The 115,343-nt window shown below is 38.4% G+C and carries 86 protein-coding genes and 4 tRNA genes (2 of these 90 cut by a window edge); 27 read left to right on the top strand and 63 right to left on the bottom strand.

From position 1 onward, the window contains the following. The 7 genes from H4J56_RS04150 to H4J56_RS04120 all read right to left on the bottom strand — a co-directional run. Positions 1-2,334: the 5' portion of an exo 1,3/1,4-beta-D-glucan glucohydrolase gene (locus tag H4J56_RS04150; RefSeq protein ID WP_182214935.1), read on the bottom strand. Its footprint begins 243 nt before the window's first position; 2,334 of the gene's 2,577 nt are visible here — the first part of the coding sequence; its start codon is at positions 2,332-2,334; its stop codon lies off the left edge, out of view. A 14-nt stretch (positions 2,335-2,348) separates the two neighbouring features. Then, positions 2,349-3,620 carry a sugar MFS transporter gene (locus H4J56_RS04145; protein WP_182258930.1) on the bottom strand — a complete coding sequence of 424 codons (1,272 nt, stop codon included), beginning with the start codon at positions 3,618-3,620 and terminating at the stop codon, positions 2,349-2,351. A gap of 393 nt (positions 3,621-4,013) precedes the next feature. Beyond that, on the bottom strand, positions 4,014-4,526 hold the full coding sequence (locus H4J56_RS04140; RefSeq protein WP_182214931.1) for a tyrosine-protein phosphatase: 513 nt from the start codon (positions 4,524-4,526) through the stop codon (positions 4,014-4,016). Between the two features lie 48 nt (positions 4,527-4,574). Next, entirely contained in the window at positions 4,575-6,197 is a 1,623-nt protein-coding gene (locus H4J56_RS04135) for a glycoside hydrolase family 30 beta sandwich domain-containing protein (RefSeq protein ID WP_259368151.1), read from the bottom strand. A 156-nt stretch (positions 6,198-6,353) separates the two neighbouring features. Continuing rightward, positions 6,354-7,121, bottom strand: coding sequence for a sugar-binding protein (locus H4J56_RS04130; protein WP_182214928.1), 768 nt, complete (start codon positions 7,119-7,121; stop codon positions 6,354-6,356). A gap of 200 nt (positions 7,122-7,321) precedes the next feature. Then, a complete protein-coding gene (locus H4J56_RS04125; RefSeq protein WP_182258928.1) occupies positions 7,322-8,143 on the bottom strand; it encodes a LytTR family DNA-binding domain-containing protein in 822 nt (273 codons plus the stop codon). Positions 8,144-8,158: 15 nt separating this feature from the next. Further along, positions 8,159-9,325, bottom strand: a complete 1,167-nt coding sequence (locus H4J56_RS04120; RefSeq protein WP_182214924.1) for a sensor histidine kinase — start codon at positions 9,323-9,325, stop codon at positions 8,159-8,161. A 409-nt stretch (positions 9,326-9,734) separates the two neighbouring features. Between H4J56_RS04120 and H4J56_RS04115 the strand changes: the two genes are divergently transcribed. After that, positions 9,735-11,645, top strand: a complete 1,911-nt coding sequence (locus H4J56_RS04115; RefSeq protein WP_182214922.1) for a methyl-accepting chemotaxis protein — start codon at positions 9,735-9,737, stop codon at positions 11,643-11,645. A gap of 154 nt (positions 11,646-11,799) precedes the next feature. Here the strand turns inward: H4J56_RS04115 and H4J56_RS04110 are convergent, their stop codons facing one another. From H4J56_RS04110 to H4J56_RS04080, 7 genes are all read right to left on the bottom strand, one after another. Next, entirely contained in the window at positions 11,800-12,792 is a 993-nt protein-coding gene (locus H4J56_RS04110; protein WP_220465903.1) for a glycosyl hydrolase family 17 protein, read from the bottom strand. Beyond that, entirely contained in the window at positions 12,785-13,672 is an 888-nt protein-coding gene (locus tag H4J56_RS04105; RefSeq protein WP_182214921.1) for a glycosyl hydrolase family 17 protein, read from the bottom strand. Before H4J56_RS04105 ends, H4J56_RS04110 begins: the two co-directional genes overlap by 8 nt. Before the next feature lie 93 nt (positions 13,673-13,765). Beyond that, positions 13,766-17,212, bottom strand: a complete 3,447-nt coding sequence (locus H4J56_RS04100) for a hypothetical protein (protein ID WP_182258927.1) — start codon at positions 17,210-17,212, stop codon at positions 13,766-13,768. Positions 17,213-17,311: 99 nt separating this feature from the next. Next, positions 17,312-18,724: a malectin domain-containing carbohydrate-binding protein gene (locus H4J56_RS04095; RefSeq protein WP_182258926.1), complete on the bottom strand. Its 1,413-nt coding sequence runs from the start codon at positions 18,722-18,724 to the stop codon at positions 17,312-17,314. Between the two features lie 156 nt (positions 18,725-18,880). Next, the gene (locus H4J56_RS04090; RefSeq protein ID WP_182258925.1) at positions 18,881-20,209 is read right to left on the bottom strand and encodes a glycoside-pentoside-hexuronide (GPH):cation symporter; all 1,329 of its coding nucleotides are present in this window, start codon (positions 20,207-20,209) and stop codon (positions 18,881-18,883) included. Positions 20,210-20,346: 137 nt separating this feature from the next. Continuing rightward, on the bottom strand, positions 20,347-23,331 hold the full coding sequence (locus H4J56_RS04085; protein WP_182258924.1) for a TonB-dependent receptor: 2,985 nt from the start codon (positions 23,329-23,331) through the stop codon (positions 20,347-20,349). Positions 23,332-23,407: 76 nt separating this feature from the next. Beyond that, positions 23,408-26,077, bottom strand: coding sequence for a glycoside hydrolase family 16 protein (locus H4J56_RS04080; protein WP_182258923.1), 2,670 nt, complete (start codon positions 26,075-26,077; stop codon positions 23,408-23,410). 909 nt (positions 26,078-26,986) lie between these two features. Here H4J56_RS04080 and H4J56_RS04075 point away from each other — a divergent pair. Continuing rightward, entirely contained in the window at positions 26,987-29,146 is a 2,160-nt protein-coding gene (locus tag H4J56_RS04075) for a putative Ig domain-containing protein (RefSeq protein ID WP_182214910.1), read from the top strand. Between the two features lie 902 nt (positions 29,147-30,048). Here H4J56_RS04075 and H4J56_RS04070 read toward each other — a convergent pair. Both H4J56_RS04070 and H4J56_RS04065 read right to left on the bottom strand, forming a co-directional pair. Beyond that, a complete protein-coding gene (locus H4J56_RS04070) occupies positions 30,049-30,810 on the bottom strand; it encodes an ABC transporter permease (RefSeq protein ID WP_070374125.1) in 762 nt (253 codons plus the stop codon). Next, entirely contained in the window at positions 30,807-31,733 is a 927-nt protein-coding gene (locus tag H4J56_RS04065) for an ABC transporter ATP-binding protein (protein ID WP_182214908.1), read from the bottom strand. Before H4J56_RS04065 ends, H4J56_RS04070 begins: the two co-directional genes overlap by 4 nt. A gap of 341 nt (positions 31,734-32,074) precedes the next feature. Here H4J56_RS04065 and H4J56_RS04060 point away from each other — a divergent pair, with 341 nt between their 5' ends. Then, the gene (locus H4J56_RS04060) at positions 32,075-33,991 is read left to right on the top strand and encodes a S9 family peptidase (RefSeq protein ID WP_182244072.1); all 1,917 of its coding nucleotides are present in this window, start codon (positions 32,075-32,077) and stop codon (positions 33,989-33,991) included. A gap of 372 nt (positions 33,992-34,363) precedes the next feature. Here the strand turns inward: H4J56_RS04060 and katG are convergent, their stop codons facing one another. Next, positions 34,364-36,586, bottom strand: a complete 2,223-nt coding sequence (gene katG / locus H4J56_RS04055) for a catalase/peroxidase HPI (protein ID WP_182258922.1) — start codon at positions 36,584-36,586, stop codon at positions 34,364-34,366. Positions 36,587-36,724: 138 nt separating this feature from the next. Here katG and H4J56_RS19610 point away from each other — a divergent pair, with 138 nt between their 5' ends. Both H4J56_RS19610 and H4J56_RS04045 read left to right on the top strand, forming a co-directional pair. After that, positions 36,725-37,111, top strand: a complete 387-nt coding sequence (locus H4J56_RS19610) for a LysR substrate-binding domain-containing protein (protein WP_310733827.1) — start codon at positions 36,725-36,727, stop codon at positions 37,109-37,111. Positions 37,112-37,353: 242 nt separating this feature from the next. After that, positions 37,354-38,532, top strand: a complete 1,179-nt coding sequence (locus H4J56_RS04045) for a multidrug effflux MFS transporter (RefSeq protein ID WP_182258921.1) — start codon at positions 37,354-37,356, stop codon at positions 38,530-38,532. Between the two features lie 215 nt (positions 38,533-38,747). Here the strand turns inward: H4J56_RS04045 and H4J56_RS04040 are convergent, their stop codons facing one another. Together H4J56_RS04040 and H4J56_RS04035 are read right to left on the bottom strand one after the other, a co-directional pair. Beyond that, positions 38,748-42,353 (bottom strand): response regulator, encoded by a 3,606-nt coding sequence (locus H4J56_RS04040; RefSeq protein ID WP_182258920.1) that lies wholly within the window; start codon positions 42,351-42,353, stop codon positions 38,748-38,750. 348 nt (positions 42,354-42,701) lie between these two features. Next, positions 42,702-43,280, bottom strand: coding sequence for a DNA-J related domain-containing protein (locus tag H4J56_RS04035; protein ID WP_182258919.1), 579 nt, complete (start codon positions 43,278-43,280; stop codon positions 42,702-42,704). 255 nt (positions 43,281-43,535) lie between these two features. On the opposite strand from H4J56_RS04035, the gene H4J56_RS04030 reads away from it, so the two are divergent. Further along, positions 43,536-43,697, top strand: a complete 162-nt coding sequence (locus H4J56_RS04030; protein ID WP_182221609.1) for a hypothetical protein — start codon at positions 43,536-43,538, stop codon at positions 43,695-43,697. Here the strand turns inward: H4J56_RS04030 and H4J56_RS04025 are convergent. From H4J56_RS04025 to H4J56_RS04010, 4 genes are all read right to left on the bottom strand, one after another. Beyond that, positions 43,694-44,641, bottom strand: a complete 948-nt coding sequence (locus H4J56_RS04025) for a class I SAM-dependent methyltransferase (RefSeq protein WP_182258918.1) — start codon at positions 44,639-44,641, stop codon at positions 43,694-43,696. The two genes, H4J56_RS04030 and H4J56_RS04025, sit on opposite strands and share 4 nt — an antisense overlap. 242 nt (positions 44,642-44,883) lie before the next feature. After that, on the bottom strand, positions 44,884-46,338 hold the full coding sequence (locus H4J56_RS04020) for a glycoside hydrolase family 16 protein (protein ID WP_259368150.1): 1,455 nt from the start codon (positions 46,336-46,338) through the stop codon (positions 44,884-44,886). Positions 46,339-46,406: 68 nt separating this feature from the next. Then, on the bottom strand, positions 46,407-49,658 hold the full coding sequence (locus tag H4J56_RS19875; protein ID WP_182258917.1) for a di-heme oxidoredictase family protein: 3,252 nt from the start codon (positions 49,656-49,658) through the stop codon (positions 46,407-46,409). Positions 49,659-50,125: 467 nt separating this feature from the next. Further along, positions 50,126-51,634, bottom strand: coding sequence for an MFS transporter (locus H4J56_RS04010; RefSeq protein ID WP_182221612.1), 1,509 nt, complete (start codon positions 51,632-51,634; stop codon positions 50,126-50,128). Positions 51,635-52,170: 536 nt separating this feature from the next. Here H4J56_RS04010 and H4J56_RS04005 point away from each other — a divergent pair. Further along, entirely contained in the window at positions 52,171-53,997 is a 1,827-nt protein-coding gene (locus H4J56_RS04005; protein WP_182258916.1) for a glycoside hydrolase family 3 protein, read from the top strand. 67 nt (positions 53,998-54,064) lie between these two features. Here the strand turns inward: H4J56_RS04005 and H4J56_RS04000 are convergent, their stop codons facing one another. The 3 genes from H4J56_RS04000 to mgtE form a co-directional block, all read right to left on the bottom strand. Continuing rightward, positions 54,065-55,855, bottom strand: a complete 1,791-nt coding sequence (locus H4J56_RS04000; protein WP_259367895.1) for a nitrilase-related carbon-nitrogen hydrolase — start codon at positions 55,853-55,855, stop codon at positions 54,065-54,067. A gap of 125 nt (positions 55,856-55,980) precedes the next feature. Further along, positions 55,981-56,823, bottom strand: a complete 843-nt coding sequence (locus tag H4J56_RS03995; protein WP_157470793.1) for a phospholipase A — start codon at positions 56,821-56,823, stop codon at positions 55,981-55,983. 348 nt (positions 56,824-57,171) lie between these two features. Continuing rightward, on the bottom strand, positions 57,172-58,527 hold the full coding sequence (mgtE, locus tag H4J56_RS03990; protein WP_182214888.1) for a magnesium transporter: 1,356 nt from the start codon (positions 58,525-58,527) through the stop codon (positions 57,172-57,174). Positions 58,528-59,158: 631 nt separating this feature from the next. On the opposite strand from mgtE, the gene H4J56_RS03985 reads away from it, so the two are divergent. Beyond that, a complete protein-coding gene (locus H4J56_RS03985) occupies positions 59,159-59,848 on the top strand; it encodes a hypothetical protein (RefSeq protein WP_182251915.1) in 690 nt (229 codons plus the stop codon). 25 nt (positions 59,849-59,873) lie between these two features. Here the strand turns inward: H4J56_RS03985 and H4J56_RS03980 are convergent, their stop codons facing one another. Both H4J56_RS03980 and H4J56_RS03975 read right to left on the bottom strand, forming a co-directional pair. Then, positions 59,874-60,830 (bottom strand): alpha/beta fold hydrolase, encoded by a 957-nt coding sequence (locus H4J56_RS03980; protein WP_220465902.1) that lies wholly within the window; start codon positions 60,828-60,830, stop codon positions 59,874-59,876. Between the two features lie 139 nt (positions 60,831-60,969). Then, positions 60,970-61,638, bottom strand: coding sequence for a glutathione S-transferase family protein (locus tag H4J56_RS03975; protein WP_182258915.1), 669 nt, complete (start codon positions 61,636-61,638; stop codon positions 60,970-60,972). Between the two features lie 180 nt (positions 61,639-61,818). On the opposite strand from H4J56_RS03975, the gene H4J56_RS03970 reads away from it, so the two are divergent. Beyond that, a complete protein-coding gene (locus H4J56_RS03970; protein ID WP_182258914.1) occupies positions 61,819-62,643 on the top strand; it encodes an AraC family transcriptional regulator in 825 nt (274 codons plus the stop codon). A 517-nt stretch (positions 62,644-63,160) separates the two neighbouring features. Here the strand turns inward: H4J56_RS03970 and H4J56_RS03965 are convergent. Continuing rightward, positions 63,161-63,844 (bottom strand): glucosaminidase domain-containing protein, encoded by a 684-nt coding sequence (locus tag H4J56_RS03965; protein ID WP_182214882.1) that lies wholly within the window; start codon positions 63,842-63,844, stop codon positions 63,161-63,163. Between the two features lie 223 nt (positions 63,845-64,067). Between H4J56_RS03965 and H4J56_RS03960 the strand changes: the two genes are divergently transcribed. From H4J56_RS03960 to H4J56_RS03945, 4 genes are all read left to right on the top strand, one after another. Further along, positions 64,068-64,820 carry an ABC transporter substrate-binding protein gene (locus H4J56_RS03960; RefSeq protein WP_182214880.1) on the top strand — a complete coding sequence of 251 codons (753 nt, stop codon included), beginning with the start codon at positions 64,068-64,070 and terminating at the stop codon, positions 64,818-64,820. Positions 64,821-65,207: 387 nt separating this feature from the next. Then, positions 65,208-67,076, top strand: coding sequence for a glutathionylspermidine synthase family protein (locus H4J56_RS03955; protein WP_182258913.1), 1,869 nt, complete (start codon positions 65,208-65,210; stop codon positions 67,074-67,076). A gap of 64 nt (positions 67,077-67,140) precedes the next feature. Further along, the gene (locus tag H4J56_RS03950; protein ID WP_182221618.1) at positions 67,141-67,764 is read left to right on the top strand and encodes a DUF502 domain-containing protein; all 624 of its coding nucleotides are present in this window, start codon (positions 67,141-67,143) and stop codon (positions 67,762-67,764) included. Positions 67,765-67,894: 130 nt separating this feature from the next. Beyond that, entirely contained in the window at positions 67,895-69,166 is a 1,272-nt protein-coding gene (locus tag H4J56_RS03945) for a flavohemoglobin expression-modulating QEGLA motif protein (RefSeq protein ID WP_182221619.1), read from the top strand. Between the two features lie 91 nt (positions 69,167-69,257). Here H4J56_RS03945 and H4J56_RS03940 read toward each other — a convergent pair whose 3' ends face one another. The 4 genes from H4J56_RS03940 to H4J56_RS03925 all read right to left on the bottom strand — a co-directional run bounded on the left by H4J56_RS03940 (position 69,258) and on the right by H4J56_RS03925 (position 73,020). Further along, positions 69,258-70,037, bottom strand: coding sequence for an HD-GYP domain-containing protein (locus tag H4J56_RS03940; protein ID WP_182221620.1), 780 nt, complete (start codon positions 70,035-70,037; stop codon positions 69,258-69,260). A 173-nt stretch (positions 70,038-70,210) separates the two neighbouring features. Further along, positions 70,211-70,975 carry an ABC transporter substrate-binding protein gene (locus H4J56_RS03935; protein ID WP_182214870.1) on the bottom strand — a complete coding sequence of 255 codons (765 nt, stop codon included), beginning with the start codon at positions 70,973-70,975 and terminating at the stop codon, positions 70,211-70,213. 242 nt (positions 70,976-71,217) lie between these two features. Further along, positions 71,218-72,120, bottom strand: a complete 903-nt coding sequence (locus tag H4J56_RS03930; RefSeq protein WP_182221621.1) for a radical SAM protein — start codon at positions 72,118-72,120, stop codon at positions 71,218-71,220. A gap of 87 nt (positions 72,121-72,207) precedes the next feature. After that, positions 72,208-73,020 (bottom strand): crotonase/enoyl-CoA hydratase family protein, encoded by an 813-nt coding sequence (locus H4J56_RS03925; RefSeq protein WP_182221622.1) that lies wholly within the window; start codon positions 73,018-73,020, stop codon positions 72,208-72,210. 105 nt (positions 73,021-73,125) lie between these two features. Here H4J56_RS03925 and H4J56_RS03920 point away from each other — a divergent pair, with 105 nt between their 5' ends. Further along, on the top strand, positions 73,126-73,959 hold the full coding sequence (locus H4J56_RS03920) for an SDR family oxidoreductase (RefSeq protein ID WP_182221623.1): 834 nt from the start codon (positions 73,126-73,128) through the stop codon (positions 73,957-73,959). A gap of 66 nt (positions 73,960-74,025) precedes the next feature. Next, positions 74,026-74,550 (top strand): VF530 family DNA-binding protein, encoded by a 525-nt coding sequence (locus tag H4J56_RS03915; RefSeq protein ID WP_182258912.1) that lies wholly within the window; start codon positions 74,026-74,028, stop codon positions 74,548-74,550. A 39-nt stretch (positions 74,551-74,589) separates the two neighbouring features. Here H4J56_RS03915 and H4J56_RS03910 read toward each other — a convergent pair whose 3' ends face one another. From H4J56_RS03910 to H4J56_RS03845, 14 genes are all read right to left on the bottom strand, one after another. Then, positions 74,590-75,351, bottom strand: a complete 762-nt coding sequence (locus tag H4J56_RS03910; protein ID WP_182258911.1) for a type 1 glutamine amidotransferase domain-containing protein — start codon at positions 75,349-75,351, stop codon at positions 74,590-74,592. A gap of 22 nt (positions 75,352-75,373) precedes the next feature. Further along, the gene (locus H4J56_RS03905) at positions 75,374-76,210 is read right to left on the bottom strand and encodes a class I SAM-dependent methyltransferase (protein ID WP_182250663.1); all 837 of its coding nucleotides are present in this window, start codon (positions 76,208-76,210) and stop codon (positions 75,374-75,376) included. 135 nt (positions 76,211-76,345) lie between these two features. Further along, complete coding sequence (glpK, locus tag H4J56_RS03900) at positions 76,346-77,824, bottom strand: glycerol kinase GlpK (protein ID WP_182258910.1); 1,479 nt, start codon at positions 77,822-77,824, stop codon at positions 76,346-76,348. 436 nt (positions 77,825-78,260) lie between these two features. Further along, complete coding sequence (locus H4J56_RS03895; protein WP_220465901.1) at positions 78,261-78,812, bottom strand: methyltransferase domain-containing protein; 552 nt, start codon at positions 78,810-78,812, stop codon at positions 78,261-78,263. Positions 78,813-78,945: 133 nt separating this feature from the next. Further along, positions 78,946-80,859, bottom strand: coding sequence for a SurA N-terminal domain-containing protein (locus tag H4J56_RS03890; RefSeq protein WP_182221628.1), 1,914 nt, complete (start codon positions 80,857-80,859; stop codon positions 78,946-78,948). A gap of 196 nt (positions 80,860-81,055) precedes the next feature. Next, complete coding sequence (gene hupB / locus H4J56_RS03885; protein WP_070374161.1) at positions 81,056-81,331, bottom strand: nucleoid-associated protein HU-beta; 276 nt, start codon at positions 81,329-81,331, stop codon at positions 81,056-81,058. A 291-nt stretch (positions 81,332-81,622) separates the two neighbouring features. After that, on the bottom strand, positions 81,623-83,971 hold the full coding sequence (lon, locus tag H4J56_RS03880; protein ID WP_070374162.1) for an endopeptidase La: 2,349 nt from the start codon (positions 83,969-83,971) through the stop codon (positions 81,623-81,625). 158 nt (positions 83,972-84,129) lie between these two features. Next, positions 84,130-85,407 (bottom strand): ATP-dependent protease ATP-binding subunit ClpX, encoded by a 1,278-nt coding sequence (clpX, locus tag H4J56_RS03875; RefSeq protein ID WP_070374163.1) that lies wholly within the window; start codon positions 85,405-85,407, stop codon positions 84,130-84,132. Between the two features lie 80 nt (positions 85,408-85,487). Further along, the gene (clpP, locus tag H4J56_RS03870; protein ID WP_182214969.1) at positions 85,488-86,096 is read right to left on the bottom strand and encodes an ATP-dependent Clp endopeptidase proteolytic subunit ClpP; all 609 of its coding nucleotides are present in this window, start codon (positions 86,094-86,096) and stop codon (positions 85,488-85,490) included. 229 nt (positions 86,097-86,325) lie between these two features. Next, positions 86,326-87,633, bottom strand: a complete 1,308-nt coding sequence (tig, locus tag H4J56_RS03865; protein WP_070374164.1) for a trigger factor — start codon at positions 87,631-87,633, stop codon at positions 86,326-86,328. Positions 87,634-88,095: 462 nt separating this feature from the next. Next, positions 88,096-88,172 (bottom strand) — tRNA-Pro (locus H4J56_RS03860). Positions 88,173-88,230: 58 nt separating this feature from the next. Further along, positions 88,231-88,306: transfer RNA gene (locus H4J56_RS03855), tRNA-His, on the bottom strand. A 17-nt stretch (positions 88,307-88,323) separates the two neighbouring features. Further along, positions 88,324-88,400, bottom strand: a tRNA-Arg gene (locus H4J56_RS03850). Positions 88,401-88,448: 48 nt separating this feature from the next. Then, positions 88,449-88,525: transfer RNA gene (locus H4J56_RS03845), tRNA-Pro, on the bottom strand. A gap of 353 nt (positions 88,526-88,878) precedes the next feature. On the opposite strand from H4J56_RS03845, the gene folD reads away from it, so the two are divergent. After that, entirely contained in the window at positions 88,879-89,730 is an 852-nt protein-coding gene (folD, locus tag H4J56_RS03840; protein WP_182214853.1) for a bifunctional methylenetetrahydrofolate dehydrogenase/methenyltetrahydrofolate cyclohydrolase FolD, read from the top strand. A 32-nt stretch (positions 89,731-89,762) separates the two neighbouring features. Then, on the top strand, positions 89,763-90,251 hold the full coding sequence (locus H4J56_RS03835; protein ID WP_182214852.1) for a glutathione peroxidase: 489 nt from the start codon (positions 89,763-89,765) through the stop codon (positions 90,249-90,251). 41 nt (positions 90,252-90,292) lie between these two features. On the opposite strand, the gene H4J56_RS03830 is transcribed toward H4J56_RS03835, so the two are convergent. Next, positions 90,293-90,823: a redoxin domain-containing protein gene (locus tag H4J56_RS03830; RefSeq protein WP_182243198.1), complete on the bottom strand. Its 531-nt coding sequence runs from the start codon at positions 90,821-90,823 to the stop codon at positions 90,293-90,295. 58 nt (positions 90,824-90,881) lie between these two features. Then, positions 90,882-91,706: an SDR family oxidoreductase gene (locus H4J56_RS03825; protein WP_070377001.1), complete on the bottom strand. Its 825-nt coding sequence runs from the start codon at positions 91,704-91,706 to the stop codon at positions 90,882-90,884. 179 nt (positions 91,707-91,885) lie between these two features. Here H4J56_RS03825 and H4J56_RS03820 point away from each other — a divergent pair, with 179 nt between their 5' ends. After that, positions 91,886-92,269: a YkgJ family cysteine cluster protein gene (locus tag H4J56_RS03820; RefSeq protein WP_182243196.1), complete on the top strand. Its 384-nt coding sequence runs from the start codon at positions 91,886-91,888 to the stop codon at positions 92,267-92,269. Here H4J56_RS03820 and H4J56_RS03815 read toward each other — a convergent pair. The 3 genes from H4J56_RS03815 to H4J56_RS03805 form a co-directional block, all read right to left on the bottom strand. Beyond that, on the bottom strand, positions 92,266-93,447 hold the full coding sequence (locus tag H4J56_RS03815) for a DEAD/DEAH box helicase (RefSeq protein WP_182230131.1): 1,182 nt from the start codon (positions 93,445-93,447) through the stop codon (positions 92,266-92,268). The two genes, H4J56_RS03820 and H4J56_RS03815, sit on opposite strands and share 4 nt — an antisense overlap. 4 nt (positions 93,448-93,451) lie before the next feature. Then, complete coding sequence (locus H4J56_RS03810; RefSeq protein WP_070374170.1) at positions 93,452-93,910, bottom strand: DUF1456 family protein; 459 nt, start codon at positions 93,908-93,910, stop codon at positions 93,452-93,454. Positions 93,911-94,100: 190 nt separating this feature from the next. Beyond that, positions 94,101-95,705 carry an ABC-F family ATPase gene (locus H4J56_RS03805; protein ID WP_070374171.1) on the bottom strand — a complete coding sequence of 535 codons (1,605 nt, stop codon included), beginning with the start codon at positions 95,703-95,705 and terminating at the stop codon, positions 94,101-94,103. 307 nt (positions 95,706-96,012) lie between these two features. On the opposite strand from H4J56_RS03805, the gene H4J56_RS03800 reads away from it, so the two are divergent. Together H4J56_RS03800 and H4J56_RS03795 are read left to right on the top strand one after the other, a co-directional pair. After that, positions 96,013-96,957, top strand: a complete 945-nt coding sequence (locus tag H4J56_RS03800; RefSeq protein ID WP_182258909.1) for a response regulator — start codon at positions 96,013-96,015, stop codon at positions 96,955-96,957. Positions 96,958-97,047: 90 nt separating this feature from the next. Continuing rightward, positions 97,048-97,368, top strand: coding sequence for a GIY-YIG nuclease family protein (locus H4J56_RS03795; RefSeq protein ID WP_182214846.1), 321 nt, complete (start codon positions 97,048-97,050; stop codon positions 97,366-97,368). A gap of 55 nt (positions 97,369-97,423) precedes the next feature. On the opposite strand, the gene H4J56_RS03790 is transcribed toward H4J56_RS03795, so the two are convergent. Next, positions 97,424-97,945 (bottom strand): NUDIX hydrolase, encoded by a 522-nt coding sequence (locus tag H4J56_RS03790; protein WP_182214967.1) that lies wholly within the window; start codon positions 97,943-97,945, stop codon positions 97,424-97,426. A gap of 266 nt (positions 97,946-98,211) precedes the next feature. Beyond that, positions 98,212-99,036 carry a zinc-dependent peptidase gene (locus H4J56_RS03785; protein ID WP_182258908.1) on the bottom strand — a complete coding sequence of 275 codons (825 nt, stop codon included), beginning with the start codon at positions 99,034-99,036 and terminating at the stop codon, positions 98,212-98,214. 259 nt (positions 99,037-99,295) lie between these two features. Between H4J56_RS03785 and H4J56_RS03780 the strand changes: the two genes are divergently transcribed. From H4J56_RS03780 to H4J56_RS03765, 4 genes are all read left to right on the top strand, one after another. Then, positions 99,296-101,383, top strand: a complete 2,088-nt coding sequence (locus H4J56_RS03780; protein WP_182258907.1) for a dipeptidyl-peptidase 3 family protein — start codon at positions 99,296-99,298, stop codon at positions 101,381-101,383. A gap of 237 nt (positions 101,384-101,620) precedes the next feature. After that, the gene (locus H4J56_RS03775) at positions 101,621-103,780 is read left to right on the top strand and encodes a S46 family peptidase (protein WP_182258906.1); all 2,160 of its coding nucleotides are present in this window, start codon (positions 101,621-101,623) and stop codon (positions 103,778-103,780) included. A gap of 70 nt (positions 103,781-103,850) precedes the next feature. Continuing rightward, positions 103,851-104,294, top strand: coding sequence for a disulfide bond formation protein B (locus tag H4J56_RS03770; RefSeq protein ID WP_182214840.1), 444 nt, complete (start codon positions 103,851-103,853; stop codon positions 104,292-104,294). After that, entirely contained in the window at positions 104,291-104,935 is a 645-nt protein-coding gene (locus H4J56_RS03765) for a thioredoxin domain-containing protein (RefSeq protein ID WP_182214838.1), read from the top strand. The genes H4J56_RS03770 and H4J56_RS03765 overlap by 4 nt, the downstream gene beginning before the upstream one ends. A gap of 136 nt (positions 104,936-105,071) precedes the next feature. On the opposite strand, the gene minE is transcribed toward H4J56_RS03765, so the two are convergent. The 5 genes from minE to H4J56_RS03740 all read right to left on the bottom strand — a co-directional run bounded on the left by minE (position 105,072) and on the right by H4J56_RS03740 (position 107,554). Further along, positions 105,072-105,350, bottom strand: coding sequence for a cell division topological specificity factor MinE (gene minE, locus H4J56_RS03760; RefSeq protein WP_070374180.1), 279 nt, complete (start codon positions 105,348-105,350; stop codon positions 105,072-105,074). A 1-nt stretch (position 105,351) separates the two neighbouring features. After that, positions 105,352-106,161, bottom strand: a complete 810-nt coding sequence (gene minD, locus H4J56_RS03755) for a septum site-determining protein MinD (protein WP_070374181.1) — start codon at positions 106,159-106,161, stop codon at positions 105,352-105,354. Positions 106,162-106,189: 28 nt separating this feature from the next. After that, entirely contained in the window at positions 106,190-106,909 is a 720-nt protein-coding gene (minC, locus tag H4J56_RS03750; protein WP_182258905.1) for a septum site-determining protein MinC, read from the bottom strand. Positions 106,910-107,000: 91 nt separating this feature from the next. Further along, a complete protein-coding gene (locus tag H4J56_RS03745) occupies positions 107,001-107,282 on the bottom strand; it encodes a cell division protein ZapA (RefSeq protein ID WP_182214834.1) in 282 nt (93 codons plus the stop codon). Then, positions 107,282-107,554 carry a DUF904 domain-containing protein gene (locus H4J56_RS03740; protein ID WP_182214833.1) on the bottom strand — a complete coding sequence of 91 codons (273 nt, stop codon included), beginning with the start codon at positions 107,552-107,554 and terminating at the stop codon, positions 107,282-107,284. The genes H4J56_RS03745 and H4J56_RS03740 overlap by 1 nt, the downstream gene beginning before the upstream one ends. A 469-nt stretch (positions 107,555-108,023) precedes the next feature. Between H4J56_RS03740 and H4J56_RS03735 the strand changes: the two genes are divergently transcribed. After that, the gene (locus tag H4J56_RS03735) at positions 108,024-108,362 is read left to right on the top strand and encodes a GIY-YIG nuclease family protein (RefSeq protein WP_182244048.1); all 339 of its coding nucleotides are present in this window, start codon (positions 108,024-108,026) and stop codon (positions 108,360-108,362) included. Between the two features lie 160 nt (positions 108,363-108,522). Here the strand turns inward: H4J56_RS03735 and H4J56_RS03730 are convergent, their stop codons facing one another. Further along, the gene (locus tag H4J56_RS03730) at positions 108,523-108,798 is read right to left on the bottom strand and encodes a GNAT family N-acetyltransferase (RefSeq protein ID WP_182258904.1); all 276 of its coding nucleotides are present in this window, start codon (positions 108,796-108,798) and stop codon (positions 108,523-108,525) included. 198 nt (positions 108,799-108,996) lie between these two features. Here H4J56_RS03730 and H4J56_RS03725 point away from each other — a divergent pair, with 198 nt between their 5' ends. Both H4J56_RS03725 and H4J56_RS03720 read left to right on the top strand, forming a co-directional pair. Beyond that, the gene (locus H4J56_RS03725) at positions 108,997-109,968 is read left to right on the top strand and encodes a DnaJ C-terminal domain-containing protein (protein ID WP_182258903.1); all 972 of its coding nucleotides are present in this window, start codon (positions 108,997-108,999) and stop codon (positions 109,966-109,968) included. A 189-nt stretch (positions 109,969-110,157) separates the two neighbouring features. Beyond that, positions 110,158-111,384, top strand: coding sequence for a DEAD/DEAH box helicase (locus H4J56_RS03720; RefSeq protein WP_182217817.1), 1,227 nt, complete (start codon positions 110,158-110,160; stop codon positions 111,382-111,384). A gap of 382 nt (positions 111,385-111,766) precedes the next feature. Here H4J56_RS03720 and H4J56_RS03715 read toward each other — a convergent pair whose 3' ends face one another. The 3 genes from H4J56_RS03715 to H4J56_RS03705 form a co-directional block, all read right to left on the bottom strand. Then, entirely contained in the window at positions 111,767-111,997 is a 231-nt protein-coding gene (locus H4J56_RS03715) for a glutaredoxin family protein (RefSeq protein ID WP_070374193.1), read from the bottom strand. A 415-nt stretch (positions 111,998-112,412) separates the two neighbouring features. Then, positions 112,413-114,659: a bifunctional diguanylate cyclase/phosphodiesterase gene (locus H4J56_RS03710; RefSeq protein WP_259368149.1), complete on the bottom strand. Its 2,247-nt coding sequence runs from the start codon at positions 114,657-114,659 to the stop codon at positions 112,413-112,415. 45 nt (positions 114,660-114,704) lie between these two features. After that, positions 114,705-115,343 carry the end of a chemotaxis protein CheB gene (locus H4J56_RS03705; protein ID WP_182258902.1) on the bottom strand. It continues 2,442 nt past the right edge of the window, so the window shows 639 of its 3,081 coding nt (coding positions 2,443-3,081); its start codon lies beyond the right edge, outside the window; it ends in the stop codon at positions 114,705-114,707.

Raw genomic sequence — 115,343 nt, 5'->3', positions numbered from 1 at the left:
CGTTTCACAATTCATGGTGATATAAACAGGCGCATTAATATCACTGTCTCTTTTAACTGAAAATGTTAAGTCAGCATTTTTTTCGAGTTCACTAGTAAGATCTTCTCTAAAACCGTTGCTGTTAATAAATTTAACTCCCGCACTCGCTGCGCCAGTGGTCTTAAGTCGAAATGAATCTTCTTGTATCTCTTTATCAACCGTTCGATAAGAAATTCCTTTAAGTGATTCACTACTCGACTCTATTTCAATGTTTTGTTGTTGAGAAAACAATAACATTTTCCAAGGCGCTATCGCCTTACCTAAGAAAATATCGGTAATTAAATGCGTATTAAGCGCCACATTAGATTGCTCAGACAAGTCAGCTAATAAAGTGTCGTCTTGGTAGGTTAAACCATAGCCATATGAAAATAATGGTTGGTAGTCTTCGTCAAAACGATTGACAATTTGTGTTGGTAATTTAGGCCAAGAGAAAGACAATTTACCGGTAAAGTCGTGTTGGATATTATCAGCTGGGCTTTTCAATAAAACATCTGCGATTGCCTTACCCTCAGAGCCCGGTAGCCACGCAGCGACAAATGCATCGCTAGCATTGAGTTCAGCATTGACCCACATAGGTCGACCACTAATAAAAACAGCAACAACAGGTACTCCTTTTGCTTTAAGTGATGTAAGTAACGCTAAATCTTTTTTATGACCGCGCTGATATTCAAGGTTATCAATATCACCATGCCCTTCAGCATAAGGTTCTTCACCAAAAACGACAATCGCTACATCGGGTTTGTTTGTGTAACTGCCATCAACACTCAAGGTTACTTGACCACCTGCGGCACTGACTTGTTGTTCTATCCCAGAATAAATAGAAGAGCCACCGATAAAGTCTGAATTTTTATTACCAGTTCCTTGCCAAGTAATACTCCAGCCCCCAGACTGTTTACCGATATTATCAGCGGCATCGCCCGCTACTAAGATATGTTGCTTAGGTGATAAAGGTAAGAGCTGTCCGTTGTTTTTTAACAACACTAAGGATTCGCGAACCGCCTGACGAGCAACTTCGCGGTGCGACTCCCCGCCAATTAAAGCGATGTTCCCTGATAAAACACGCTTGGCAGGACTGGGCTTTTCAAAAAGCCCGGCGCGGACCTTTACCCGTAAAATACGCGTTACGGCATCATCAATACGTGACTGCAGAATATCGCCTTGCTTTACTTGTGCAATTATATTGTCATAAAGTGGTCGCCATGCTTCTGTTGGCACCATAAAAATATCTAAGCCAGCATTAACCGCTTGAGCGCAATTTTCTTTGATACAGCCTTTAACTTGCCCGTGACCATTCCAATCACCGACAACAAAGCCGTCAAAACCCATTCTATTTTTCAAGACATCGGTTAGCAAATATTTATGACCATGGACTTTATCTCCATGCCAACTATTAAATGAAGCCATTACCGACTGAGCACCCGCAGTTAAACCGCCAACATAGCCTTGGGCATGCACAGTAAAGAGCTCTTGCTCGCTCGCTATGTTTTCGCCTTGATCATCGCCACCTTGCGTACCGCCGTCACCGATAAAATGTTTAATGGTACTGATCACGCGTTTATCACCTAAAAAATCTTTATTGGCATGACCTTGTAAACCTTTGACGACTGACGCTGCGTATAAGCGAACAATTTCAGGATCTTCTGAGTAGCCTTCATAGGTTCTTCCCCAACGATCATCTCTAACCACGGCAACAGTTGGAGCAAACACCCAATCAATACCGGTAACCATGACTTCGGTCGCGGTTATTTCTGCTATTTTCTCAATAAGTGTCGGATTATTTGCTGCACCCAAGCCAATGTTATGAGGGAAAAGTGTCGCCCCGATAACATTATTATGACCGTGCACCGCATCAGTGCCCCACATCGTTGGAATTGTTGAACCGTCGAGTGAATCATCAACAGATGCTTGATACATTTTTTCAGCCAATAAAACCCAATCTGCAGGGGTAGAATGCTTATTATTATTGGGGAAACCCCCACCACCATTTAAATATGAGCCAAAACCATAGGTTCGCATATCCTCGAGGGTAATATCACGAATTTCTGGTTGGATCATTTGCGCCACTTTTTGTTGCAAGGTCATATTAGCGAGTAAGTCAGCTACTCTTTGCTCGACTTGCGCATCTTTTTTAACGTCACTTTCAAGTTGAGGCCAAATCTTATCGGCTTTATTGCTATCAATAGCTTGTGTCTCTTGCCCCGTTAACGTCGAATTTTCAGCAGGGCTGCAACCAAGAATTAATAACGAAAGCGTGATAAGAAACCAATTTTTTTTGTTAAATTTTAAGTATTTCATTGCGTTCATATTCATTATTTTTCTGTGACTACCTTGCTACCCTTCAAACCGTAAAAGACGATATAGACGTAACAAAACAAAGGTAAGATAAAAGCAAACTGCACACTAACACTATCCGCTAACAGGCCCTGTAATACAGGGACGATGGCGCCACCAACGATCGCTAAGCAAAGGATGCCCGCTCCCTGGCTGGTGTGCTTTTTAAGGCCACTTAACGCCAAACTAAAAATAGTTGGAAACATAATAGAGTTAAATAACCCTACTAATAAAATTGCCCACATCGCTATGGTGCCAGAGCTTAAAATAGTGATGGCAATTAAAACCACTGAACAAAGCGCATTAAAGGCTAAGGTTTTACCCGCATCAATTTTTTGCATGACTGCAGCGCCAATAAAGCGCCCAACCATAGCTCCGCCCCAATAATAAGTAAGGTACTTTGCCGCTTGAGTTTCTTCTAAACCGGCGATATCAGTTTCGCCTAAAAAGCTCACCAAAAAGCTGCCAATTGACACTTCTGCGCCAACATAAACAAAAATACCGATAGCACCTAAAACTAGATGGCGATACTGCCATGCCGACCCTTCAATTTTTTCTCCGTCAACCACCTCAGCACTTTCAATATGTGGAAGTTTTAAGAAAGCAAAAATAGCAGCAAGCACTAACAAGGCCGCCATCAGTCCTAAATAAGGCAGTTGTACCGATTCAGCACTGTTCGCTGACATTGAATCAGTGACTTCGTTTAAAATTAATAACGCGCCAAAATAAGGTGCGATAGTTGTGCCTAAAGAATTAAACGCTTGGGTCATGGTTAATCGTGACGAAGCGGTTTCTTTTTTACCCAGTAAGGTCACATAAGGATTTGCAGAAACTTGCAAAACGGTAATACCACTAGCTAAAACGAATAAAGCCGCCAAAAAAACAGGATAACTATGTAAAGAAGCGGCGGGATAAAACATTAAACAACCCAAAGCCGCAATCACTAAACCGACCACAATGCCTTTTTGATAGCCCATTTTTTCGACAAACCATCCTGCAGGCAGAGAAACCAAAAAGTAAGCACCAAAAAAGCAAAATTGCACTAGCATAGACTGTGCATAACTTAACGAAAAAATGGCCTTTAAATGGGGGATCAAAATGTCATTTAAGCAGGTAATAAATCCCCACATAAAAAACAATGATGTCAGTGAAATTAACGCAAAGCGAGTAGAGTTATCTCCACCAAATCCATTAGATGAATTCGCTTGTGAGGTTTTGCTTTGATCTAAAGTAAAAGATGTTCCAGCCATTGTGGTGAGGTCCTATTGCTTAAAAATAAACACAAAGAATTTAGCTACGTCAGGTAGCAAGTTTATTCTTTATATCGCTTAAAATTGGTGTTGTTAATAACAAACCTATATCAGGCTTTATTATTTATCTATTTTTATTATAATTTGTCAGTAAAACCGCGAGACCACGGCTTACTGTCATTAATTTATCTTGAGTGATACAACAAATAGTTGCAATTTAAATGAGGTGTAGTGGGTAATCAATGCGTTAAAAGCGAATTTAAATAACACCGTAAGTTGAATTAACACGATAGCAGACAAAATTAAATCGCTAAAGGGTTTAACTAATTACCTCTGAGCTAAGTTAACATGAAATCAGTACTCTTCTGGCTGCAAAGTGGCTTTATATTGTTATCAAAATAGTGTCTCGGCTTTTGTTAACTGACGATTCAAATAATCTCGTTGTTTTTTAATTTTCAAAGCTTTAGGTTTCACTTTTTGTACTTCTGTAACAATTTTATCGACTGGCCAACCTAGTGCTAATAGTAATAGAGCAATAACAGTTCCCGTTCGGCCTGTGCCTCCTTTACAATGAATAGCGACCGTACCTTTATTCTTCAATTCATCGACTATGGTCGTTTTATTTATTGCCCATTGCGCTTCAAAAGCAGTACTCGGCGCTTCATCATCAATAATTGGCAATTGTAGCCAACTAAGCTGATACTGGCGACAGAGTTCAGGTAAAGAAAGTACCTTGTTACTTGCCATTTCTTCATCAAACATTAATGTGATCAGCATTGAAACACCCTCTTGCTTCAACTGCTTAAGTGATTGTTCAAGGCTAACTAATTTAGTGCCAGGACAAGGGGTAAATATCAGCTTAGCACCGTTATCCAGCGCTATAACTTCAAAGGGATGTTTATTCACTTAATCTTTACTCTTATTAATTATATGGCTTGTTAAAACGATTAAAAACTAAAGCTTAACACGTACTGTTTGCACGGCATTAGCGGCAATAGTTACTTGCGCATATTGACTACCAATTTGTAATGAATAATTTATTGGTGCTTTAGTGGTATTAAGTAACTGTACACTGACCAAACCATTGTCATTAATCGCAGCGCTGGCGTGTAAAGCATCTTTGTCTAAGCCTTCTAACTGCTGATTAACCTGTAATGCCGTATCACCTGGTCGAATGGTTTTACTAAATTGTGCTAATACATAATAAATCGGGGTGTAATAAACCTCACCTGTGTCAGTATCAATCATGATAGGTGCACCACAAAAGTTACCTACGTGATTAGGCCCACCATGCTTATCGAGTACGATATTCCAATCTATCCAGCCCTCTAACCAATGATCTAAACTAACAATAATATTACGTGCATAACGATGAACGGGGGTGTAAATCGGATGATCCTCAGGTTTAGGTGCCCAAGTTGCAGTGTACGCCCAGTCGGTCGCATTTTCGTTCCACCAAAAATCATCATTATTGAACCAGTTACTTTCTTTAAAGCGGACAGGATCTAAGATACCTGCTGGTGCATCTTTACCTAGATCATCAATCGTGCCTTCGGTATGTATAATTGAAAACTCTGGAAATTTTTCATGAACCCGGTCAAACACATCTTCATTAACTTGATTACTGCTTTCGTACCAATGAACGGCTGTACCATAAACATACTCAGACGTTTCTTTATCCCCGAGTATTTCATCAGTCCAATGCTCCATTTCATCACGATTTTGGTCATAAATAAGTAATTTAACCGCTTTGTGCGCACTCGCTTTTAATTTTGGTCCTAAATGGTCCTTAATAAAAGTATTTTGGCTTTTAGGCGTAAAATGCATACTTTCCCATTGACCACTGTTGCCATGCGGTTCATTTACTGGCGTTAGTGCCCAGAGTTCAATACCTTCTTGCTGATATGCATCGAGGTACTTAATAAGATAGTCTGCATAAGTAGCGACGTACTGTGGTTTTAATTCGCCGCCCGTCCCTTGGTGATTATTTTCAGGTGTTGGCTTAACATAATAGTCTTCAATTGTTTTCATCCAAGGTGGCGCAGTCCATGCGGAAGCGACAATTTTTAAATCTTTATCTACTTGCTGATTTTTTATCGCGTAAGCTTCTTTTATCATTGGCAACAAATCAAATTGCTCATCTTTAATACCAGGGTAATCTTGAGCGCTAAAACCATCGCTATCTACCGCGATACTGAATGATGTTAAGTTAGCGTCATCTTTACGTTCTGCATATGAATAGCGACCGTCCACGGCAAAGTCTGTTGCGCCAATATGCGTGCGTGCTATTGAAAAATTAGCGCCCTTTTCGCCATAAATATTTTCCATCACCTCTGCTCGCTTATCTTTAGTTAAGTGTGCAAGCACAAAAGCGGAAGATTCAGTGAACGATGTACCAATACCAACAATCTTTTGTTTTTTAATATCTGGTCTTACAACAATAACCTTGCCCGTAGCTGTACCTTGTTGAAAGGTTAAATTCTGCTGTGGCGCTATTTTATCACCGGCTTCGCTAGTCAGTAATATTTCTTGGGTCATTAAAAGCTGGTAATTAATATCGGTGGTGTCTTTATTCATTTGAGTTGCCTGATTTACCGGTGCACAACTCATTATGGTGAGAGAAGTGATTGTTATAACAAATAACTTATGGATGAATTTTTTTTCAATATTGTTCATTTTATAATGCTCATGTCTAGGAGAGGGAAAAGAAAAACTTAACGCTTATCTAAGCGATTATTTAGCCAAGATAAGCTTACCGAACATACCCGCATCTATCCAACCACGATCGGGCGCTCCACCCTCTGCAGACTCAGAGCCAATAAAATTTTCACGTAGTTCACTGCCGTCGTTATCACAATAAGCCACCATGAGTCCCATCACTTTGCCAGCAAACAAGGCGACTGGTTTGTTAATACTGCTTGAGTCTGTTGTGGTATCTTGATATTCATCGTTATAAATATCGATGCTTAGTTCCCAAATAACCGTATTGCCTTGTTGTTTCCAGTTGCTTTGAACATGATGTGAATAGTTCTGCGGCTTTTTGTTGGTGCCTATATCTATGGCTTGGTTATCAAGAGACATATGGTAGGCAAGTGCATTATGGTTATATTGGTGATCACCGCCAGAGAAATCTTCATCAATAAAAATCTCTAAGCAATCGTCATCCCAATATTGGCTCAAGGGGTCGCGATGGGTATCAATGAGAATGTCATCAATAATTTCAGCCATAATATATAATTTAGCTTGCGTCCAAACCACTTTGTATCGGCCTTGAAAGTCTTCTTTTGAAAATTCTGGACCTAACCAACGTTGATCTAAATTTTGCCACTGTGCCAATTGCCAAACACTTTCATTGGCAATACCATCAACACTTGGTGCTTTTTCAGCATGTGGTGCATAATAATTAAGTCGATTAGCCGCGTGACTATCGGCTGCATAGCAAGGCACTATTAATGCCATAGAAAAAATGGACGCAATAATTATCTGTTTAATACTTAACATTTAATATCCCTTAATTAACAATGACTGTTTACCCAAGTGAGTAACATCTACAGTTATATCAATCATCTAATGAGCGGCTATTTTTAACAACCGTATTACGATAAAGGGGATTTTAGAAGCGGTAGGCTGGTCAATATAAGGCAATAACAAGATCACTTAGATAAAAAATGGCATATTGACCACGAGTCGTCGTCAATATACTACATGTCAGTTAAAAAACTCTTGATCACTTCTCGATAATTACGGCTCACTTTAACTTGGTCATATTCACCTAATTTAAGAAAAAACTCACCTTTGGTATGCGGGATCACTTTTTGAATATAATTAAGATTAACAATCGTTGAACGGTGCACACGTTTAAACATTTCAGAGTCTAAATCTTCTAGCAAATTTTTCAAGGTGCAGCGTTTAATATGAGTAACGCCTTGCGCATGAACACAAACATAATCTCCTGCTGCGTCAACCCATTCAATATCGGTTTGTTTTAACAAGGTTATATCGTCTCGGTCTTTAATGACGATTTTACGCTCAACTTTGTCGGTATTAAGCTTAGGAAGGCTGATACTCTGCGAAGAAGCATTATCAGGATTTTCCATTTCATTGATTGAGTCTATCGCACTAATAATGCGAGATTTGTTTAAAGTATCTTCATCACTTTCACAACGAACCAATGCACGCTGAATGGCGCGCTGAATTCGTTCGTCATCAATAGGTTTAAGAATATAGTCAACGGCATGCACATCAAACGCATCTAAAGCATATTGCTCAAATGCGGTCGTGAAAACCACCATAGGAACAATATCAGATTGTAATTTTTTAATAACGCCAAAACCATCAACACCTGGCATCTGTATATCTAAAAAGAGTAAATCAGGTGCTAAGGCCATCGTCGCTTCAATCGCTTCACGGCCATTTTTACATTCTGCAATAATTTTTATTTCAGGAATTTTATTTAACTTTGCACGCAAGAGATTAAGCGCTAAAGGCTCATCATCAACAATAATTGTTCTTAACTTATTCATAAATTTAACTCACCGTCATTGAGTTTGGTACTGGCTAGCAGGTGTTATTTCATCAAGCGTTTCAAAAGGCAGCTTAATGATAGTTTTTAAACCACCTGATGGGATAATATTAAGGTTAAATACGTAGTCATCTGTATATAACACTTTAAGTCTTTCATCGATATTACGCAAGCCGACACCTCGACTCCTTTTTCCTTTCATTTTACTACCGTCAACCGCGGTTCCAGAACCGGTATCACTTAACTCTAACACCAACATTTTATCAACAACGTCAGCCCATAGACTAATAGTGCCACCCTCTTCATTTTGCGCGATAACATGTTTCATTGAGTTTTCAATAATAGGTTGTATTAATAAACTCGGTATTAAAGCTAACTTTGCTTTATCAGAAATTTTAAAATCTAATTTAAGTCGCTCGCCAAAACGGGTTTTCTCTATTTCTAAATATAAATTAAGTGCGATAATTTCAAATTCTAACGCAATTTTAGTATCAGGGTTATTGTCTAATGAATAACGTAAAAACTTACTTAATTGAACGGTCATCCGCTGAGCTTTCTCTGGAGCTTCGCATTCGATCAGAGAATTAATGGCATTGAGGGTGTTACAAAGAAAATGAGGGTTGAGTTGGTAACGTAACATTTTTATTTTTGCATCTCGGGCTACCGATTGCGCGTTCACTCTTTTTAATTGCTCTTCTTTAGCTTCCGCTGCCTTTGAAAGCAACATTTTATGCTCAAATTGCAACAATTGATAATAGCGAATACCATGAAAAAAACCGGTCCAACAAAAGAAAATAAAAATACTACTAAAATACCAGCCGCCAAACTCGTCCCAATTACCGGCAGAGCTGGTCAGTTCTATATAAAGTTTGACTCGGATAAGTGTCCAAATAAAGGAAATACAAATCACTGAAACGATGGTTATCAGTACGCGGGTAAAAATAGGTGAGTGCCAACACCTCATGAAAATCCAATACAGTGGCAATGAACAAAATATCCCCACAACAGACTGCCAAAAAGTGTGATTAAGGTGCTCGACATCGATTTGGACATACCAAAGTGTCAGTGATATCAGACTAATTAATGAAACGAAAGACCAAAAGCAGATTTGTAAAACCCAAAATAGATACTCTGGCTTTTTTGAAATAAATTTATTGAAACGTAATAGTGGGTTGTCAGACATATTTGCTCCGAAATCATCTGATATTATACTACCCCTTCCACCACTGATGGTCGAATAAAAATTTCCTTACTATCGTTGCTAAAGACCGTTTCATCTCATTAAGGTAAAAATAGCTTAACTTAACTTAACTTACTGAGTCATTAAGTCAGTAAGTTAATCGATAGTTCATTGCTATCAAAAAATATTTTTGGTATTTAAATAAAGTGATTTTATATTTAATCAGCTGAAATAATTAGCTATCTTGAAAGAAAGTTAAATTGTTGTGGTTTTAAATGGTGCGACTACATGGATATGTTAAGCTCAAGCAAATTGAGAGCGAATCTATTTTAAAACCCTTATAAAAAGGATTTTATGGACAAATCGCCGTAACCGAAAAGTTTGTGGAAAACTTGCAAATAGGATCTATTTAATGAGATTTTTAACCACCCTTTCTATCCGATCTAAGTTAGTCATTGCCATGTTAATGGCCGTTATCATATCGACCAGTATTGTTGGCTTTGTTGGCCACTCAAAAGCCAAAGAACTGCTTATATCCAGACTACAACAATCAGATTTACCTAATCTCCTACTGCGCGTTCGTAATGCAGTCGACGGTGAAATTTCTGAAATGAAAGTGTTAACAAAATCTATTGCCACTAACCCTTTTCTACTTGATTGGATAGAGTCTGGTGCCAGCAAAGATAATGAAGCTAACGTTATTAGCATGCTGAGTAACATCGCTAAAGATAACAATTTAAGTAATGCTTCCTTCGCCGATCGAAAAACAGCTAAATATTGGAACCAAGATGGCTTTCTTCGTGTTCTCAAAGATGACAGTCTTGATGGTTGGTTTTTTGCATTTACCAATAGTAATAAAGAAGAGTCGGCAAGTACCTACGCTTATCCGAATGGTAATGTAGATGTTTTTATCAACTATCAACAACTTAATGGACGAGGTGTTTCTGGATTATCTAAATCATTTAATGACATGGTTAGTTACCTAAACAGCTTTAAAATTGAAGAGTCAGGTTTAGTGTATCTTGTTGATCACTCGGGGTTGGTAAAAATTCATCAAGATAAAGCAAAAAGTGAAAAGGCGAACTTGACTGATATATATAAAGATATAAATTTTCAAACGCTGTTATCAAAAGAACAATTTTCTTTTCAAGAAACAGAAAGTTTAATCGTGGCGACAAGCTATATCTCAAGTTTGGGTTGGTATGTTGTTGCAGAAGTGCCAAAGGCTGAATTGTACTTAGCGTTGAACGAGTCACGAAATTATATGCTGATTTGGTTTGCCATTATTGTCGTAGTGTTTATTTTGATCAGTATCATTTTTGCAAAAAGTTTAACGCAACCTATCAATGACCTCGCTGGATTATTTAAAGCCTTGGGGGATGGTGAAGGCGACCTTAGTTACCGACTCAGTGAAAGCGGCAGCGAAGAAGTCTCACGTTTGGCCCATGGTTTTAATACTTTTATCAGTAAAATACACTCGGTAGTTAATGATGTCGCTAAAACATCAAAAGATGTCCGCCAAGCATCGTTAGATGTTTCCCAAGATGCAGAGCAGTCAAAACTCGATGCTGAAGGTCAGCGTGACATCGCCACACAAGTTGCAACGGCTATTAGTGAAATGGGTTCAACCATTACAGAAATTGCAGCAAACGCCGCACATGCGGCTGACTCGACCAGCGAAGCGATAACCCAAGCTAAAAATGCACAAGTTGTTGTTAAAGAATCAACTGAGAATATTTACCAGATGGCACAAAATATGGATTCTGTGTCTGTTACCATTGAATCTTTAGCGAATAAAAGCAACGCTATTAGCAGTGTGCTTGATGTTATACGAGGAATTTCAGAGCAAACAAATTTACTGGCATTAAATGCCGCGATTGAGGCTGCTCGTGCAGGCGAACAAGGTCGTGGTTTTGCGGTGGTCGCTGATGAAGTTCGTAACTTAGCGAAGCGCACCAGTGAGTCCACTGATGAAATTAATAAAATGATCAACCTTTTGCAATCAGAGTCTCAGCGAGCCGTTGATAGCGTGAGGGAAAGCAAAGTGACCGCCGAAGTTGGCGCAACGGATGCTCAACAGACAACAGAGGCACTTGAGGAAATTGTTGCTAATATTCAGCTCATTTCAGATCTAAATACTCAGGTGGCCACAGCAACAGAAGAGCAAGCAGCCGTTGTCGGTGAAATTAATATTCACGTTCATACGATAAGCGATAGCACAGAAAACAGTGCGCAAATATCAACCCGTATAGCCTCTTCAAGTGAATCACTTACTGCAATGGCGATGAACCTTGATAGCTTGGTCAAACGCTTTAAAATATAAGGGAAAGGTTAATGGCTTGGGTGAATAAGGGATTTTCAATCATTTAGTCTTTAATTTGACCAATAAAATAAAACCCAACAATTTTGACCAAGCAATATTTACTAACAAAATCCTTGGGTTATTACTTTTATTAACAGTTAAACTTTAACGAAAACTAAGCAACAGCATTGTTTTTGTTAATGTTTATAACCTCGTTTGGATAAATATTTTTCATCACTAACTTAGGCGTACGGTCGACTTTAAAGAGTCCCCAATGTTTTTCAGGTTCTAATTTATCAGGAGATCCTTTCCATGGTTCATCAAAGGCTTCAAAGACAAAGGTCAGTATTTTTTCTTCTGTCGTCCAAGCAAGTAGTTGCTGATAATATTCTGCCTGTAGTACTTCGTTAGCATTCCAAGGCTCTATGCCCCGTCCATTTGATGCCGTTGTCCAACCCGCTTCGGTAATTATCACCGGTTTGTCAGGATAATGATGGGCAACACTGTAATAATTTTGTTTGGTATATTCGAGTGCATCTTCCATCGTTCTATATTCCCAGGCAGGGTAAGTATGAATGGAAATAAAATCTAGTTCAGCAACCAAGGGCTCAAGTTTGTATGTCCAAGGGACATAGTTTTCACAAAAAGTTACCGGTTGATGAATTTCTTTTTTAATTTGTTTTACATAGTTTACTAAACTATCAACAGGTACCATATGGTCTGTCCATTCGACACTCGCTTCATTGCCGACAGAAACTGAAAATACGATATCATCATACTTTTTGGTAAGTGCGATCATACTATGAATTTCATCACAATTTTTCTGACGATTAGCATTAATAACTTCTTGACTAAAATCAGCGCCCCAAGGACAGTTAGGGTTACTCATTTCTGCTGCCATATCGACGCCTAGCATTACTTTGAAATGCAGTTTTTCAGTTTTAATAACATCAAGAACAAGTTCGGCGTGTGGTCCACAATCGTAAAGTCGAAGGTAGCTCCAGTTTTTTTTCAAAATAAGTAAGTCTTCTTTAACTTCATTATAACTTGGGTAAAGACCTTCTCTTGGATTTTGCCCGTCACGATAGCCAGAATAACAAATAGCATTTTCATGAAGCAATTTCATCGAACTGATTGTTGCTATTTTATCACTGTGTTTTTTAAACATACTTTAATTTCCCGTTTTTATCCCAAAGACCCCAATGCGCGCCAACACCGCCTTCATCTTTAACTTTCCAAACCTCATCAAATGATGAAAAATAGAAGACCGCTATATTTTCTTCTTCTGCCCACTGATAAGTACCTAAAAAGTACTTAATGGCGTTTTCATAAGATGGCACAGCACCCCACTCTGCTGGACCTTCATTCGGCCAGCCAGTTTCAGTGATAATAACTTTTTTACCCTTGCCAGCTTTAATAGCACGGCGATACATGTCTTTCATGTAAAGAATGGAGTACTCAAGGGCACAGCCTTCCCAAAAAGGATAACAATTCGCTAAGATCAAGTCGCAGGCGTCGGTAACCTTGGGATGTTCTTCAAATTCATAGTAAGCGTCAACATAGCCTACTTCGATACCCGGTAATGCTGCTTTTACACGATTAATGTAAGCGATTAATTGTCCTTCACTTAAGTCTTCACGCAGTAGGACTTCATTGCCAACGGCAACAATATCGGCATAACCTTGTTGTGCAACCGCTATCAGGTTGTTGATTTCTTTCTCATTATTTTCTAAATCATCATCTAGCCACGCACCGACTAAGGTTTTTAAACCTTGCTGCTTTGCTATCTTGGGGATATTTTCATTACCATCAGTACAAGAAAAAGAACGGATCCAGTTAATACTAGGAGAAATAATCGCCATACGTGCCGATATCTGTGCCTCGCTTATCTTAGTGCCTGGCCCTTGCCCTTCGGTATAAGGGCTAAAGGAAATACCATGAATTTTATTATCAAGTACCCCATTAACAGCACTTTGTAAGTCTTCTCTAGAAGAATGACCAAGATTCATTCCAGCCAATGACATATGCTTATTGTATTTACTCGACATGCTCGTCTCCGATAACCATCGTTATATATAATTGACGGGGTATTGATACCCCGTCTTTAATCAAACAACCAAAAAAATTATGCTAAATAATGATTAATAGAATAAATTATCAGTTGATATCGTTAAGGTTAATTGCTGTATTTGACCGCTTCTAAGAAACAGCTCAGTGCTCTCTTTAGCAGGTAAACTCAACGCTGAAAATGTGTGCTGTTTACCGTCTTTATAAGTCACCATTAACGAAGGTTCAACTTCATCGTTAAGCTGGTAAACAATTGGAACCTGACACCAAGTAAAGGCGAGTCCCATTGCTGGCACCGTTATTTCTTGCCAATTTTTGTTAACATCTAGGTAGCGAAATGGCTTGGCTTGTTGAATAAATTCACATGATTGCAATAAGCTTGGTTCAAACGAGACAACGCCTGCGTTAACGCGAAGACCTAACTCGCCAAAACGTGAAAGTATTTCTTCTTTCACTTGTCCGGTCATACCCGGTTGTTGCGCACCCGAATGTTTAGGGGTATGAGAGTATGGGTCCATTGGAAATGCCCCATATTCAAGTGGCGTTTTGTTAAAACCAATACCGTCACGAACTCGATAGTATAAACTGGCAATTTGTCGCCTTACCTCGTCACTTTCACCTTGATCAACACAGTTAAAAAAGTTTTCTTCTACCGCTAACATCAGCTTAGAAACCATGTGCCAATAGATACAGCCCAATCCTTCAAAACCAAACATACCACCAGAGCGGCCAGTAAAAGCTTGATGATTAAAGGTTTGCTCATAAAGATCAAAAATCGCTGTTTTATCAGTTGTCAGTGCTTGAGGATATTCTTGACTAAGCTCTGTTAATTTATCTTGTAGAACATTGCTATTAGTAATATCAGCATTGAAGCGATATTGACCATCAATATCTTGCAAAATGACACGTTCATCAGCCTGTTTAAGCATCTGTTGCAGCGAAGTGTTTTCTTGTACCTGCTGGGCATCAACACAATTTTTTTCTAAAAAGCTTGGTAGCTTTCTATCGGGGTAAAGCATAAAACTTTTTTGATCGGGGCGATAAACATCACTCGCAAAAAGCGCTTCGAGTACATCAACCACTTGTTTTGGTTTAAGTGCACCAGAACTTAAGGCAGCAACCTGTCCTTCGAGCATTGGGTACAGATTTTTAACCTTGGAGGTCTTATTTTCTAGGCTCAATAAATTATAAGCGTTATATAATCCGTCGGCGCGTTCATTGGTCTCAATCGTATGTTCAATCGCTTGTAGGGCATCACTTAACATCGCACTGATCTGACTAATCTGCTGATGCGTCTTACCACTAAAACCTTCTTGGCTATAAATAGCTTGACGGTAATGGCTTGCTGCCATGCCTAGTTCTGCAGTACTTTGATAGCGTACCTCAGCAGTTACTGGCTCAGGGGTTAACGTTGAAACTAAATATGTTAATGCGTTTGCCGTATCAGTCAACCATAAGTTAACTTCAATAGACAACTCAACATCTTGTGTTTCATTAGCAATTAACTCTTGGAAAAAACAAACATAACGACGCAAGTAACATAAGGTCACCATAGATAAACCTTGCCCAACTAAAGCATTGTTTGCATCATTCCACTCGGGTCTTTGGGTATTTAACCAAATGCCGCCATCAACCACTAAATTACCCAATTTAGACAATAAGGGCACTAATAATTTTTCCAACAAGTTAACTTGATAAACATCACCCTTGGCGTCAAGGACCAGTTTGCCATCAGCCCCCATTGTTTTAACACGTTGCTCAATGTTAAGCGCGAGCGACTCATCATAGGTGACGGTGCTTTTAGCATCTTTAACCAAGTCATCAAATGGCTTAATGCGATAAGGCACATTGGCATAACTGAAAAGTGTTTGGCGCAGCATCGCAGTCAATTTTTCTGGGTGAAATTGCTTCGACAGCTCAAGCATCTTTTGTAAGTAAATTATTTGATGATCACCCCAATAGCCAATATAGCTCCACGGGTCATCAGGTTCTTCTACTTCCCAGTCGATGCCTTCTTTGGTAATTCTATAAGGATTATAACCATCCATCGTCGAAGCATTAACAAACTTGGCAACAACACTTTCAATAAATTGCGGGTAGCTATACGTTAATGCCTCCCAGTTTTGAAAAATATCTCGCCAATTTCCTTGGTAAGTTAACAAACGCTTATTGTTTTCATCCACTAATTTAATAGCGAACTGGTTCCATGGACGACTCGGATCGCCATGACGACGACCAAATGAAATAGGTAAATATTCAGAAGCTAAGCGCTCAAGTTGGCTATCGCCAGACGTTTTAATTTCTGTCAGTAATTCCACAAAATCTAACTTTTCCGGCAAACTGTCTAACAGCGCTTGATTGCGTTGATAAACCTTATGGTTAAATAAATTAATCGTCTTGGTAAAGTCATCTGCAGAGATCTGATACTGATCGTCAAAAATACCACCACGCAAGGCATTAAATAAAACATTAGCATAGTGATGCTCGGCAACACTCTCTTCACCCGTTAATTGAAAACCATCAACAGAAGCCATAATACGTGCTAATTCATCAGAGCCATTCGCTATAGAATCGTTGATATTATCGTCAAGTTTATTTCGTTCGCCTAGCTGACGACGCAAGACAACAGATTGACTTTGAGTCTGCTCAATATTAGCAATAAATTGCCATTTTTTATCACTGTGCGGCTTAAGTTCAAGGGTAGTATTCACTAAATATGCGCCACGAATACCTCGCTTTGTTGTTTCCTGTTCAACCTGTTCGCCACGTCGAAAAGCACTTAATTGCTCAGATGAGAGTAAAATATTAGTGTTATCTAAACCAAGGCAAAAAACCGTATTCGCTTTTAATGACTCACAAGGCTCTGCTCTATCGGTGATGCCCGAAAACAAAGTAAAAAAGGCAAGACCTGAACTTTCATCTAACTCGGTCCACTTATAGGCATCAACTAAATTACTTGAATTTGTTTGCGTAAAGCGAGGTGTACCTGCAGGTAATACATTCTGAAAACCATCAATAATTTCAACACTTAAAGGTTTATCTGATAAGTTCTCTAATTCACATTTTCTTACAAAACCATAGGTGTCGCTCGTTGCCCAGGTATAGCGAAAGGCTAACTGCAAATCATTATGAATTTCTTCAAAACACAGTTTATTGCCTAATACGTTCTTGTATAAGTTTCTGGTGATATTAAAACGAAGTTCATGCTCACGATTAAAGGGTTCCCAATCAACCTTTTCACTACCCGTATCAACACGTAATAGGGTTTTACACCCCGTATTTAACTCACTTTCATGAATTTTGTCTACGGTAATATAAGGAAATAAAGGCGTCTCTGGCGATACACGCCCTGCGGTTAATCCACCCGTTGATGAAACGAATAGCCAATGGTCACTATTAGAAATAACGCTAACAAAAAAAGGAGCCATCTTATTAACATTGTTAATGGCATAAAAACGTTCGTCAGCGATAGTGACAAATTCACCGGTCACTTGATTGTTGTGGGTATTACATATTTTCATTTTTAATTCCTACCTAAACTCAAGGTACTTTACTGTTCTAAATAATTGAATAAATTGATAGATGAATGTTTAAATTCATCTATTTCTAAAATTTACGGTTTACTGATTTAAAGGTTTAAATATTCTGACAAAGTCAACTTCCATTGATACCGGAAAAATACTGTCATCTATGGGTCCACCTGCTTTGCCCCACATACCGCCAATCGCAAGATTTAGAATAACGTGGTAAGGATGATCGTAAGGCCAAGCGCGCCAGCCGCTAGATTCATTGCTATAAAAGAAATAAGGCACATTATCAAACAATACGGTAATACTCTCTGGCGTCCACTCAACGGAGTAAAGATGAAAGGCTTTTTCAACATCTTGACCTTCGATACTGCCCTTTCGTTGTTCCCAATTCGCCCAATAATAAGCTTTATTATGTACGGTGCCATGAATGGTTTGCATGTCGTAACCAACGTGTTCCATGATGTCTATTTCACCCGAGTTAGGCCAAGCATCACAGGTTGCACTGCCTTGCCAATCGTCGTTTTCTTGACAGGTGCTTGAATATTTAAAAGGATCACTAGGTAACATCCAAATAGCTGACCAAGTGCCTTGCCCTGCCGGTAACTTAGCTCTAACGTCGACACGGCCGTAAAGAAAATCGCCTTTACCTTGTGAGTGAATACGGCCAGAGGTATATTTTGCATCATCTAAATTTTCTTTATAGGCGGTGATCACTAAATTACCGTCTTTTACATGGACATTTTTGAGGTTATCGGTATAAGTTTGATCTTCACTATTCACCTTACGAGCAGGCCAAATATCATAACTCCATTTATTTGGATCTGGCTTACCTTGATAATTAAATTCATCACTCCAAACTAATTGCCATTGCTTTGACTCAATTTCTTTTTTACGGACAATTAGGGCACTAAGGATTGGCTGCCCGTTGATCGCTTCAAAGTTTATATCTAGCTGTCCATCGGTCACTTCAACATTATAAACAGCTCGTGCTAAGGCCGAGATATGCTTACCATCTCGAGCAAGCCTGACATTTAAATCGCTAATAACCAGCTTGTCCTCAGCAAAAACATTGAAGACTCGGGCATCCATAGCAGTATCTTCAGGTTCAGCAAATTTAAAAATGATATCGTATTGGCCATTTTCCATGGGTTGCTTGATGCCAATATTACCAAAGCGAAAAGATTGATAAATAAAACCATCTTGTGAGCCTTTGATATTTTCAATCGTACCTATATCACCGGTAGTTATCGATTGATCTGCTTGATAGCTTATACCGTCAACGCCAACATATTCACTACCACCAACATTAATTGCCCAGACTACCGTGTTATTTTTTTCACTATGATCACTTTGCTTGTCCCCCTGATGAGCAGAAGCTAAATGAGAATCATCGGACTGATAACTTTCATCGTCGCTTATCAGTGCTCGGCCAATAAGTAATACGGGGATCAAGATTAAGACCAAGACCAGCAATGATTTTTTGTTACTTTGTTTATTCTTCATGGTATTGAAGCTCCAAGTTCATAACGCCATCTCAGCTACGTAGCGTTATTTATTAGCAATATTGAGAGCAACAATAAGGGAACTAGAATGTATCGCAATCAAAACAAGGCAAGATGGACTAGCCTTGCGGTAAAAACGACACATCTGACATAGCGGCTAAGCCCCGTGAGTCTTTAAGACTAAATGTATTTGTTCAACTTTTTCTTTGTTAAGCACATACTTTCGCATGACCCAAGCTACAAGTATTGAACCTAATGCGGGGTAAACAGTGAATGATAGTAAAATCCCCTCTTTAGCTGTTTCTGTTTGTTCAACGTCTGCTTGATAGCCATAATAAGCCAGTAACCAACCGGCGAAAGCGCCACCAAAAGCGACACCTAATTTGATAAAAAACACCACCGAAGAATAGACCATGCCGGTTATGCGAACACCCGTTTTCCAATGACCATAATCAATGGTGTCAGCCATCTTTGCCCACAACAAAGGCGTTGCCATTTGTAAAAAGAAGCTCCATAAAAAAAACAAAGCAAAGGCGGTGGTCACTTGATCTTTGGGGACAAAATAACTGATCACACAGATAAAAGCGGCGATGAGCTGTAAACTAATATAAGCCTTAATCTTGCAGACTCTTTTCGCAAGAGCTTGAGCACAAGCGCAGCCTAAAATGCTACCAATCATGCCCAGCGACATAAATAAAGTAATTTGCGCTTCGAGACCGAGCACATATTTCACATAATATATCGCTAATGTGGCTCTTAATACTTGGCCTGTTAATAAAAATAAACCTGCCAGCGACAATATTCGCCATTGATCATTTTGCCACAGTGCTTTTAAATCGTCGAAAAGGGATGTTTGCTGATTTTCAGGTACGCAAACACGTTCTTTAGTACCACTAAAACATAATAGAAACATCGCCACACCTAAAAGGCTCATCGCGACCATAGTGAGCTGATACCCTTTGGCTTTATCACCATCACCAAAATACTCGACTAAAGGCAAAGTGCCTGCGGCAACAATTAAACCACCGAGCATCCCTAAGACGAATCGATAGGTTTGTACTGATACGCGTTCAGCGGGCTGCGTCGTTAAAACACCACCTAACGCTGAATATGGGATATTAATTGCGGTATAGACCATCATTAACAAGGTATAAGTAACAAAGGCGTATATAACCTTAGCGTTACCCGTCAAGTCTGGCGTAGTAAATGCCATAATAGAAATAATGCCAAACGGCACAGCGAGCCAAAGTAGATAAGGTCGAAATTGTCCAAAACGTGTTTTAGTACGGTCAGCAAGTGCCCCCATCAGCGGATCTGTTATCGCGTCAAATAAACGCACCACTAAAAACATAGTGCCAACAACAGCTGGCGAAATACCCACCACATCAGTATAAAAAATCAACAGGAACATCATTACCGTTTGGAAAATAATATTACTGGCGGTATCACCTAAGCCATAAGCAATTTTTTCGCGAATTGTTAACATAAAACGTCTCTTTTGATTATTAACTCAACTAACGAGCTTATACACATAAGGTTATAAAATAAAAAACCTATAAACAAAAAAGGCCTATATCGCAAAACAATATAGGCCTATTAATTGAAACTCACTAGATTACAGGTTTACTTAAAGCTGTAACGAACACCTACAGTATATCTAGTACCGTATTGTCTAGCGGATAAAAACTGCTCTTCGTAACGACCAAAAGATTGCTCAGTTTCGTTATTAAGATTTAACCCTTCAACAAATACCGTAAAGTTTTCATCAATGTCATAGTTAATACTCATATCGACTTGACCAAACTCTTTAGCAAATTGTGGTGGCGCATCAGAAGAACCTTGAGCTTGTCCTACACCGATAAGGTATTCGTCACGCCAAGCGTAAGTGACTTTTACTGACAAACCTTCTTTTTCATAGAACAATTGAAAGTTAGCCGAATCACTTAAACCGGTTAGTGGTGTTTGCGGCTCTAAATCAGCAACACTATCAACTTTAGTTATGTCCTCAACATCGAATTTAACATCACCATCAACAAAGGTCGCATTAGCACCGAAACCAAAACCACTCTCGCCAAAAAAATGTTGAACAGCGACTTCTATGCCGTCAACCATCTTGTCATCAGGAGCATTGAATGGACGGGTAATATCCCATTGCATTAAAGGATCATCACCTGCTGGTTCAATAAAGCCTTGAGCGTTTAACGTCGCTCCGTTAGCTTGCATTTGTGCAAAAATTTCATCACTGGTTGGCGTGCCACCAAGGTCAGATACCGCTTGATTCCAACGTGGTCCCTGATAAATATCACGCATATCATCAACTGATGTCGTTATTGTTTGGCTACTAATAAAATTCTTTACATCTTTTCTAAAGTAACCAATAGCAGCATAACTGCCTTCTGCGTAATAATATTCTAAAGAAATATCAAGGTTAGTAGACTCATAAGGGTCAAGATTAGTGTTACCTTCACCACCTATACGAGAGTTAGGACGCGTACTTGCCCCTAATGAACGGCCACCAGCTAAGCTGCCTAAAGGAGCACGAGCTATCGTTTTCCCCCAAGATGCACGGGCAACAAGTTCCTCGCTAAGATCAATTTTGGCATCAATCATAGGTAAAAAGACGTCATGCTCACCTTCAAGCGATAAAATAGTATTTTCACCTGGTTGATATTGAGTAAGCCACTCACTGCCACCTTTCCACCAAACTTCGGTAGGTATAGGTTGCAAGACATTACTAGTTACATCGGTTTGCTCATATCTAAAACCAACATTCACCTGCACGGGTAATTCAGCAACTTCAAATTCAAATAAAGACGACGCATAAACACTCGTTGTATCTTCATCTACTGAAGATTGTGATTGAACACTACCAGGGCGGTAAGCATCGGTACTAAAAAAGTCGTCGCCTAATACATCACTGTTTAAATAAGACGTTGAACGAGCAACCGCTTCATCAAAGTCAAAACTATAATAGTATCCAGCACCCATAGGGTTGTCGCCATTTGAAAATTCATCCAAAAAGCCATCGGTTGTATTGTACTCAAACATGCCATCAGGAAATGCCGCTGAATAATTGGGGTTAAACAAGAAACCACCAATCAAACCACTCCATGAACGTGAGCCACCCATGGTTTGCTCAGTACGAGCAATACCAAAATTAGCTGACTTTAATGGCGAGTCATCTGGATTTTCCCATGAACCATCGATTTGCAGTTGATCAATTTCAGACTTTCCAGGAGTATGCTCAAATTGGCTAAAATGTGAATCCATTTCACTAGGTGCAAGCGTTGTAGAGCCATTTTTCCAGAAGATTGTCCCTTGTGGAATATCACCTTGTCTGAAGTCATAATGTTTATTAACTAATTGATCTGAACCAAAAACTAATGATCCCGTGCCATTCATGCCTTTATCTTTGCCATTATCAGCTTTATTTTCTGAACTATGGTAATCGACTGAAAAAACAAAGTCATCTGACGGTCGCCATTCAACATTAAAACCTAATGAGCTTTCATTCGTTTCAGTTGTATTTCGATTGGCAGTATAAGAACCATCGTTACCAGACAAGTCGGCAAAAATAACTGTACCATTTTCATCTAATTCGTAAGCATCAATGTTGCCACCAAAATCGTGCCATTGACCCCAACCAATAGAATTAGTGCCCGTGGTTGACTCTCCCATCGTATAATCAAGTGTCATAATCACACTTTCAATAGGCGCATATTGGAAAGTAACATTGGCATTAGTTCTTTCACGCTCAACATTAGCAATACCATAGTTCATATCACGAGGGAAAAAAGCACCCGCTGCCGCATTTGCATCACGATTATCAATGACTTTGTCATCATCTAAAGTCGGAAGCTGTGCGTCTGGCTGAAACTGCCAACCTTGAATATTTGCCGATTGTTGTTGAAAGTCACGTTGTTGATGAGAGAACGACAAAGCAAAACCAAAGGTGTCATCAGCAAAAGTATTACTGTATAAGCCTGAAAATTCTGGTGTTACATCATCACCTTCAACATTAGACGAGTCATAAATGCCTTTTCCTGAAAGAACAAATTTCTCACCTGGGCTAGCAAAAGGCTTCATGGTAATAATATTAACTGTCGCGCCAAGACCACCACTTGGGTTTTCTGCACGCGCAGTTTTATGTACTTCGATAGCACTAACACCATCAGAAGATAAATTTTCTAAACTGTATGAACGTGAATTACCCGTACCCGGCATTTGACGACCGTTAAGTGTAATTAGGTTAAACTCTGGACCAAAACCACGCACGGTGATCTGGCTGCCTTCGCCATTAGAACGACTGACCGAAACACCGGTAATACGTTGTAATGACTCGGCTAAGTTAGTGTCTGGAAATTTACCCATATCTTCAGCAGATATGACGTCGACAACGCCAGAAGCGTTTCTTTTTACTGACATAGAGCGAGACAAACTGCTCATGATACCAGTCACTTGAATAACTTCTATCGCAGCGTCTTTTTCACTATTATTGACTTTATCTGTTACTGCTTCTTCGGCATAAAGCTGACTGCTCAAACCGGTTGCTAAAACCGCTGATATACAAACGGCTAGGCGCTTTTTATTAAAAATTGAATGTTTCATGGTTACCCTACTTTCTTAAAATTAGTTTTAATGACGGCGGCTGTTTAAAGCCGCTCAACCTTTGCTAATATCGTGGTTACAGTGCCGTTATCATCACATTGTCAAGACGAAAAACAGCCCCTTCTCCAGTTCCCCAAGCAGGGAAAATCATTAATACATCTATCTGACTAATATCCAAACCCGCATCAAATAATGTTTGTAGTGGGAATGTGTAGGTTTGCCATTCACCCGTAGTCGGTGCTTTTCCTTCTGTGCTGCCTGTTAAAGGAAGCTCTGCAAAAGTTTCGGCTTTATTTGACTCGATTTTAAACATCCAAACACTTGCCGCATCATTTGGTGGTGTAACAACTTTAACATCAAATTTCACCACACCGTTGGCTAAGATAGCTGATGCATCAACAAAAACGCCATCTTCAGCATCAAGCCCAACAACCGTTGGCTGTGAACCAATAACATATTCAGCCGTTACGCCATGCGCGGTATCATCGTTTTCAAGTGTTGGTGTTGTGCCACCACAACAATCCCACATTGACCAACCTGTAGCAGGTGCATCAGCAAATAAAACATCATTGTTGACAGTTGTTGCTGTTGGGTCATAAATTTTAACGTTATCTAAACGGTAAATAGCACCTTCGCCAGCACCCCATGCAGGGAAAACCATTAAGACATCAATCGCACTGACATCTAAACCAGCATTTGCTAAGTCAGATAAGTTAAAAGTATAGGTTTGCCATTGGTCTAGAGCAGGTGAAACACCTTCAACAGAGTCAGTTAACGGAAGTTCTGCGAAGGTCGCATTATTGTCTGCTTCAACTTTAAACATCCAAGCCGCATCACCAGGCATAGCCGTTACTTTCATTTCAAATTGAATTACACCGTTAGAAAGAATCGCAGAGGCATCAAATGGCGCAGGTGAATCTGTGTTATCAGCTCTTGAAATAAAGCCCATTACAGTTGGCTGACCACCGATAGAAAATTCAGCTACGTTACCGTGAGCATCATCGTCTAACTCAACAGTAGGCATAGAACCGCCACAACAATCCCACATTGGCCAGCTTGGATTTTCGTCATCGGTAAAGACCACTAATTCAGGCGCTCCACCAACGTCACCTTCAATCGCGATATTAGTAATTAAATATTCAGCACCTTCGCCTGTTTGCCAAGCTGGGAATATCATCACCACATCAATTGCACTAAGATCTAGACCTGCGTCTTGTAAGACTGATAATGGGAATGTATAAGTTTGCCATTGACCCACAACAGGATCTGCACCTTCATTACTGGTGTTAAGCGCAACATCGCCAGTATTAGGTCCGCCGTCACCGGCTTCGACTTTTAATAACCAAGTAGTCGCAGAAGATGGCGGGGTAACCACTTTCATTTCAAATGACAAAGTACCATTTAAATCAACTAATGGTGATGCATCAAATGGGCTAGACTCGCCAGAAAAATCATCGCCAAAATGTCCGCCTCGCGTTGAAAAACCTAATACGGTGCCATTGTTATCATTAATATTAAATTGAACAGCATCGCCTTTATCGGCATCAGCGATAATTGCAGGTGAAGTACCACCACAACAATCCCAAGCAATCCAGTTAGCATTTAAAGTACCGTTAAAAATATCTAGGTTTTTAGCAACACCATCACTTGGGGGCAATGGAACTGGCGCTTTACCTTCAACAAGACCATCTTCTAAACTATCGTAACCAGGTCTTACTGTTTCACAGCCTTTACCGGTATCAATATTTTGCTGACACTGGTAAACACGTACATAGTCAATTTCAAATTTGTTATCTGCACCAAAAGCTGTGGCATCAACACCTAAGTCATTAACATTTTCAGGCCAAGTGCCACCAACAGCAAAGTTAAGTACTAAATAAAATTCTTTGTCGTAAGGAGCCTTGCTCCAATAGGTTTTTAATTCACCCGATAATTGGTCGTAGTATTCAGTAAACCAACCTCGATGTGCTAAGCCTACTGCTTCATCTTTAGAGTTGTAGCGAATTTTGGATTGTCGCTGTGTTGCATATAAATGGTCATCCATGTACCAGCGAATTTCACCTTCTTGCCACTCAATGGCGTAAGTGTGAAAATCATCAGCTGGGTTAGCGCCACTTGCTAGGCTATAAGCTTGTCCTGATTGAGAATTGTTAGGCCAGCTTTTACCATAATGAAGTGTTCCGTAAACATGGTTTTCTGCGGTACCGTCTTCTCTCGCTACACCTAAGTTAACTGATTCAAAGATATCAATTTCACCCGAACGTGGCCATTCGCCATATTCTTCATCGGTAGGCATCATCCAAAATGCGGGCCAGCTACCTTGTCCTGAAGGCGCTTTTGCACGCATTTCCATACGTCCATATTTAAAATCGGCTTTGTAACGCGTCATCATACGTGCTGATGTGTAAGGTAAAGCGGCGCCCTCGGCTGCGGGTAAGGCTACAATGTTTAATATGCCATCTTGTATATATGAGTTTTCAGCGCTGTCGGTGTAACATTGTTTCTCTTGGTTACCACCACCGTCACAGTTAACTTCATGCGTCCAGTTTTGACTGTTTATTGTGCTTGCATCAAACTCATCATTCCACACCATTTTCCAATCAGAGACAGGTTGTTGTGGATCAATAATATCTGGTTTAGTTTCGGTGGCTGCACCACCACAGCCAGCAAGTCCTAACGTAACCGTTAGCCCTATTAACGCGGCCAAGCCTTGTGTTTTAAATTTAACACTGCTTTTAGTTTTCATGTCTTCTCCCCTAGAGATATCCAAATCAAATATTTATAATCATTTTTATAATGTCTATACGCTACTTTTATCTACAAAGCTCACGTGAATACAAATACAATCGTAAACAAAATACTGTTATTAACTAAATATCTTTTAGCACAACGATTTACTAATTAGCATTTAAATACGGTCAGATGGGATAGTGCAAAGTTGAAATGGACAAAACAGGGTCAAACGACTTTTTTTGATGACCTTTTTGGCTTTTATAATTACCGCTTTACTTGGGTTTTGTATTAAGAGGCTAATACAACTTTAAAGCAAGGTGAGTCATCATCTATATAATATGATAAAGACTAAGCTCAGTGCTCTCTTTACCCATTAGCTTTTTAATAATTAACACCAAAAAACACCCAATTGATAAGTGTTCAACCTTAGTATCTTGCCATCACACTAATAAATACTCCGCATTATTTCAAGGGTTGATTGCCCGATAAAATCGCCCATCACGTGTAAAACACCGCTAACAATTAGCGGATAAAAGCTATTATTTATCTCCTTACACCAACAAACCCGTACACTTTAAAGTCAAATCGCTCAATAAAAACCCAATTAAAGTGCAAAATTTAATAAAAACCCACTTGACCATGAAATTAGGGACGACTCACCGTTTCCTGATTGTTTGTATCACTTTTTACTGTAGTTTATTTTTGGCTTTTCTACGATTAATCTCAGTTAAATTTAACTAGAAATGCATCATAAAATAATAAAAGAAGAACAAGTTTGGCTATTTAATTAGCCAAGTGAGTACCTTCAACTAAGCAGCACGGCTGCTATATACAAACCTAAGTATAACGACACAAGCTTGGTTTTATATTGCCAATACTGCAAATAATCAAATGACAATTGAACAGTTTATAGGGGATCTAAATGACTAATATAAAAAATAAAAAAAGCTTCAACAAAAACATAATCGTCCTAAGCCTAGGTTTAGCTTTATCTGCATGTGGGGGAAGTTCAAGCGATGATAAAGTTGCTGACGTTATAGAAGTTAACTCCGCACCAACTATTAGCAGCACAGCGGTCACAACAATTGAATCAGGTTCCACTTATAGCTACTCACTAGTCGCTGCCGATGCCGATGGTGACACTTTAACAATGTCAGCCACAAATTTACCCGCTTGGTTAACGTTTGATAGTGCAACCGGAAGCTTAACGGGTACGCCAGCGGATAGTGATGCCGGAGATACGGCAATTACTTTAACCGTAAGTGATGGAACTGATGAAATCACTCAATCCTTTACTGTTTCAGTCACTGTTCAAGCACAAGCTAACAATGCTGCTGTTATTACAAGTACTGGCGTTACAAGTGCTACTGTTGGTGAGTCATACTCCTACACACTTATGGCAACCGATGCTGACAGCGATACATTGACAATGTCAACAACTGTCCCAGGCGCGCTTTCTTGGTTAACGTTTGATGACAGTACAGGCATATTGTCAGGCACACCGGCATCGGGTGATGTTGCTGCTACAGAAATCACCTTAACAGTGAATGATGGCACTGTAGATACAATGCAAACATTTACCATTACCGTTGCTGACGCTGCAGTTGAAAACACCCGTAATATGATTGCTTTTGAAGGTGCTGCAGAGACCTATGCTTTCAATAATTTTGATGGTGGCATGTCAACTGTGATGGCTAATCCACAAGCAATGGGCATAAATACCAGCAACCAAGTCGTAGAAATGCAAAAATTGGCTGGACAACCTTGGGGAGGCAGTACACTAACCTTGCCTACAGCATTAACCTTGGCTGCGGAAGATAACACCTTCACAATGAAAGTTTGGTCGGCGCGTGCAGTACCTGTGTTATTTAAACTTGAAGGCATTAATAAAGAAATATCAATGGATCATGCAGGCACTGGCTGGGAAAATCTTAGTTACGATTTTGCAGATGATGTAACCGGCGCCTTAGACAGCGTTACGGTAATATTTGATTTAGGCACTATGGGCGACGCAGAAGGAAACGCGGCAGATTGGACCTTTTATTATGACGAAATAACAACACCTGCAACCGCTGAAGAAGAAGTCGTAGTTGGTGGCTCTACAAGTACCACTGATTTTGAAGCTGATCCACAAAGCTACACCTTTAATGATTTTGATGGAGGTGCAGCCGTTGTGCTAGCCAACCCAGATGCAACGGGTATTAATACCAGCGCTCAAGTGGGTCAAATGACAAAATCTGCGGGCCAAACTTGGGGTGGTTCAACAATGACATTGGCTACACCAGCGGCAATTCCAGCTAATAGCATGATTACCATGAAAGTTTGGGCTTCGCGTGCTGTACCCGTTTTAGTTAAATTTGACGATATGGATGCAGAAAGAACAGCAAACCATACTGGTTCAGGATGGGAAGAGTTGAACTTTGATTTTACTGGCGCGACCAGTACAAGTGAAACCAGACTTACCCTAATTTTTGATAATGGCGTGATGGGCGATGCCGCGAGCGATGCCGCTAACTGGACTTTCTACTTTGATGATTTTACCACCCCTGCTGCTGAAGAAGTCTCTGCAGGTAACTTTGTTGCCGTTGGAACTCCATATGACTTTGAAGCCACAGGTTTAGGCAGTGATTTTGTTTGGGCGGTATTTGAAAATGATGATAACCCTGCACTCGAATTTGTTGCTAACCCGGCTTCATCAACAGTGAATGACTCAACAACAGTTGCTATGTTTACCGCTAGAATGGCAGGTCAGCCATGGGCTGGTACTGAAACAACGGCGGCCAATACCACACCATTTACGATGGACGCAACCAATAGCATTGTTAAAATAATGGTTTATAAGTCTGTTATCAGTGATGTGGCATTAAAGTTCTCTGTAGGCGCTGCGGCACAAGCAGAAATCAAGGTACCTAATACTAAAATCAATGAATGGGAAGAGCTTACTTTTGACTTTTCTAGCCGTATTGGTATGGCTGAAACCATTAATATTGACTCGGTAATAGTTTTCCCTGAATTTACTGACGGCAGAGCTGCAGATACCGTAAGCTATTTTGATAATATTACTTTCGGTCATAATGAATAGTGTTGATAAAAAAATAAAACTTAGCTTGTGTTTTAATTAGCTAAGTTTTACATTAATTGTTAGTAAAATAAAAAGGGTTCTGGTTTACATTGCTAAGCCCTTTTATCTCGTTTTAATAGACTTATTTGAATAAGCGGAGAGGTTTTATGAAAATATCAAAAATGTTACTCAAGAGTGAACTCGTGTTGAATATAGGATTTGGCTTAACCGTATTGTTAATTGGCAAAATAACCCTATATTTTATCGCCTAAGAAAAGCACTAAAGGTCGTACATAATGGACAAAGCCTTTAGTAACTTTTAAATAACTCCTTTTAATCTCCGCAAAAAAAATAGAATCTAGCGATGTAAAAATCTTTCAGCGATGATGACTCTTCCCAAAATAAACAGTAAACCCAATATTTTTACCGTCAGCTAAGATATAAAATTCATTACTTTATTAACAGATAACAGCTTAAATATTATTGACTCGTCTTTATCGCCCAATGAATATTAAGTGAAACTATAGCATTTATCAGCAAGTAGTCAGCGTTAGGCATTTAATGAAAGACTGACTTAATCAGTTCGCATTATCTCATCATTAATTTATTTAGTTTTAATTGAAAGTAAACCATCATCCAACACATCTCGTACTACTTAATAATAACTTCTCGACACTATTTATTAATAATAATTAATGTTGAGGAGAGAATAAAGTTATTCGAATAAGTGGAGAGATTTTATGAAAACACTAAAAATGTTACTCAAGAGTGAACTCGTGTTGAATATAGGATTTGGCTTAACCGTATTGTTAATTGGCAAAGTAACCCTATATTTTATCGCCTAAACAAAGCACTAAAGGTCGTACATAATGGACAAAACCTTTAGTAACTTTTGCTTAAATAGCGTAAACAGCCTATCTCTTTTATTGTTTTATCTGATAACCACTTTTAAATATCCAAGTAACCGCTAATAAGCAAAAAGCTAAAAAGCCACTCATCACAAAAAAGCTTGTTAGTAAACTTACGTCAGCCACTTCATAAAAACTCCATCGAAAGCCACTAATCAAATAAAAAACTGGGTTAAATTGCGTTACTGTTTGCCAAAACGGCGGCAGCATACTGACAGAATAAAAAGTGCCCCCTAAGAAAACCAAAGGCGTAATAACAATAAGTGGGATCACTTGTAGTTTCTCAAAATTATCTGCCCAGATGCCAATAATAAAACCAAACAAACTAAAGGTTATAGCGGTCATCACTAAAAAGAACAACATCCAAAATGGATGGGCTATTTCCAGAGGCACAAAGAAATGTGCTGTTGCTAGAATAATCAATGCTAGCAAAATGGATTTTGTCGCTGCCGCACCGACATAACCGAGCAGCACCTCAAAGGAAGATACCGGAGCAGAAAGTAGTTCATAAATAGTGCCGGTAAATTTAGGAAAATAAATACCAAATGAGGCGTTGGAAATACTTTGTGTTAACAGCGAGAGCATAATTAACCCAGGAACAATAAAAGCACCGTAGCTCACGCCATCTATTTCAGTAATTCGAGAGCCAATGGCAGAACCAAAAACAACGAAATAAAGTGACGTCGAAATCACTGGAGAAATAATACTTTGAAAAATAGTACGTTTAGTCCTGGCCATTTCAAACTTGTAAATAGCCGCAACAGCATAACGATTCATGTTTTTTCCCTTACTAATGAAACAAATATATCTTCTAACGAACTTTGATCTGTTTTGATATCTTTAAAGGCAATACCCGCTAATGACAATTGCTGAAGTAAAGCAGATATTCCTGTGTGTTCATTGGTGGTGTCGTAACTATAAATTAATTGCATCCCTTCATTTTGTAGCTGTAAATTGAAATCAGTCAATTGCGCAGGCATTTCAATTAACGGTTCTTTTAAATCGAGGATCAATTGCTTTTTACCCAATTGATTCATTAACGCTATTTTATCTTCAACTAAAATGAGCTGGCCGTTTTTGATCACACCAATACGGTCGGCTATTTCCTCAGCCTCTTCAATATAGTGTGTCGTTAAAATAATGGTGACACCGTCGTTGCGTAATTCTCTAACCAGTTGCCACATATCTTTGCGCAGCTCTACATCGACACCTGCGGTTGGTTCATCTAAAAACAAAATAGCAGGTTCATGAGAGAGCGCTTTAGCTATCATCACTCGTCGTTTCATACCACCGGATAACTCAATCATCTTGTTATCTTTTTTATCCCAAAGTGATAATGATTTTAGCGTTTTTTCTATAAAAGCTGGATTCGGTTTTTTGCCGAATAAACCTCGACTAAATGAAACTGTTGTCCATACTGTTTCAAAGGCGTCAGTGGTTAACTCTTGTGGTACTAAGCCAATAAGACTTCGGGTATGTCGGTAACCGGTGACGATATCTTTGCCATCAACGGTGATTTGCCCAGACGTGGCATCAACTATGCCGCAAATAGCACTGATCAGTGTAGTTTTACCTGCGCCGTTTGGTCCTAGCAAGGCAAAGATTTCAGCAGGTTTTATTGATAAGTTAATATTATTAAGTGCTTGAAAACCACCCGCATATACTTTGTTAACATCTGTGATTTTAATAATGGGTTGCAAGGTTATTTCTCATCAGTATTTGAATACTACTAAGGTATACGACATACCCTATTGATGGCTAGGAAAATCAATAAATTAGTTGCCCCGTTTTTGTATTAGCTGTATTCAGGTCTTGTTTGGCATAGCTAATATCAAACGCTTGGTTAGGTGTTACGCTAAAACGGGTTAAATAAAGTGAAATTTATATGAATAAATGTCGCTTGTTAACGTTTATATTTTTACTACTTTGTCATCATTGATTAACGTATCTGTAATCTTTATTTTATGCACTATACTGGTATAGAACAAAAAACAAGCAACTGACTTAGTTTCTTGATCATCGCAACAAAAGGATTTCACCCATGATAAAGTTTCCGCTATTGATTACAATAATTTGCACAGGACTATTACTCTTTGCCTGTTCTAAACCCGTCGAAGAGGTAGCTAAACAAGCCGTTATCGAAGAAAAAAAACCTGTCTTTGAGACCTATAGCGCAGAAGAGTTCTTTAAAACAACCTCAGTCTCTGGCTCATCAATTAATGCTGATGCCAGTGCGGTTTTGATCAGTAATGATAAAACAGGTATTTTTAATGCCTACAAAATGCCACTTGATGGCTCAGCCCCAATACAGTTAACTCAGTCAACAGTTGACTCTGTTTTTGCAGTAAGTTGGTTTCCTAAAGACGACAGAATTCTTTATACCGCAGACAAGGGCGGTGACGAATTAGATCATTTATATGTAAGAGAATTATCAGGCAGCATAAAAGACCTTACCCCAGGTAAAGACTTAAAAGCTTATTTTGTTGGTTGGCATGAAGATAATAAACAGTTTTTTGTTGCCTCTAATGAAAGGGACCCTAAGTTTTTTGATGTATACCGTTATCAAAATGATGATTATTCAAGGGATCTTATTTATCAAAATTCTGCCGGCTATTCAGTCGAAACTATCAGCCCAAATGGTCAGTATATTGCTTTGAGCAAAACGAATAGCAATGCAGACTCCAATTTATATTTAGCCGACTTAAATAAAGCAGACGAGTTAACTGCACTTATAACTGAGCATCAAGGTGATGTTGAACACAGTGCCTACACTTTTACTCGTGATAGTAAGCGGCTGATATATTCAACAGACGAATTTGGCGAATATAAACAGGCTTGGGCTTATGATATAAAAGCAAAAACACAAGCACTAAACTACGCTGCAGATTGGGACGTTAGTTTCACTTACTTCTCTAAAGATGGCCGTTATCAAGTCACTGGTGTTAATGCCGATGCGCAAACTAAAATAGAAATTATCGACCTGAAAATAAAGCAACCGTTAACACTTCCTAAATTGCCCAGTGGCGATTTACGTGGCGTAAACTTTTCAGCTGATGCCAGTTTAGTTATTTTTTATATCAATTCAGATACGTCGCCTTCTAACCTCTATGTTCATCAATTAGGATCAAAGCGTATTAAGCGCTTAACTAACACAGGTAATCCTAATATTATTGAAGAGAACTTAGTTGTTGGCGAAATTGTCCGCTTTAAAAGTTTTGATGGTTTAGAAATTCCTGGGATTTTATATAAACCCAAACAAGCCGCTACACAAAAAGTCCCTGCTTTAGTATGGATACATGGAGGCCCAGGAGGTCAAAGTCGTAAGGGTTATTCCGCTACCATTCAGCATTTGGTCAATAACGGCTACGCTATTTTTAGAATAAATAACCGTGGTTCAAGTGGCTATGGTAAAACCTTCTTTCATTTAGATGATAAGAAGCACGGTGACCATGATTTAAAAGATGTTGTCTATAATAAATATTATTTACAGACTTTAGATTGGGTCGACAAAGATAGAATAGGGGTTATTGGCGGAAGTTACGGTGGCTATTTAACCATGGCCGCAATGGCATTTACCGATGAGTTTACTGTCGGTGTCAATATCTTTGGTGTCACTAATTGGGTCAGAACGCTAGAAAGTATTCCACCCTACTGGGAGGCCTTTAGACAGTCTCTTTATGATGAGTTAGGTGATCCCAGTACAGATAGAGAACGTTTACGCAGTATTTCTCCAGTATTCTTCGGTGATAAAGTCAAAAGTCCGGTACTTGTTGTACAAGGTAAAAATGACCCTAGAGTATTAAAAATTGAAAGTGATGAAATGGTTGAGTCTATTCGAAGCGGTGGAACTTTCGTTGACTATTTGGTCTTTGACGATGAAGGTCACGGCTTTAGTAAAAAAGCTAATCGCATTGAAGCATCTAATAAGTACTTAAGCTTTTTAAAAACCTACTTATAGTCTGTTAACCTAAAACTCGTATGTAAAGGTAAAGTCTGTTGTAGACTTTACCTTTTTTATAAGATGTTATTGCTAAAAAAAGCTAATACAGCCTTAGCCGTATTAGCGATATAGTTTAAAAATAACCTTACTTTAAATCAAACTAGCCTAGTTGCATCACTTAAATCCAGGTTTTGAATAAGATGTTATGGCTAAAAAAGCTAATACAACCTTAGCCGTATTAGCGATATAGTTTAAAAATAAACAAGCTTACTTTAAATCAAACTGGCCTAGTTGCATCACTTTAATCCAGGTTTTGAATGAGATGTTATTGCTAAAAAAAGCTAATACAGCCTTAGCCGTATTAGCGATATAGTTTAAAAATAAACAAGCTTACTTTAAATCAAAGCGGTCTAATTGCATCACTTTAACCCAGGCTTTAATAAAGTCATTAATAAACTTTTTGTCAGCATCATCTGAGGCATACACTTCGGCAATGGCTCTTAATTCAGAGCTCGAGCCAAAGATAAGATCAACCGGTGTCGCTTGCCACTTTACCTTGCCTGAAGCGCGGTCAGCACCGATATAAATTCCAGCTGTAGATTCATCTTTAGTCCACACGGTAGACATATCTAATAAATTTACAAAGAAATCATTCGTTAAGACACCAGGAGTATTTGTGAACACCCCAAAAGATGAACCATCATAGTTTGCATCAAGTGCTCGCATACCGCCAACCAACACCGTCATTTCAGGGACATTTAAACCAAGAGAATTGGCTTTATCCACTAACATCTCTGTTGGCGATAGGTAACTTTCATCCGTATAAAAATTACGAAAGCCATCCGCTTTTGGTGCTAAATAATTAAATGATTTAACATCAGTTTGTGCTTGTGTTGCATCAGCACGGCCAGGCATAAAGGGGACAGCTACTGTTGTGCCTGCTTTTTTGGCTGCACTTTCAATAGCTGCTGCGCCACCTAATACGATTAAGTCTGCTAGTGATACTTGCCTTTTAGCTGATTGCTTATTGTATTTAGCTTGAATAACTTCAAGTGTTGTTAATACTTTATTAAGTTCGGCTGGATTATTAACCGTCCAACTATTTTGTGGCTCTAGTTTAATGCGAGCACCATTAGCACCGCCGCGCATATCGGTGACACGATGACTCGACGCTGAAGCCCAAGCCGTTCTCACTAACTCAGCAGTGGTTAAATCTGACTGTGTAATTTGCTTTTTCAGCTCAGCAATATCTTGCTTGGTAATCAGTTGATAGTTGACCGCAGGAATAGGGTCTTGCCATGTTAGCACTTCACTCGGCACTTCACTGCCCACGTATCTTGCACGAGGTCCCATATCACGATGTGTTAATTTAAACCAAGCTCGAGCAAAAGCTTTTTCAAATGCTTCAGGCTCTGCTCTAAAACGTTCAACAATTTTACGAAACTCAGGGTCTTCTTTTAGAGCAAGATCTGTAGTAAACATAATGGGTGCATTACGTTTATTAGGGATATGGGCATCCGGTACTAAGTTAACCGCAGCTTTGTTTTCAGGTGTCCACTGTTTAGCTCCTGCAGGGCTTTTCGTTAGAACCCAATTGAAGTTCATTAGGTTGTCTAAGTAATTCGTTGACCATTGTGTTGGTGTCGTTGTCCAAGCACCTTCTAAGCCACTGGTTATCGTATCTGCGCCAACACCGCTGTCACATTTGTTTTTCCAGCCTAAACCCTGTGCTTCAATATCAGCGGCTGCGGGCTCTGCACCAACACAATCACTGGGTTTTTTCGCTCCATGTGCCTTACCAAAAGTATGACCACCAGCGCTTAAAGCAACAATTTCTTCATCATTCATCGCCATACGACCAAATGACATTCTGATGTCTTGAGCAGCTAAGAGAGGATCAGGTTTACCATGGGGCCCTTCTGGATTAACATAAATCAAGCCCATTTCTACTGCAGCAAGAGGACCTTTCAATTTACCCTTTTTATCGCGACGTTTATCAGTAAGCATGGTCGTTTCAGATCCCCAATAAACTAAATCAGGTTCCCAATCATCCGTTCTGCCACCAGCAAAACCAAAGGTTTTAAAGCCCATCGATTCTAGCGCTACATTGCCCGAAAGTACCATCAAATCAGCCCAAGAAATTTTACGACCATATTTTTGTTTAACCGGCCATAATAATCGACGCGCTTTATCTAAGTTAGCATTATCAGGCCAACTATTAAGGGGTTCAAAACGTTGTTGCCCACCCGACGAACCGCCGCGCCCGTCATGTACTCTATACACACCAGCACTGTGCCAAGCCATGCGGATCATTAATGGGCCGTAATGCCCCCAGTCTGCAGGCCACCAAGATTTTGAGTCAGTCAGTGTGGTTTGAATATCTTTTTTAAGTTGGGTTAAATCAAGACTGGCAAATTCTTCAGCATAATTGAATTGTTCGCCGTATGGATTAGATTCAGCGCTATGCTGACGTAAGGGGCTAAGATTTAACATATCTGGCCACCAAAACTGATTGGTTTTTACTTCATTGGCCGCGAATGCAGTTGTAGGTATTACCATTGCAGATAAAGCAACAGAGATTGCCGCAGCAATCGGAAGGGTTTTATTAAACATGTGCAGTCCTTTTTTATAATAATGGGTTTATAAAACTTCATCGTTAGCATAAGAACAATAAGGAGAATTGAATAGTTGATTAAATTGAAGATAATGTTCTATTTTACATAATGACTGGTTTAATATTTCCAATTAAAAATTATTGAAGACCTATCACATAGACTTGTTGAAAAGGTACCTGCCAGTGAAATTGATGCCGATATTCTTGCATTACCCTACTCTGTTGAGGGATTGATCAGTTTCAATTTTTGGCAAGAAGGCTTTTATTGGGTCTGTCATAAGGATCAGTGTCCAAAAAAAGTTCAGGGAATTACCAGTGAAGCGTTAGAAATTGATAAACTGATGTTGTTAAAAGAAGGCCATTACTTAAAAGATCATGCCATAGCAGCTTACCGCTTACAGCCTTCACACAAAAAGCAAGACACTGATGTTGACTCGGCGAGTCCTCATACTTTGATACAAATGGTTGCAGGAAAACTTGGTAAAACGCTTTTGCCACAGATAGCCTTAGAGCCATTGACCTAGAACGAGTCAGAGCTTCGGGTGATTCATGTAAATGAACCCGGACCACACCATTGTCTTAATCATTAGACTTAACTATGTCCGAACTAATGAATTAACTCTACTTAAAGATATTTTCACCAAACAATTAACTAACAAGTATAGTTAAAGCGAAATGCTGTTTAGTTTCATTAAATTAACGATAATTCGCTTCTGCTAATAACGCCAATATCTTATACTAGGCAGTCATCATTATTGAGACTGAAATGACAAATAGACAACTTTTACCACTGCTGATTTTAATGGTTATTTTTAGCCCTTTAGCCATAGATATATTTTTACCCGCTTTACCCATTATGGCTGAAGAACTTCTTGTTCCCATGAAGGAAATTCAATGGAGCATAACGATATTCATTCTAAGTATGGGCTTTGGTCAACTGATAAGTGGCCCACTCGCTGATAGATATGGTCGTCGCCCCGTTGCGATGGCTGGTATAATTATTTATGGCTTGGCTTCTCTTCTTTGTGCTTATGCAGATAACTTAACGTTTTTTCTCCTTAGTCGTTTAGTACAAGGCTTTGGTGCTTGCGCCATTGTTGTAGCCGCCTTTGCCAGTGTCCGTGATAAATACAACGCAATAGAAAGTGGCGTGATGTACTCTTATTTAAACAGTGCTATATGCTGTATTCCTGCGCTTGCACCATTACTGGGTAATGTTTTAACCGAGTATTTTGGCTGGCGAAGTAACTTTCAATTTATGACAGGATATGCTGTTTTTGCCGGTTTGATTTTGTTTTTTACCCTCAAAGAAACCAGGCCCACACATACCATACCCACTAAAAATCTTATCAGCTTGGGGCATTTTATTACGGTGGCGAAACACCCTGTCTTTCTTTTTAATGCTTTAGTAGTAATGTTATCAATGGCAATTATTATTGCCTATGTAACGAGTTCACCTGCTTGGTTAATGGTGAGATTGGGGTTAGATCAGCAAAGCTTTGTTTATTGGTTTAGTCTCAATGCTCTCATTAATATTGTCGCTTGTTTTTTGGCTCCTCAGGTTTTAGTTAAATGTGGTGCGCGGGTAACCATAGGTTTTGGTATGGTTTTGCTGATTGTCGCCGGATTGTTAATGTTAGCTTTATTAACTTGGCAAACACCTGTCGCTTTTATGTTACCAATAATGATCAGTTCACTTGGTTTTTCATTACTGATGGGAGCTTGTGCAGGACAAGCTCTAGCACCTTTTGGTGAAAAGGCAGGTTCAGCTTCAGCGCTGTTAGGATTTGTACAAATGAGTGGTTCAGCAGTTATTGTATATTTATTACAACTATTGCCACTCAATGAAGCTGAGCAATTGGTGTTATTAATGTTGTCAATAATTCCAGTGTATTTCATCTGGAAGTTGCCTAAAGTAAAAGCCCGTATCATGTTAGATGGTTAGCAATTGGTGGTGATTTTTGATTTATTACCACGATTACCACTAAATTTAGATAATGAAGATATACCTGACTTGAGACTCTGGCACAAGAAAGTGTAATCGCTGACAAGTATTGTATTTTTGGTCAATATCAATATTTCACAGAGTAGATTAATTTTGACTTTGATAAATATAAACTAACCTTTCTTGTTATTTTTAACTACTTGCATAACGAACGCTTAATATTCGGGTAGCCAGCGTTTCAATGCCTCTTGTAGCTTGTTAGGGTTCACAGGTTTAGCAATAAAGTCGTCCATTCCTACGGCTAAGCATTTCTCTCGGTCACCTTGCATTGAATTGGCAGTCATGGCGATTATCGGAATATTGCTATTAAGTACCTTAGATTGAGGAAGACGAATTTTTTTAGTCGCTTCATAGCCATCCATTACCGGCATTTGACAATCCATAAAGACTAAATCAAAAGGTAAGTTTTGTAACGAATTTAGTGCTTCTTCACCGTTAGCCGCTATGTCGACTTGCACACCAAATTTTCTCAACAAACCTTGTGCAACTCTTTGATTGATAGCATTGTCTTCTACAACAAGAACCCTTGCTTTGAACTGCGGAAGTGCACGAGCGCTAAACGCCGTGATCAAAGGTTGCTGTTGGGAATTAACGCCAGCAATGGTCATTAAGGTATTGTAGAGAATCGACTGATCAACAGGTTTGTTTAGATATCCGTTAAAGCCAGCCGCTTTTAATCTTTCGACATCGCCACGTTGCCCTTGTGAGGTCAACATTAATAAACGAGTCGTTGAAAAAATATCGCTATCGGCTTTAATCTTAGTTGCTAGTTGAAGCCCATCCATTTCAGGCATTTGCATATCCAAAATAGCAATATGGTAAGGAGTTCCTTGTATTCTAGCTTGGGTCAGTTTTTCTAATGCCTTATCTCCACTATCTACTAGGGTATGCTCGACTTGCCACTTGGTCAGTAATAAACCTAACAAAGTCCGGTTAGTTAAATTATCATCAACCACCAGTATCTTTTGATTCTGTAAATTGTCATAAATTTTCTTGGGTCGCATGTTATCAGCATTAGCAATATTTATACTAAACCAAAATGTAGAGCCTTCTCCGTCAACACTTTTCAGTCCGATCTCGCCGCCCATCAATTCAACTAATTGTTTACTGATAGATAGCCCCAATCCGGTGCCACCATATTTACGGGTCGTTGAACCATCGGCCTGGCTAAAACGTTCAAATAGCTTGTTTTGATCCGCTAACGTTAGACCAATGCCAGTATCAGATATCTCAAAGAGTAATTTAGTGTGCTGCTTAGTCTGCTCTTGTACTTTGCAATGGACTGAAACCTCGCCTTGCTCTGTAAACTTTATCGCATTACCGATAAGATTATTGAGTATTTGACGAATACGCCCAGAGTCTGCAATAAATGACTGAGCGGGTAAAATATTAGCCGGACAAATTAGCTCTAAACCCTTGTTATGCGCCTGAAAAGCGAGACTGGTAGCAAGGTCATGGAGCAATACTTCTAAATCAAATTCAAGTGGTTCAAGCGCTAACATTCCCGCTTCAACTTTTGAATAATCAAGAATATCGTTAATAATACACAGTAATGACTCGGCACTATTTTTTACTGTTTTCGCAAAGTTGTGTTGTTCTGGATTTAGAGCCGTATCAAGTAAGAGGTTAGTCATGCCGATGACGCCATTCATCGGTGTGCGGATTTCATGACTCATGTTAGCTAAAAAAGCGGTTTTTGATTCATTAGCAACATCAGCTTGTTTTTTGGCTTCAGCTAAGCGAATAATCGTCTCTTTTTGATGGCTAATATCAGTACTGATATAAGTATAACCACTGAGTAATTTATTTTTATCGTAAAGTGGTACAATCGTAGTGTCTACCCAATAGCATTGTCCCTCTTTAGCTTTAATACGCACCTCATCATGCCAATATTTCCCCTTAGAAATCGCCGCAAAAATCTTATGCCAATAATTTTTTGACTGGTTATTAGCATTGAGAATACTATGACTTTTACCGATGAGTTCATTACGATTGTAACCAGTAATGGCGCAAAACTTATCATTGGCGTAGCTAATAATACCGTTAATATCGATTACAAGGACCAACGAATGTTCGTCCATCGCTTTTTTTTGTGCAGCCAAATCTTGTTGGGCGGTAATGCGTTTTTCTTCATTGATCACTCGTGCATCAATTTCTATTTTTAGTTTTTTATTCATACGAAAAAACACTAAAATAATCAAAATGAGCAATGAGGCTATCGGTAATGCCCAGACGAGAATGGTTGATAATTCAGTACCCGATTGAACGTGTACCGATAACCAATTATTTGCAATAGCAGAACGTTTTTTTTCATTCATCGCAGCAAAGGTTTTATTTAAAATAGGAATAAGGGGTTCAAGCCCTTTTCTTACCGCCATCGATATTTCAAGTGTATAAGGGGTAAAGGAGGTAATAATCAGATCATTAATTTTATTTTTGTTTATTTCATAATTAATCGCAGCAATAGAATCAACAAAGGCATCAATTTCACCCAACTGTAATTTTTTAAGTCCGTCTTCAACCGATAAAACATCTACAATTTTAATACTGGGGTGATCTCGACTAATCAATTCATTATAAACATAGCCTTTAATTAGACCTAACTTCCTGCCTTGTAATGACGATAAACTTTCAGCATAGAAAGCGTTTTTCTTGCTAACAATGACGAGAGAAATTTCAAAGTAGGGTTCAGTAAAATTAATATATTCAGCTCTTTCTTTTGTATAAAAAATTGAAGACATGACATCAATATTGCCAAGTTTAAATTCCTCTAGCGCTTCCCCCCAACTCTTACCTACTGTTGGTGTTAAATTTATTTGTAGTTGTTGTTTTGCATGCAACATGTAATCTGCTGATATTCCGCTATGTTCACCCAATTCATCATTAAATTCAAAAGGAGGAAATGCAGAGTCAGTCCCCAAACTAAAAGAATTATTTTCTGACAGCCATTTTTTTTCGTTATCCGTTAAACTAGCAACAGATGATGATTTTTGAAAAAATGGTTTTAAGGTGGGGAGCCACTGTTTTTCTAATTCAATAATGTTATTAACGGGCATGTTTTCAATACCAGCATTAATTTTAGCTAATAATTCAGGTTGACCTTTTGCTATCACCCCAAAGACATTATTAGAAACAATAATCTCTTCAGAAATAGTGAATACTCCACTTAAGCCTTTTTTCGCTATTTGTGCAAAGGCATTAGGTAACTCAGCAACAACAGCCTGAACCTCATTATCTAACAACTTCTCGAGAGCATCATCAAAGTTTTTATACGTTGATTGTTCAAAGCTAGCAAAATTTTCCTTAAGGTAGGACTCTTGAAAGCTAAAATATTGACTGGTTATTTTAATATCACTTAATTCTCTTAGCTTAGATTTTTTGTCAATTGAGCGATTATAAATGATACCGGTTTGTACATTATGGATAGGTAAGGAAAAATCAGCCCACTGTTGTCGTTGCTGATTCTTAAAGAGCCCAACATGTAAGGTATTCTTTTGTTTGAGCAACGCTATACTTTCTTCAAAGGGTAATAGAACAAAGCGAATAGGAATATTGTTAGTTTTAGACCAGAGCTGCCAAAACTCAACATAAAGCCCACTAGGATTACCATTGGGAAGCTTAAAACTAAAGGGCAAGTTATCTTCAGTGCCAACAACAGTAATAACACCTAACGGCTCATTGTCCAGCTCTTGTGAAACTGACGGAAAACTGTGAATAAATGCAAAAGTTAATAGCAGGTAAAAGGTAATTCTTAATTTCATATTATTAATTTTTATTCTTCATAGTCGTGAATATAAGTTAAGTATTATCTTGAATATCTTACCGGGAAATTAATAAATCTCAGTCAATAGCATTACCCGTAATATATCCATAATAGAGTCGTGTGTTGAGAACACATTTCATTAACTGATGATTAGAAAGCTTATCGTTATACAAGCGCATTCTATCAACAAAACTTAGCACTAAGTCGCTTTAAAATCAATCAGCACTAACATCCCTCTCCGTCTAAAATGTTCGCTTTGGCTATCCAACTACAGATATTAAAAACTATTTTTGCAATTCAACACATATCAGTTTATTAACGTCGTTTAATATCACCAACCGGAAAATTAGTCTTTGCGATGATAGCGCCAACTTAATACCTCATAAGCTTGACGAATTTCGATAAAGTCGGCCGCGCAGCCACCTTTATCGGGATGAGTAATGGCAACTTTCTTCTGATAGGCCCGACGTATCCCAAACCAATCAATATTTTTATCTACCTCTAACGTCGTCAGAGCAGCAGCAACCTTATCTACTGCGCGGTATCTTTGCCAAAAATGGGAAAAGAGTAACTCCACTTCTGCAAGGGTAATGTTATTTAAGTTAGACCAGTTTAAATAGTAATGGGCTAGATCAGTATCGCGCATAGCCAAGTTAGCTTTTGCTGCGGCATGATTTGGTACTAAACAGATTTCTAATGGAAAAATAGTCAGTAAGAAACCCTCGTCTTTAATATCTCGTTGGATTTGATAAAGCGCATTCATAACAAAAAAATTCTTTTGAAATATGGCAATTTGAGGATCAACATCCTTTTTTATCAGTAGCAAGAAATCCTGTTGGCAAAGATTGACTAAATCAATTATGGAACAAGCACAGTTTTGTTTTTTTAAATATCCCAGTATGTTAATAATCAAAGGATTGGTCATGGGTTCATTCCTTGTTGATTTAATACTTTTAAGCCAGTAGATAAATTAAAAGCTAACGTTAAACGGTTGTCTTCTGATGACAAGTTACCTTAACGGCTAAGCGATCACTCGCGGGTAAGTTTAGTAACACACCTGCAATTGAAGACATAAACTATTTTCATCTCTTTTCAAGAAAATAAGTAATAGCTCACATGTAACGTCAAAAAATAATAACTAAAATTAATGATAGGCGCGTTAGACTGATTTGTTGATATTATGGATACTATTTATCTACTAGACAGCAAGAATCCACAAAACTTTCTGTATACCTTGCTCGGCAAAGGTCTGCAATTTATTATTGTGCAGCAGCAAAGTATTAAACAAGTCATTACCTCTCACTTATCAGGGGTAATGACTTGTTGGTATTATCTATCTTAAATTTTTTCGAATACGGTCACTCTTAACTTGCGGTCAACATTATCATCGGGAAAATCACACTCACTAGTAAACCGTTCTGTCATTTTCAAAGTATGGCCAGATGATTCAATAATCTCAGCATCTGACTCATCCCACGTTGCATCATAACGATGAAATAAACAAATCAACCAACCGCCCTGACTTAAAAGCTTTGAACACATACTCACCAATTTAGAAAAATCTTGTCCTTTAGGCTGATGCTCTGCATAAGGTGACTTATAAACGGTTGGTGGTGGATCTAAAATAATGCCTTCGAATTGTTGACCACTTTTTATTGCCTTAGGTAAATGCTTATAGATATCACCCTTTATAAAACTGCGAGAGCCAAAGTCCATAGCATTTTTTTCGTAGCTTTTTTCAATACGCGGTAATAACGCTTTCGATCTGTCCAGGTGAATTGCGGCCTTCGCGTTCCCCTTTAAAGCCGCTATACCCAAACTGCCCGTGAATGAAAATAAATTCAATACACGACGGCCTTCACTATTATTAGCTAACCACTTACGAACGGGACGTGCATCCAGATATAAACCACAATTATGCATCGTATCGGCAAGTAAACTATAATAGACCCCGTATTCTTTGGTAAATTCTGGCGCATCAGCAATATCGCCATGAAGCGAGAACATTCTATTCTTCAAGCGTAACCCGAGAGTTTGATCACCTTTTGCCATAATAAGCGTGAAGGGAAAACACTGTAATAGTGCATCTTTGATTACATCAAGGTCCTCACGAATATCGTCTTTAAATTCGACCAAGGCCATAGTGCCAAATTTTTCAATAACTACACCCGGCGCTCCTTCGGTGTAACCATGGAAAACACGCCAAGAATCAAATTCATCTGATTCATTTAAGACTTTTCTATCATTCCATGCTTTTTCGATGAGATCTTGCCACTTTATAGTCAAATCTATGTCCTGCCCTTAGGTATATTTCTAGTGTGGATTGTCTATATTCGTTAGATAATAAGTTAACAAAGAACACACTATCGCTTAAAACTTGTCAGCACGAGTTACTTTGAAAGCAGAACATCAAATAAATAAAATAATATAATGCTGCATCAGCAACTTATTCAATCAATATTATAACTAACCACTGCCGGTGTTAATACTGATATCCTAATAAATCAACCTTGTTATTAAAAGTTCTCCTAATTGAACATATTTTGTTTAAGATACTTCTGCCTAAATACTATCAACATCAGCAGTAGTAAATAACTGAATAAACCACCACTACTTTTTTCCCTCTTATCATCACCAGTGTCAAGCGGCATGTTGTTAACGCTAAATTTAATAGTGTTGCTTACTGAAAGTCTTGGGTTACCGTTGTCAGTTACGGTCAAGTCTACTTGATATGAATTCCCGCCGACCATAGAAAAGGGATCAAAACTAACAAGACCACCGTCGATAATAGGTGATGGAATAGTACCGGATATAAGCCAAACATAAGAAAGGATATCGTCAGCATTTTCATCGGTGGCGTTAGCAGATATTGTGACTAAACCTCCGCTAATATCAACTGATGACACAGCCACATTATTCTGTGTTATCGACAAAGAAACTTCAGGAGATATATTAACCATCTCTTCGAAACAGCCCTTTTCATCAACACTTTCTCCTGATGGAGTATTTGGACACTGATCAAGGTTGTTCTCTATGCCGTCATTATCATCATCAGCATAAACAGCGGGCGTATTTTCATTACAGCGCTGGGCATTATTTTGATTGGTAGCACTACAATGCGCCAAATAATCCACTTCCATGGTTACTTTACGCAGGCTTGGGTCTATCGCCCCACCTAGATTTCCCCCCATAGCAACATTGAGTAAAACAAACATCGGTTCATTATATTGTGGACAGTTCGATACATTATGCGCAGTGACTAAGGTATCATCCATATAAAATGATATGCTATTTTCATCCCATTCAATGGCGTAATCATGCCAATCGAGTACATCATTAGCGCCATTTGGATAAGTGAATCTCACTTCACTACCACAAGATCCCCCTCCGGTATTAAAAAAGTTAGTTATATAAGTGCTAGGACTATTGGCAAACCATTCCCAGACATCAATTTCGCCAGCGCCTGGGTTGGGCCAGTTAACAAAGTCATCATCATTTTTACGGGGGCTTTCAGCGATACGATTCTCTAACATCCAAAATGCCGGCCAAGACCCCCTTTCAAGGTTATGAAAACGAATTCTTGACTCTATTCTGCCATAGAGAAACTCACGTTTATCTTTACCGTTAATTCGACCGGAGGTCCAATCTCTAGATTGATTATTCAAGCCTGCACAATTAGTTTGCTGCTTTCTGGCGATTATTTTTAAGGTGCCATTAGAAACATCAAAATTCTTATTAATGGAACTGTCATCATCGGTATAACATTGAACTTCATTATTAAAGTTGGCATCGACTTGGGCCGTCCAATTTTGCCAATTAACACTGTCCCCTGAAAAAGTATCTATATAGTTAACTTCCCAACCTGCCATCGTTGGTGTCGTTATTAACAAACTCAGCAAACTCATTAGAAACAGTCGACTTTTAAAGCTGATATTCTTTAGCATTGAATTAACATTGCACGGATAAACTGAATATTGGTTCATTATTATTCTCTTTTTTCTTAAAAGAACTTATTAAATCAATCGATAATCAATTTAATAAGCTGCTGATTTTATAGTGATTTTAAAAAGGCTATTAATGAAGCTTCGTCAGCATCAGAAAGTGCTTCATACTTAACTTTAGAAGCTTCTGATTCCCCACCGTGCCAGAGAATTGCTTCATCAATCGTTCTCGCACGTCCGTCATGCAAATAACTATGCTCGGGCGTACAAACTTCATTACCTTGGCCGCCAACTGGGTTTTCTACACCTCCAGTAACGCAAGCCGACAAACCTATGCCCCATAGCGGTGTTGTTCGCCATTCAGCCCCTGTAGCGTTGCCCTCTCCTAAGTTGTCAGCAAGACCTTCACCCATATCATGTAACAGTAAGTCGGTATAAGGATGAATAGTTTGATCTCTTAGTTCTGTAAACGGGTGATAGATACTGGTTTGTAATGTTTGCGTATGACAATCCACACAACCAATACTTGAGAATAACGCTTGTCCTTGTTGTACCTGAGGATCATCAAGGCCACGTTGCGCTCGTACACCCAACAATGCGATGTATTTCACTAAATTGTTCAAGTGCTGGTCGCTTATTTCAGATTGGTCATGACCACATTCATTTCTTTCTTGTTGAGCAGAACTACAATCTGGTGATGGTAGTACAGAGGTCATCACCCCCATATCAGTATTAAACGCTGCCGCAACTTGATGCTTTATGCTTGATGTAGCGGCTTTCCAACCAAAACGCCCAAGGCGAATATCTTGGGTTTCGGGATCGATAGCACTTTGCGCTTTACCTGAAATACCAAAGGGAGCAAATTCATCATTAACATCAGCCATCGCTAAAATAGTTTCTTCAGGAATTGCTTCTAATAATCCTAGGCCAACGAGTTGAGGTGCAATGCGTGCTGAGAATTTTTCTGGCGTACCCGTTGAAAACTTATAATTAGGTGAACGTAAACCATTCACCTCAGTCCATGATTCAATAGCTACCGTTCCTTCACTTTGTACGCTTCCCGTATTCGATGGCTGTAAAACATCGCCACGCTGGGCATCGGGTTCACCATCAGCATCAGCAATTTTAAAGACCCATTTGTCTAATGCCTCGCCAATTGGTGCCGGAGCTGCCCTACCATTACGTTCATGACAACTTGCGCAACTATGATTAACAAAATGTGTACCTGACTTACCTACCATTTCTGAAAAAACACCATTGGCTGGGTCTTCATCATGTTTACCATCAACAAAAGAGGTATGATGAATACGTCTTCCTAAAACGAACGCTTGCCCATTTAAACTTGATAAATTAGTCGCCATTTGCATGAAGTGGTCATTAGGTTCATTAGTATATTGATAAGGTAATGTGGTATCACCGCCTAACCAACCTTGTTTAGCGATAGGATGTGAGTTTTCACGCTCTGATGATTTATCATCAAAATCTCCGACTGTTTTCCAAGGAGCCATGCCACCTTTACCTACTTGGTAAAGGTAAGTTGTGCCGTAATAATTTGACCGCCCCTCAGGAACGCCCAATAAAAACTGACTAACTTCAATTTCCATATGTTGGCCAATACTGAGGGTTTCTGTGCTGCCATTAAGTCCGCGAAACTCATTAATGGTTACTGAATATTTATATTGATCGCCGCTAGTACTTGTTTGCACAAGGTCGTCGTCGTAACTACCGTGACCGACCGTCACAACATTAGGCTCATAATTACCATGGTATTCAGCAACCGTATTCATTCCTGAGTACCATGCCCTAAATTCTAATGCCTCAAGCTGCCATTGTGTTACCCATTCAATTAAAATAGATGAGCCGCCTTTAGCCACATAATCGGTGAATTTATAGCGCGCTGTTCTATGGGTCCAATAATGAGAAAGGTAATGATCGTATTGCTGAAATTGATCTTCTTTAGCATGACGATCACGTCCTCTGTCAGCGAACTTGGTGACCACAGCATCATTAGTTTCATAAATTAAAGCATGTTCTTGTGCCGTGCTAGAGGTATAAAGTGGCACGATATCACCAAAAAGTCCGTATTCTTGAAGGTTCCAACCCGCTATAGCCGCACCTTCAATAGTTCCTTTTTCGGTGTCACCTTTATAAAAGTATAACGGTTTACCCTGATAGGCAGCTTGTGTTGTGCCATCATTTCGATTAATGATTGATAAATTTGGCACACCAGAAGCGACACCATCAGTCACTAGAAGCGGAGGCCAATTAACCGCACAACCATCGTTGCAATTACTGCCGTCAGATCCAATGTCATTATCAAAGGTATATAAGCTAAAACTTGGCTTTTGGCTGTCTTCACCACCAACAAGAATATCGTTGTTAAACGCCACTTCAATTAACTGTTCTACGGCTTCACAGCCGAGAAAATCCACAAAGGTCCCGATAGGTGTATCTGGACAATTATCCAGATTATTAAATACGCCATCACCATCTGAGTCAGCGCACCCCACCTCATTAATTTCTGCATTTTCAAGCGTATCAGGGCACAAATCTAGATCGTTACTAATACCATCTAAATCATCATCAATAACCGCTGTTATTTGCAGCCAATTAATATTGAATGAACCTGCGTTTATCGCTAATCGTAAGGTAAAATTACCGCTCGTCGTTAAAAACGAATTAACCACCTGGGTTTCAAAGGTTTGCCATCCCCCCGTGCTAGCAACATTGTCACTACCAATTGTATTGCCATTTATCGACAGCGTATAATTACCACCGCCTGAATCTGAAGCCACACGGCTGCTAATGGTATAAGTCCCAGCACTTAAGGTTACCGGGTATTCTAGCCATTCTGTTGCTTGGGTATAACCAATATTGTAACCGCCGCCTACATCAGTGGTAACTTCGATATCTACAGCGTCATTACGGTAACTTGCTCCGCCTTCATTGCTCGCTGTGGTATCAAAATAGCTGATGTAATCTTCTGCTTGAACAAGCACATCAACAACCTCTTCAATGACCGCACAGCCAGAGCTGTCTACCCTTGTATTGTCTGGAGTTTCAGGACAAGTATCATCTGCATCTTTAACACCATCATTATCACTGTCCGTATCGACACTAACAATAATGATGTCGCAACCACTCGCATCTACAGTGGTATTGGCTAATGTATTAGGACACGAATCGACTTGGTCGAATACTCCGTCGTTATCAGTATCTGCATTGATAGTCTCTTTTTCTGTTGGAGTTGACCCACCTCCACAACTTATTAGCGTACTGAGTAATAACAATGAAAGCATTTTTTTTGAAAAAACACTTAAAGCTCCTGTTAGTGCACTAAGATTTAATGTTAATTTGCTCATTATTTTATTATTCTTCTATTAAAATATTCAATTAAGTCAATGATTAACCGGCTTAATGAATAATTTGGTTTATAACGTTCCCAAAAGATAAACAGTACTGCTGCACTTATATCAATAAGCGCTAACTCTGCATTTTTGAATTATCTTACTGTCGAGCATCCTATAAATAGCCATGTTCAGACTTGACTATTTTTAGCACAATTATTGGTCAAACAGCATCGAAATACGGTCAAAGGGGAGGTAGGAAAAGTTGAAATGGATAAGGGATATAAACAAGTACTCATGATAAACTTTTGTTATCACCCATACAAAAAAAATCATTTTAATTTATTTAAAACAATAACTTAAAAAAATTGACTTTATTTTATTTCGTATTTATTTTAACTAAAAAAATAAAGATCTCACAAAAATAAAGCGGATTGTATATCTACATGGTTAACTATGTAGATATACAATTTATAAGTGCCTTAGACAGGCGTAACACCGTCAGTATTTTCATCTAAGGCATTCACTTCAGCCGCCATTTTTCCTCGACGTGCCTCAAGTTTACTGCGGGTATCATGAGCCATTTTCTCAGTAATAGGGTAAGTAGCGACCATCCAAATAGCAACCACTGAACAAAGTACAGGCACAAGTACATCAGCTAAGCGCATATAAAACAGCGTATCAGCAGATTGAGCTCCAGCTAACGCAACATCAAAACCTGTTGCATGAAGTAAAAATCCACCAGCTGCCATCGCCGCAGCCAAGCCTAATTTAACAACCCACCAATAAATTGAGCCAAACATACCTTCACGTCGTTCACCGGTTTCTAATTCATCAAGATCACAGACATCAGCAACCATAGATCCCATTAAGGTGAACAAGCCGCCTAAACCAAAAGAGAAAAATATAGGTGGAATAATCACTAGCATTGGATTATCCGGTGTAAAACAAATCCATTTAAGTGCATAACCAAAGATAGAAATGGCAATGGTAATGAAAAAAGCATTTCGCTTCCCTAACCAGCTTGATAACTTAGTGACAATAAAAATAGCACAAGACGTTGAAATAAATGACACCGTACCCGCCCAACCAACATATTCAGCACCTAATGCTTGATCGCCGCCAAAAACATAATAAATAATCACGTAACTTTGGAAAGCTGAAACCATCATAAAGCCGTTGAACACTAAAAAGGTTGCGCCACATAAACTAAGGAAAGGCTTAAATTTAAGTGTAATTAAAAAGCCTTTAAAGAAATCAGTAACGGCATAACTCAAGCTTCTTGGTTTTATTGGTGGTGCATTCGGGTCAATAATCGTTTTTGAAGTTGCTATGGGTGTAAAGCGTTCAGTAAGAAATATTGCTGGTAAAATACCAACAATAATAGTAAATAGCCCAATAATGACGGCTAACCAACTGGCACCTTCAATCATATCGCTAAACAGCGATTCATTTTGCATAAACAGTAAGAACCAAGGTGCAAATAACCACGCAAATTGGCCCATAAAATTCTGCACAGCCATGATACTGGTACGTTCATGATAATCTGGCGTTAATTCATAACCTAATGCGACCCATGGTGTTGCAAAAATAGTGTAGGCTAGATAAAAAATGATAGAACCAATTAAAAAGAACCAAAAGTAAAATTCTTCACTCTGGCCTCTCGGTAATTGCCATAACAAGGCAAAAGTAATACCTGCGACAATAGCCCCCCAGAATATATAGGGTCTGCGTCGACCCCATTTTGATCTTGTGTGATCGGAAATATAGCCCATTAGCGGATCGGTAAAGGCATCGACCAAACGAGGCAATGCGCCTAACAAACCGACTAAAGCTGGATTCATACCTAAACCCAAGTTAAGCACTATGGTCATAGTACCAATTGCCGCACCTAATAAGTTATTTACGAAAGCGCCAAAGCCATAGATAATTTTTCTTAGCGTGGAAATTTTATCTTCAGTCGCGGTTTGATAATGTTCTTGCGTACTCATAAAGCGCTATTCCGTTAAAATGATTATTGAATGAAACTTTAGCCTAATTAAAATTTAGTGAAAGGTTTCAATTATAAATGTCATTTGACACTATATAATTGTAAATCTTAAACAATATAAAAACGATGAGTCGGTCATTATGGGGCGATGAAATGGTCACAATGAGCTTTTTGAATTTATATAATTTTTTCTACTAGCTCAAAAGTCCAATAAAAGTATTTACTGAAAAATTGATAAAATCCCAATAACCTCGAAATAAGTCCACCCTACCGTATTTTAGTTGTATCCATTTACATTCGTAATAGTCTGTCAAAGTAAACTAATTTATAAATAATAAGGCTAAGGTTAATTAACCGTTTAAATTTATATTTTTAATTTCATTTGAGAGATGTAATACCTATAAATATTTGTCAGCAACTAAGCAACGCTAAGGATGTAGATAGAGCGTTTTACGTGCCTGCTTAGCTCACTCAAATGACATTAAAATAAAATTGGCAAAATGAAGAAATTAAATAATGTCAGGATAACTCAATACTATGCAGCCACTACTTAGTCAGCCGTCAATAAAGGAACAAGTTGATGAGCTAATGTCAAAAATGACATTAGCACAAAAAATTGGACAAATGACCCAAGCTGAACGACTGAGCTGTACGCCCGATGATGTCAGAAAGTACCATTTAGGTTCAGTATTGAGTGGCGCAGGTTCATTGCCCGAAAATAATGATCTTAATAGTTGGCTAAAAACAACCGATAGCTATTGGCAAGCATCAATGGTTAGTGACGAAAATCATTTAGCAATCCCCTTACTCTATGGTGTTGATGCCATACATGGTCACAATAATCTTAAGGGAGCAACAATTTTCCCACACAATATCGGTTTAGGTGCTGCCGCCGACGCTGATTTAATAGCACGTATTGCACAAGTCACACGAAAAGAGGTATTAGCGAGTGGCGTCGATTGGGTCTTTGCACCCAACCTCGCTGTTGCACAAAATAATCAATGGGGTCGCAGCTATGAAAGCTACGCTCAAACGCCAGAATTAATCAATCAATACGCAAGTGAAATTATCAACGGCCTTCATGGAAAGCTCGCTGGTGAAGGCGTTATCGCTTGTGTCAAACATTGGGTTGGCGATGGAGCTACAACGCATGGCATTGACCAAGGTGATGCTAATATTTCTTGGCAAGAACTCAACAATACTCATATTAGCCCCTACATAAGCGCTTTAAAAGCGGGGGCAATGACAGTTATGGCGTCATTTAATAGTTGGAATGGCAACAAGTGCCATGGTCATAAGTATCTGCTCACGGATGTACTAAAACAACAATTGAATTTTTCTGGTTTCATTGTTTCTGACATGAATGGTATTGATTACCTCTGTGATGATTTTTATCTCTCGGTTGCTCAAGGCGTTAATGCCGGCATCGATATGTTTATGCTCCCCGAAAACTGGCAGCAATTTATTCACCATCTGCATAATCATGTTGAATTAGGAACTGTGCCTATCTCAAGAGTAAATGACGCCGTCCGTCGGATATTGTCAGTAAAGTTTGCCAGCGGCTTATTTAATTCGCCTCGTCCCAGTGAAAGGATTTGGGCAAATGATGTTAGTTTTGGTGCTAGTGCGCATAGGAATATTGCACGAGAAGCGGTCAGAAAGTCACTTGTGCTGTTAAAAAACAAAAAAAACATACTGCCTTTAAAAAAGCAGGCTCGAATTTTAGTTACGGGTAAGAATGCTGATAATATCGGTCATCAGTGCGGAGGGTTTACCATTGATTGGCAAGGTGTATCAGGAAACGATCAATTTGAAGGAGCCACTTCTGTCTGGCAAGGTATTTCAGCGGTTGCGCCCAATGCGGTATTAAGGCGTGATAGTGATGTTTCAGCAATATCGGCAAAAGATCATGATATCGCTGTGGTGGTGATCGGTGAGTACCCTTATGCAGAAGGCCATGGTGATATCAGAGATTGTGAAAACCTTATAATAGAGGCAGGATCACAAATAAACGGTCAAGTAAATATTTCAGCGCCCTATGGCAACTCACTAGCATTAAAACAGTTACACCCAGAAGACTATCTATTGATAAAAGATATTAGTGATAAGGGCATACCCCTGGTTGTTATTTTGATCTCAGGGAGAACATTAATCATTAATGACGAATTAGATAAGTCAGCAGCATTCATTGCTGCTTGGCTTCCTGGCTCAGAAGGCCAAGGTGTTAGTGACATGCTCTTTGGCGAGTTTAACTTTCAGGGAAAGCTGTCTTTTTCTTGGCCCAAAAAAACCTCAGCAGAAAAGAAGAAAAATAACACCAAACCACTCTTCCCCATCGGTTATGGTTTACGTTACAAAAAATAAAATAATGATATTCACTGGCAATAAATCCTACGATGATAGTGCATTCACACTTAGTGAGCACCCACCATCACTTAGAGCAACTGGCAATAGGATGGACTAATGCTTTGGTAATTTTTCCCTGTTGGTGTTTAACCAATGGTTGATTAATATAGCCAGTAAATTTAGCTGACATGCGTTCAGATATTAAGGTAGCGCCTGAGCTTAAATTGGCAATAAACCCCGTGGACTTTTGTAGTTTTTGTTTCTTTTTATTGGCATTTTTATTGGCGTTATCACTATGTGAATCGACCGATAAGCAGCCCGCAGCGAAGCTCTGTTCACGACTCGCGGCAAGAATACAAATTCTATTTTCTGCGGCACGCGATAACAAGCAATATTCAACCTCACCTGGCTCTTGAATTTCAAAAGGCACCAGTAATAAGTGAACTTGATTCAACGCCGCTACGTTAACTATTTCAGGTATGGTTGCATCATCAGCTGTTAGCATAACAAGCTTGATATTACCTTGCTCTAACGGTAATTCTACAAGAGTTAACGCATCTCCAAGTGGTGTCCACTGGTATCGTTGGCAAAAGTGTAATTGCTGCTGTTTTGCCAATAAACCCTGTTCGCTTATTAACACCGCCTGATGTGCGCCATCAATCACTAAACTAGTACACACATATTGAAAAGGTCTCAGTACTGAGCTGATTTGTATAATGAGTTGTTTACTCAAAGAGGCTATATCGGCGAGTTGCTCAGCATTATTCGTTATGGTTTTATCTGCAATAAAAAATAACTCAGGCAATTGAATAATATCACTGAGGTTGTTTTCAATGTAAAAACAAACATCTTCAATGGCTTGTTCATTAGACTTATAGGTTGCAAATATTGCGACATTCGCCGTTTCGGGAACCTTGTCATTATTCATATGCTTAGCCACCTTTTTTATCGGTAATGTTAGCGCTTGATAAAGTTCAGGGCGTCGTTGCATAAAGACATCGCTGCCATCAGGTCGGCATTTGTTATTGGGTGCTATCGCAGAGTTTTCTAAATCAAGATCAGCAAACACAAAACCTGCTTCATTATGGTTCATTTTAGCGAGTACTTTACCCTCAGGAGAAACTATTTGGCTTTGGCCTGCGCCACTTAGAGATCCCGTTGCTGACAATCGACCAATTTTATTTGCTGTGGCCAAAAATACTTTATTTTCACACGCTCGAGCTGGGTCATGTAAGTGACTTTGATCGTAGGAAAATGTGCTTATTGAATTACAGAATAATTGCCCACCTTGCAAAGCTAATTCACGAGAGGTGTTAAAGGTCATCGTGTCATTACCCATTAACAGTCCAATTTTTGCTAGCGGCGTTAAAGTTAACGTAGACGCCTGACTTGCATTAATAAAAAAATCATTTTCATGACCTTCTAATTTTTGTTTATCGACTTGGTCAAGGCGTTGCCCAAACGGCGAAAATAAACAAGTGGTTATACTAACACCTGCTTTAATCGCATCCTTTTTTTGTTCAGGTGACCAGCTACTTGCAGCATATCGCCTTAAAGTAACGTTAATTACGATGTAGCAGTGATGCTTTTTGGCTTGTTCTGCAATAGCCAGTAAAAAAGGACCGTCAATGTCTAAAGCTTGATGCCAAGCCTGACTACGGTCCTTGTACCCTGGTTCGGTATGGCAAAAAAGTGTATTACAAAATTGAGGTAACACTATGAGTGCTGGCTGACAGACGGCCGCCTCATTTATCATACCCAGGCAGGTTACTTGATTTTCTTGAACATCCAAAGTGGTGGCAAATTGAGAAACGGCGACTCGCATGATATTTTTTCCGGATAATGGGCTGGTGCAGTGATGCAAGCTTAAAGTCATAACTTTAAGCGAGGGGATATTATACTATTAAACATTGCAGCCCAAACTTTCGACAAACTTAAGGGTGGGCTAACAATTAAGGGGTTAGCAATAGTAGGTGATTAAACCTTATAACGTTGCGTTACTTATAAAAATTTCATTTGCATACCCAAACTAATGCGTTGTTGATGACGGTCATAGTCGATAAGTGAATCCCCATAACCATTAAAGTACTGTATCAAGAAGTCATAACCTTCAGTCAATGAATAAGAAAGATTTAGTTCGACACTACCTTTATTATCACTCAATTTAAGATTATTTCGCACCGCAGTGAAAAGGTTGAATTTGCCTAGCTGAGTACCAACACCAAATTCCATATGCCCAAGATAGTCTGTAATATCTGGATTGTCATCACCAATCACAGAAAGTGGTGTTTCTTTTTCATCTTCAGCTAGTCGATGCCAAGCTTTTATATAATAAAAAGCACTTTCGTCACTAAACACTAACGAAGCAAAAACTCGGTTCCAACTGCGCGATGAAAGACCACTTTGACCATTGGATTGATGATTGATGCCAAACTGAACTTGATTAAACTCAAAGCCTAATATGCTGTGATTCTGTTGCCAACTGTAAAATAATTCAGGTTCGTAATTTGTTTCTCGAAAAGGTTTAGATGCCTCACTGTTGTACAATTGCCAATACGATACTGCGGTAAAACCAAAGTACAGACCTGAAGCATCAGTCGTTGGTAAATATATAGGAAACTTGATGCTAATTTGATATTTAGCCTCTACATTATCAACATTATCATTAGTTAACTCTTCAACCGTGCGGGTACCTGGTTTACTAATATAGGAGACTGGCAGTAGGTAATTTAATCTATGTTGCGAAATAGCAAAGGGGTTAGCGGTTGTTTTCAAAAGCGCTTGTTCTCTTTTCTCTAGAATAGATTTTTCTTTTTTTGTGGCGACACTTACTTCTTCAGCCATTAATAACTGAGGTAAAAAAAGCAGGATTAAGCATAAGGTTTTAGTTATAACTGTTGGTATATGGACGTTGTTCAAGTGTTATTTCTCATAAAAATTTAGTATAGGATCGACTTATCAATCAATGTTTAAAGGCATTGTGATAGTCGCTCAGTTTATTTTTCGTCATTCACTGTTTTGTTATTAAGTACTTAAACAGGGGTTGATTAAGTACATTGTTAACTAGAGTTAATAATAGCGATAATAACAGGTAAATCCAATTGGGTCAGTCAAACTTATTTGTAAAAGTAGTTTACATAAGCACCAGGGTGCGGCTTATTGGCCTTCTGCTGATGATTAAAACAAGGCTAATTAAATCAAAATATAAGTCGCAGTCCCTAAAAAGATTAAAAAACCAACCGCATCGGTTATGGTTGTTAAAATAACACCGCCCGCAATGGCTGGGTCTACACCCAGTTTTTTCAATATTATAGGAATAAGCGCACCTGAAAGCGTACCGGTAAGGCTCACAACAAAAAGAGCCAGCGCAAAAACGCCCCCTAACTGCCAATCGTCATACCATAAAATTGTAATTAAAAAGACCACTGCAGCCCATAATATGCCATTAATAAAAGAGACTTTTAATTCATGAATGGTCAGCGAAACAATATTGGCACTACTGACTAAATCGCGCGCAATACCACGAGTAACGACAGTTAACGTTTGGCTACCTGTAACGCCTCCCATGCTTGCCACTACGGGCATGAGTACCGCGAGCGCGACAAGTTGTTCTATTGATGCTTCAAAAAAGCCAATGACCCAAGCGGCCACAAAGGCGGTGATTAAATTGGTGCCTAGCCAAATAGCTCGATTAAAAGAAATATGAGAAACAGGGGCAAACATATCGAGCTCTTCATTAAGGCCGGCGGAGGCCAATAAACGCTGCTCTGAATTATGTTTTAGCACATCGATAACATCATCAACCGTTATTCGACCCAACAAAAAATTATTTTCATCTACAACTGGCGCAGAGATTAAATCATGGTCTTCGAAAATTTGTGCAACCTGAATGGCCGATTGTAACGAATCAATCAAGGGCACATCGTTTTTCATTACATCGCCAACCGACAAGCTATTATCCATTGAAACCAAGTCACTAAGATATAAGGTTCCTTGTACCTTGTTATTTCTGTCAACAACAACCAGTTGGTCAAGTTGTTCGGGCAACATACCTTCTTTTTTTCTTAACTTACACAAATACCGATAGACGGCTTTAAGACTAACATCCTTTCTGACCGCCGTAGCGTCAACATCCATCATACCGCCGGCTGTATTATCAGGAAAAGAGGCCACTGTTTGGTAACGCTCTTTTCGCTGACTATCCATGGCCTCAACCATAGCGCTTACTACTGGTAATGGTAAATCAGCATCAATGTCGGCTAACTCATCCATTTGAAGCGTCGATAAACATTTAAGTAAATCAGCTTCACTGGTTTTTTTAATCAAAAATTGGCGCAGTTCGCGGTGCACTGAGAGTAAGACTTCACCCTTGTAATTAACCGGGATCAAACTCCAAAAATCATCGCGATATTTATTGGGTAGTGATTCGAGTAATCGGCCCAATTTAGCCGGATGATATTTCTCTATTGAAATCAACAGCTCACGATCGTCTTCTTGCTCTAATGAATGCGTTAATTGGCTAACAAGTTTGGTAAAAGTATTGCTCATAGGATCCACTTATAGTGATTAATTCAATATTTACTGGAAAAGGCGTGCTTAGCAAGTTGCTTGAGCGTAATTTAGTCGCAATCACCACTGACATCAATGCTTATTAATAGGTCAAGCTATTGCTTGAAAAGCCCGGCTAAATTTATGTAAATAAAACACTTACTTTAGGCGCTTAACAATAAGTCATCGCTAAAAGCGCTAGCCAGTCACTAGATATTAAAATAACGAGGACAAAAATAATTTTAACAATATGCATATAATAATGTAGACAAAGCAGTGCATTGGCCTTATAAAAACATTAAAATTGTACCATTTGCTAACTTTACTGGACCACCACTTTTTAGCCTTTAAATAATAGATAGAAGTAAGGCTTTCTCTATTTCTTGTTATAGAAAGCCTTAATGTAAACACTGAGTGCCAGTAATGCTAACCGGTAAGCTAACACCTACAAATCGTCAATAGGCCTAGTAATAATAACGTTTAAATATCGCCTGAGGTTTTTAATTACTTGGCTTACCAAATGATAATGACTGCAATAATTTTATTATTTTAAAATACCACACAACAAAACAATTAGAGTATACACTGAGCCAATTATTTGTATTAAACAAGGGTTACAATGAAGGAAAATATGCAGACATTCATCGCTTTATTGTCAGCAGATGACGATAATGATTTACGCCAACATTATTTAGCTTCAAGTGAGTCGGAAAATATCATTCAATTAGCTTATCTATTTCAACAAGGAATAGCGCAAGTCGCATCGTTTGATTTTTATCAACAATTAACCACGACATTAATAGCCAGTAAAATTTTACCTGTTGCGCTTATCGCACAAATTAAAACCAACGACACATTGAGTTTTTTTACCCCTGCCCTTCAGGTACAAGACAACTTTACAAAAACAGATCGCAGACAGCGCAATGCTTTACATTATTTATTCGCTGGCAATAAAGTAGTCGCCAGTACCCCACCCTTTATTTATTTACGTTCAATGATGTTATTTGGCAGCAATAATACCTTACGTGATGCACTCTGCCAGCGTGACCACGAAAACTTAACTCCCATTGAAGTTTATTTATCGACTAATCAAAATTTAATTTCGCTAGCGCCGCACGAACTTACCGCATTATTGGCCTTAATAGAGATTGAAAGTAAACAACAGCCCTTAGCCACAACCAACTACTCAAAGGTAATTAAAGTGCTTGCTGAATTATGTTCTCGTCAAGATAAGCACTTTGACAGTGAGCTACAACGTCTTATCTTGGTCGCTATCTACTACAAAAAAGCCATTAACGATATCGTTAATGGCTTACACTAAATTCCAGTTGGCGTTATCGCAATGATTATTGAGACTTATTACCTTGTAAAAATTGTTTAACGACTGCTACTGTTGCCTGAGGGTTTTCTTCGTGAGGTACATGCCCTAAATCATCAAAGACAACTAATTGACTGTTGATAATATCTTTCTTAAATTTCATCGCAAGCTTGATGGGGATGAGCTTATCCTTTCTTCCCCAAATGATAAGCGTTGGTACATTTATTGTTGAGATTTTTTTGGCTAAATCCCCGGGTACCGTCTGCTTAAAACGTTCTTTTAGAGCGTTACGATTTCCTTCACGAAGCGTCAAATCATAGTACCTGTCAACTAATTCACTGGTGACTAAGTCAGGGTTTCCATAAACATTCTCAACACTTTTTTTCACCAAAGATTTAGGTAAAACGTTTTTTAATAACCGGCTCGTTATCGGATTTTTAGACAATTTAAAGGCTAAGGGTAAAGATTCAGACTTAAAAGGATAGCCACTCGCGTCGACTAAAATTATTTGAGAGACTCGCTCTGGATATAACACTGCGGTAGCCCAAGCAATATACCCGCCTAAAGAGTTACCTGCTAATACACTTTTTTTAACCTTTAACTTATCTAACACAGCAATAACAACTTCAGCATAATGCTCAATAGTGTAATTATTTTTAGGATCGGGGCCGGTCAGACCAAATGCAGGTAAATCAAAGCGAATAACTCTGCGCTGTGTTTTTAGTTCGTCAACCCAGCCATCCCATGTATGTAATGACGCGCTCGTACCATGAATTAAGACAATAGGATCTTCATCAGACTTTGGTCCTTCATCTCTAAAATGTATATTCATACCGGCAATCTGCATAAATTGTGATGGCTCAGCAGCCCAGCGCTTGCTGAGTTCAGCGACTGACTTATCAGGTGCTTGATTAACATAAAGATAACTGGTAAATAAAACGACTACGCTTAGTAGTATAAACAGACTAATTTTTAAGATTCTCAAGAGATTATTGGCCTTTTTCTCTATATATTGTTGATGAAGATTGATTGTAGCTGAATTTATTCTATCAGTAACAGCTACAATGAATAATCATCCCGGGTAAATATCCAAACATTAACAATGCCATAATGATAAGTCGTTATTAAGCATAATCGTAATGACCTCCCGACTTAAGGGCTTTTTGATAGGCTGAACGGGCTTGAAAACGCTTAACGTAAGCGGTAATTTCTGGGTAGTTATTGTCATTAGAACTTTTGGCAACCCAAGCCTCTAGAGGAAAACTCATTTGAATATCAGCACCAGATAATTCTTCTCCAGCAAACCACTCATTATTTTTTAAATGGCTTTCGATAAAGTCTAAGTTCCCGGTAATATTTGGCCCAACATAGCCTTTCATTACTTTTTTCACAATCCCTCTAGCAATTGGCTTAACAAAAAATGGCATCGTACTTTTCAATATTTTTTCAAAGATAATTTTTAGTAATAGTTGTGGCATCAATGTTCCCTCAGCAAAATGTAACCAGTAAATATACTGGCGATGTGCTTCTGTGCCAATATCGGGAGTAAAATCATCACCACCATAAGTTTGTGCAAGGTATTCAATAATGGCTCCAGACTCAGCAACAGTAATGCTACCATCAGTGATCACTGGAGATTTACCCAATGGATGTACTTTCTTTAAGGTGTTAGGCGCTAAATTTGTTTTTAGGTCTCGCTCATAACGCTTAACTTCATAAGGGACGCCAAGCTCTTCTAAAGCCCAAAGCACCCGCTGCGAACGTGAGTTATTAAGGTGGTGTACAACAATCATAGTTTTCCCCATTAAGATAAAAGCCTAAAGCCAACTATTGTACTATAAATTGCTATCATGATTTATTCGTGATGACCGCAATCAATAGTACAATAGTGCTAAGTAAATATTATTTTAATAGCTTTATTGCCTGGCGTCGCATACGATTGAACCACATAATTATACTATCGGACTATTTTAATGCTTTGGACATCCAGTGTTGTATTACGTCGAGATATCGAGCAGCACCAGCATAACCTGCATGAGTTTGTCGTTTGTTTAAAAGGTGCTGTAAGCATAACGATTAATGACGAAAGCCATCAAATTTTAAGCGGACATTCCGTTTTTATCCCTGCTGAATATCAACATTCAATCACGATAGATAAAAACACCGAAACAAAATTACTGTTTGCATGTATTGCTCCCCCGTCCTTTGATAACTTGTCAACACCCGCCAACAGTTTGTATTTAAAAACGTTATCTAAAGGAGGATTTTTAACTAACAATCTCAATTCAAGCAGCCAGCACAGTACGCAAGGAATGCAAAAAATGGCCAATGAACTCGAAATACAAACCATTTCGAGCTCACCATTAAATGTTTGTTTAAAAGAGAACCTCTACTTACGACTATTACTGATCCATATCAGCAACGCCGGTTACGAGCAGCAAGCAAATGCACAATCATCTTTGCGAATGACCAATGCTCAAGATTGGATCAACAATAACTACACTATGGATATCACTTTAGATAAGGTGGCAAAGCAAGTTAATCTATCAAGAAGTCATTTTGCTCGCCAATTTCGCCAGCATACCGGTTTCAGTTTTATTGAATATCTTTTAAAACTGCGCTGTGATGCCGTTGCTAAAAACCTTGCTAGTTCCAACACCGATATAACCGAAATTGCTTTTGCTTCGGGCTTTAGTAATCTGAGTCATTTTTACCGACATTTTAAACGCCGCTACGGGATAACTCCTGGTGCTTTTAGGTTAATGATTAAACACCAAGGGATAACACTGAGACCTTAGGCCGCTGTAAGAAATTTCTAACTAAGCAGTGTTTTACCCTAAGTGTTTTCCCCTAAGTGTTTTCCCCTAAGTGTTTTCATCGATATATTAGCGCAAATATATACTTCAAAACCCTGTAAGCTCAAATATAATAAAGTTCCCCTTGCAAGGGGGCGAGATAGAGTGACACAAGATTCATGCAATGTGTTGCCGGAATACTTTTTTCAAAGTAACCACAGCAGGAATTTGTCTATGCCAGATAAGTTTATCGCTTGAGAGCCTGCTTAGATTTACGATTAAATGAGTATCGATTATCAGAATTATAAAGGGGAGCTAAGATGTAAACTTTGCTGAAGTCTTTACGGGTAATGGGGATAACGTTGAGCAGGTATTATGCAGGATAACAAAAAATAAAATCGAGCACGATGAAGATAACGAACACCTACTTCAGCATGCTTTAAATCAGCCTTACTTGAGGGAACTACTCGGCACTTAAGTACCGAGTTTTCTCGACGACACTGATAAATTTAACCGAACTTTAGTCATAAGTATTAAATTTATTAAACTTTATAATAGAGGTTAATTCATCACCATATTCTGCACCCTTTTCAGAATAACGGTCTAACTTTTTAACTAAAGAGTAGGGGTCATCAGTTTTTAGTCGTAATTGCCTAAATTTCTGAAAGGCGGCGCTGCGTCCAAGGGTTCGATAGTAGCCCCTTACCGAGGCTTTAATAGAAGGGTATCTTTTTAGCCAAATGGTTTTATCACCCCTTTTTTTCAGTGCCGCGATTCTAGGTTCATCTTCATCGAATGACCAAACACCAAAAATATTATTAGCTTCATTAAAAAAACGAGAGGTTGCCCAAGAACTCTCCATTGCCGCTTGTGCAATAGCAATACTTTTAGGGTGAGGTTTAAGTGCCATTAACAGCTCATTATCAGTTTTGGCTTTATATTCTATTTTCAGTTTTTCTATCATATCGTTATCACTACCTAACTTAAGTGACTCTGAAACGTCAAGATATTGAACCATAAGTTCATCATAAACTTCGTCTATTGCAGGAATAATTAAATTTTTAAAGCGAGCCTTTTTCTCTTGTACTGTCATTTTTGGCAAAGTAGGTTCATTTGCGCCATAGAAATAAATCGCTGTCGATAATAATAATATTAAGGGGATAAGTATCAATAATGTTTTTGACTGAAAAGCAGTTAATTTCATGGCAAGCCTTGTAGTTAGAAATATATTGTTAAGTATAAAAAAGCGGTTAACTTTCAGGAAGTATAGCATAAAGTTCGCTAAATTTTTAAAAGTAAAGTTATCTAGTTCTGCAGTCTCGTGTCATAAAAAATTTACTTGTTTGATAAACAGCTGTGAAAAATTATTTTTCGTCTATTTTTCGTCTATACTCATTTTACTTATTTATTATCCTATTAACTAACATATGCAGCTAAAACTATTTTTATTAATCATCAGTTTGTTATTTACTCTGCCTTCCTTTGCTCAACAAAAAATCACCATTGCCTTTGGTGATGCTCTTGCACCTTGGGTAATGCCTGAAACTAACGACGGTATAATAATAACTTTAATAAGAGAGGCCTTAGAGCCCGCTGGCTATGAAATAGAAGCAATTTATTATCCATATGCTCGCCGAATAACATCATTCAGAGCTAAGGATGTTGATGCGGCCTGTGACATGAACTTAAAAACAATGACCAAAGAAAACCTTACCGGTTTCTTATCTGATGAAGCTTATGCTTACGAAAATTTTGCCTTCGCATTAAAAAAGCATAATTATAAATTTACTCACCTGAATGAGCTAGCTTCATACTCTTTATTGTCTTGGCAAGGCGCCAAAACACATTTGGGTGGAGAGTATGCCGTAATGGCCAACAAAAACCCGCTTTATCTAGAGAATCATGATCAAGAATTACAGGTTAAAATGTTATATCTAGAACGTTTCGATATCATTCAGCTAGACCTACAAATATTTAAACATTACCGAGCTAAAATTCAAAAAGAAGGACAAATCAATACCCATTTATTAGTGGATAAATTCCCACTTTTTGGAGCAAGCCCTAATAATATTCTTTTTCATGATAAAAAAGCCAGAAATGCCTTCAATAAAGGCCTTAAAGAATTAAAAGCGAATGGTCGTTATGAAAAAATATTCGCATCGTATACCTTAGGTAACTAGTGAGTTATTTACGGATTATAGCCTCGCCTCTAAGGATGACGAACCATTAGCGAAAAGTGCTCAACGTTTAGTGGTTTATTCTTATCATCCTCGTCTCAATATTACTCATCAATTTTGCACAAAGATAAAAATGCCTCCGCTATTTTATATCCGTTAGCTTAAACAAAAATATTACAAGGTTAGCTTCATAGCTACTTATGCTCTATATTTTACGTAAAAAAGACCGTTAGTTTAATCTGATCTTGACCAGAATATTAAGCTTAATGTAAAGTTAGTTTAAATGAGCTCATCGTTCATCTTAACCATTATTTCACTCAACTATTTTAAAGGGCAATGCTATAGCGAAAGCATTTTTTTTACGCTAATAGCCACTTAAGTCTGGACTAAATGACTAAAATTAAAAACATACAAGATGTCTCTTTTGGCACCCCTATCGGTATATCGATGGGCAATGTAACCGCTTATTCTAGCGATTATGATACCGTAGACCCATTAATCTATAAATCGCGTAGTCACTTTAGAAGCTATGTAGATGATATTTATATGGGACATAAATGGCAATGTGTTGAATTTGCTCGTCGATGGCTTTACACCAACAAAGGTTATATTTTTAACGATGTAGCTATGGCTTACGAAATATTTAATTTACGTTCCGTGAGAGATATTGTAAATAATAACGAACTCGCCTTAAATGCCTTTGAAAATGGCGCAAAGAGATTACCTGAAGTAGGAAGTTTACTAATTTGGGATGAAGGTGGAGAATTTGAAGAAACGGGTCACGTAGCTATAATCACTGCAGTTTTTAACGATAAAGTGTATATCGCCGAACAAAACATGGCCTTTGCACCTTGGCCCAATGGGCAAAACTATTCGCGTGAAATAAAAGCAAAATTAGGCAGTAACGGCGACTACTGGCTACACTGCCCCTCTGATGGGTCAACCATTTTGGGGTGGTTAATACAAACTGATGATGAAACAGATGCGCTGATTTCTTCTCTGCCAGAACCCGCCGTGTTTAATATTGAAGCTTGTACTGCGCCAGCACAAAATAAAGCCAATACCCCTTGGTTAAACCTCGCCAATGACGACGAATATGCATTTTTTCAAATGATGGCTGGCCATAGACTGTCATGTGATGATGCAAGCGCTTTACGCTATTACCGTATATCACCCCAAGCTCATTTAGCACTAGAAACGGCCACGGATGAACTGCATCAAATGTTTATGCATGCTACCGATTACGTGCTGGAACATCCAGAGCTATTGGAAAAATTCGGCTTACCCAAAAACCTAAATGAAAAAATTAAGCGCTCATGGTCTAACCGCGCTAATCAATTAGTAACAAGCCGTTTTGATTTTTCAATGTCTGAACATGGCTTGAAGGTCTACGAATATAATTGTGATTCGGCATCATGCTATATGGAGGTTGGAAAAGTACAAGGTAAATGGCTAAAACACTTCCAAGTAAAAGGAGGTACTGATGCAGGCACAGACTTATTTAGCCATTTAGTTAAAGCTTGGCAAGCTCGTGCTATCGACTCCGTTATTCATATATTACAAGATGATGACCCCGAAGAAACCTATCATGCACTCTTTATGAAAAACGCCATAGAAGCGGCGGGTCATCAATGTAAAATATTGGTAGGGATTGATTCATTAACGTGCAATGAAAATAATGAAATTGAAGATTCTGCCGGCATAAAGATTCAATGGATATGGAAAACATGGGCGTGGGAAACTGCACTTGACGAAATAAGAGCAAATCAAGATGATGTCACTAATAAAGCTCAGCATAAAAAACCGCATAAACCTAGCTTATCTGACGTACTACTAAACGATAACATTATGGTTTTTGAGCCACTTTGGACACTTATTCCTAGCAACAAAGCGATTTTACCTGTGCTATGTATGCTATTTCCAAATCATCCCTACTTGTTAAATACCAGCTTTGAATTAACTGATGAACTTAAGCAAACTGGCTACGTAAGTAAGCCAATCGTTGGCCGCTGTGGTGCAAATATAAAGATAATAGATGAAAACAAGCAAGTGATTGCCGAAAAGTCAGGTAATTTTGAAACAAGAGAGCAAATTTACCAAACATTGTTCCCCTTGCCCTATGTCGAGGATAAATATGTGCAAGTTTGTACTTTTACCGCAAATGGCCATTATGCCGGTAGTGGTGTAAGAGTCGACTCGTCAATGATTATTGATAAAGATAGTGATTGTTTAGCATTACAATGTAAACATGACGTATAAAAATGTTTCTTGCGCTAACATTCAGCATATCTGCGCTTATTTCAACCGTATCTAGGATATTAACTTGCAATTATTAAGTATATTAAAAAATATTAAAAACTTTTTATTAACGGCATTTATTGGTGGAATGGTTATATTATTGCCCGTTGTTATTGTCTTTAAAGTCGCTTTTTGGCTATTAAATTCACTTTCAATGGCCTTTGAACCGATATCTACTTTTTTCTCAACACAATTTGTCTCTCACATCCCTTTAGCTGAAATCCTTGCGTTTACTGCAGTGTTTTTATTGTGTTTTATCATAGGACTACTCGTACAAACAGTATGGGGACGCTATGTTCATGGCCAATTAGAACAACGCTTACTTGTTCCAATTCCTGGTTATACGCTGATAAGAGATATACTGAGCCAGTTTAAAAATAAAGATGGTGGTTCTTTTACGCGCCCAGTAATGCTTAAAGCATTTCAATCTGAACAATTAGTTTTGGGTTATATTACTGACGAATTAGAGGATCATTTTGCGGTATTTGTGCCTACTAGCCCTAGCCCATTTAATGGTTTTGTTATTTTTGCTCCTAAAGCAGATGTTAAACACATTGAAGGTAGTGCTAAAAGCGTGATGAACTTAATCGTCGGCTGTGGTGTTGGCTCAGCTAAAACATTAACAAAAGATCATTTTAAAAACCCTTAACTTTACCATGTGTTAATGCGCCAATTTACAAAGCAAAACCAATAAGATAACGATTTATTTTTGGTGCTAACGAAAATTTTGTGAGTTAACTCAGTAAGTAACTCGTAATGACTATGGAATTTAATGACCCATGAATACATTAGAAGTGGAAAAAGAACGGATATGCCAGATAAGTTCTATTCTATACAGCGCTAGCCAACCGATTAGAATACTCACCCATTTAGAATGGAATAGAGATATTAAACAGAAATTCTTTGCGGATAAGTGTAAAGAGCTACCTAAGGTTAGCTACCCTACTTTTGATCCTAGTAAAACCTTAAGTTTAGTGAGTGAAGCTAGAAGCTTGATGGGGAATTCAGACATAGATGAATGGCTAAAGCGCATTTCAACTAAGCTTGAACATGGTGCTTTGATGATGGGATCGGTAGGCACTAAAAAGTTTTATGAATTTTCTGAGGCGCTTTACGGTAAACCTACCAACCCATTTACTGACGGTAAATCAACACCGCTTGAATTAGCGAATATTTTTGACAAACAAATTAGTAGTTATGCTAGTTACAACTTTGGTAGTCCACCACCTATGTGTTATCTAGCTTCAGATATCGCTGAGCAAATGCAAGCAGCCGTGACTAAAATGTTTGGTACAGATGCGCCAAAAGTTGAAGTGGTTGATGAGCTATCTGCCAACGCGTTAGCAAACCCAAAGTTAATACGGATTAGGAGGACAGCCTGTTTTACTGATCTTGACGCGCAACAACTCATTAATCATGAAGCCCATATTCATGTTGCCACTTCGATTAATGGACTTAATCAGCCGCACCTTAAAATATTAGCCGCTGGTCATCCTGGGACCACTAAAACACAAGAAGGCTTGGCGGTATTTTCTGAATATATCACTAATTCTATCGATTTAGATAGACTGCGCAGACTAGCTGACCGTATTATCGCGATACAAATGTCGATTGAAGGTGCAGACTTTTTAGAAGTGTATGACTACTTCTTAGGTCGTATTGGCAATGAATCACAAGCTTATGAAAATACTCGGAGAGTTTTCAGGGGGGGTGTTTTAACTGGCGGCGCCCCCTTTACTAAAGATGGTGTTTACTTAGAAGGACTTATCCGCGTGCATAATTTCTTAAAAGCTATCGCCGCTAATGGTCGAGCAGATTGTCTTAAGTTATTATTTTGTGGAAAATTAGATATTGAAGACATTCCAGTATTATACAAATTAGAGGAAATGGGGCTATGCCAACCAGGTAAATACTTACCACCATGGGTTGAAGACGCACGCTATTTATTAGCTTACTTAACCTGCTCTGAGTTTCTCAATAAAATGGATATGCCTAAAGTTTATAGCCATTATGATGAGTTGCTGCACAGCATTCCAAAAACGTTCAATTAACGTTGCGAAATACAACAGCTACTAGCTGCCATCAAACTTATATATGATAGCGGTTAATGCTGTTGTTAAAACAGCGTTACTTATGCAAAAGTTAGTGGTCGTCTTTATATTTTTCATAGACCTTTTCAAAATTCCCTGGATGTGCGGCAAAAGCAGCAAGCACCTTAGGGTCGAAATGCTCAGGCATGGTTCTACCATCACCTTCAATAATTATTTTTACTGCCTTTTCATGACTAAAAGCAGGCTTGTAAGGACGTTTTGAACGCAGCGCATCATAAACGTCACACAGCGCCATAATACGAGCAGACAATGGAATATCTTCACCAGAAAGACCATTAGGATAGCCAGTGCCATCCCATCTTTCGTGGTGATTTAATGCGATTTCAGCGCCCATTTTGATAAAAGGAGAATCCCCCTTTTGCAGGATTTTTGCGCCAATAACACTATGCGTGTTCATGGTCTCACGCTCTTGAGGTGTAAAAGGCGTTGTTTTGAAAAGAATAGCATCTGATATACCAATCTTACCAATGTCGTGCATTGGGCTCGCATAAAACAATGCTTTATTCATTTTTTTACTCAGACCAAGCAATCGTCCTAACAGATATGAATAGTGTGCAATACGGCGTACGTGTGCCCCGGTCTCCTCATCCTTAAATTCAGCAGCGCTGACCATAGTGATGATAGTTTCCTTATAAGAATTTTCAAGCTTAACCGTACGTTCTTTAACCTTGTCTTCAAGTTTATTGTTGTATTCTGTAAGGAGATCACTGTAATCCTTTAAGCGCAACATATTCCTAACCCGTAATATAAGTTCAGCTCGGTCGATTGGCTTAGTAAGAAAATCATCAGCGCCTACTTTAAGTGCCGTCAATTTAGCCGCATGCTCGTCCTATCGAAGTCACCATAATAATTGGAATATACATGGTCTCAGGATTAAGTTTTAACCTTTCAGCAACTATATTGCCATTTAGCCCAGGCATCATGATGTCGAGTTAAGGTTTGATAGCGTGCTCAATAAACAAAACACTTAATATAGCTAATTCATTAATACTCAGCTTGGGGTAAAGCATAAGTAGCTTTAATCGCTAACCGTTGCGGTGCAATATCATCGAAGGCCTTTTGATATAGTGCTATCACGTCATTGGCTGTGTTTATATTGAAAGCAAAGTAGTTACCTACCTTATTGACCTGCCAGACCTGTTCATAGTCAGTTTCATCAAAGCCAAGTTGTTCTGCTAAATGAGCGAAACCATGTATAGAGATAACAATCATGTCGACACGATCTGATTGCATCATTAAAAAAGCTTGTTTTAAGGAGGAGACTTTTGCCAAGTTAGAGGAAGGGAAACCCACTTGATTAAGCGAAATTTCTGAGATATCGCCTGCTACGGTGGCAACTTTACGATAAAAAACTTGCCCTAAATTAGCGAACTCAAAGTTTTTTGATTTTTTGGCCATTAGTACATGAGTAGAGTGAAAAATAGGCCCAACCCATTTAAATAAACCTTCTCGAGCTTGAGTTCTAGAAACGGTAAACAAAGCGCTGTTGGCTTTATCTAAGGTAAATCTATAGCCACGTGCCCAGGGAACAACCAGAATTTCTTGTTCTGCAATGTCTAAATGTTTCCATAACGCTTTTAAGGTCTCTACTGAAATTCCCTTAAGCTTATCATTAACTAAATAATTAGCAGGAGGATAGTTTTCAGTATAAAAAGTAATATTTTTTGTTGGCGATAATTGTTGAAGTGCTTGTAGCGGAGCAATCACAATAAAAAATAGTAAAATAGACTTAATAATAAATTTATTCATTAAAACTGAATCCTCCACCACGACAAAACAAAATTAACAGACTTTATTATCAATTAACGTCAACCTTATTTATAGTCAATATATCTTGCCATATCAACGTTATTGATGGTGGACTGAGCTATGTGCTGTAAATAAAGTACGGACTACATTTATCAGCTGACTATAAAACTATAACTAACTTAACATATTGTTTGAGTTTATTATTTTAATTAGTAACTTTTTTAGTGTACAGGAATTACTGGCTATAATCCTCGTTGCCATTCTTGACGAAGCGGAATTTCTGTAGAATGCGCTAATGCCATTTGCACCGTATTAACTAGTTTCTCTTTATCTTTCCCTAAAATGCCCTTTAAGACTAAGTAATTTGAAGCATGATCAGACCTAAAAATAGTTTTTTCTAATTCCAGAGCGGATAACAATGTTGCCATTTCAATAAATAACTCTTGCTGACTTAGCAGTCGATAGGGTTGATATTGTCGGTCAGTAAAGTTTTTAGCAAAACGTTCTTGCCCTAAAGGAAAGCTAACCACGAGTGTCGATAAGTAGTCGGGTTGTGCTTCATTCATTAATTTAGCTGAGTTAATGGCATGCTGTTTGGATAGCTCAGGTCCGCCAAGTCCATTTAAGATCATCACTGAACTTTTAATACCTGCTTGCTTAATTTTGTTGAGCGCAATTAAAGAGCTTTGATAGGTTTCGCCCTTGTCAATTAATTGTAAGACCTCATCGTCACCGCTTTCACAACCAACATACAAGAGAGACAAGCCTAACGCCTTTAACTCTGCTAGCTGTTCAACCGTTTTATTACTGACGTTTCTTGGTAGACAATAACTTGCAACACGAGTGACTTGCGGAAAATATTGCTTTATTAGCTCAAGTATTTCTTTCAAGCGTTTAAACGGTAACATCATTGCGTCACCGTCGGCTAAAAACACCCGACCAACCGGTAAGCCTGAGTCGACAACTTTAATCATCTCTTCTTCAATTAATGCGACTTTTTTCGGTTTAAATTTTTTATTTTCGGCCGTATACATTTCACAAAAAGAACAATTATTCCAAGAGCAGCCATTGGTAACTTGCAAAATAAGGCTCTTCCACTCACTGGGCGGACGAAAAACTGGCTCTATATATTTAAGGGGATACATTGGTCACTCACTTTTTAGATCACTTTAGATAGCTACACATCATCGAAAAAAAGTAGCAAATTCAACCTGAAAATATTCAGTTAAATCTTACGACCAATCGCCTCTATCTTTAAAGACTTTCGCTTCACTGGTGCTATGGGTTTGGTTGTAAGTTTTTATCTTTTGATTTTTACCTAACATAACTTTTAATTGATAATAAGTTTCACGGGCTAAGGTAAAACGGTCACTTCGCCACCAAACATGATTATAAAGTTTTTTAACACCTGCAACCGCATCCGGTGATTGCTGGCAAAGTTTATCTGCTAAGCTTTTTGCTGACACTAAGGGATCAGCACAAATATCGGTAATTAACTTGAATTCAAGTGCTTGCTGCGCAGAAATTTCTTGACCAGTCATCGCCAACAACTTCGCTTGATCTGCTGGCAAGTGTTCTTTAAGTGCCAAAGTGCCGCCCATATCCGGAATGAGTCCCCACCTTGCCTCTAAAATAGATAAAGTAGCACTGGGCTCAACAAAGCGAAAATCGCCACCGAGTGCTATTTGTAAACCGCCCCCCCAAACTCTGCCATGTAATGCCATGATCACCGGAGCAGGAATTTTACGCCAGCCCGTTGATACACGTTGTGCTAAATTTGATTGACCGGGTAACCATTTAAACAGGAGTTTAAAGATATTAACCGGTGCTTTCATCACAGACTTAACATCTAAACCACTACAAAAGTCGACACCCTTACCATGAACAATTACTGCTCGCAGTGATTTATCTTTTTGTAATTGTTTTATAATTTTATCAAGTTGATAAAACATCATCATATTAATAGCGTTATGCTTATCTGCACGATTAAGCGCAACATAAGCAATGTTGTTTTCGATAGTTAACAATACGGTTTTTTCTGGCATACTGACCTCTGGTTAGACCAGAATAAAATAACCTTGTCGACATGAGATGTAAATAAATAAAACAAATAAAAACAAATAAAAACAAATGAAACTGGAAGCATAAAGATGGAACATTATTTTCAAGGTAAAACAGTCGTTATTACCGGTGCATCTGCAGGTGTTGGTGCAGAAACTGCCCGAGCCTTTGCCAAATTGAAAGCTAATTTGGTTTTGTTAGCCAGAGGACAACAAGCACTCGACGAGATTGAAAAAGAACTTAGTGTTGAAACTTCGGTGTTAACCATCAAGATGGATGTCGCTAATTCAGCTGATTGCCAAAAAATGCTAGAGAGTGCTCAAGAGAAATTTGGCAGTATTCATTATCTTATTAATAATGCTGGCTATCATCAACGCGGTAATGTTGAAGATAATACCGCTGAACAATTAGCAAAAATGGTCGATGTAAATTTACGTGCGCCAATAGCACTGTCGGCATTAATTTTACCTTATATACGCAGCAGTATAACTAATGGTGGCTTTGGCGGCATCGTTAATGTTGGCTCTTTAGCTGGTCGAACACCATTACAGGGCGCTGCAACCTATTGCGCAACTAAGTCTGGGCTGCGTGCATTTACCTATGCCCTTGCTGATGAATTAAGCGGTTCGGGGATTAGTATTGGTTTGGTTTCTCCGGGGCCAATCAATACTGGCTTTATTATGTCTGAAATAGATGAAGTAGAAGATATTGTATTTTCTCAACCGATGAGCAGTCCACAGCAAGTCACTGAGGCAATAATCCGCGTAGCCAAAGGGGAGCAAATCGAGATTTCATTACCTCGTTCGAGCGGTTGGTTAACTACTGTTTCTTATCTGTTTCCTTCACTAAGACGCTTTCTAAGGCCGGCACTTTATAAAAAAGGTCGAAAAGCAAAAGAACGTTATCGAAACAAAAAAGAATAAAGGCAAGTACATTGTCCGCATATCCGTATATAATATGGCTATAACTGTTTAGTAAAAAAGAATCTCATGACGCTAGAAGACGAACAACTCAATAATCCCTTGCACGGGCTTAAATTAGATACACTCTTAAATGAAGTGTATGATCATTATGGTTGGGAAATTCTAGCGGAATATACCAATATTAATTGTTTTAAAAACAAGCCTAGTATTGAATCTAGCTTAAAGTTTTTGCGTAAGACCGAGTGGGCACGTGAAAAAATGGAACGTTTTTATTTATATCAATTTAAGAACTTGCCTAAAGCTGATGATGAACAATATGAAATTCCACCGCGTCTGCGAGTGATACCAGCACGCCAGAAACCTAAAGACCCTGCCGTACTCATTTTAGGACAAGCCCCTATCCCTACAATCAGATCATCCAATTTTTCTGATAACAAACCTTCATCACAAGGTCGAGATAGCAGAAGTAATAGCAGTAAGGGTAGCTATAAAGATAAAAGTGAACAGGGCTTTGCTCGTCGTACAGAAAAACCTGAACGCTCAAAGCCATCTAGTGCATCTTCAAATCCTTACTCTGATTCTCCTAAGTAACATCAATATAAGCATTCAAGTGACAGATTTACTAAAGGGTTAATCTGTCAACATATCAATAAATTTCAAACTAAAATTATAAATATCTCCAGGCCATCGCGCCGATAAGTAGTTTCTATCTTTAACGATAAAGCCACGTGACAAGTGCTGTAAATCATCACGAGCTAATGGCAAGCTGCCGGCAACAAACTGAGTTTTACTGGCAAGTGCTGCCACTAATTCATCTTCTGTGGTTGTTTCTGGATACGTTAAATAATAATCATCTAACCAAAGTCGAGTTAATTGGAAAGCCATAAGCTCTTGACGCTTTAATAGCCCGGTACATTGATAATTATAGATGACCGATTTTTGACTTTTGGGATCAATACTTCTCGCTGGAATTAATACGCCATGACAAACAGCCGCGACGGGTTTATTTTCATTAAAAAAATCAACCACCAATCTTTGTAATACCTCTGACTCTAAATATTCTTTTACCCCTTTGTCATGCCCACCCGGTAATAATAATCCATCGAAGTCACTGGCTTTCACATCGGTGTAAAATAAAGGCTTATTAAATTCAGCTGATTGTTCCAGTTGACGATAGGCATTTATGGCATCTTGTCTAGCCTGTAATAAGGGTTTTAGCAAGCCCAAACCTTTTCCAGTCAGCATAATATCGTCAGCCGTCGCGACCTGGCCATCAGGTGTTATAAAGGTCATTTCAACCTGCTGTTCTTTTAGCAATAACCAAGGAATAGCGACTTCTGAAGGATCGCAACCATAGCGCGGTAGCGGGATCAGTACTTTTTTGTTATGCATCTTTATTGACCCTATTTAAGATTTATTTGTTAGCCTGTTCTTGTTGCAGGAAATAAGTCCATTGCTGCTCGTAGGCAGACATTTGCTGATGTTTCTTAGTGGCTAAATGCATTTGCTTGTCGTGCTCTGTGGCGAAAGCGCCTGTATGGCAAGCTAAGCATTTTTTATCTTCAGGCACCCTACTTTTACGGTTATAGGTAATATAGTCGTCGCTGTTAGCATCAAACATCGCCTTACAGTTTTCTAGAGGCGCTTGGCTGTATATATAAGTTGTACCTTGAGTTGATTTAACATGTTTATCTCTGTTTACATTCCTGACTTTATAATCTGGAAATTTAGTAATATCAAAGAAAAAACGACCAATATAGTTGATATCGGTATCAGTGATTAATGCTTTTTCAATATTCCATTGCAGATAAGGTTTAACATTCTTTGAAGTGATCAACGCAAGTTTTGCACCGTTTTCATCAAGAAAGTATTGAAAGCAGTTCAACAGATATTTTCTCAGTAAAGCTCTGTTTAAGGTATTAACACTTAATTGCTGGCACTGAGCTTGAAAAGCTTGTTCAGAAGGAAAAGCGGGTAATAATGGAAATTGAAAGATCACCAAATCAAATGATTTTTCAGCTAACGTCCCCCAAGTATTTTCATCAGTGACGTCAAAATCAGTGATGACTTGGCAATTGTCCTGCTGTAACTGCTGATAATAAACATCACCGTACTTTTCCTGTAAACAAGCCATGCTGTCATAGATGGTTGCTGTCAGCTGCTGGGGTTGATGATGTTTAAGTAAAGATGCAGAAAAAGATAAGTCGCCATCGCCAACCGTTAAAACACGCCATTTAGGATCAATATGCATAATGAGATTTATAGAATAATAAAATTAGCATTGTATACCCGTTAACGCGTAAAGTGCAGAATTTCAGTGCTAATTAAAGTGACAATAACAATCGCCAGCTTTTGTCTAAATTGATAACTACTCGCAATTAAGGTACTAGCGTTGTACTTTACTTACGGCATTTTGCCACTGTGCATAAAGACGATTTTTTTTCTGCTCGCTGATTTGTGGCGTAAAACTTTTTTCACAGCGCCACAAGGTTGATAATTGATCAACAGAAGAAAAAACGCCTGCTTGTAAGCCGGTTAAATAAGCAACGCCTAACGCTGTGGTTTCAACGATATCAGGGCGTTCAACCGTTATCGATAACATATCGCTGATAAAATTAAGCAGCCAGTTATTTTCCGCCATACCGCCGTCTACTTTTAAAAATGAGAGCGCTAAGCCATCTTTTGCCATAGCATTTTGTAAATCTTTGCTTTGAAAAGCAACCGACTGCAAAGCAGCAGAAATTATTTCATTTCGACCTGAGTCACGACTAAGGCCTGAAATGACAGCGCGAGCATTAGGATCCCAATACGGGGCACCCAAGCCTGTAAATGCTGGGACTAAAAAAACACCATGCTCAACAACCGTATTTTCAGCAATTTTTTCACTGTCACTTGCTTTATCAATGATCTTTAATTGATCTCTTAGCCATTGAATAGTTGCCCCTGCCATAAAAATACTGCCTTCAATAGCATAAGTAACGTCACCGTTTAAACGATAGGCAATAGTTGTCAGTAGGCGATTAGTTGACTTTAAAGCTTTATTGCCGGTATTTAGCATTAAAAATGCGCCTGTACCATAAGTACATTTCGCCATGCCCTCAGTAAAACAAGCTTGACCAAATAAAGCCGCCTGTTGATCGCCAGCCATCGCTAAAATGGGGATTTCACCATTAAATAAAGATAATTGCGTGACACCAAATTCAGCGGCGCAGTCCATCACGTCAGGCAACATACTTTTGGGTATTGAAAATAAAGCCAGTAATTCATCATCCCAACATTGTTGGTGAATATTAAATAACATAGTGCGAGAAGCATTAGTTGCATCGGTTTTATGAGATTTCCCCGCCGTTAATTGCCACAATAAAAAAGTATCAACAGTGCCAAAAAGTAACTGACCTGCGTCTGCTTTTTCTCTTGCGCCGGGTACATTATCCAATAACCAATTAATTTTGGTTGCAGAAAAGTACGCATCTAAAATTAACCCCGTTTTATCCATAATGCTATTTTTGATGTCTTGACAATCAATTGAATCACAAAAAAAAGCGGTACGTCTATCTTGCCAAACAATCGCATTGTAAATAACAGCGCCAGTATTTTTATCCCATACGAGGGTCGTTTCTCGCTGGTTGGTTATGCCAATACCTAAGATATCGCTAGCACTCAACTGATTTTCATCTAGCACTTTTTGACAGGTACTTAAGACACTCTGCCATAGTTCGTTAGGGTTGTGTTCGACCCAGCCATCTTGAGGAAAATATTGCGGAAACTCTTCTTGGGCACTCGCGTAACGTTCACCTTGGGTGGTGAACAATATCGCCCGTGAACTTGTCGTGCCCTGGTCTATCGATAAAAGATACTTTGCCATAAAAAAAGCCGTCTCCGCTGAATGAATAAAGTTAAGCAGGTTAAACAGATCATGCCACAACTTGCTTGTTGAGCAATTATAAAGGTTTTATCGCCACAACTTGCGTTATTGCTTGGCTATTATTACCCGTATCTGAAATTGTTATCGCTTAAACATATCGATAAAAGATACTTTGCGGTAAAACAAAACAGTCTCCGCTGAATGAATAAAGTTAAGCTGATTAAACAGATCATGCCACAACTTGCTTGTTGAGCAATTATAAAGGTTTTCTCGCCACGACTTGCGCTATAGCTTGGCTATTATTACCCGTGTCTGAAATTGTTATCGCTTAAACATATCGATAAAAGATACTTTGCGATAAAACAAAACAGTCTCCGCTGAATGAATAAAGTTAAGCAGGTTAAACAGATCATGCCACAACTTACTTGTTAAGTAATTATAAAGGTTTTCTCGCCACGACTTGCGCTATGGCTTGGCTATGATTTCCCGTATCTGAAATTATTGTCCCTTCAAAAGAATGAATAATTTGCCAACCAGCAAAATGCTCAAGTAATTCTCCTTTTTTTAATAAAAAATCAGGATTTTTGGGGCGACCAAGAACCGCTTGTCCTAAGGTGAACGTTTCATAAATAACGAGACCATTAGGAACTACTGCCGCTTTAATCTGCTCGATAAGTGGTCGATGTAAGTAGCGAAAAACCATTACGGCACTATAACTATTTTCAACTAATGGCTGAGAAAACCTTTGTTCAAAGTCAATAAGCCAAAAGGTGGCTAATGTTGATTGATATTTATCTGCATCATGACTTATTGCTTGCTGAACATTCGCTAATGACTGCGCGTTAATATCAGCAAAAGTCACCGCTAAATTTTTCTCTAGGCAAAACAAACCATTCCTGCCATTGCCACAAGCCAGATCTAAGATGGGTAATGAATTTTCATGAGGGTTAAGTTCAGGTAAATACTTTTCTAGCAAGGAAGAATGCATAATTTTAGCTTTTTGACTTTTTTCTATGAGTAATAAAAAAGGCTGCAATCAATTTGCAGCCTTCATTTAATTCAATACTCATCATTAATAAGTATCGTTATTTAATCGCTTGATGACTGAGTCACTTAGCTACTTAAAACTGAGATACTGGCGCCGCTATTGCTTTACGGGTGATCTCAGCATTAACTTTTAATGCTTCAACAAAGCTTTGGTAAGCAGATTGTGCAAGTTGTTGCGTTTGTTGTTGTGCCATTCTTGGGTCAAGTGCTTTTTCAACATTACTCGCTATAACAGCTTGAACTTCTAATAAGGCTAAATCACCGTTATTTAATGTTACCGTCGTTGCTGAAATCTGACCTTCACTTGGATGAGGTAATTTAAAAGCCTCACGACTTAAGCTAGGCGCAATATCACTACCTGAGCGTGTAACATCAGCTTTTTCAATAAACACGGCGTTAATCGCTGTTAACTGCTCGCTAATATCATTACCTGCTTTAAATGAAACAAGTAAAGAGTCAGCTGTTGTTTGTGCTAGCTCTGTTGCTTTCTCGCTAATCAAAGTATCACGAATTTGTACAGTAACTTCAGTAAGTGGCTTAACTTCTGCTGGTTGGTACTCTTCTAAACGAATAACAATCGCTAAAGTATCGCTAACTTCAATAATGTCTGAGTTTAAGTTCTCTTGAAGGACTAAATCAGAGAAAGCAGCTTCGATTGCTTTGGGGCTATCAAATGGCGCTACGTTGCCAAATTTACTTAACCAGTCTGTCGTCATTATTTTTGAGTTAACGGCTTCAGCAGCTTCGTCTAAACTATCAGGAGCTTCAAAACTTAATCGTGCCATTTCCTGTTGTAAATCAAAAAACTTATCTTGTGCTTTTGATTGACTCACTTTTGCTTGCAGTTCTACTTCTACATCAGCAAAAGCCTGAACTTGTTCAGCTTTTAGGTCGGTTAATTTAATGATATGAAAACCAAAGTCACTTTCGACAACATCACTTACGCTATTAATCTCGGTTAACGCGAAGGCGCCTTCGTCAAACGCATCGCCCATGGCACCACGTTCAATCCATTCTAAATCACCACCATTTTCACCGCTAAAAGTATCGTCTGAACTTTCTTTGGCTAAAGTAGCAAAATCTTCACCGGCATTAACACGGGCTAATAAAGCTTCTGCCGTTACTTTTGCCACAACTTCATCATCACCAAACTCAATTAAAATATGAGCGACACGACGCTGTTCGTCTTGACGATAGCTGGCAATATTCTCTTGGTAGTAAGCTTTAACATCAGCGTCACTAACTTCAATTGTTTTTGCAATGTCGTTAACATCAAGTGCGATGTAGTTAAGTTTTACTTTTTCTTCGTTTTCAAAACGGCCTTGATTAGCTAAGTAGTACTGATTGATTTCATCGTCAGTTAACTCAATACCGGCTTTAAACTGTTCAGCATTAATTGTCGCATAGCGGACGTTACGCTTTTGGTTTTGTAAAGCGCTTACCCGTTTTTCTTGGTATGGCAAGTTGAACTCGCTGGCAACAAGTGCTTGTGTTAATTGACGACGAGTCATTTGAACACGTAAGTAATCACGAAAATCTGAAGATTGATAAAAACCGGCTTGGTTAATCATCGCTAAATAACGATTATTATCAAAAACACCATCGACCTGAAATTCAGTCATCGTGCGAATAGTTTGCTTAATACGTTCATCAGAAGCGCGAATAGACATATCAACTGTACTTTGATCAATCAGCTTTTCATTGATTAGGTTATCTAAAATACCGTTACGAAAGTTAGCCATATAATTTTCATCTGCTGATAATGTTTCGAACATATCACCAAATTGTTGTGCCATACGATTACGTTGCGCTTGATAAGCTTTATTAAAAGCATCTTGTGATATTTTTTCACCGTTAACGTCAGCGACAGATGTGTCTACTGAGTTGGTATAAGTACCAATTCCCGCTAAAGCAAAAGTTAAAATAACTAAACCTAGGATTGATTTTGCAATCCAGCCCTGTGAACCTTCTCGAATATTTTCTAACATCTTTTTCTCTATTTATTACGACAGATATATCTTTGTTCAGGATTCTATCAGAAGCATCACTGACCTTGAAGTAGCAGACGAAGATTTAATTATTTTATAGTGATATAAATGAAGCTATTTATGGGATATGTAAAATAAAAAAAGCCTTCGTTTAAAAAGGCTTTTCTGATTTATCTACAAAAATTGAAGCAGATAATTATGGATTAACTGAATCTTTTAATGCTTTACCAGCTTTAAATGCTGGGATTTTAGCTGCAGCGATTTGAATAGTTGCACCCGTCTGTGGGTTGCGGCCAGTGCGCGCAGCACGGTCACGTACTGAGAAAGTACCAAAACCAACTAGAGCAACTTGCTCACCATTTTTCAATTCGTCTGTAACAGCTTCAATAAATGAATCTAACGCACGACCAGCAGCAGCTTTAGAGATGTCTGCACCAGCAGCGATTTTTTCGATTAGTTGAGATTTGTTCACAAGTATTCCCCTTCAATTGTTATTATTCAGTGCCATCATTTGTTTTAGCGTCCTGCGGAAACTTTTATATTGAGCTTCTTTTGAACATCAAGCACTGTGTTTAAGAAAATAAAATTTATTATTTATTTTTATCTTAACCAAACCCTAATCCTATGTATGGATAGGGGTCTAGCGTTATCAGCGACATTAACTTAACACAGTTTCAGTGTTTGAAAAGCAAAAATCACTGTTTTTTGTTAATTTTTTGCAATTTTTTCTTTTATTTACTAAAAAAACAGCAATTTTTACAAATTAGTTGCCTAATTTGAATTTTTCTACAGGATGTTCTAAGGCAATATCTAATACCTCTTCTATCCATTTTACCGGATGAATAACCAAATCACCTTTAACATTGTCAGGAATTTCTTCCAAATCACGTTCATTATCTTTTGGAATAATGACCGTTTTAATACCACCACGATGCGCAGCCAAGAGTTTTTCTTTTAAGCCACCAATAGGAAGTACTTCACCTCGTAACGTAATTTCACCTGTCATAGCAACATCAGCTCTGACCGGATTACCGGTTAAGCTAGAAACTAATGCCGTACACATACCAACACCGGCGCTTGGCCCATCTTTTGGGGTAGCACCTTCAGGGACATGGACATGGATGTCACGTTTTTCATGAAAATCAGCATTAATACGAAATTTATCGGCTCGACTACGTACAACCGTCATCGCTGCTTGTATCGATTCCTGCATCACGTCACCTAATGAACCGGTGTAAGTCAGTTTACCTTTACCTGGAACCGAAGCTGTTTCTATAGTTAATAACTCACCACCTACAGATGTCCATGCTAAACCAGTCACTTGACCTATTCTATTTTCACTATCCGCTTTACCATAATCAAAACGTTGTACACCCAAAAATTCAGATAAGTTATCTTGATTAATAGTGACTTTTTTAATGGTTTTATCTAATAAAATCGCTTTTACCGCTTTACGACAAAGTTTTGATATCTCTCGCTCTAAGCCACGTACCCCAGCTTCTCTTGTGTAGTAGCGAATGATGCCCATAATAGCGCTGTCTTCAATTGAAATTTCTTTCTCTTTTAGACCATTACGACCAACTTGCTTATCGAGTAAGTGATTCTTGGCAATATTAAGCTTCTCATCTTCGGTATAACCCGACAAACGAATAACTTCCATGCGATCCAATAAAGGTCCAGGGATATCCATACTATTAGAAGTAGCAACAAACATCACATCGGATAAATCGTAATCAACTTCCAAGTAATGGTCGTTAAACGTCGTGTTTTGCTCAGGATCAAGCACTTCCAGTAAAGCAGATGCAGGATCGCCACGCATATCAGACGCCATTTTATCTATTTCATCTAATAAAAATAGTGGATTCTTAACCCCAACTTTAGCAATTTTTTGAATCAACTTACCTGGCAAAGAACCAATATATGTGCGGCGATGGCCTCGAATTTCAGCTTCATCACGCACACCACCTAGTGCCATACGCACGTATTTACGTCCGGTTGACTTAGCAATAGATTGTCCTAAAGACGTTTTACCAACCCCTGGAGGGCCAACTAAACAAAGAATAGGTCCTTTTAGCTGGCTAACACGTTGCTGCACCGCTAAATACTCTAAAATACGTTCTTTAACTTTATCTAAACCGTAATGATCTTTATCTAAAATATCTTGAGCAAGCTTTAAGTTACGCTTTAACTTACTACGCTTCTTCCAAGGTACACTGATCATCCAGTCGATGTATGAGCGAACCACGGTTGCTTCTGCCGACATCGGTGACATCATTTTTAATTTACGTACTTCGGCTAAAGTCTTTTCTTTAGCTTCTTCGGGCATTTGCGCATCTTCAATTTGCTTTTCAAGCTGCTCAACTTCGTTTGAACCTTCTTCGTCATCGCCTAATTCTTTTTGAATGGCTTTCATTTGCTCATTCAAATAATATTCGCGCTGACTTTTTTCCATTTGTTTTTTAACACGGGTACGAATTTTCTTTTCAACTTGCAATAAGTCAATTTCGCCTTCCATCAGTGCCATTAAATATTCTAGACGTTGAGCAACATTCTCTATTTCTAGTACTTTTTGTTTTTCAGCTAACTTTAATGGCATATGTGCAGCCATCGTATCCGCTAATTGTTCTGCATCATCAATACCTGAAACTGAAGTTAACACTTCAGGTGGTATTTTTTTATTGAGTTTAACATAACCTTCAAACTGAGAAATAGCCGAACGAACCAAGACTTCACAATCGTCTTCGTTAACGGTTTCTACGTCAAGAAACTCAATATCGGCAGTGAAGTATTCTTGTGTTTCAACAAATTGAGTTATACGCGCTCTACGCGCTCCTTCAACTAACACTTTCACCGTGCCGTCAGGTAATTTCAACATTTGTAAAATAGTGGCAATCGTACCCGCACGATAAACATCATCGGCTGTAGGGTCGTCAACTGCGGCATCTTTTTGTGCAACAAGAAAAACCTGCTTGTCGTTTTCCATCGCGATATCTAAACAGCGAATAGATTTTTCGCGACCTACAAATAATGGGATCACCATTTGGGGATAAACAACAACGTCGCGCAAGGCTAGAACAGGAATTTCATTGATACCAGATAACTCTTCGGTCATAGGTTACTCTCTCGAAAATCAGTAGGGAAAAAATTGTAGTTAAAAAGTATATGGGGATTTTAGTAAAGCTTTCAACGGATAGACAAAAAAAAAGAGCTAAATGATCAATGTCATCTAACTCTTTTTATCGAAACACCTAAAATTTTAGCAATGAACGGCTACTCGCTCGCTACTTTTTCCTGTGGTGTATCGTAAATAATAATCGGTTTTGACTCACCTTTTATTACTGTTTCATCGACCACAACTTTTATCGCATCATTCATTGATGGCAATTCGTACATGGTATCAAGTAAGACGCTTTCAACGATTGAGCGTAAACCACGCGCGCCCGTTTTACGCACCATTGCTTTGTGTGCAATAGCAATTAATGCATCTTCTCTGAACTCTAATTCAACGTTTTCCATGTCGAACAATGCACCAAACTGCTTAGTTAGCGCATTTTTAGGCTCTTGCAATATTTGGATTAATGCGTCTTCATCAAGTTCTGTCAATGTTGCTACAACAGGCAAGCGACCAATAAACTCAGGAATTAAACCATACTTAATCAGATCTTCTGGCTCAACATCTTGTAAGTGTTGAGTTAGCGTTTTCTTGCTATCTTTGCCACGAACTTCTGCGCCAAAACCTATACCTGCACCAGTATGTGAACGTTGCTCAACAACTTTATCTAAACCGGCAAATGCACCACCACAGATAAATAAGATTTTTGAGGTATCAACCTGCAAAAACTCTTGTTGAGGATGTTTACGCCCACCTTGTGGTGGAACTGAAGCAATAGTGCCTTCAATAAGCTTTAACAATGCTTGCTGAACACCTTCACCGGATACATCACGCGTGATTGATGGATTATCTGATTTACGTGAAATCTTATCAATTTCATCGATGTAAACAATACCACGCTGGGCTTTTTCAACATCGTAATCACATTTTTGTAAAAGCTTTTGAATGATGTTTTCAACATCTTCACCAACATAACCTGCTTCAGTTAATGTCGTTGCGTCGGCCATAGTAAACGGTACATCAAGTAAACGCGCTAAGGTTTCAGCCAGTAATGTTTTACCACTACCCGTTGGGCCAATAAGTAAAATATTACTTTTACTTAACTCTATACCATTGTGAGAGTCACCATTGCGTAAACGTTTGTAGTGATTATAAACCGCTACGGCTAATACTTTTTTCGCGTGATCTTGACCAATAACGTAGTCGTCTAAACTTTCACGGATCTCGATCGGTGTAGGTAAGCTTTCTTTTTCTTCTTTCGGGGAAATTTCTTTTATTTCTTCACGAATAATATCGTTGCACAGTTCAACACACTCATCACAAACAAATACTGACGGACCAGCAATAAGTTTACGAACTTCATGTTGGCTCTTGCCACAAAACGAACAATACAAAAGCTTGCCGTTATCACCGTCACCATTTTTAATATCGGTCATACGGAACCTCAATTTGTTTAATTTCTAATACAGATACTGTTAAGTATTTCATAAATTATCTAGATCACAAAGTTGTGAAATTATTTATCTAATCGTTCTGTTAATATGGAGTCAACTAATCCATATTCAACCGCACTTTCTGCACTTAAGAAGTTGTCACGGTCGGTGTCATGAGAAACTTTCTCTAATGACTGACCAGTATGCTCGGCCATTAAACTGTTCAATTTAGTTTTAATATAAAGAATTTCTTTCGCATGAATTTCAAAGTCAGATGCTTGACCTTGGAAACCACCAAGTGGCTGATGAATCATCACACGGGCATTGGGTAGACAGTAACGTTTACCTTTTTCACCGCCTGACAATAAGAATGCGCCCATGCTAGCAGCCTGACCAATACATACTGTACTAATGTTTGGCTTAATAAACTTCATCGTATCGTAAATAGCCATACCTGCAGTTACCGAACCGCCAGGTGAATTAATATATAAGTATATATCTTTATCAGGACTTTCAGACTCAAGGAATAATAACTGAGCAACAATCAAATTAGCCATGTGATCTTCAACTTGACCACACAAGAAAATAACACGCTCTTTTAAAAGTCTTGAATAAATATCGAACGAGCGCTCACCCTTAGGTGTTTGCTCAATAACCATTGGCACTAAAGCACTATCGATAGTGCTGGTGATTTTCTGAGAATTATTTTGAGAAGTAAACAACTAAAATTTCCTTTCTATATAAAAAATGGCTCGTATGTCCCCATACCAGCCATTTAAGCGATTGCTTGACATAATGTCAATCTAAAAGGTCTACCAATTCACATTTGTTTCACTAAAGTGCTACAAATTTAAGCAAATGGCAGCAACTTAGCCGATTAAGTTTCTTTGCTCAGTGGCAAGAATCCTAAGAGACTCAGTCTTATTTACCTTCTGGATTCATTATATCTTTAAAGCTTGCTTTCTTTTTATTAACTTTTGCGCTTTCAAGTAACAATTCAACAGCTTGCTCTTCTAATGCAACATTCTGCATTTGTTGGTTAAGCTCTTTGTTTGTTGCGTAGTACTCGATAACTTCTTTTGGATCTTCGTAAGCTGATGCGGCTGATGCAATTAATTCGTTAACTTTGTTTTCGTCAACTTTTAATTCATTAACTTTGATCACTTCACCTAGTAACAAACCAACTTTAACACGGCGCTTAGCTTGCTCTTCAAACATATCAGCTGGAAGCTCTGGCATATTATTAGGATCCATTTGACCCGCAAAACGTTGCATTGCTTGCTTACGTAAAACGTCAATTTCTTGAGCGATTAACGCTTTAGGAATTTCAACATCGTTAGCAGCTAATAAGCCTTCGATTACTTGCTCTTTAACTTTAGCTTTAACCGCTTGGGTTAACTCACGAGTCATGTTAGTGCTTACTTCAGTGCGTAATGCTTCTACGCCACCTTCTTGAACACCAAACAATTTAGCAAAATCTTCATCGATTGTTGGTAATACTGGACCTTCAGTTTTATGAAGAACGATATCAAACTCTGCTTCTTTGCCTTTTAGGTTTTCAGCATGGTAATCATCAGGGAAAGTCACTTTAATTGTTTTTTCATCGCCAGCTTTCATGCCAGTAATTTCTTTTTCAAAACCTGGGATCATGCGACCAGCGCCTAATTCAAGTTCGAAATCTTTAGCTTCGCCGCCTTCAAAAACTTCACCGTCAACACGGCCAGTAAAATCTAAAACAAGTTTGTCACCAGCTTTAGTTTTACGCTTGTTTTCTTTCCACGTTTTATGTTGATTCTGTAATGTAATAAACATTTCATCTAAATCAGCATCTGTAACTTCAACGTCAGGACGTTCAACGTTAATTGAATCTAAGCCCGTTAAAGCAACATCAGGGTAAACTTCAAAAGTAGCTTCGAATTCTAGCGCTTTGCCGTCTTCATTGCTTTTAGCAATAAAACTTGGACGACCAGCTGGATTCATTTTTTCTGCAACAATTGCATCAACAAAGTTACGTTGCATTAATTCGCCAGCAACTTCTTGACGAACTGATTGACCGTAACGCTTTTGGATAACAGTCGCAGGAACTTTACCTGGACGGAAACCATTAATTCGCTGGGTTTTTGATATGTGACGAAGACGGTTTTTAACTTCTACATCTACTGATTCTGCAGGAACAGAAATAGTTAACTTACGTTCCAAACCTTGTGTAGTCTCTACTGAAACTTGCATTTTAATACCTCAAAACTTAGCGTTTTAGTAACGCTTTCAATAACACAACTACTTCACAGCTTAATTAGCCAAAGAGTGTGACGTTTGTAGCCCTATAACCAACGCTACAGAAGCCCGAAAAATCAGAGTAAATACCAACACTAATAAATAGTTCCTCGCTCAGCGAGGTTTAAAAGGCATGATATAGACCTAGATTTTAAAATAATGACGCGAAATTATAGCGATGCTTGATATAAGAGTCGACCCTTTAATGACGTTATTTTTGACTTATTTTTTAAATGGGTGATAAAACGAGTAAAAACAGTGTGTGCTGACTTCATTTAAATGTAATAAATTAAATTTAAAGTGCATTAAAATTGGTGTAGCTGATAGTTAAAGAGTTGTTCTAGATTAAATTTATGATTTGTAAATAGAAGTGTATAACAGGAGATGACAAAGATAAAAGACATATAAAATAAGAAGTGGTCGGTGATGCAAGATTCGAACTTGCGACCCCTTGGACCCAAACCAAGTGCGCTACCAAGCTGCGCTAATCACCGACATTTTCTACTTAACCTACTTTACTACAATATTTCATCACCATTTCTTGAGAAAAAATGGGGTGGCTAAAGGGACTTGAACCCTCGACAACCGGAATCACAATCCGGGGCTCTACCAACTGAGCTATAGCCACCATTGTAAAATACTGTTTGGTACGCCCTGCAGGATTCGAACCTGCGACCCACGCCTTAGAAGGGCGTTGCTCTATCCAGCTGAGCTAAGGGCGCACATTACCTACAGGCCAAATTTTTAGTTATTAAAAATAATTAAAAAAGTGGTCGGTGATGCAAGATTCGAACTTGCGACCCCTTGGACCCAAACCAAGTGCGCTACCAAGCTGCGCTAATCACCGATATGTACTGCGTTTAAAAGAACTAAAAATATGCCCCTTTCAACGGATGCGGATATTACCTAGTTGCCTGAGTCCCGTCAAACCTTTTTTATAAAAAAATAACCGTTTGCTCACTTTTAAAACAAGCCGCTTGATAATCAGCACTTATTGCCTATAAATATAGCAACTCTTCAATTATCAATAAATTCTGTTTTTGGCATACTTGATAAGCGTATATTTTATTTTTAAATCTTCATTTGACGATATATTACCGAATAAAAGACCATTTATAAGAACAGTAGCTATAACAGTCCAGGTTTTTATGCGAAAATAGTGTCGTTTTTCATCATTTAACTAAGTTAATAGAAACTATCATGACAGCAACTCTTATAGACGGTAAATATATTGCTCAGCAGCTTAGGCTCTCAGTAAAAGAAAAAGTAGCAGTACGCGTTAAAAATGGCTTACGACCTCCCGGGCTAGCCGTGATATTAGTCGGCTCAGATCCTGCTTCACAAGTTTATGTTGGTAGTAAGCGTAAAGCATGTGAAGAAGTTGGTTTTCTTTCTCGCTCATATGATCTGCCCCCAACAACCACTCAAGCTGAATTATTTACTTTAATTGATGAATTAAATAATGACGAAAATATTGATGGTATTCTTGTTCAGCTCCCTTTACCAAAAGGTTTAGATGCTAATTTAATTATCGAGCATATTAACCCTTTAAAAGATGTTGATGGCTTCCACCCATTCAACGTCGGCAAACTAGCACTTCGTCAACCAGGATTGCGCCCCTGTACACCTAAGGGCATTATCAAGCTGATAGAGACTACCGGTATAGACCCACATGGTTTAGAAGCGGTTATAGTCGGTGCTTCAAATATTGTTGGTCGTCCAATGACATTAGAACTATTACTGGCCGGTTGCACAGTAACCACCACGCATAGATTCACTAAAAATCTTGAAGATAAAATACGTAACGCTGATTTACTTGTTGTGGCCGTAGGAAAACCTGAGTTCATTCCTGGAGAATGGATTAAGGCTGGCGCTATTGTTATTGATGTGGGGATTAACCGTTTGGCCAATGGCAAACTTGTTGGTGATGTAGGTTTTGATATAGCTCAAACGAAAGCCGCTTATATTACGCCCGTACCTGGCGGCGTAGGCCCAATGACAGTAGCAAGTTTAATCGAGAACACTTTGATAGCTTGTGAAGAATTTCACTAAATTTTAAGCCGCTTAATATAAAGGAATAACCAATGTCTGACGCTATTTATCAGTTTAATGCGCTGAACAATAAAAAAGAAACCGTTGAGTTGAAAGACTACCAAGGTAAGGTAATGCTTATTGTAAATACGGCAAGTGCCTGCGGATTTACGCCTCAGTATGAAGGTTTACAATCACTTTACAGTGAGTATCAAACACAAGGTTTAGCGGTTTTAGCTTTTCCTTGTAATCAGTTTAAGCAACAAGAAAAAGGCAGTAATGAGGAAATACAGCAGTTTTGTGATCTAACGTTTAATATCAAATTCCCATTATTTGATAAAATTGACGTCAATGGCGACAACACTCACCCTCTTTTTACCTTTTTAAAGGCACAAGCACCTGGAATACTAGGCTCTAAGAGCATCAAGTGGAATTTCACTAAGTTTTTAGTGAACAAGAAAGGCCAAGTAGTTAAACGCTATGCGCCAACCACTAAACCGACTAGCATTAAAGCGGATATAGAAAAGTTACTCGCTGAGTAATTTATAATGAGCAGCCAAAAGTGTTGGCTGCTCTTACTATCTTATTGAGCTTTTGCTACTTTTAACATTTCAAGGTTACTGGCAATATCTTCTGCCGCTGTTCTTGGCGAAATATCATCATCTATTTTCAAGATTTTACCTTCTTTAGAAATATAAAATGTCACACGACTAGCAACCTGCATCATATTCAACACATCGTAGGCTTTCGCAGTCGCTTTTGTAGGATCGCTTAACATCGGAAAGTCTGCGCCGGTTTTCTTAGCAAAATCTCTGTTGTCATCTAATGGGTCAACACTGGCCATAACGTAACTTGCATTATACGCTCTGATCAAATGCCCCTTCTCAACCAATGACTTACATTCAATGGTACAACCACGAGTGTTAGCCATTGGATACCAAGCTAAAACAACCGCTTGCTTACCTTTGTAGTCACTGAGTTGGTAATAATCACCATTGGTGGCTTGCAATTTAAAATCTGGTGCTTGCTCTCCCACTTTTAAATCAGAGGCTAACAAACTAAAGCTCGTTAATAATGCTAAAAATGTACAAACTACTTTTGATGTTCTTTTCATCAGAGTTACCTTTTAAAAATGAATAATATTTGTTGTTACTTTACCTTATTTTACCTCATTAACCTTTAGCTAAAAGGTTATCGAGCCAACTTGTCGGTAGTATACGTTTGAATACGGCAAATAGTTTAGTAGGCACAGTAATTCTGTATCTTATTTTCGGGCGTTTACTCTCTAAGGCATGGATCAACGCTTTGGTGACATCTGCCGCTTCTAAGGTAAATTTTGCATTCGAGGTTTTACTGGCCAGCCTTGCTATTTGTTGTTGATACTCAAGATGATGGGCACTGTCTTTAGCGTCAATGTTGGCTGTAAAAGCACTTAAGGCATTGGCGCGAAATTGAGTATTAATGGGACCCGGCTGTAAAAGTATCACTGCGATATTCGCTGATCTCAATTCTAACCTTAAGGTGTCAGACAAACCTTCAACAGCATATTTTGAGGCATTATAAGCGCCACGATAAGCCATAGAAACAAAGCCTAACACTGAGCTACATTGAATAATTCGGCCATGACCTTGCTTGCGCATAACCGGAATAACTTGTTTAGTCAGCTCGTGCCAGCCAAAAACATTGCTTTCAAATTGGCTTATAAGCGCTTGAGTTGGTAAGTCTTCTAATGCGCCCGGTTGACCATAGGCACCATTATTAAAAAGAAAATCTAATGTCCCCCCAGTTTCATTGAGCACAAAAGCAAGTGCCGCATGGATACTGTCAACTTGGGTTAAATCAAGCTGGCAAGCGGTTAAACCTTTTTCTTGTAGCATAACAACATCGGCTTGTTTTCTTGCGGTAGCAAAAACTTGATAGCCTCTTGTTGATAACGTCAGAGCCGCATCTAAACCAATACCGCTTGAACAACCTGTTATTAAAATAGATTTTTTCACGCTGTTATTATTACCTGTAATTCGAAAATTTGCTTTATTGTCGGTGAGCATACTGGGGATATCAAATCAGTACAAGGCGAGATAATTAATTGTATAGATAAACACGAATGCCCAGCGCAATAATTGTTAGGCTAACATGATACACTTTTGTTTAAACACTAAAACGAGTTAAGCAACCATTGAAAGATTGTAATCAATGTGGAAAATGCTGTATAAAATATGGCGACGGAGGCATAGCAGCTTCGATTGAAGATATTGAGATGTGGGAAATTTTTCGCCCTCATATTCATCAATATGTAATAAAAGATAAGATTTGGTTTAATCCTCAAACCGGTAAACAACTGACACAGTGCCCTTTCCTAGAAAAAATGCCTAACCAAGATGCTACCGAGCAAGTTAAATATACTTGCGCAATTTATCAAGACCGCCCTGAAGACTGCCGGGATTATCCGAGTAATGTCAGTGAGATGATCAGGGATGAGTGTGAAATGATAGAAATCATCGATTTAACCCATCCCCAACAAGCGCAATACAAACTTAATAAATTAATGAGCCGCAGTTAACGTTTATTTTTTGGCACATAATTTAGAATAGAAAGTGGCACCACTTTTTTGACTGGAAATCCTTCAAATTCTTTGCGTTTAATAACATGCCCTAAACGGCTTTCTATCGCACACAAGTTTCTAAAATTGTCCTTGGCTACAAATGATACCGCTTCTCCAGAGGCTCCCGCTCGACCTGTTCGGCCAATACGGTGAATATAGTCATCGACTTGATCAGGTAAGTCGTAATTAACCACTCGAGTGAGCTCGCCGATATCAAGACCGCGTGAAGCAATACCTGTAGCGACAAGAAACTTAATTTTACCGGTTTTAAAGTCATTAAGAACTTGTTCTCGCATCGCTTGTGTTCTGCCACCATGAATAGACTCGGCACTAATGCCACGTTTTTCTAGCTGGCTAACAAGTTTAGCTGCACCGTGTTTTGTTTCGATAAAGATCAGCGCTTGCTGCCATTGATGTTCAATAATTAAATGGCTCAGTAATGCCGACTTATTACCTTTATCAACCGTTATTAACCATTGATCAATTTTAGGTTTAGAGGCGCTATTATTGCCGATAGAGATTTCTGTCGCATTACTAAAGGTACGCTTTGATAACGTTCGAACATCATCAGAAATAGTGGCTGAAAATAATAAGTTTTGACGTTCGAGTGGCAAACGTTCAATGATTTTATTAATATCTTCAATAAAACCCATATCAAGCATTCTGTCAGCTTCATCTAAAACAAGGACTTCAAGTTCATCAAAATGCAGAGCACGTTGATGAGCCATATCCAGTAATCGCCCGGGAGTCGCAACAACAATATCAACCCCCCAAATAAGCTTCTGCCTTTGCGGTTCAATGTCAGTACCACCGTACATTGCCATCGAGCTTAGGTCTAAATACTTACCATAATCACGGATACTTTGTTCTACTTGAACGGCAAGTTCACGTGTTGGGGTAAGAATAAGCGCTCGAATACGTTTGCCACGTAATTTTCGTTCGGTATTAAGTTTTTCAAGTATTGGTAAAACAAAACTGGCCGTTTTACCTGTACCTGTTTGCGCTGCAGCAACAAGGTTTTTTCCCGATAAAATAACCGGAATGGCTTTTTTCTGAATAGCCGTTGGCTCGCCATATTTTAAGTCAGCAAGTGCTTTTAAAAGCGGTTCACTTAATCCCAGTGTCGAAAATGGCATAATACTATCCTTGAAGTTTAATTTTTAAACCTTTAATAAAGGTCGATAAAACTTCATCACTACAATCTCTATAATGTTTATTATTGATGCTTCGAAAGAATGCACTTAATTCATATTTGGTTAAGCTCAACTCGGCTAATTCAAGCGTATCAATCACTTCATCAGCTTGTAGAGAAAAAGCAATTTTTAACTTATTAAAAATAGCGTTATTAGTTAAGACAGCTTCAGGAACCGCTTGTGGTCCTTCTTTTGCGCCTCTTCTTTCAACAATCAAGCCATTGAGGAAACTAGCAAATTCTACATCAAGTAGTTCAACATAAGTCTCATCGTCTTTTTCTTTATAAAAACAAACCAATTGCTCTGCTGATATTTCACAAGCATTTAATTTAAAGACGGCACGGGTTTTTTCGTCATCAAAATCAAGTAAAGTACTTAAGCGACGAAGAATATCATTGTTTATCATGTTTAGACCTAGAGAACGTTGTTAAGGTGAAGGCAGCAGTAGAGTTGTCTTCAGAGTGGTAGAGAGTATAGCGCACTCGTTTTAAATGTTTGCTAACTCATTTTTTTGTCTATTAAATAGTGCTTAGTTAAAGCGTTAAAAACGCCATTAAAGGCGTTTTCAACAATCAAATAACTAAGCTAAAAGAGAACTAAGCTCTTTTTTGAGCCTGTATTTGGCTATCAAGATATTCATCTAACGAACCTTGAAAATCAACAAGCTTTTTATCTTTAATATCGATAATACGGGTTGCTAAGCTAGAAACAAACTCACGGTCATGGCTAACAAAAATTAACGTACCTTCAAAGTCTTTTAGCGCATTGTTCAATGCATCTATCGCTTCGATATCCATGTGGTTAGTTGGCTCATCCATAATTAATACGTTGATATCAGCCATCATTAAACGACCGAATAACAAGCGATTCTTTTCACCACCTGAACAGTTACGTGCTTTCTTGTTAGCATCATCATCAGTGAATAACATACGTCCTAGCATGCCACGAACACTTAAATCATTGTGACAAGGTCTACGCCATTGCGACATCCATTCCATCAATGTTAAGTCATTGTCAAAGAATGAACCACTATCTTGTGGACAATAACCCACAGAGGCATTTTCAGACCATTTAACAACGCCTTCAGTTTGCTCTAACTCGCTCATTAAACAGCGAAGTAACGTTGTTTTACCAACACCGTTTTCTCCGATGATAGCTAATTTAGCACCCGCTTCTAACAATAAATCACCTTTAGAAAACAAAGTAACGCCGTCAAAACCATGCGCTAAACCTTCAAGTTCTAGTGCTTGTCTGTGCATTTTTTTGCCAGGGGCAAAAGCTATTTTTGGGGTGATACGACTTGAAGACTTTACATCATCAAGTTTAATTTTATCCATTTTCTTAGCACGAGAACTTGCTTGTTTCGCTTTAGAAGCGTTAGCGCCAAAACGGTTAACAAAGTCTTGCAGCTCAGCGATCTCAGCAACTTTTTTATCATTACCGGCTAATAACTGCTCGCGTAACAAACCAGACTGCGCTAAGAAGAACTCGTAATTACCCGGATAAACGCGTAATTCACCGTAATCAATATCAGCCATATGTGTACATACTGAATTAAGAAAATGTCTATCATGAGAAATAATAATCATGGTGCATTTACGTTTGTTTAACTCAGCTTCTAACCAACTGATGGTATGGATATCCAAGTTGTTGGTTGGCTCATCGAGTAATAAAATATCAGGGTTAGCAAATAAGGCTTGCGCAAGTAAAACACGAAGTTTCCAACCTGGAGCAACTTGTTGCATTGAACCATAATGAAAAGATTCTTCGATACCTGCTTCTAGTAGTATTTCACCTGCGCGACTTTCCGCGGTGTAACCGTCCATTTCAGCAAATTCACTTTCTAAGTCACCAACACGCATACCATCGGCTTCGCTCATTTCAGCTTGTGCGTATATAGCATCTCTTTCTTGCTTTACTTTCCATAATGGCATATCACCCATAATAACAGTGTCAATAACATTGTGTTGTTCAAAAGCGAACTGGTCTTGACCCAACGTACTTACTTTGTTGCCAGTACTAACCGAGACATTGCCCGAACTTGGTACTAAGTCACCACTGAGTATCTTCATGAATGTAGACTTGCCACAACCATTTGCGCCGATCAAACCGTAGCGGTGACCATTGCCAAATTTAGCCGAAATGTTTTCAAACAAAGGCTCTGCGCCAAATTGCATTGTAATGTTAGATGTAGTGATCAAAGATAAATTCCTAAATAGTGCTAACTAAAATTGTTAACCAGCAACGGTGAAGATAGCAAAAATAGAAACATATTTAAGACCATCAAAATAAAGTGGCGCATTATACAGTAAAAACTCTATTTTCTCTACTTAATCCTTAAAGTTTTTGGTTGTTTTTTCACCAGTATCAACACAGAAGTGATTAGTGCTTGATATATTATTAAAAAAAATAATCAAAGCTCGTTAATCGCCTAGGGTATTTGCTTGCAAAACCTTATTTGCTCTAGTATTTTATTCGCACAATAAAAATAATATATGCGGATATTTCATGTCTATTGATACAATTTATAAGGTCACTTTACATCCTTTCATTAATGAATCTATTGCTAGCTTAAAATCGATGACCAGTTTATCGGGGAGCGCCGGCGAAGCTTTTATGGATAAAGTTGAAGACTTTCGCTTTAAAGGTTATGCCGTTTGCTCTGATATTACTGGCTGTTTAGATGGGGTAATTATGATGCATCATTACCCAGAAACCGCAGTAGCTATTGGTAATTCTGTTTGCCAAAATATGTTTGATGAAACATATGATTATACAGAAATAAATGACGAGTTAAGTAATGCTTTAGCAGAATGGGGCAATACCATTGTTGGTCGAGCAACTGATTTACTGAGCCGCAACAACTTAAAATTTGATTTTTCTAGCCCATATTTTATCCATAATTTTAAAGATATGGAAAAATACTTAGCTGGCGTTAAAGAGATAATAACTGTACCAATTACCGTTGAAGGTGTTGGTCGTTACTATTTTAATTTATTGGTGCGTAATGTTAATTTTCAAACCAGTAATGTTGAAAGAGAACAAAGCTCAGGCATTGCAAATCCACACAGCACACCTTTACCACTAGAGAGTAAAATATTACTTGTTGACGATAGTGCGATGATACGAAAAGCAATAAAACGCTTTTTAGCCGGTTTAGGTTATGAAAATGTCATTGAAGCAGACGATGGTAGTACTGCGGTAGAAGCGGTAAAAAATCAAGCACCTGACTTCCTTTTCATGGACGTCGTGATGACTAAGATGAACGGTAACGAAGCATTGAAAGCTATTCGTGCCAGTGGCTCAAATGTACCTGTGGTAATGTTGTCTTCGGTTACCGATAAAGGACTCGTCGATGAATGCCAAGCAAGTGGCGTTTCTGGTTTTATTTTTAAGCCAATTCAAGCCAGTAATGGCGCAAAAATAATTAAAGACTATTTAAAAGTAGTTTAAGCCCGTACATATTTATTTGATGAAGTACTTTATTTCAAAGATAAAGTACCTTTAAACTATTTAATATAAAAAAAGAAGTTTATAAAAGACATGGAAAAAGACACTGTTTCAACGGGTAACGTTTATGTGATGACTCACTCTTTTTTTTCAGATGTGATAAGAATAGGCTGTACTCCAGATGATCCGGTCGAATACGCTCGGTTACTATCAAAAAACTCGCCAGGTGATTACTCGCTGGTATTTTCTTTAGCGTGTAACAACCCGTGCGCGATAAAAAAGAAAATACGCGAATATCTCAACGCACAAGAATACGTTAATGAGTTTTACCAAGTATCGGCAGAGGTCGCAGCAAAACTATTAAAAAGAGAAACCTTAAGAATTGCCATTACTAATGAAGTAAGTACTGACTAATTTTTATAAAAAACGTCCCTGCCCCAGACAATAGCCACAATAAAACCACTTAACCCTATTTGACTAGTAGCTCACTAACAATAAGCTTTAACAAAAAAGTTTCACGTTCAATAGAAAGTCCCTTTTTTAGACTATTCGCTATTGTTTGCTCATTATGACTAATAGCTTGATGTATATTCATCCAAATTGGATGCATACCATTATTAATTTCATGCGCTTCAAGCTCGGGTTCAAGTAACTCTTCATCTATTGAACAAATATAACAGTAAGACTCCATATGAATAAGTTCGAAGTCGGGCTTATGCCAAGGTCTAAACTCTTCATATAAACCAAACGCTTGAATATTTTGCACATTATGCGCGCCAGTTTCTTCTTTTAACTCGCGCACCAAACCGGCAACATTACTTTCACCTTCGTCGATACCGCCACCGGGTAAACTGTAATCATGATACCGCTTGGTATAAAGCAAAAGTATATCTTCGCCTTTTAAGACAATAGCCCGCGTTGCTTTTCGAGTAAATTGGCGTGCTGACATATCACGAATGTCAGGATGAATAGTTGATTTTAGTAAACGCATAGCAGGATCTTTAGAAATATCTAGAAAATCATCACCATTAAAACAAGAAGTTGTTAACTCCACACCCTAACCGTAATAATTTTAAACAACAGGTTATGAGCATCTTACTACAGTGAAGATAGATTAGCCGAAGATTTTATAGCTCCGCATAAATAGTACCCAGTACTAACAGGAGCTTGCGCTATTATTTTGGTATATCAATAAAGTATTTTAGAATAATCACCAGATTTGTCATTATTAAAGTGATGTTATCTGTCATATGAATATTAAGCCCAGTGAACAGGATCAACATGATAATAATTTTTAAGTTGCTGATAGAGCATCGGATACTTAGCATGAAACTGTTTAGCTTGCTCAAAAAATACTTCACTGGTAACAGCAAAAAATTCAGCCGGATTTGTTGCTCCGTAATAATCAAATAATGAGGGTGCTCCGGTTCTTGCTTGCATCTTTAACTGTTCAAATTGTAGAGAAAAAGCAGCAGACCAACCTTGATAGCTCTGCCCTTTATCCAGTATAGGCGCACCGTTAGCGCTGCCATTTTCTTGGTCTAGCTGATGGGCAAACTCATGAATGACCACATTACGACCATCATCAGGTATTTTTGCACCGTCTAAAGTATCTTGCCAAGATAATACGACTTTACCAAAATCCCATGATTCACCCGACAATGCTACTTTTTGTTGGTATCTTAAGCCATCAGTCCCCATATTTTGCTGTTGCTTAATAAAAGCTCGAGGGTAAACCAGTATAGTTTGTAATTTAGGGTAAAAATTCGTCTTGCGATTAAGCAACAATAGACATGCTTGGGCAGCAATAGTTATACGTATTTCATCGGTTATTTTAACACCGTTACAACCAACGAAGGTTTTCTCCGCCAAGAATACCTGAATATGTTGCTTTAACTGCAACTGTAAATCTGTTGGCATTTGTCCAAAATAAGGCATTCTTTGTTGAATGATTTTTCGCCATGTTTTTTTAAATGGCTGACGCCTTATTTTATCTCGCTGATATTCTCGCCAGTAAGGCTTACCGACAGAATAGCCAATAAGTAAAACGCCAATAAATATGGGAAGAAGATAAGACAACATAATGAACTTTACTGGTTAAGATTTACTATGATGTAGGTCCGCTATGATTAAATATCAAGCTATTGCAGCTATATTTCATCATTAAAAACGCTAAATATTAATTTTTCCGTTCTTTAAGAAACCTTTTAAGCTAAATACTGATTGTTGCCAATAAAGTTAACAGGTATACATATTGCGACATTGTGAGTATTATTTTAGCGTTAAGTAATACTTATAATAAAAGGCTCGATCGCAGGGCAATACTTGGAATTAAAACCACATGAAATTATCAAAAATATCTGCAGCGTTAGCAGCTGTGCTCACTTTTTCTGGCTGCTCTGAACAAGAAACAAGCAGCAATAAAGCAGAGCCAAAGCAAACTCATCAAGCGACAGCAACTAGCAACAATGAATTTAAATGGCAGGTAGACCGTTTTGCTGATATCCGTGTTATACGTTATCAAGTACCTGGTTTTGAAGAGTTGCCTCTAGAAACTAAAGAATTGTTATTTTATCTTTATAAAGCAGCGCTTTCTGGTCGTGATATTACTTGGGATCATAACTACAAATACAACCTCACCATTCGTCATACGCTAGAAGCGGTTATTGCTGATTATGCCGGAGACAAAAGCAGCGAAGAATTCAAAAAGTTCAATGAATACACCAAACGTGTTTGGTTTTCTAACGGCATTCATCACCATTATATGTCAGGTAAATTCAGCCCTGAATTTAGCCCTGAAACTTTTGAACGCTATGTCATGTCAGTTGCCGAAAAAGGTAAATTACCCTTAAATAAAGACCAAAGTGCTGAGCAGTTAGTGGCCTTACTAACGCCTATTTTATTCGACCCAACGGTCGCACCTAAAATGGTTAATCAGTCTGCTAACATTGATAATGTTGTTGCCTCTTCCGTTAACTATTATGAAGGAGTTACCGAACAAGAAGTTGAAGACTTTTATAAAAATAAGGTCGATGTAGACCCTAAGCGTCCAGTATCTTGGGGCTTGAATTCTAAATTAGTAAAAATTGACGGCAAGATAGTTGAACAAGTGTGGAAAGTGGGTGGTATGTACGATAAAGCCATCAGTGAAATTGTCTTTTGGCTAGATAAAGCAGCAACCGTTGCTGAAAACGAGCAACAACGTAAAGCCCTAACCTTGTTATCTAAATACTATAGAAGCGGTGATTTAAAAGACTTTGACGACTACTCTATTGCGTGGGTTAAAGACGTTAATTCAGATGTTGACGTAGTAAATGGTTTCATCGAAGTTTACGACGATCCTCTAGCTTACAGAGGTTCATTTGAATCCGTTGTTTCGGTAAAAGATCACGAAGCCACCAGGGTGATTGCTAAGATTGCCGCAGAAGCTCAGTGGTTTGAAGATAATTCACCACTCATTGAAAGCCATAAGAAAAAAGAAGTCAAAGGTATTACCGGTAAAGCCATTACAGTTGTTATTGAATCTGGCGATGCTTCTCCTTCTACGCCTATTGGCATTAACTTACCCAACGCTAACTGGATACGCGCTGAGCATGGTTCAAAGTCGGTAAGCTTAACTAATATTGTTAGTGCTTATGACAACGTAAAAGGTGGTTCGTTAGCCGAGTTTGTTTGGGACGATGCTGAACTTGCCCGCAGCAAAGAATTTGGTCCGTTAGCGTCTCACTTGCATACCGATTTACATGAAGTTGTTGGTCATGCTTCGGGGCAAATTAACGAAGGCGTTGGCACACCTAAAGAAACGTTAAAGCAATATTCGTCAGCCCTTGAAGAAGGTCGCGCCGACTTAATTGCCTTGTACTATCTTATGGATCAAAAATTAATTGATATGGGTGCAATGCCAAGCTTAGAAGTGGGGAAAGCAAGCTACGACAGTTATATTCGTAACGGCATGATGTTGCAATTAAGGCGTCTAAAAGAGGGTGAGCATATTGAAGAAGCGCACATGCGTAACCGCCAGTTAATTGCAAGTTGGGCATTTGAAAAAGGTGCCACTGACAATGTTATTGAAAAGCGAGTTCGTGATGGAAAAACTTTTTTTGTTGTCAACGACTATCAAAAGCTACGGACATTATTTGGCCAATTATTACGTGAATTACAACGAATAAAGTCTGAAGGTGACTTTGCTGCAGGCCAAGCTTTAATTGAAGGCTACGCGGTTAAGGTCGACAAAAAATTGCACTTAGAAGTGTTGAGCCGTTATGAGAAACTTAAATTAGCACCATATTCTGGTTTTGTTAACCCTAAATTAGAGGCCGTTTATCTAGGTGATAAAATGACTAATGTTAAAATCACTTACCCTGATAACTTCCAAGAGCAGATGTTGGAATATGGTAAAGATTATGGTTTATTGCCCGTTTTAAACTAAAGTCAAAACCTCTTAAAATAACGTAAACGTTATCAGAAACCAAGGCGTGTGATCACAATAATCATACGCCTTGTTTATTTTGCTTAAAACGCCCTCTTTATCCTTAAAGTTATCTTTGGCATAATGTCGATTAGCAATATTAAGTAAAAACATGACAACTAAGTATTTTATAATATTTACGCGCAGCTTATAACTATAAAATTAAAACTATAAATTAATACAATCCAGAGAATTCTAATGAAAAAAACAACAATTTTATTATTAGCGATGGCTTCAACATTTGCCACAGCTGATGAAGGTATGTGGCAACCTCACCAATTACCAAGCATTGCATCAGAACTTACCCAAGCAGGTTTAAAATTAAATCCTAACGATTTAACCGATCTTACTGGTTTTCCTATGGGTGCTATTGTCAGCCTTGGTGGCTGCACGGCTTCTTTTGTTTCTGATAAAGGCTTAGTTGCCTCTAATCACCATTGTGTTTATGGCTCTGTTCAATACAACTCAACAGCAGAAAACAACCTACTCGCCAATGGTTTTCTAGCAAAAACCTTTGATGAAGAGCTACCCGCTACACCCGGCAGTCGTATCTATGTAACAGAAGAAATCAATGATGTTACCACGTTAATTAAAGGCAGTATTACCGAGAACATGTCGGGCTCTGAGCGCTATAAAGCCATAGATAAAAACTCTAAAACATTAGTAGCTGAATGTGAAAGTGATGACAAATATCGTTGTAGTGTTGTCAATTTTCATGGCGGTTTAGAATATTATTTATTTAAACAATTAACTATTCGCGATGTTCGTTTAGTCCATGCTCCAGCAAGTAGTGTTGGTAAGTATGGTGGCGATGTTGATAACTGGATGTGGCCACGCCACACCGGAGACTATGGTTTTTATCGTGCATATGTCGGTAAAGATGGCCAACCCGCCGATTTTAGTAAAGACAACGTACCTTATGAGCCAAAGCATCACCTAAAAGTGAATAAAAGTAGTGTTGATGAAGGCGATTACATTATGGTGCTAGGTTACCCAGGACGCACCAACCGTTACCGCACTGCACTTGAGGTTGAAAACCAATTTACTTGGACTTACCCTAATGCTAAAAATTATCGTGAAGAGCTTATCGACTTAATTCATAACGAGTCTGCACCAGAAAGTGAAGCGAGAATAAAGTACGAAAGCACCTTAGCCGGCTTAGCTAACTACGCAAAAAATTACGGTAGCATGATAAAAAGCTACAATAAAGGCACAACGTTAGCCCGTAAACAGCAACTAGAACAAGACTTAAGCGCTTGGATCAATGCTGATAAAATGCGAAAAGCTAAATATGGCAACGCACTTACCGGCCTAAATAAGCTACTAAAACAGAACCAAAAAACCCAAGCACGCGATCTTATTCTAGGTTATATGGCTTACAACAAAATGTTAAGCACCGCTTATCGTTTACATCGTTTAGCCGTAGAAAAAAACAAACCAAACGTAGCGAGAGAAAGGGGTTACCAAGAACGTGATCTTGCACGTTTTGAACAAAGCATGAAAACCTTTAATCGTCGATTCGATGCGAATATCGATCAAAAGATCTTATTCGCTATGTTGACACATTATGTTGAATTGCCTAAATCAGAACGTATTCTCGCCATCGATGAATTTTTTGAACTTGAACAAGGGCTAAATAAAAAAGCCTTAAGCACTAAGCTTGAAAAAATGTATCAAACATCAACAATTGCTGACCAAGAAACTCGCCTTACTTGGATGAATAAATCGGTAGCCGACTTTGAAAAAAGCTCAGATCCCTTTATTCAACTTGCCGTAAAGACTTTTTCTGTAAGAAAAGCACTTGAAGAAAAAGACGAAGAATTGTCAGGTAATATTCAAGCTTATCGTCCTAAGTATATGGAAGCGTTAATCGCCTATTTTAACGATAAAAAACTCCCTGTATACGCAGATGCTAACAGTACATTACGTATTACTTACGGTAACGTAAAAGGTTATTCACCAGTAGACGGACTCACTGCAACACCTTTTACCACACTTGAAGGTATAGTAGAAAAAGACACAGGTATTAAACCCTTTAATGCGTCTAAAAAACAACTCGAGTTAATTAAGAGTAAAAGTTACGGCGAATACGCTAAAAAAGAACTCGGCTCAGTGCCCGTAAACTACCTAGGCACATTAGATATTACCGGTGGTAACTCTGGCTCACCTACTCTCAACGATAAAGCAGAATTTGTTGGTTTAGTCTTTGACGGTGTTTATGAAAGTATTATTGGTGATTGGGATTACGACACTAAATTAAACAGATCGATTCACGTTGATATTAAATACATGTTATGGGTGATGGAACATGTTGACGGTGCGACCAATCTTATTGAAGAAATGGATATAGTTGAATAATTAACTTAATTTTATTTACCTTAAAAATCCGGCTTAAGCTGGATTTTTAACGTTAACTAAACGAGATTATATGAACGATATACCTGCTAACAATACGTTATCCAAAGGTTGGTTGTTACTCTTTTCAGTTTGGGTACTCGCCACCATAAGCACGCTTGCTAGTTTATTTTTTAGTGAGGTTGTTAAACTCCCCGTTTGCTCTTTGTGCTGGTATCAGCGAATTGCTATGTACCCTTTGGTCGTTATTTTACCAATGGCCTTATTTCCATTCGACGCTAAAGTGACCCGCTATGCGAGTGTATTGGTTTTATTTGGTTGGCTAACCGCATTATTTCATGTGTTATTAGTGGCCGGTTATATTCCTAAAAGCGCACAGCCCTGCGTACAAGATATTCCTTGTTCAGAAACGCATCTCAATGTTTTTGGGTTCTTAAATATGCCAATGATGTCTTTACTAACCTTTAGTCTCATGGCTTTATTATTATTTTTTATGACTAAATCGGAATCATCATGAATAAAAAAACACTTTTCATTAGCGCCAGCCTTATTATCCTTTTGGCTTTTATTGGCGCAGCAACAATATTTAAAGCAAACAATAGCCACCAGAGCGCTAAGGTTGAAAACCTCGACATCATTGAACGTGTTGGCGCGCCAATAAAAGGACCGTTAGAGGCAAAAGTGACCATTGTCGAATTTTTCGATCCTGCTTGCGAAACATGTTCAGCTTTTTACCCACTAGTAAATAATTTAATTAAACGCTACCCTGGTAAAGTTAAGGTTATGATGCGCTACACCCCTTTCCATAAGGGTTCAGATCAAGTGGTTAAACTACTTGAAGCCGCACACTTACAAGAACAGTTTTGGCCGGCAGTAGAAATTTTATTTGCCAAACAGCAAGCCTGGACTCGCCATCATGTTGCTCAACCACAAAGTGCTCGTGCGTTATTAAAAGACTTACCTTTAGATAGTGCACAGTTTATGCGTGATGTCAGTAGCGAAAACGTTAGCAAGGTTATAATGCAAGATATCGCAGACGGTAAAACCCTCGAAGTTCGAGCAACGCCGCAGTTTTTTGTTAATGGAAAACCTCTGGTTAATTTTGGCTACGAACAGTTAACTCAGTTAGTTGAAGAAGCCATCGCCGAAGCCTACTAAGTGTTAAAAACAAGATGACGGTAAAATGTTTAATCATTTTATCGTAAAATAAAATGAAAAAGGCGCGTATTCTCTCAAAGAATACGCGCCTTTTTTATGTTTACCAATAAGGTCTGATAAACAATATCAAATCGACTTAGTTAATACTGTTCTCATCACTTAATTCAATATTAAGTTCTAAGACATTTAAATCGCCACCTTTATTATCAAGGTTTATCGAAAAACTTTCATCGGTGACTTTAATGTACTTACGCAATACCTCAAGGATATCCGCAGTGAGTTGCGGCAAGTAATCAGGTTGTTTATTTCGACTATTGCGCTCATGGGCAACAATAATTTGTAAACGTTCTTTCGCCTTAGAAGCGGTTGTTACCTGTTTTTCTTTTTTACGTAAAAAATAATCAAGTAATGCCATGTTATCCTCCAAACATACGACTAAGAATGCCTTTTTTCTTGGCATGTAAAAATCTAAAATCAACGGTTTCACCTAAAAGGCGATCAACCACATCCTGATACGCTTTTCCTGCATCACTTTCAGTATCTAAGATCACTGGCTCACCGGCATTAGATGCCTTAAGTACCGCTTGTGATTCCGGAATAACACCTAATAAAGGTATTGATAGAATATCTACCACATCTTCAACACTTAGCATTTCACCATCATCAACACGCTTAGGTGAATAACGCGTTAATAATAAATGTTCTTTAATAGGTTCTAAGCCAAGCTCAGCTCTGCGAGAGCGGCTAGCTAACATACCTAAAATTCGATCAGAGTCACGAACCGATGAAACTTCAGGGTTAGTAGTGACTATAGCTTCATCAGCATAATAAAGCGCCATCATAGCGCCTGCTTCAATACCCGCTGGAGAATCACAAACTATATAGTCATAGGTTTTACCAAGCTCTTCAAGAACCTTACCAACGTTTTCTTTATTTAACGCATCTTTGTCACGGGTTTGTGAAGCAGGTAATATAGATAAACTACTGACACGCTTATCTTTAATTAATGCCTGATTTAGGGTGGCCTCACCATTAATCACATTAACAAAGTCATAAACAACTCGGCGTTCACAGCCCATAATCAAATCAAGATTTCGTAAGCCTATGTCAAAATCAATTAACACAACCTTTTGACCTTTTAACGCCAAACCAAGACCGATTGCCGCACTTGATGTCGTTTTGCCAACCCCGCCCTTTCCTGATGTAACTACTATTATTCGTGCCATAGACCGAATATCCTTTATAAGTTAAAAGTTAAATAAGTTTTGATGACGTTAATTCACTGTCAGTCAAATGTATATATACGGGTGAGCCCCAATGTTGCTCCATTGACTCGCTTAGCCAATAGTTACCATTAATCGAAACTAATTCTGCTTCAAGATTTTGGCAATATATTTGCGCATGATGGTGACCTGTTGCGCCGGCAATGGCTCGACCACGTAACGAACCATAAACATGAATATTACCATCAGCAATCACTTCAGCTCCAGCAGATACTGAGCCAATAACCACTAAATTTTGGTCTTTAGCATAAACTTGCTGACCAGAACGAATTTGACCACGATGTATTTTATCGCTGAAAAGTCCACGATCTGGTATATCTGCTATCGTTTCAGTTTTTGTAATTTCTGGTTTTTCTGCAAGAGGCGCTTTATCTAAAGACTGGTTTTTTGCCGTATTAACGAATGAAAAGCCAAGTTCGCGGATCAACGTTCGTTGTTCTTTAGCTATCAACCCCGTAAAGCCAACAAAGGTAAAATTGAATTCTTCAATTAATGATTTGATTGCTTGATAGTCAACCGAACCCTCTAATTTTTCAATACTAACCACAATAGGAACAAGATAAAAAAAATCTGGCGCTTGCGCGACTTTGTTTGCTAAATCAGACCGAATATCTGCTAATTTTGATGTTTTTAAATGTAAAACAGACAGGGTAAAGCTTGAACCTTTAAATTCAATGCTAGCATCAGCCATAGCTAAATTTTTCCTAAGTATAAAGTAACGATGATTACCACTATCTTAACTTACTCAGCGATAGTGGCAATACTAGAAAAGGTGAAAGTGTTTATAAAGCGTTTTTAAGTGTCGAAATCAACACTTCTTGTCTGTGTTGATTTTGCTCAATTTTATTATTTGCTATTAATAATGAATAGCTTAAATTAATTGACGCAACTAATAAAGCACGCTCGCTGCTAGCATTTCCTCTTTGCTGTTTAATGTCATCGCACATAACAGCAAGTTTACTAGCCGCTTCCTTTAAATCCTCTGCCTGTTCAGCTGGGCAAGAAAACTGATGTAGCTTACCCATAATTTCAATGCTGATGCCATTAGAGTCTTTAATAGACATTAACTAAGCTCTTCTGCACTTTGCAATTTAGCTAATAAAGCAGTTAATACATTATTTGTTTGTTTCTGTTTTTCTTCACCTTCCAAGACTTCAAGCTGAAAGGTTTCATTTTCATCGACAAGCAAAGCTTTTTGCTCTGCTAATTCTGCCACTTGCTGAGCTAAGCCTGCTTTTTGCTCTGCTAATTCTGCTATTTGGCTTTTTAATTGGTTATTTTTATCAATGATTTTTTCGATCAGTTGTTCGAGTTGTGGGAGAGTATTTTCGTTCATAAGGCGCTCTGGTTAACTGTACTAATTAAGGGCGGCAAATTTAATATAAAGTGAGGCAGAATGCTACTTTTTACGACAATTATCGCCTTAATTTGTGTAACAATTATTAAAGATAGAATAGATTAATAAATCACGTTTAAAAAACAAGCGCTTCGACCAAATAACAAGCGGCAAATATAAGAAGTCTAGCCGGTAAATTTTTATATTAATTAACACCAATACGCATTTAGCAACGCAAACTATCTTAATCTCGACCCTTTTGTATCACTAAATTAACTGACCTTTCTCTAACCTCCTTATCAATAACTAAAACATTGACCCGCATCAAGTCTGCGTTCAAATAATAACGCAACGACATAAATAACAGTTCGAGATCAATATTCTAGACAAAGAACTCGATAAAATAACGTCATAGATAACGATAAAGACAATAAGTCACTACATTTTATTACTCAATGAGAACAAACTTATGAGCTTAAAAAATTCCCGCTTGGTTAACCCACTTGATAATGTTTCGTTTGGCAATGTCTACATAATGACACATTCTATTTTTTCAAATGTAATTAGAATAGGGTGTACTTCAAGCAATACTGAAGAATATGCAAAGTCACTGTCAAAGAAGAGCCCAGGCCATTATCAACTCTTTTTTTCTTTGGCATGCGAAAATCCGTGTAAAGTTAAAAAGCAGATAAGACAGTATTTTGATGCGAAAAAATACGTTAACGAGTTTTATGAAGTATCGCCTGAAATAGCAAGAAGCCTATTAAAAAGAGAAGTGTTAAAAATACCCGTTTTAAGCGTGCACTAAACTATTTTTATAGGGTTGATCTTAATAAGTACTGATTAATATACTATTAAGATGACGGTCAACATTATGGAAATAACAGATTGGTTATAAGCGCCTATAGATAAAAGTGACTTTATTCATTTTAAAACTCATCGCTAATAGCGCTTTTTATTGTCAATAATTATACAAATAAGTGACTTGCTTCAGGGTGTTTTTCTAAATATTTGATAATGTATGAACACTGCGCAACCGCTTTTTTATTATCAATTTTTATCTGCTGAAGAACATCTTCTAACAGTGTTTTTGCTAGGCCTTTCCCCGATAGTTCATCAGGAACAATAGTATGGGTTAAGTGCATATTACCGTTTTGATCATCGTAAGTGATATAAGCAACCGCACCATCGATATGATATTCGTATTTACATTCGTTTGCGTTATGTATGAGCGTGTAAGACATTATTTTTCCTTAAAAGAGATTAAAACGACTTCTTTCAAAAATAGCATTAAAGATCTAAATCTACCTGCCATATTTTACTGAAAGTGTCACATTACTGACATTCATCATATTTATTTATTCTTATAATAACACCATCAAATTGGACTAGTTAACATTAGGCCAATATTTATCTGCCGGTTTACTAAGCAGGAGTTCACTGTGAATTATAAAGATTATTACAAAATTATGGGCGTTGATAAAACGTCGTCTCAGGATGAAATTAAAACATCATATCGGAAATTAGCACGAAAGTTTCATCCCGATGTCAGTAAAGAAAAAGATGCAGAAGCTCGCTTTAAAGACATTAATGAAGCCTATGACGTGTTACGTGATAAAGAAAAGCGCGCAGCTTATGACCAACTGGGTAGTAATTGGAAGGCGGGCCAAGCAGGCTTTACCCCGCCACCTAAATGGCAAGAGCAATATCAGCAAGGTAATGGGAATTTTAATGCCGGCGGTCAAGGCGACTTTAGTGATTTTTTTGAATCATTATTTGGTGGCGGCTTCAACGCAAACCAGCATTCATCGCGTGGTCCTCAGTCTAGGCAAGGGCAAGACAGTCATGCAAAAGTATTAATTGACTTACCTGATGCATATACCGGGGCAACTCGAAGCTTTACCTTGCAAGATCAAATGGTTGATGAACATGGACAAGCACAATCAAAAGCGCGAACCTTGAAAGTAAGTATTCCAAAAGGTATTAAACCTGGACAGAAAATTCGTTTACAAAAGCAAGGTGAAACAGGTTTTGGCGGCGCTAACAATGGTGACTTATATATTGAAGTAGGCTTTAACCCTCATCCCTTATATACCATTGAAGGGCAAGACATCACCACCGAGCTTACTATTAGTCCATGGCAAGCAGCACTAGGTGAAAAAGTAAAAGTGCCAACACCAACAGGAACAATTGATTTAAGCCTGCCTAAATTAGTGAGTAGTGGCGCTAAAATGCGCCTAAAAGGTCGGGGATTACCGGGTAAAATTGCTGGAGACTTTTTTGTAAAACTCAAAATTGTTTTTCCAAAAAGCTTATCCGCAGCAGAAGAAGCGCTATATCAATCTTTAAAAGGACTCGCGAATGATACTAGCAAAAAAGAAAGTGAAGATGAAAAGGTTAAACAAAGTAGTTAAACAAAGTATTTAGCGTCTGCTCGGGGTAATAGACTAACAGGTAATGGTTCGCAACAAAGTAACATATTTTTGATAACCGGTATTATTGAAGTGAGAACCCGTCAGAAAAAGCCACCTTTAATACGTCTTAAATATATTAAAGCATTCTGTTAGAATAGTCGGCTATTGATTAAAGGACACCGAGGCAGCATGTCAGAATTTAAAGAATTTTCACTTTTAGAGTCAATTATTGATCGCGTTACTCTTAAGGGCTATAAACAGCCTACACCGATCCAAAAAGAATGTATTCCGGCTCTTATTAATGGGAATGATCTTCTTGGTATAGCGCAAACGGGAACAGGAAAAACGGCGGCTTTTTCACTGCCTATTATCAATAATTTTGGTCGAAATAAAATAGATATTCAAGCGAAGAGCACGCGTTCGCTAATACTAACGCCAACGAGAGAGCTCGCCTCGCAAATAATGCAAAACATTGATGACTACTCTGAAGGTTTAGAACTTAAAACTAAGGTTGTTTATGGTGGTGTAGGAAGACAAGCTCAAGTTGACTCGATCGCGCTCGGACTTGATATTTTAGTGGCAACCCCTGGACGATTATTAGATTTAATTGAAACGGGTGATATAAATTTTAAGGCGTTAGAAATATTTGTCTTAGATGAAGCAGATACTATGCTTGATATGGGTTTTTTTAAAGATGTTCAAACCATTATATCTAAACTGCCAAAGAAGCGACAAACACTATTGTTTTCAGCGACTATGCCCGCTGAAATAGAAATACTGGCAGAAGCAATATTAACAGATCCAATAAAAATTCAAGTGGCGGCTGAAACGGTCACTATCGATTTGGTTAATCAAAGCGTATACCATCTTGATAAAGCGAATAAAGTACCTTTACTCTTTAATATATTACAAAAACCTGAATTTGAAAAAGTGCTTATCTTTTGTAAAACAAAGTATGGCGCTGACATCATTGTTAAAGCATTAGAAAAAGCATCGATAACAGCCGCTAGCCTTCACAGTAGTAAAACACAAGCCGTTAGAGAGGAAGCGCTACAAAACTTTAAAGATTCTAATCTAAGAGTATTAGTTGCCACTGATGTTGCTGCTCGCGGAATTGATGTTAATAATATTACTTTAGTTATTAACTATAACCTTCCTGAAGATCCAAGAAATTACATACATCGTATAGGGCGAACTGCTCGGGCCGGTAAAAGTGGAATGGCCATTTCATTTGCTGTAGAAAATGATATGAGGCAATTAATTAATATCGAAAATAGCATAGGACAAGTTATTCCTATTGTTACGGAGCAGCCTTTTCATAAAGAGTTTTCAAAATTGCCTAAAGAAGTCAAAAAAAAGGTAAGTAAAACAAATAAAACGAACAGAACGAATAGCACAAGAAAAAAAAGAAAATAGGATAGCGATAAAGTAGCCAACTAAAGATTTTTAGCTCGGCTACAAATATCAACTGTCGATGCCTTAGAATGCTTTTTTTGCGATGAAGATAAGTACACTGGGCAAAATATTATCAGCATTAACCTAGTTGCTGTGCAAATAGGCACCATAAATTAAGTAATGTTTAGCGATTAATTTTAGTGCGCATGCGGTAATGGCTAACCACACCTATGAGTACTATTCGTTGATCAGTCGGCGCATAAAGTGATCATTAATTATTATAATGCTCAGGGGCAGATTATATGGTGCCCTACTTTTCTATCTTTTTATCCATTCGAAATAGAGTAATCAAGCATTCTGTGCTCTTTGGTTACTCAATTATCTAATGAGATAATTGAGCTTGTTAATCTTCGGCATAGAGTTTCTTAAAGTTTTTTAGATTCCAGCCAATCATGACTTCATTACCAATTTTAAGGGCGGGTAAAGAGCTAGCTCCTATAGCGTCAAGTTCTTTTCTACCGCGCTGCATTTTCGCATTGGTTAATCTGTATTTTATGCCATTATTATCCAAGTATTTTTGAGCTTCACGAGAATGGGGGCATTTATCTGAAATATATAAAACAACGCGTTTCATCACTAGCCTTTGCTGAATTGTTAAAGATTCACTATTTTACTGAACTCTCAGAAAAAACAAAGATGAATTAACCGAACTTTCAATTTTATACAAAGAAAATGAATCGGCTTTGCTAAACCAAGGTGATAAAAATATATCAACTAGTTGTTTGGGCTTTGATTTAATCGTTTCTGCTTAGAGCTGCCATAAGCAAAATTTTATCAATTAAACTTTTTTAATTTGTGGTTTTATCCACTTTACAAAAGTGAACATCATTAGTTTCTTGAACACTTTGCAGCATTTAGAATATGTAAATCTAGCTTTACCCTGTAAGACAACTAAGCCACCAAACCTACCGTTTAAATGATTGCCTTGGCATTATTTTTTGTAAACTCAATTGACCTAAAAACCTTAACAAACTACCTTAATTGAAATCTTACGCTGTCCAAATTGGATTTATATGCCAATTCTCCAGCCATAAAGGAAAATCATCCGCAGGCATAGGGCGAGAAATTCCGTAGCCTTGCGCAATAGTGCAGTTAAGCGACAGTAGTTTTTCAGCGTGAGCCTTTGTTTCAACTCCCTCGGCGATTACACCGCGATTGAAAATATCAGCTAAGCCGATAACAGCCTTAACAATGGCAAGGTCAGAGGTATCTGTAAGCATATCTTGAATAAAAGTCTGATCAATTTTTAAAGTATCAGCGGGTAGGCGTCTAAGGTAAGTTAGCGAAGAATAGCCAGTGCCAAAATCATCCAAGGCAAACTTTACCCCCATTTTTAGACAGGTATTCATGAGTTTACTAACCTGAATGACATCTTCTAGTGCACTAGTCTCTAATATTTCTAATTCCAGTAATTCAGGATAACTTTCAGGGTAGGCAGCTAACGCTCCCGCTAAATGAGTTACAAAATTGCCACTTTGTAATTGGCTAGCACCTACGTTGACACTTATCGGTATGGTTAACCCTTGTGTCTTCCAGATACTCATCTGTTTAAGTGCTGTATCAATAACCCATTCACCAATTTTAATACTGATTAAATGACCTTCAATGATGGGTAAAAAAGCATCGGGTGGCAAGATGCCTTGTTGAGGATGTTTCCAACGGATCAGAGCCTCAGCGCCAATCACCTCATTGGTTTTCATGTTCACTTTAGGCTGATAATATAAAACAAACTCTTTTTTCTCAAACCCCTGACGAATGCGCTCAAGACTCTCCCTTCGTGTTCGATCTGCCTCTGATGGGCCTATATCAAAAAACCGATAACAACCTTTCCCTGCATCTTTGGCAACATACATGGCCTGATCCGCCTGGCGAAGCAGGAGGTCAGGATCAGATCCATTTTTAGGATAAAGTGTCACACCAATGCTGGCTGAAACTTTTAGTATATTATCATTACAGATAATATTTTGAGATGCTGCTGTCAATATGCGCTGCAATACCGGCTCACATTCGTTTATATTATCGAGGTCGCTAAGTACAGCGATAAATTCATCACCGCCAATACGCGCTAAAAAATCACCCGCACGTAAAGACTGCTCAAACTTAGCTGAAATGTCGATTAGAAATTGATCACCCGTGTTGTGCCCATAACTATCATTAATTTTCTTGAAACCGTCTAAATCAATATAGGCAAGTGCAAGTATTTTTCCGTGTCGCTGGCTTTGCTTAATAGCCAACGTTAACTTGTTAGCCAACAGTATTCTATTGGGAAGACCGGTTAATATATCGTGATGGGCGCTATGTTCAAGTTGCTCTTGATGCGCTTTAAGATGAGTAATATCAGAGAACATTGATACATAGTGCATTACCTGACCCAAGGCATCACTTACTGCGCTAATTGATTGCATTTCGGGATAAATGTCACCATTTTTTCGTCGATTCCATATTTCTGAGCTCCAGTAGCCGTGTTCCTTCAGGGCTTTCCACATGTGTCTATAATAGTCATCGGACTGACGTCCTGATTTGAGAATTCGTGGGTTTTGACCAATAGCTTCCTTTCTACTATAACCAGTAATTTGGGTAAAAGTGTCATTGACCTCAAGGATATTACCCCTGATATCTGTTATTAAGATACCTTCGTGGGCGTGACTAAATACGCTAGCAGCGAGTTTTAATTTTACTTCTGTTTGCTTGCGCGCGGTGATATCAGTTAATACGGTTAAGCACTCGAGGCCGTCGTCGTTGATACTCATCATCACCTGAACGGTAATTAATTTATTATCAACGTATAGTTTTACCTCACAAGCGGGTTGATTTAGCTCTTTAAAAGCATTCGACAGGTGTAAGTTAAATTGAGACAGAGAATCTTCGGTTAAAAACGCGGCCAATCTCAAGCCATTTATTTTCGCGCGCGGAATACCTAACATGCTGGCAGCGGTTAGATTAGTTTGGGTAATATCGCCTGAACAGTTAAGGGAAATAAAAGCCACAGGAGCAAAGTCGTATAAGGCTTCGTAACGTATTGCTGCTGCTTCAGAAGAATCTCTGGCTAGAATAAGATCGTTTTGCTGCATTTCTAACTCTATCTGGTGCACCTGTAACTCATGCAGAAGGCTAACAGTGGTTGCTTCATCAGTAATTGAATCACTGTCAGGCTGCCCCTTTTCTTTCAGACGTAGCATAGCCTCTTTATGCACAGCAACTTTTTTACCTGTAAGCTGCTTTGAGTCTTTTTTCATGATGTACTCTTCCTCATCGGACATTTACCTTTATGTGATACTTTACTATTCCAGTATTAGCAGTTTTTCTAGTGTATTTTGTACATTAACGAGCATTTTTTTCATTGCCTTTGCTGAGGTGTTATCATCTTCTGCTAACATCAACTTAATATCATCTAACGTGCTAACATTTTGTTTTTTATCAGTAATGTTTTCGGTCACACAAACGAATAGGCCTTGCTCTTGTGAGTACATAGCACAAATAAACCACTGCATAGACTCTTTGACGTAATATTCGAATTTTTCAGACTTTCCTGACATCGCCACGCGACCACAAGCGGCCATAAATTCAGCGTTAGATTGTAGTATATTTGGCACGACTTCACTGCCTTTTTTCCCTGCTACATGATGTAATCCAGTTATACCCGCGTAAGCATTGTTTACTTCAAGATAGTGGAAATCAACCGCTTTGTCGCCTTCCATTAGTATGTTCTTGTAGGCAACGGCATGCGATGAATTCTCAAATAGCAAACGAAAGCGAGATTCTGACAGGGCCATAGCAATACTTGCATTCCTGTTAATAGTATTATCGCTAAAAGTAATAACCACACCATCAATTAGAGTTTCCTGCGTGCGATAGGGCATAATGCGTACAATATACCAACGACCATCATGAGTCGTAACTTCCTCTTCATGAAATATCAG

The organism is Colwellia sp. BRX8-4 (genome assembly GCF_014077345.1).
GTDB lineage: Bacteria > Pseudomonadota > Gammaproteobacteria > Enterobacterales > Alteromonadaceae > Colwellia_A.
Note: the sequence above shows the minus strand (reverse complement) of the source record. Positions and strands in the feature narration are given on the sequence as shown.

Bases quoted from the DNA above. Each gene is read 5' to 3' on its own strand.
- H4J56_RS03915 (WP_182258912.1), top strand. From the start codon at position 74,026: ATGACGCTAGAAGACGAACAACTCAATAATCCCTTGCACGGGCTTAAA.
- H4J56_RS03935 (WP_182214870.1), bottom strand. From the start codon at position 70,975: ATGAATAAATTTATTATTAAGTCTATTTTACTATTTTTTATTGTGATT.
- H4J56_RS03910 (WP_182258911.1), bottom strand. From the start codon at position 75,351: ATGCATAACAAAAAAGTACTGATCCCGCTACCGCGCTATGGTTGCGAT.
- H4J56_RS03775 (WP_182258906.1), top strand. From the start codon at position 101,621: ATGAAAAAAACAACAATTTTATTATTAGCGATGGCTTCAACATTTGCC.
- H4J56_RS04110 (WP_220465903.1), bottom strand. From the start codon at position 12,792: ATGTTTAAAAAACACAGTGATAAAATAGCAACAATCAGTTCGATGAAA.
- H4J56_RS03890 (WP_182221628.1), bottom strand. From the start codon at position 80,859: ATGTTAGAAAATATTCGAGAAGGTTCACAGGGCTGGATTGCAAAATCA.
- H4J56_RS03810 (WP_070374170.1), bottom strand. From the start codon at position 93,910: ATGATAAACAATGATATTCTTCGTCGCTTAAGTACTTTACTTGATTTT.
- H4J56_RS04105 (WP_182214921.1), bottom strand. From the start codon at position 13,672: ATGTCGAGTAAATACAATAAGCATATGTCATTGGCTGGAATGAATCTT.
- H4J56_RS03925 (WP_182221622.1), bottom strand. From the start codon at position 73,020: ATGCCAGAAAAAACCGTATTGTTAACTATCGAAAACAACATTGCTTAT.
- glpK (WP_182258910.1), bottom strand. From the start codon at position 77,824: ATGGCAAAGTATCTTTTATCGATAGACCAGGGCACGACAAGTTCACGG.
- H4J56_RS03745 (WP_182214834.1), bottom strand. From the start codon at position 107,282: ATGTCTATTAAAGACTCTAATGGCATCAGCATTGAAATTATGGGTAAG.
- H4J56_RS03970 (WP_182258914.1), top strand. From the start codon at position 61,819: ATGCTTTGGACATCCAGTGTTGTATTACGTCGAGATATCGAGCAGCAC.
- H4J56_RS04135 (WP_259368151.1), bottom strand. From the start codon at position 6,197: ATGAATAAAGACACCACCGATATTAATTACCAGCTTTTAATGACCCAA.
- H4J56_RS04115 (WP_182214922.1), top strand. From the start codon at position 9,735: ATGAGATTTTTAACCACCCTTTCTATCCGATCTAAGTTAGTCATTGCC.
- H4J56_RS03780 (WP_182258907.1), top strand. From the start codon at position 99,296: ATGAAATTATCAAAAATATCTGCAGCGTTAGCAGCTGTGCTCACTTTT.
- minC (WP_182258905.1), bottom strand. From the start codon at position 106,909: ATGGCTGATGCTAGCATTGAATTTAAAGGTTCAAGCTTTACCCTGTCT.
- H4J56_RS03965 (WP_182214882.1), bottom strand. From the start codon at position 63,844: ATGAAATTAACTGCTTTTCAGTCAAAAACATTATTGATACTTATCCCC.
- H4J56_RS04040 (WP_182258920.1), bottom strand. From the start codon at position 42,353: ATGAAATTAAGAATTACCTTTTACCTGCTATTAACTTTTGCATTTATT.
- H4J56_RS03985 (WP_182251915.1), top strand. From the start codon at position 59,159: ATGCAGACATTCATCGCTTTATTGTCAGCAGATGACGATAATGATTTA.
- H4J56_RS04075 (WP_182214910.1), top strand. From the start codon at position 26,987: ATGACTAATATAAAAAATAAAAAAAGCTTCAACAAAAACATAATCGTC.
- H4J56_RS04060 (WP_182244072.1), top strand. From the start codon at position 32,075: ATGATAAAGTTTCCGCTATTGATTACAATAATTTGCACAGGACTATTA.
- H4J56_RS03920 (WP_182221623.1), top strand. From the start codon at position 73,126: ATGGAACATTATTTTCAAGGTAAAACAGTCGTTATTACCGGTGCATCT.
- H4J56_RS19875 (WP_182258917.1), bottom strand. From the start codon at position 49,658: ATGAGCAAATTAACATTAAATCTTAGTGCACTAACAGGAGCTTTAAGT.
- H4J56_RS04005 (WP_182258916.1), top strand. From the start codon at position 52,171: ATGCAGCCACTACTTAGTCAGCCGTCAATAAAGGAACAAGTTGATGAG.
- H4J56_RS03790 (WP_182214967.1), bottom strand. From the start codon at position 97,945: ATGCGTTTACTAAAATCAACTATTCATCCTGACATTCGTGATATGTCA.
- H4J56_RS04030 (WP_182221609.1), top strand. From the start codon at position 43,536: ATGGATACTATTTATCTACTAGACAGCAAGAATCCACAAAACTTTCTG.
- H4J56_RS03740 (WP_182214833.1), bottom strand. From the start codon at position 107,554: ATGAACGAAAATACTCTCCCACAACTCGAACAACTGATCGAAAAAATC.
- H4J56_RS03715 (WP_070374193.1), bottom strand. From the start codon at position 111,997: ATGAAACGCGTTGTTTTATATATTTCAGATAAATGCCCCCATTCTCGT.
- minE (WP_070374180.1), bottom strand. From the start codon at position 105,350: ATGGCATTACTTGATTATTTTTTACGTAAAAAAGAAAAACAGGTAACA.
- H4J56_RS04035 (WP_182258919.1), bottom strand. From the start codon at position 43,280: ATGACCAATCCTTTGATTATTAACATACTGGGATATTTAAAAAAACAA.
- H4J56_RS03975 (WP_182258915.1), bottom strand. From the start codon at position 61,638: ATGATTGTTGTACACCACCTTAATAACTCACGTTCGCAGCGGGTGCTT.
- H4J56_RS03830 (WP_182243198.1), bottom strand. From the start codon at position 90,823: ATGAAAAGAACATCAAAAGTAGTTTGTACATTTTTAGCATTATTAACG.
- H4J56_RS03835 (WP_182214852.1), top strand. From the start codon at position 89,763: ATGTCTGACGCTATTTATCAGTTTAATGCGCTGAACAATAAAAAAGAA.
- H4J56_RS03960 (WP_182214880.1), top strand. From the start codon at position 64,068: ATGCAGCTAAAACTATTTTTATTAATCATCAGTTTGTTATTTACTCTG.
- H4J56_RS03800 (WP_182258909.1), top strand. From the start codon at position 96,013: ATGTCTATTGATACAATTTATAAGGTCACTTTACATCCTTTCATTAAT.
- H4J56_RS04085 (WP_182258924.1), bottom strand. From the start codon at position 23,331: ATGAAACATTCAATTTTTAATAAAAAGCGCCTAGCCGTTTGTATATCA.
- H4J56_RS04125 (WP_182258928.1), bottom strand. From the start codon at position 8,143: ATGAATAAGTTAAGAACAATTATTGTTGATGATGAGCCTTTAGCGCTT.
- H4J56_RS04090 (WP_182258925.1), bottom strand. From the start codon at position 20,209: ATGTTAACAATTCGCGAAAAAATTGCTTATGGCTTAGGTGATACCGCC.
- H4J56_RS04100 (WP_182258927.1), bottom strand. From the start codon at position 17,212: ATGAAAATATGTAATACCCACAACAATCAAGTGACCGGTGAATTTGTC.
- H4J56_RS04045 (WP_182258921.1), top strand. From the start codon at position 37,354: ATGACAAATAGACAACTTTTACCACTGCTGATTTTAATGGTTATTTTT.
- clpX (WP_070374163.1), bottom strand. From the start codon at position 85,407: ATGACCGATATTAAAAATGGTGACGGTGATAACGGCAAGCTTTTGTAT.
- minD (WP_070374181.1), bottom strand. From the start codon at position 106,161: ATGGCACGAATAATAGTAGTTACATCAGGAAAGGGCGGGGTTGGCAAA.
- H4J56_RS04070 (WP_070374125.1), bottom strand. From the start codon at position 30,810: ATGAATCGTTATGCTGTTGCGGCTATTTACAAGTTTGAAATGGCCAGG.
- H4J56_RS04020 (WP_259368150.1), bottom strand. From the start codon at position 46,338: ATGAACCAATATTCAGTTTATCCGTGCAATGTTAATTCAATGCTAAAG.
- H4J56_RS03710 (WP_259368149.1), bottom strand. From the start codon at position 114,659: ATGAAAAAAGACTCAAAGCAGCTTACAGGTAAAAAAGTTGCTGTGCAT.
- H4J56_RS03895 (WP_220465901.1), bottom strand. From the start codon at position 78,812: ATGCATTCTTCCTTGCTAGAAAAGTATTTACCTGAACTTAACCCTCAT.
- H4J56_RS04130 (WP_182214928.1), bottom strand. From the start codon at position 7,121: ATGTTAAGTATTAAACAGATAATTATTGCGTCCATTTTTTCTATGGCA.
- H4J56_RS03795 (WP_182214846.1), top strand. From the start codon at position 97,048: ATGGAAAAAGACACTGTTTCAACGGGTAACGTTTATGTGATGACTCAC.
- H4J56_RS03815 (WP_182230131.1), bottom strand. From the start codon at position 93,447: ATGCCATTTTCGACACTGGGATTAAGTGAACCGCTTTTAAAAGCACTT.
- H4J56_RS03735 (WP_182244048.1), top strand. From the start codon at position 108,024: ATGAGCTTAAAAAATTCCCGCTTGGTTAACCCACTTGATAATGTTTCG.
- H4J56_RS03730 (WP_182258904.1), bottom strand. From the start codon at position 108,798: ATGTCTTACACGCTCATACATAACGCAAACGAATGTAAATACGAATAT.
- H4J56_RS03995 (WP_157470793.1), bottom strand. From the start codon at position 56,823: ATGGCTGAAGAAGTAAGTGTCGCCACAAAAAAAGAAAAATCTATTCTA.
- mgtE (WP_182214888.1), bottom strand. From the start codon at position 58,527: ATGAGCAATACTTTTACCAAACTTGTTAGCCAATTAACGCATTCATTA.
- H4J56_RS04095 (WP_182258926.1), bottom strand. From the start codon at position 18,724: ATGAAGAATAAACAAAGTAACAAAAAATCATTGCTGGTCTTGGTCTTA.
- H4J56_RS03785 (WP_182258908.1), bottom strand. From the start codon at position 99,036: ATGTTGTCTTATCTTCTTCCCATATTTATTGGCGTTTTACTTATTGGC.
- folD (WP_182214853.1), top strand. From the start codon at position 88,879: ATGACAGCAACTCTTATAGACGGTAAATATATTGCTCAGCAGCTTAGG.
- H4J56_RS04000 (WP_259367895.1), bottom strand. From the start codon at position 55,855: ATGACTTTAAGCTTGCATCACTGCACCAGCCCATTATCCGGAAAAAAT.
- H4J56_RS03930 (WP_182221621.1), bottom strand. From the start codon at position 72,120: ATGTATCCCCTTAAATATATAGAGCCAGTTTTTCGTCCGCCCAGTGAG.
- H4J56_RS03770 (WP_182214840.1), top strand. From the start codon at position 103,851: ATGAACGATATACCTGCTAACAATACGTTATCCAAAGGTTGGTTGTTA.
- lon (WP_070374162.1), bottom strand. From the start codon at position 83,971: ATGACCGAAGAGTTATCTGGTATCAATGAAATTCCTGTTCTAGCCTTG.
- H4J56_RS03905 (WP_182250663.1), bottom strand. From the start codon at position 76,210: ATGCATATTGATCCTAAATGGCGTGTTTTAACGGTTGGCGATGGCGAC.
- H4J56_RS03955 (WP_182258913.1), top strand. From the start codon at position 65,208: ATGACTAAAATTAAAAACATACAAGATGTCTCTTTTGGCACCCCTATC.
- katG (WP_182258922.1), bottom strand. From the start codon at position 36,586: ATGTTTAATAAAACCCTTCCGATTGCTGCGGCAATCTCTGTTGCTTTA.
- H4J56_RS04145 (WP_182258930.1), bottom strand. From the start codon at position 3,620: ATGGCTGGAACATCTTTTACTTTAGATCAAAGCAAAACCTCACAAGCG.
- H4J56_RS04120 (WP_182214924.1), bottom strand. From the start codon at position 9,325: ATGTCTGACAACCCACTATTACGTTTCAATAAATTTATTTCAAAAAAG.
- H4J56_RS03945 (WP_182221619.1), top strand. From the start codon at position 67,895: ATGAATACATTAGAAGTGGAAAAAGAACGGATATGCCAGATAAGTTCT.
- H4J56_RS03720 (WP_182217817.1), top strand. From the start codon at position 110,158: ATGTCAGAATTTAAAGAATTTTCACTTTTAGAGTCAATTATTGATCGC.
- H4J56_RS03765 (WP_182214838.1), top strand. From the start codon at position 104,291: ATGAATAAAAAAACACTTTTCATTAGCGCCAGCCTTATTATCCTTTTG.
- H4J56_RS04080 (WP_182258923.1), bottom strand. From the start codon at position 26,077: ATGAAAACTAAAAGCAGTGTTAAATTTAAAACACAAGGCTTGGCCGCG.
- H4J56_RS04010 (WP_182221612.1), bottom strand. From the start codon at position 51,634: ATGAGTACGCAAGAACATTATCAAACCGCGACTGAAGATAAAATTTCC.
- tig (WP_070374164.1), bottom strand. From the start codon at position 87,633: ATGCAAGTTTCAGTAGAGACTACACAAGGTTTGGAACGTAAGTTAACT.